The organism is Gottfriedia sp. NPDC057991, from assembly GCF_042886615.1.
Lineage (GTDB): Bacteria > Bacillota > Bacilli > Bacillales > Bacillaceae_G > Gottfriedia.
The window spans coordinates 39,884-155,226 of the sequence record NZ_JBHVQN010000004.1 but is presented as its reverse complement, the minus strand read 5'-3'; the positions used below and the strand labels follow the sequence as shown (position 1 = coordinate 155,226).

The window sequence follows — 115,343 nt, the reverse complement described above, 5'->3', positions numbered from 1 at the left end:
ATCAATTGAAGATGATTGTGGAGCAACAAATCATTAATTTAATTACAAAGATCGATCGTGAAAAAGAAATCAAGACAAATCATCTGATGATATTGGCCAGGGAGTTTATCGCTCATCACTTCATAGAGGATCTCTCACTTGAGCAAGTGGCCAACTATTTAAAATTGAATCCAGTTTACTTTAGCAAACTATTTAAAAAGCAAACAGGTGAGACTTTCAGTGATTATTTAATGAATTTGAGAATCAATAAAGCGAAACAATTAATGGAAAAAAGAGAATTAAATTTAAAAGAAATTTGTTACCAAGTGGGCTATAATGATCCAAATTATTTTAGTCGAGTATTTAAAAAATGTACGAATGAATCTCCTAAGGAATATAGGAAGAAAGTTTTAATGAATATTTAAAGAGAAATACTTGAATTTGAACTGATAAACGATTACTTATTTTATTTGAATAGTTAATGATAAAAGAGTCTAACGACATACTTAATGATCGTATTTACGAATTACTTTTTAATTTGTACATACTTTTATTGAGTTTTCTGTTTGACTCTTTTTTTGATTTAAATCGAAATTAACTGTACTAATATGTCCCAAAGTTAAGATAATGCTAGTTTTAATATTCAGAATGTAAACGTTTTCTGTAATGAGGTAAATTAGTGCAGATAATAGACAAAAGAGTGAAGGAAATGGGTAAGCGTTTCCAATAAAAAACGTGATAACCTTATTTATGAAAGCGTAACCAGAAAAAAGGGGGAAACACTTTGAAAAAGTTATCAAAGATTTTTGCAATAATTTCGGTATTTTTAGTAATGACTCTTGTTGCAGCTGGATGTGGATCATCAGCAACATCAAGTGATAGCACTTCTGCTGGTAAGAAAAGTAAAGATGGTAAAGTTGATATTGGTATCGTTTTACCTACAAAAGATGAGCCACGTTGGACTCAAGATGAAACTCGCTTTAAAAATGCTTTAAAAGATACAGATTATTCAGTTGAAATTTTATTCTCACAAGGTGACTCTGCTAAAGAAAAAGCAAACGTTGATTCTTTAATTGCAAAAGGCATCAAAGTTTTAATTATTTGTCCTCAAGACGGTGCTGCTGCAGCTTCTTCAGCTGAAGCTGCAAAAGCTGCTGGTGTTAAAGTAATTTCTTACGACCGTTTAATTACAGGTACTGACGCAGTTGATTACTATGTATCATTTGATAGCGTTGCTGTAGGTGCTGCACAAGCACAATATCTTGTAGATCATGCTTCAGGTAAATCAGGTCAACCTTTATACCTATACGCAGGTGCTGCATCTGATAACAATGCATTCTTATTCTTCCAAGGTGCTTGGAAAGTTCTTCAACCAAAAATTGCTGATGGAACATTCAAAGTTGAAAATTCAGCAGCTGCAAATAGCTTAAAAGCTAAAGCTGATTTAACTCGTGATGAGCAAGCAAAAATTATCGGTCAAGTTACAACTAACTGGGATTTCAACGTAGCTAAAAACTTAACTTCATCTAACTTAACAAAAGCTTCTAAAGCTGACAAAGGTGATGTATTAGTTCTTGCTCCAAATGATGGAACTGCTCGTTCAATCGCAGATACATTTAAAGCAGACAAAGATATAACTTCATATATTATTTCTGGTCAAGATGCTGAAAAAGCTTCTGTACAGTACATTATTGACGGCAAACAATCTATGACTGTTTTCAAAGATGTTCGTACATTAGTTAAAGATGCAATCGCTACTGCAACTTCAATCTTAAAAAATGAAACACCTGATGCTTCAGGCGTTACAAACAACGGTAAAGCTGATATCAAAACAAAACAAACAGATATTATTGTTGTTGATCAAAGCACAGTGAAAAAGGACTTAGTTGATTCTGGATACTATAGCGCTTCTGACTTCACTGGATTGAAGTAATTAATAGAAGAAATGAACTTGCAAAATAGTGATGGTCTAACCGTCACTATTTTGTTAATTATTCAATTTAATCAATGACTCAAGTAGATGGCAAATTCGGGAGACGGATCATATGAGTGAATTTATTTTAGAGATGAGAAATATCTCAAAAGAGTTTCCAGGTGTGAAAGCATTAAGCGATGTTAACTTCAAGGTTAGAAAAGGGGAAATACATTGCTTAGTTGGTGAAAACGGTGCTGGAAAATCGACCTTAATGAAAGTATTAAGTGGTATTTATCCATTTGGAACCTATACAGGTGATATTGTTTTTGGAGACGAAGTTCAAAAGTTTTCAAAAATAAGTGATAGTGAAAAAAAGGGCATTGGAATCATCTATCAGGAATTATCTCTTTTTCCTGAGCTGTCCGTTTACGAAAATATTTTTATCGGACATGAAATTAAAAAGGGAATAACTGTTGATTTCAATGAAACGATTGTTAAAGCAATCGATATGTTAAAAAAAGTAAAACTAGATGTAAATCCGGAAGTGCAAATTAAAGAGTTAGGCGTAGGTAAGCAGCAACTGGTTGAAATAGCAAAAGCACTTAGTAAAGATGTTAAATTGCTTATTCTCGATGAGCCTACAGCTGCTTTAAATGAAGATGACAGTGAAAACCTACTTTTCTTGATGGAAGAGCTAAAGAATCAAGGAATTTCTTGTATTATGATTTCGCACAAACTTAAAGAAGTAATTGCTGTTGCAGATACGGTTACCGTGCTTCGCGACGGAAAAACAATTTGCTCTTTAAATAAAGAAGAAATCACCGAAAACACCATTATCAAACATATGGTTGGTCGTGAAATTGATGATATTTATCCGAAGCGTCCAAATCAAAAGTTTGGTGAAGTTTCATTAGAATTAAAAGACTGGAATGTGTACGATCCAAAATTAGGTCGAAAAATTCTTCATCATATCAATCTAAATGTTCGAAAAGGCGAAATTATCGGTATTGCTGGATTGATGGGATCAGGTCGAACAGAACTAGCAAAAAGTATTTTTGGTAATCCAACAAATTTCAAGCTTGATGGTTCCGTTTTAGTGCAAGGTGAGCAAAAGCGTTTTAAACATCCAAAAGATGCAATAAAAGCTGGTATAGCATATGTAACAGAAGATCGTAAAGGCGACGGATTGATTCTTGAACAAGATATTAAAAATAATATTTCGATTACGAACTTATTTGAAATTTCCAAGTCAAGTGTGATTAATCAACATGAAGAAATTGTCGTTGCAAATGATTACTTAAACAAGTTAAACATAAAAGCTCCTTCAATTACTTCAGTTGTTGGGAAATTGAGTGGTGGTAATCAGCAAAAAGTATCGTTGAGTAAATGGTTATTTACGAATCCGAATGTACTTATTCTCGATGAACCTACTCGTGGAATAGACGTAGGTGCAAAATTTGAAATCTATAGTTTTATGAATCTACTGGTTGAACAAGGCATGAGCATTATCATGATTTCCTCTGAACTTCCAGAAGTCCTTGGTATGAGTGATCGAATTTATGTTATGGCAGAAGGTAAAATAACCGGGGAATTATCAAGAGAAGAAGCAACTCAAGAGAGCGTTATGGCTCTAGCTACCGTTTAAGAGAGGTTGAATAAAATGAACTTTTTTCAAGAAGCAGGCATGTTATTAAGAAAAAACATACGTGAATATGGAATGTATATAGCTCTTGCAGTAATAATGTTAGTATTTACTTTAAATACAGATGGATTATTTATGTCATCTCGTAACTTAAGTGATTTAATCAATATGACTGGTTATGTTGCAGTCCTTGCTGTTGGGATGACACTAGTAATTGTCATTCGACATATTGACCTTTCAGTTGGTTTCGTTGCTGGTTTTCTAGGAGCAGTAGTTGCTCTATTTTTAACACACGGTTTGCCAGTCTGGATTTCAATCATTGCAGTTCTTGTATTTGGCGCTATTATTGGTCTAATTAATGGATTCTTTGTTGCTAATTTAGGAATTCCATCATTCGTAGTTTCATTAGCAGGAATGTTAATATTCAAGGGATTACTACTAATGTCTCTTGTTAAAACTGGTACGATCATCGTTGCTAACGAAAGCTTTAAGGCAATTGGAAATGGCTATATTCCAAGTTTAGGAAATTTGAATGGTTTACACATATCAACACTATTAATTGGTGCGATCTCTATCATTCTTTTTATCTGGAGTGATTTTAAAAAGAGAAGCGTAAACATAAAGTACGGTTTTGAAGTTCTTTCAATGCCAATGCAAATCATAAAATTATTGTTTATTTCCGGTATCATTGGTTACATTTGCTATATTCTTGCAGGCTATCAAGGGATTTCTTGGACTGCTGTGATTATGTTTATTGTTGTAGTAGTTTATCATTTCATTACAACAAGAACTCCTTTAGGGCGTCACATTTATGCAGTTGGCGGAAACCCTGAGGCAGCACAGTTAAGTGGGATTAGCGTAAAGAAAATCACTTACATTGTATTCGGTTCAATGAGTATGCTTGCAGCACTTTCAGGCGTATTGTTTACAGCTCGACTTGCATCTGCTTCTCCCCAAGCAGGTACAATGTTTGAGTTAGATGCAATTGCTGCAGCATATGTAGGTGGCGTTTCTGCTGCTGGTGGTGTTGGTAAAGTAACAGGTACAATTATCGGTGCATTCGTAATGGCTTCATTAACAAGTGGGATGAACTTAATGGGTATTGATATTTCATACCAATACATCATTCGAGGAGCAGTTCTTGTTCTTGCAGTTGTATTCGACGTAATGACACGTAATAAAGGGAAATAATATATAAAAACAGAAACAGGTCGAATGGATTGGCTGGTTTCTGTTTTTTATTTTATATGAATTGAATTTGATAGAGCGATAAATGGCAGTTTAGCCGTTTAGCCTTTTAGTATTTAATGGATAATAAAGAGATATTAGTGAAACAGAAACAAATTAAGGAATTGGTAAAAGGGTTGCAATTGCAACTCCTTTTTAAGTTTATTTTGAAAAAACGACTCATAAGAGTCATTTTTAAAAATTTATTTTTTATTATAAAAAAGGTCTGGTTTTCCACAGTTTGGACACTCATATTCATAATGTTCTTGAATTACGTCACTACTATTTGAATACTCGTCATTAATGGAAATGTTTGAATTACAGTTTGGACAATTAATGCTCGTTTGGGTGGATTTGTTCTTTGAATTCTCCATCTTTATCATCCTTTCTTTTCATTTCTCTGATAAATCCTTTATATTTTACCCATTTTTTTCTTATTCAAGTAAATGGCAGGATCGTTGCATAAGGATTCAATACCAACGATAGATATTTTCCACCAAAAGATCAAAATGTGTTATCGTTAAATATGATTTTCTAGAGTAGAAAAATGAGAAAGGTGTGCAGAAGTGTGATTAAAAAAGGATTTTTGATTTTATTTACTGTGATTTTACTATCTGTATTTGTGGGTTGCGGAAAAATCACTGAACAGACTTCGGCAAAAAAAGTGCAATCCCCAACGAGCACGGCTTCTAAGACTGTTGAAACCAATAAGAGTACATCTGCCGATGACGCAGAAAAACCAACGAGTGATAGTGAACCCAACAAGAGTGTTCCTGCATCTAGCACTTCAAAGGCAACAGGTACAACGGACGGATTTGATTATAGCAAATATACCCTAATTGTAGTAAACGGCGGGGATATGTCAGGAGATAGACAGCCGAATGTCAAAGTAGATGTCGGATTTGGAGAACGGGAATATTGGGCGTATACAAATGAATACGGTCAGCTAATTCGTGTTGAGGCGAAAAAGATAACACTTCAAAATTCGAATACTGATCATGTTTTGTCATCAGGTAGATATTACTCTGATGAAGCAAATGTTCCTGGTACAGAGAGTCCAACCTTGGATAAAGGGCATGTGATTGCTGACTCGCTTGGGGGAGTGTCAAACGCATATAACATTACACCTCAGAACAGCAATCTAAATAGGCACGGCGATCAAGCTTATATGGAAAAAGTGATTCGAGATGCAAGAGGTTGTACTGATTTCGTAGCAGTGATTCACTATCCAAATACTAGGACGCAAATTCCTAACCACTATAAATTCACATATAAAATTCAGGGCAGATCTATTACAGATGAATTTGACAATGTAAACCCAGATGAAGTGAACAAAAATTTAGGGAAAACGACAGGTACGAAAAGTACGCCACCGAAAACAAATAATGTGCCTGCAAACAAAACGAAAAATAGTAATGAAGATGTTAGTAAAGTGGATACAAATCATAACGGAAGTGTTACGATCGCTGAAGCCAAAGCTGCTGGCTTTAAAATGCCAATTACGCGCGATTCATGGCTCTATAAATATATGGATGATCGAGATGGTGATGGCTTAGTAGGTGAATAAAATACTACCAGTTCATCGGCTATATTACTGGCTGCAAAAAACGCAAAAGAGAACAATTTAAGTGCCTATCATTATCTTGGTTATTTGTTTAGAATAAATTAAAAAGTGAAAAAAATGTTGACTTTCTCATTTTTATCTATAAAATAATCATTAATAAAATGTTTCAGAGATGTGACAACAAAACGACTGTGAAAGGACGAGTAATAGTAGGACGTAGACAAAGCGAGTCAGGGGCGGTGTGAGCCTGATACGAAGCCTGTTATGAAGAACCTCCTGGAGTCGCTAACCGAAATCCTTTAGAGGAAAGTAGACTTAGCCGTGAACTTCGCCGTTAAAGAAGAACAGTATCGAGATCTCTCTAATCTCCGTACTGAATAAGTGAGCAACCTCTGTTGCTAATTTGGGTGGTACCGCGGAACCAAAGCCTTTCGTCCCAGTTTTTTGGGAAAGAAGGGCTTTTTTTGTTGGCTTTTTTCTACTACATCCAAACATTTTAGGGGGAAATAGGCATGTATCAATCATTAATGACAGTAAGAGAGACACAAATCGCAATTAAGGAAGTTAAAACATTTTTTGAGGATCAATTAGCAAAACGTCTTGGAATGTTCCGCGTATCTGCACCATTATTCGTAACGAAAAAATCAGGTTTAAACGATCACTTAAACGGTGTAGAACGCCCAATTGAATTTGATATGCTACATTCAGGAGAAGAGTTAGAAATTGTTCACTCACTAGCGAAATGGAAACGATCTGCACTGCATGAATATGGTTATGAAGCTGGTGAAGGTATATATGCAAACATGAACGCGATTCGCCGTGATGAGGAACTTGATGCTACGCATTCAATTTACGTTGATCAATGGGATTGGGAAAAAATTATTCAAAAAGAATGGCGTACTGTAGATTATTTACAAGAAACCGTACGAACAATTTATGGAATCTTCAAAGATTTGGAAAATCATTTATTTGAAAAATATCCGTATCTAGGAAAGTATTTACCCGAAGATATCGTATTTATCACGTCCCAAGAATTAGAAGATAAATACCCAGAGTTAACACCGAAAGATCGTGAGCATGCGATTGCAAAAGAGCACGGTGCAGTTTTTATTATTGGAATTGGCGATGTACTTCGTTCTGGTGAAAAACATGATGGACGTGCAGCTGATTATGACGATTGGAAATTAAACGGAGACATCTTATTCTGGCATCCAGTATTGCAATCTTCATTTGAATTATCATCAATGGGTATCCGTGTTGATCGTAAATCACTTGATGAGCAGTTAACGAAGACAGGTGAAGATTTCAAACGCGAGTATGATTTTCATAAAGGTATTTTAGAAGAAATGCTTCCACTAACACTTGGTGGTGGTATTGGGCAATCAAGAATGTGCATGTACTTCTTACGTAAAGCGCATATTGGTGAAGTTCAATCATCTGTATGGCCTGATGAAATACGAGAAGCATGTAAGAAGGAAAACATTCATTTGTTTTAAGAAAAATAAGACAAAAGCAGTAAATTAACTATTATAATCAGAAACAAATTAAGAGGATTGAGTCCTGTACAATACAGGATTCAATCCTCGCTATGTGTTCACTTCATTTGTTATGTAAAGACGACAATTTTACTAACTGAACCGTCAGCACTTTGACCCACTACACGAACTTTTAATCCGTATTTAGAAGGAATTCTGTTCCTTTCGATGATACCTGACTAAGATTAATTGAATCGCCCGTTTGCCAATTTTGAAATAGAAAAATCAGCTCTTTTTTATTTTTTACAGTTTAATTGAATTAGAAAATGATATAGTGACTTTATGATGGAAATGAAAGGGAGAAGAATGGATGTCCTGGTATTTAGAAAATGTTTACGAACGAAATGAAGAATCTCCTTATACGTTCTATGTTCTAAGTAAAGTTATGATCGACAATTTAGCAGTAGGTGATTTAGTCAAACTAATATTCGTAATGGAAGAACAGGAAGTTGGATTAAGTGCTGAAAGAATGTGGGTCGAAATAACTCAAATAAATGGACAAAAATTTATTGGAAAACTAGATAATGATCCTTATCGATTGCAAGCTTTAAAAGCTGGTGATGAGATTACATTTGGAATGGAAAACATATGTGATACGGAATATAAGGATCCAGATTCAGCAGATTGGGATTTCTATTTTGATACAATGGTTATAGTTAGCAATGATGTGCTTGAAAAAAGGGAATTTAACTTTTTACTTAGGGATGATTCTCAAGACGAGGGAGACTCGGGGTGGTCAATATTTAGTGGTTACGAAGATGGCGATTTTCAAAGTGATTCTAAAAACTTTAAAGTTGTATCCATTGGTGTAATCCTTAATATTGATGACTCCATTCTAGAATTTATTGATGAAACTCCTTTGTGTGCATATGAACGAAATGAAGATGGCTTTTTTGTTAAAATCGAAGACTATGATTGGGAAGGTTATTTAAACGGATAACTAAAAGATTGTCTAAATTAGGCAGTCTTTTTTTAGTTCTAAAAAACCTAAATTTAAGTACATAAATATCAAAATATAAAAAGCATTAGCTTCCCTCTCTTCTTAATATAATAAGAGTATCCTAGATTAAACTTTCCTGAAATGGAGTGAACTTTATGCTTGAAGTAAAAGGACTGGCTTCTTATTCACCTTTAGGGCATTTGAATGAGTTTCGGAAAGATCCAATACTTTTTTTAGGTGAACTTTATAGAAGTCATGACACGATTGTCTCATTTCGATTTGCTCATCGTAAAATAAACCTGCTATTAGAGCCCGATTTAATAAAAGAGGTATTAGTAACTAAGCAGCATTCTTTCCATAAATCAAAGCCATTTCAAGAGATGAAAACCTTGCTTGGTGAGGGATTGTTAACGAGTGAAGATGAAGTACATATGAGACAGCGGCGTTTAATTCAGCCATCGTTTACGAAGCAGCATATACAATCCTACGCAGAGGATATGACGTTGCTCACGGAAGAGTTTATTAGTTCTTGGAAAGATGGTGAAGAGCGTCTCATTAGTAGAGATATGATGGAGCTTACATTAGCTATTATTGCTAAAACTATGTTTAGTATGGATCTGAATCAAGGACATGATCGTGTTGGGAAACACTTTGACATTATTATGGATATTGCAACTAAGAGAATTCGATCAGTTTTAAAAGCTCCGCTCAAACTGAATACGCCAAAAAATAAATCTTTAACGGAGGCTATTACAGCAATTGATAAGGTGTTATATGAAATTATTGAAAAAAGAAATAGCTCAGAAACAAAGGAAGATCTACTAGGACTACTAATGCAAGCAAGGGATGAAGAGTCTAATGAAGGCATGACGAGTCGACAATTAAGAGATGAAGCAATGACAATTTTCCTTGCAGGTCATGAAACGACAGCAAATGCATTATCTTGGTGCTTTTATCTATTATCTCAGCATCCTGACAAAGCTAAATTATTATATGAAGAAGTGGATCGCGTTCTTGGCAAAAGACGAGCGGACTATCATTCTATGAAAGATTTAATTTATACTCAGCAAATCATCTGGGAAAGTATTCGTCTATATCCTCCTGCATGGCTTATTAGTAGAAAAGCAGTAGAAGATGTCAGCATTGGCGACTACAGAATTCAAAAAGGTGAGACAGTCATGATGAGTTCTTATATCATGCAGCGTTCTGAAAAGTATTTCTCACATGCGGAAGAATTTCTTCCAGAGCGGTTTAAGAATGGAAAGGTAGAAGGTGTACCTGAATATGCGTATTTTCCTTTTGGCGGTGGGCCTCGTGTTTGTATCGGAAATCATTTCGCAATTATGGAAGCTACTTTAGTATTAGCAACAATCGTTCAGCATTATACGATTGATATAGCCCTTAATCATCATAAAGTGGAGACAGAACCACTGATCACACTTCGGCCGAAAGATGGGTTACGTATGATTGTAAAAAAGAGAAAATGAGCGGATTTAGTGTACGCAATTAGGCAAGTGTCTTTTCCAGGAGTATTTTCATAGAATATAGCATTCTCTTTACAGTCTGTTTGAAAGGGGTTATATTTTTTGGAAAAGACAAAACTTACTGGACGGATTGTTACACCAGGTGATACGGATTATGAACAGGCAAGAACAAACAATACTTTAAACAATCCAAAATTCCCTAAAATAATTGTATTTTGTCAAAAGAAGCGAGATGTATTAAATGCTTTGAATTGGGTGAAGGAAAATAATATGCCATTTAGAGTAAGAAGTGGCAGGCATAACTATGAAAATTTTTCACTCGTAGATGGTGGTCTTGTGATCGATGTTAGTGAAATGAATACGGTTAGTGTAGATTGCAAAAACATGACCGCAAAAATACAAGCAGGGGCTGATTTAGGAAAAGTATATAATATACTTTGGGAAAATGGTACGACAATCCCAGCAGGTACTGAAAGTAGTGTTGGCCTTGTAGGTCTAACACTTGGTGGTGGTATCGGGATGCTATCGCGCTTGTATGGTCTTACATGTGATAATCTACTTGAAGTAGAAATAGTTGTATCGAATGGACATGGGAAAGCTAAACTCATTAAAGCAAATAAGAACAAGAATAGTGATCTATTTTGGGCTTGCTGTGGCGGGGGAGGCGGAAATTTTGGCATTGTCACGTCGCTTAAATTTAAAGTGCAACCAATTTCAAATGTTTCGATTTTCTCGATTATATGGGAGTGGGAAGATTTAGAAGCCGCTTTTGATGCTTGGCAAAATTGGGCAATTAACACGGATAATAAACTAACTTCAGAAATTGAATTAAAATCTAGGGAAGTAAATCAAATTATTGCACAAGGGGAATTTGTAGGCCCAGTAACAAAATTGAACGAACTACTCCGGCCACTAGTAAATACTGGCTCACCTATAAAAGTAATGGTAAAGGAAGTACCTTATATAGAAGCTGTTCATTTTTTTGATGATCCAAGTGGTAATGTTCCAGCTTATAAAAAGAGGTCAGGATCTTTTCTAAATCAAACTTTTCCAAAGAGAGCAATCTTGATCATGAAAAGTTTTTTAGAAAATACACCAAATGGAGAATCTAGCATATGGCACCAATCTCTTGGAGGTGCAGTAAAGCGGATTAGGCCAAATGAAACTGCCTACTATTACAGGGATGCCATTATCGCTCAAGAGTATCTTGCCAATTGGAGCACACCTGAAGAAGTACGAAAAAACAATCAATGGGTCGAAGAGTTAAGGAATGCCTTATCAAGATATACTACTGGTGACTACGTAAATTGGCCTGATCGGTTTATTAGAAATTGGCCAAAAGCATATTATGGTGGGAATTTAAATCGCCTTAGAGTTGTGAAACGAGAATATGACCCATTCAATCTATTTAAATTTTCGCAAAGCATTCCGCCTTTTATTAGTTGGTTTTAAAGTGAAAAATTCAAAATATATTAGTGAAAAACCGGTCGATTGAATTTCCAAATTGATCGGTTTTTCCCATAACTAAGAAGTTACTAGAAATCGGTTCTTATTGTTCCGATTTACTATTTTTATTGCTCTTTATGAAGATAAAGTAATTACCGAGTATTGAAAATAATAGTAGAGCAAAACCGAAAATTACAATTTGGTAGTTTTTATCTACGTAACCAAAATAACAACACGCTATCGTAACAGGTAAAATCATTAAAATGATGCAAAACTTAAGAACAAAATTAGGGACATCCATATGGTCCTCACCTTACTTATATTTTTTCATTTAGTTTTTCTTAGTTAAAATTCTTTATTCAAAATATTTTTATACAGTACTATTAAATTGAACATCCTATCGAAAAATGAAATTTGGATTTATTACTTATACTAATTAAGAAATAGAATAACAAAATAGAAGGTGTAAAAATGAATGATAAGCAAATTGTAGGAGAAAAGGCAGCAGAATTTGTAAAAGATGGTATGGTCGTTGGATTAGGTACGGGATCTACAGTTTTTTATACGATAAAAAAGATTGGGCAATTAGTTAAGGAAGGACTGCATATAAAGGGTATTCCGACCTCCATTCAAACTGAAAAGCTTGCTAAAGAGGCTGGTATCCAATTAGTAAACTTTAGTGAAATTGATCAGATTGATCTTGCAATTGATGGTGCCGATGAAATTAATCCAAACTTTGAGCTAATTAAAGGTGGGGGAGGCGCACTATTAAGAGAGAAAATCATTGCGAAAGCAGCTAAAACATTTATAGTAGTTGCTGATCCAACTAAGATGGTAGAGAGATTAGGTAATTTCCGACTTCCAGTAGAAGTTATTCCATTTGGCATGGAAATGACGATGAAACATATTAAAGCAATCGGTTTAAGTCCGGAACTTCGTTTAAATGGAGCGACTCCGTTTATAACGGATAACGGAAACTATATTTTTGACTGCAGTTTACCGAATCATATTCAAACTCAAATAGTAGAAAGTAACCTCAATTTAATTCCCGGAGTGGTAGAAAACGGATTATTTGTTGGAATGACTGATCTGGTTATCACCCTAGATAAAGATAAAAATGTAGAAATATTAAATAGCGAAAAGTAAAGTTATTTGCTAGTTGTAATGAAGAGTACATACTTGCCCGTTCCCTCTATTTATTCAATAATAAAAGTAAGAGATAAAGAGTTAATGGGAAGAGGGGGATTATATGCAATTAAGAGTTTCGGCCGTTCAATATCATCTTCACACAATAAACTCCTTTGAAGAGTTTGAAAAACAAGTAGAGCATTATATTAAGACAGCAGAGGAATTTGAAGCGGAATTTATCATTTTTCCGGAATTTTTTACAACACAGCTTATGTCAATTGGTAATGAAAAAGGTGAGTCATTAACGATTCAAGATTTACCTAATTTTACTGAGGGATATCGTTCTTTATTTTTAAAGTTAGCAAAACAATACAATATGCACATTATTGGAGGAACGCATGTTATTAAAAAAGGCGATCGACTATATAATGTTGCACATTTGTTTTATCCAGATGGTCGTATTGGTGAGCAGGCGAAGCTACATATTACACCAACGGAGGTAAATGAGTGGAATATGAGTGCAGGTGACGGTCTAGAGGTTTTTGAGACTGATAAAGGAACAATTGCGATGTTGACTTGCTATGACATTGAATTCCCAGAAATCGTTCGAATGGCAAAAGCAAAAGGAGCAGATGTCATTTTCTGTCCATCATGTACAGACGATCGCCATGGTTTCCACCGAGTTCGTTATACATGTCATGCAAGAGCAATCGAAAATCAAGTATATGTTGTAAATACAGGTACAATTGGTTCTCTTCCAACTGTTGATTTTATGCGAGCAAATTTCGGTCAAGCAGTTGTAATCACTCCTAACGATATCCCATTTCCTCCAAAAGGAATTATGGTAGAAGGTGAAATGAATCAGGATATGATTGTTACAGCCGATCTTAATTTAGATTTATTATACAAAGTTCGGGAAAAAGGTTCCGTTACAACATGGCGCGACAGACGTACAGACCTTTATCCTGATTGGTAAACTTATTCTTTAATAGAAAAGAGAGGTTTAGCACATGTATCGAAAGGAATTTTTTGTTTTCGACCAGGACAAACCAGTCCCAGTGGTAATCCGTCATTATAATGAGAATGACTTTACTGATTTAATCCGTATTCAACAAGAAAGCTTCCCGCCACCATTCCCATCGGAACTATGGTGGAATGAGGAGCAACTTAAAAATCATGTAACTCTTTTTCCAGAGGGAGCGTTATGTATAGAGGTAAATGGTCAAATGGCGGGTTCGATGACAGGTCTACTTGTTCATTTTGATCCTAGCCATCCTGACCATTCATGGGAAGAGGTTACTGATCATGGTTATATTCGAAACCACAACCCAAACGGAAATACACTTTATGTCGTTGATATTGGCGTCAGACCATCCTATCGAAAATTAGGTTTAGGTAAATGGTTAATGTTTTCTATGTATGATGTTGTTGTACATCTTGGTTTGGAAAGATTGCTTGGAGGAGGCAGGATGCCAGGATATCATAAAGAGGCGAATAACTTGTCACCCGAGCAATACATAGACGGTGTATTAAAAGGGGAGCTAAAGGATCCAGTTATTAGTTTTTTACTTCGATGTGGTCGTACCCCGGTTAAGGTGGTAGCTAATTATTTAGAGGACGAAGAATCATGCAATTATGGGACTCTAATGGAATGGAAAAATCCATTTAAACATTCTAATTAAAGGGAGAGAAAGAAAATGGAATATAAAAGAATTACAAATATCAATGACCCATTATTTAAACAAATGCATCAATTAATGCAAGATGTATTTCCTCCAGAAGAAGTATTAGAATTCGATCTTTGGAAAGAGCCTTTGGAGGATCCAGGAATTCGTGTTTTTGTTGCTGTCCATGAAGAAAGAGTAGTAGGGGCTACAGAATATCGCTATTATGATGATTTTAATGTTGCCATGACTGACTTTACAATAATAGGCCAAGCTGGTTTGGGAATCGGCCCGTATTTGGCACAAAATAGATTAGTAGATTTACAGACATTAGCAACTGAAAATAATAAAAAGTTATTAGGTATGTTTGCTGAAATTTATGATCCATATCGAGTAGAACATCATGAGTTTGGCGGCGTTAAACCAATGAATCCATATGTTCGTCGAGAAGTATTAGCTCACTTAGGTTATAAGCGTCTTGATTTTGAATATATTCATCCATCATGGAACAATGACGGTGAAGCGGTAACAGGTCTAGATCTTTGTTTCCTTCCTATGGATGGGGAGATTAATGAGCTTCAATCGGACTTGATTGTAAAGTTTCTAAAGCGTTATTATACAGTATTATCAAATAAGCCAGAGTCTTGGTATTCAATGATTGAAAAGTTAGAAGAGAAAGAAAAAGTCGCATTAATCTACTTTTAAGTGAACATAAAAAAAGCTTTTCGATAAAGTCTTATAGACTTCGAGAAGCTTTTTTATATTCGATCTAATTAAACTAAAAAAGTTTTCGAACTATCCTTTAATTGAGAATTTACCATATTTTTAGTCTGCTTGTTTTTGTTTTTCTACTTTTTTATTGCTCACTGAAGTAGTATAGGATTTTGGCTTTTCGGATCCATTTATAAGTTTATAAATATAGTCAGTTGTTAGTTTATAGCTGTCTTCAAGTTTTGTCGTAATATAGCTTGCTCGTTCAAAAATAATTGAGCGTAAGTTGCTGAGTTGGTGAGAGATTCTATCCATCATTGCTTCTTGAGTATCAAGGCGATCTAAAACTCCATGTTGAAATTCCTCTTGCTGTAATAATCCATGAGCTACTTCATTTTGTTTTTCAATTAGCTTATCAAGTTGTAATGAGAGAGTTTGGTTATCAGATTCACTTTTTTCCAATCGCTTTGCTAATTCTGTATAAGCTTCATTTAAACTAATCATTTGAGTAGTCAACGTTTGTTTTTCCAGACTTTCATTTGCGTCTGATGTATTTAACCGCTGAATCATGATTCTTTCAAATTGTTCACGATCACGGTTACTCCCTATGAGACTACTTATTTGATTTTTAACATGATTCCACTGATTTGTTTGCAATTCTTCTAATTGCTCATATCGTGGCTTCAATTCAGAGATTGATTTTTCTAGACTCATGTTATTTTTTTGTTGTTCTTCCATTAGTTCAGCTAAGTAATTATGCCGAACAAGCCCTTGATTCGGTGTTTGTATTGTTTCATTATTTTTAAAGACATCAGGGTGTTCATTCTTATTAATAAATAATCCCACTACTATTTCTCCCTTTCTATATTTTTTTACTAATATTTTATGTTCAAGTACAGATGGGGGAACTTGGATATGTTTAGTTGGGCTATTGTATAGCTTAAAACGACGATTGGTTAGGAAGTTTGAAGTGTGTAATGTTCTGTCTCCCATATAAAAAATTTTAGTAAAAGAGTATTTTTGTAAATATGAAGTGGGAACTAAAGACAAATTTTAGCAATTAATCTCTTATTAAATTAATATGATAAACACAAGGATAAAGAACAGAACAATGGTCTTTAAAAGCTTTAAAAAATATTATCTGAAAATTAAGTGAATTAATATCACCAGCCTATTTTCTTTGAATAGTATGATGTAAGGTGGTGATTAATTATGGATTATGGTTTTAGTCTTGTGGATTGGATGCTATATACTTTATGGGCAGTTATTGGATTAATGATTCTTGATTTTGTTATAGCATTTATCCGTTCATTTTGGAAAGGTTCATTCGATACATCCTTTATACTAGGATATTTAAAGGATATTCTATACTTCCTTGTTCCATTGCAGTTTTTAACATCAATGTTTGGACTCGTTCCAACTCAAACTAGGTGGATTTTAATAACATTTTTTTTCATCAGTGGAATTGCAATCGTCATTAAGTACTTGAAAGACATTTTTAGTAAATTTCGATAATTATTGAAAGCTCTCTTTTAAGGAGGGCTTTTTAGTTTGAAATCAAGTTTAAAGTACTTTGTATACGGACTTAAAAGTTAATGTCAAAGAGGCTTTTTTATTTTATTTAAATGAACAAATTTATTTAGTTTTTGCATACATATATTTCTAGGCACCAATGGGCAAATTTTTTCATAGAATATTCAAAAAAATCCCCTAGAAGGAAGAATGTTTATGACAAAATATCAATGGGTTAAATGGCGAAGAGTATTAATTTGGTTAGCTGTTATTGTTTTTATTGGTGTTGTGCTTATAAAAGGGGGGCCAACATACTGGAGTGTAGCAATATCGATTGTTAGTCTTTTATTTCAGTTCGCCGTTATGATTTTCATGGCGATCATCCAATTTGTAGCAATTTTCTGGTTTCTAGCCAGAGGTCGTACTTATTGGATTTTACCTGGTGAGACTGGATCCACGTGGGATGATTATCGTGGAAACCCTGAGATTGTTGAAAATGCAAAACGAATCGTAACACTATTAAAAGGTGTTAAAACGTTTAAAGAGATGGGAGGAGAGGCAATTCGTGGATTGCTGCTTTGTGGGCCTCCAGGTACAGGAAAGTCTTATCTTGCACAGGTTATTGCGAATGAGGCCCAAGTACCTTTTGCTTATGCCTCGGCTCCAAGTTTTCAAAACATGTTCTTTGGTGTAGGGAATTTGAAAGTAATGGGAATTTACAAAAAGGCTAGAAAGTTAGCTAATATTTACGGAGCGTGTATCATTTTTATCGATGAAGTCGACGCAATTGGTATGTCTCGTCAAGGAGGGGGAGCCGGTGGTGGTGGATTGTTCGGTATGGGAATGGGTTCTGGATTATTGAATGAGCTTTTACTACAAATGGATCCTCCAAACATTGATAGTTCCAAAATAGCAAAATTTCTTCGCTCACTCGGATTACGTAAAAAGAAAGCAGAGCGCCCCGCAGTTCTGACGATTGCAGCTACAAATTTACCTGATGTACTTGATCAAGCATTACTACGACCAGGGCGTTTTGACCGAAAACTCTGGGTAGATTCTCCAGATTATGATGGTCGTATTGATGTTTTCCAATATTATCTAAAAAAGGTGAAAATCGATACAACTTTAACACCAGAGCGAGCTGCTCTTGATACGATTGGATATAGTCCAGCACAAATTAAACATATAGTGAATGAATCTGTCGTAATTGCTCATCAACGAGGTGCTGAGCTTGCAAATTACACTGACTTCCGTGATGCAATGGAAACGTATGAGTGGGGACTTAAACAACCACTAAGATCCATGAGTGAAGATGAGAAGAGAAATGTAGCGTATCATGAAGCAGGTCACGCCGTAGCTCAATATTTGTTAAAGCCACATGATCGAGTATGGAAGGTAACAATTATTCGTAGGGGTGACGCACTTGGTCTGGCTGCGACTAAGCCAACAACAGAGAGATATAATCGAAGCGACAGCGAAATACTTGCAGCAATCCAAGTTTGTTTGGCAGCAAGAGCAGTAGAAGAAGAGTTTCTCCACAAGAAATTAAACGGTGTCACATCTGATCTACAGCAAGCGACTTTACTTGGTGGTGCATATTTAGGTTTAGTTGGAATGGGCGATGAGCTATTCAGCTGGAATGCATTAGGCTCACAAGCAGAAGGCCTTAGAGCACTACGACCAAAAATTAACCTTCTTCTAAAAGATCAAATGAGCCAAGTAAAAAAACTTGTTACTGAACACGCCGATTTCGTACACTCTATTGCACAAGAGTTGCTAAAAAGAGGCGACTTAACAGGCGAAGAAATAGAAGATCTTTACGAAAGCATTTATGCACGTACGCGTCCTGAACCACCTATTGTAAAGATTGGGTCTGTTTATGAGAAAAATATTCAAGGATTGCTTAAGGATTTTGATAAATTGCCCGAAAACGATCGGAATTAGCCGAAACATTAGTACTTCCTTGATTCTATATAAAGAAAATCCATAAAGTAATTGTGAAGTGCACCCCAAATGTCAGACACAGTCTAACATTTGGAGGTGCATTTTTATGACTAAATTTACTAGTGATGAGAAATTAATTGCAGTAAAACGTTACTAAGAAGTGAATAAGTCTCAAATAGAGATTTCAGATTCTATCGGAGTAGAACATTCCGTATTACAAACATGGTTACAAAATTCTCGGCATTATGGTGAAATAGCATTTCAAAAAAGCTATCATATAATTTGCAGTTTAAACTAGCAATTGATATTTGGTTACAAAATAATTGGTCAAAAATAAATAAAAAGAGCAACTCATGTTGAGTTGCTCTTTTTTTGTAATTTAAGCAAAGTTCATGAATTGTTCGCCATACGAAGGAATTCTCAAAAGACATACTGAATAACAAAAGAAATCCCCACTATTAAAAGTATCTTTTTAAAACAAATAGCATATTGATTAACAAATCTAATACGACATACTTGTCACAAAATTTAGGAGAGTGAGTAATGAATAGTCTGTCAAAGCAAATAGGAAACGCAAGTACAATCGATGATGTAATTGAACAGCTAGATGAGATTATTTCAATGAGTAATAAAACAAAAAATAAACTAGGTTATTTTGCTTCTTTATATCGGTTGGTAACGATTAAAGTGAAAGATGGAATTTTAACTAATCAGTTCGAAGACGGAGCAAGAATGGATAGTCTGGACGTGAATTTTGCAAATTTCTATTTAAAAGCACTTAGAAACTATTTAAATGGGGAACCATTAAGTCTCAGTTGGCAATTGGCGTTTCGTCACGCTGATAAACGTCAATCTATTTTGTTACAGCATTTATTGCTTGGCATTAATGCTCATATTAATTTGGATCTAGGAGTAGCTGCTGTAAAGGTATGTCAAGGCTCTGATATTTTATCTCTTTACAATGACTTTATGAAAATAAATAGTATGTTGGCGTCACTAGTGGACGAGGTAAGGGATGACATGGATCGAATTTCGCCATGGATTGGATTTTTAGATCATGTTGACCCAAAAGCTTCAAAGGCAATAATAAACTTTAGCCTAGAGAAGTCTCGACATTATGCCTGGGATTTTGCGAAAAAGCTTTCGGCAGCCAAAGAAGATGAGTGGGAAGGGCTAATTAAAGTGCATGATCATGAGGTCGCATCGATTGGAAACATGGTCGCACGCCCAAGTAGTTGGATGCTGAAGGCTGGTTTATGGGTAATTCGTTTTCGTGAATCCGAAAATATTGAAAGAAACTTAGATCTCTTAAATCATAATCGGTTTGAAACAACATCAACAAGTGATATTCAATTGTAAGTTCAAAGTGAGTAAGTAGATTGGACAATTGATTTATAGAGATGGTTATAGGAAAAATATAAACTGCATAAATTGTATAGTTACATAGCGCAACCATGTATCATTACTTGTCTGGAAGAATGAGTAATAAGCGATATATAAAGGAGGGAATTAGGGTGGAGGAACAAAAAAAGAGTTATGGACTATTAGTTCGACCATGAGGGTTAGTTGGAACGGATGACCCCCATGGTTGGTTTGAAAAAATGCGAAAAAGCTCTCCCATTTCATTTGATCCAGATCGAAATTGTTGGGACGTATTTTGTTACAAGGATGTTCAAATGGTCTTACAAAATTTTAAGCGATTTAGTTCAAACAGAAATGGACTATTTCCAACTTTACTAGATTTAGATCCACCTACCCACCGACGATACCGTAATATTGTAAGTCAGGCATTTACTCCAAAAGCAATTCAGTCCCTTGCACCAAGAATTGAGTCACTTACAAAAGAACTATTAGCACCATTGAAAGTCAAACGTGAGATCGATATTATTACGGATATCGCTTTTCTACTCCCTGTTATTGTAATTTCCGAAATGCTTGGGGTTCCGAGTGAAGATCGGGAAATGTTTAAAGAATGGTCTAATATTGTAGTGTCTAGTGCTCAAACTCAATCACCTGATGAGATGAATGGATTAATGGCACAGCAAGGTAAAGCGTTACAGGACTTACAAACATATTTTTATCATATCGTTGAAAGAAGACGAAATGACCCTAAAAACGATCTTGTATCTACTTTAATTGCTGCAGATGTAGATGGTGAAAAATTATCTGTTGAAGAGCTATTAAACTTCTGCTTCCTTTTACTTGTTGCAGGAAATGAAACGACTACAAATCTGATTGGGAATACAATGCTTACTTTGTTTGAGCATCCAAATCTACTTGATCAACTATATAAAGATAATTCATCAATGTCAGGAGCTATAGAAGAATCTCTACGTTTTCGTTCTCCAGTTCACTGCATGAATCGATTTGTAACTGAAGATATGAATATGAATGGGATAAATCTAAAAAAGGGTCAAGAAGTAATGGCATGGATAGGCTCAGCAAATAGAGACGATACCGTTTTTAACGAACCTAATGATTTTAACATTAATCGCTCTCCAAATAATCATCTAGCATTTGGATCGGGAGTACACTTTTGTTTAGGGTCACAGCTTGCAAGGTTGGAAGCGAATATATGCATTACTGAGATGTTAAAGGCATTACCAAATATGAAGTTGGATAAAACAAAAGAGCTTAGAATTATACCTAGTACATTTGTGTATGGGTATAAAGAACTGCCAGTTATAATAGAATAAAAATTTTAAGGCAACACTCGTTTAATAGAGTGTTGTTTTTACTATTTAAAAATTAAAACTTCTACTGTAGTATATTATATAATTGTAAAGATTCGGGATTAGAAGGTTAATGATAGGTGATAAAAAATGATACATACATATTTAAACGAAACAATCAATTTTAATATAAAGTATAACAAGCGGAAATCGATCGGTATTTATATAGATGCTTATGGAAATGTTGAGGTTCAGGCTCCTAAAGATGCATCTGATAAAAGTGTCATTGAAGTTTTAGAGGCTAACTGGGAGTTGATTCTTCAAAAATCAAATGAAATGAAGGAGCGACTTCGTGGTCCAAAAGAACGGACTTATGAATTTGGTGAGACATTTCTTTATTTAGGGAATTCATATCCTATCCAAATTTCACACGATGAAAGTATTCAACAAGATCAGGTAGTTTTTGAAGGAAATAGGTTAAATATTATTGTAAAACAACTAGAGGATGAACGAATAAAACAGGCACTTAAAAGGTTTTATTATCAACAAATTAAAGCAATAGTTGAAAAGAGTATTCAGAAGTATCAAAGTAATTTTAAAGTAAAGCCGTCATCAATTCGTATTACTGATAGTAAAACAAACTGGGGGACTTGTGATTCAAAAAGACAACTAACATTTAATTGGAAATTAGCAATGGCACCTCAAAAGGTGATTGACTATGTAGTTGTTCATGAAATGTGTCATATGGTTCATATGAATCACGACAGGTCCTTTTGGCGACTTGTAGGTAAAATCATTCCAGAATATAAGGAAAGAGAAAATTGGTTAGCACGATCTAGTTGGAAAATGACTGTATAACAAATTAAAATGGGAACGACAATTGTCGTCCCATTTTTTATTTTTTGTAAAAAAAGTCTGCTAATTCCTTACTTTTAAGTCTTCTATTTTTACGGATTTTTGCGCGTTCTTCTCCGCCTTGATATAAGAATTTCTCTTCCTCAGTTTCGGGAACAATTTGTGGAACTTTAACTAAATTTCCATCTTGATCCAAGGCAACAAAAGTTAAAAAGGCTGTTGCTGCGATTTTCTCTTCACCCGTTTTTAAGTTTTCTGCAGTTACTTTAACGAATACTTCAAACGATGAGGTACCAGTCCAAGTTACATAACTTTCGAATGCGACCGAATCTTTCATCGTGATCGGGTGAAGAAAGTCCACGGAATCAGTTGAAGCAGTTACAATGGAAGATCGGCAGAATTTCATTGCTGATATACTTCCGATAATATCTAAGTCATTCATTAATTTTCCACCAAACAAAGTGTTATGACTATTTACATCATTGGGAAGAACTAAATTTGTTCTAATGACTCTTGTTTCATTACAAGTTACCATATGATTTCTCCATTCTTTAATATCTATAAATTGTACACTATTTAATAGAGAAATTAGAATGCTTATTTAAAAAAATATATGAACAATCTTACTATTGAAGGCTATTTATGAGTAAGGAATTCTTGTAGTTGGTTTTAAACATCACGTAGTAAAATTTTTATTTGTCAATGAAATTTGTGGGAAATAGCGCAAATTTAAATAAGTTTATTTCAGTCGTTTACATTGACTTTTACTTCTTAAGTCGGTATATTTATATCTTGTTGAGACGGGATAAATACTACATATGGGTGTTGGAAAGAAAGAGAACACCTATATATCGATATATGATAAAATCGATATAATCTATACGAGGAGGAACAGGTGATGATAAATACAATAATTGATGCTGAATTACCTGCGAATATACAGAAATTAAATCAAGACATAATGCATTTTCCAATGATTACACCTATTAATCCAAAGATGCATAAAACAACATTTAAAGGTGTATCTAGAACGGTTATGTTAGATCGATACGCATTTAAAGATATTAAGCTTGTTACATTAGGTGTAGGTGACCTAGTTGTACTAACATATAAGGATGATCCAAAGTTTCCTCGTCGTGGTTATGGTGAAGTAATTGCTATTGACAATAGTCAGGAAGAAGTAACTGTTCAATTAGATTCTCAGTTTGAAGACGGAGCAGTCATTACAGTTGCATTTAATAAAGTAGACAAACCACTTGAAATCTTCTACGAACAAATTGCAGACCGTGTTGCACGTGGGCTTGCATCTGCAGAAACTCCAGAAAAATTCTCCGAAGTAAAAGATATGTTTTATGAAATTTTAGCTAACAAAACTTTTGTACCAGCGGGACGTGTTTTGGCTGGTGCCGGTACAGGAGCTTCAACAACATTCTTTAACTGCTATGTAATGCCTCATATTCACGATTCTCGTGATGGGATTGGTGAACACCGTAAAAAGGTAATGGAAATTATGTCACGTGGTGGTGGCGTTGGAACAAACGGATCAACTTTACGTCCTCGTGATGCAATTGTATATAGTGTGAATGGACGCTCAAGTGGATCAGTTTCTTGGTTACATGATTTATCTGAATTAACTAATTTAGTTATTCAAGGTGGTTCAAGACGGGGTGCGCAAATGATTATGATGAACGTCAATCACCCTGATATTGTAGAGTTCATCGTATCAAAGAACCAAAATCCAAAGGTTTTACGCTATATTGCGCAAACTACAAAATCGAAATTAATTCGTGAAGAAGTAGAGCGTAAATTAAAGTTCGAGCCAATTAGTGCAACTGAAAAAGCAGCTTATGAAGCATTAATTCATATTGCAACAATTGAAGGGAAATTAAATACTCCTGAAATAGAACAGGCAAAAGAACTGCTTAATGATGGTGGTAAGTATTCAGTTCACAACCCTGAGTTTTTAACAGGTGCAAATATATCTGTTTGTTTAACGGATGATTTTATGGATGCAGTTGAAAATGATGGAGAATACAAGCTTCAATTCCCGGATTTAGAAAACTATGATGATGAAATGCGTTTAGTTTATGATCAAGAATGGCAGGAATGTGGAGATGTACGTGAATGGGTTGCGCGTGGATATGGTGTACGAACGTACCACACAATTAAAGCAAAAGAACTTTGGGATTTAATCAATGTGTGTGCAACTTATTCTGCTGAGCCAGGCATCTTCTTCTTAGATAATGCAAATAAAATGACAAACGCTGTATCGTATGGTCAAAAAGTAGTTGCAACAAACCCTTGTGGAGAGCAACCACTTGCTCCATTCTCAGTTTGTAACTTAGCGGCTGTTAACTTAGCCGAAATGACGGAAAATGGTAAAGTTAACTGGGAAAAGTTAAAGCGAACTGTCCAAATCGGAACGAGAATGCAAGATAACGTAATCGATGCAACGCCATATTTCCTAGAAGAGAATACGAAGCAAGCAAAAGGTGAACGCCGTATTGGATTAGGTGTGATGGGATTACATGATTTACTAATCCGTTGTGATCTAGTATATGGATCAGAAGCTGGCAACAAACTTGTTGATGAAATTTTTGAAGTGATTGCAACTACTGCTTATAAAACTTCAATTGAATTAGCGGAAGAAAAGGGAGAATTCCCGTTCTTATCGACTTTTGAAGATGGCCGCGAACGTTTTATTAACTCGGGCTATATGAAAAAAATGCCTGAAGAAATTCGTGAAGCTGTTTTAGAAAGTGGTATACGTAATTCGCACTTGCTAACAATTGCTCCTACGGGAAGTACTGGAACGATGATGAATGTCAGCACTGGACTTGAGCCTTATTTCAACTTCGTTTACTTCCGTTCAGGACGTTTAGGTAAATTTATTCCAGTTGTAGCTGATATCGCACTAGAATGGTTAGAAGCTAACGGATATGAAGTAACTGAAGAAAATGTTTATGAGATGATTGAACATCTTCCAGAACAATTTGTTGGAACAATGGACCTTTCGCCAGAGGCACATGCTGATGTTCAATGTATTATCCAAAGATGGATTGATTCTTCAATAAGTAAAACAGTTAATGCTCCTAAAGGTTATTCTGTTGAACAAGTAGCGAAAGTGTATGAAAGATTACACAAAGGTGGAGCAAAAGGCGGGACTGTTTATGTAGATGGTTCACGTGATGCCCAAGTACTATCGCTAACAAATGAAGAAAATGATTTAACAAATGTAGAACTAGAAACAGTTGAAAATAGAAAAGATGCAACGAACAGCGATACTGATGAAACTGCTCAAGTTAAAACAGGTAACGTAGGTGTAGAAAACGGAGACACTTGTCCAATCTGCTTAGCTGGTACTGTAGTTGAACATGGTGGTTGTAATACATGTGATAATTGCCAAGTTCAGTTGAAGTGTGGAATATAATAGTAAGGATTAAATAGCCGTAAAGAAATACCTCTTTAGATGTGATGATCTAAGGGGTATTTTTTTATGTCTTAAAGAACGAGAACATATTTAGAAAAAGTCCATCCTTATTCCTAAATGGACCATATTCTTGAAGAATAAGAGGAAATAATAGAAAATAGTATAGAGCCTAAAGTTTATTGGACAACTAAAGCTAGCAGTAACTCGCAATTGCTAATTCGAGTCTTTGGGAGAAATCATCGTTAGGATATATATTTGGATAATCTTCCACTGAATGTAACGATAAATAGGAGGAGAATAGATGAAAGCTATATCTATTTTAATAGCGGATGATGAACAGGAGATTGCTGATCTGATAGCCTTACATATAGAAAAAGAAGGATATCATGTTATTAAAGTTTCGGATGGACATGAGGCAGTTCGTGTAGTCGAGACCGGGTCGATTGATTTGTTGATATTGGATATTATGATGCCGAAAATGGATGGATATGAAGTAACTCGGCTCATTCGTGAGCGGTATAATATGCCAATAATATTTTTGAGTGCTAAAACATCTGATTTCGATAAAGTACAAGGTCTGGTCATTGGAGCAGATGATTATATAACAAAACCATTTACCCCTATTGAATTGGTTGCACGTGTGAATGCTCAATTGCGGCGCTTTATGAAGTTGAACCAACCTAAAGTAGATGATCATAAAGTTATCTTGGAATTTGGTGAAATAATGATTTCCCCTGATCAACGTACAGTTTTGCTTTTTGGTGAAAACATCGAGCTAACGCCGAAAGAGTTTGATATTTTGTATTTATTAGCCAGTCATCCAAAGAAAGTTTTTAGTGTAGAAAATATTTTTCAGCAGGTATGGGGTGATGCATACTTTGAAGGTGGTAATACAGTAATGGTACATATTCGCACCTTGCGGAAAAAACTCGGAGAAGATAAGCGAAAAAATAAATTAATCAAAACAGTTTGGGGAGTGGGGTATATATTCAATGGCTAAATTTATATACGGTTTTCGTTCCAAAATCATCGTATTATTTGGCTTAAGTATGACTCTGGCTGGTATTATAACCTATATAATTTTTAAAGGATTACAGCTTTATTATCACACGATGGTTCGTTATGGTGACCCCTTGGCCCAGCTTCGTCGATTCATACAGAGTATAGGAGACGTTAACTTCTTTTTATTTCTATTTATCCCACTTTCGATATTGTTTTTCTATTTACTCACTAAACCCTATTCTACTTATTTTAAAGAAATATCAAACGGCATTCATTATCTTGCTGGTGGCAACTTTAAACATCGGGTTTCGATCCAATCAAATGATGAGTTTGGAGATATTGCTCAAGCAATTAATCTAGCAAGTGAAAAATTAGAAGAAGCCGTACAAAGAGGCGATTTTTCAGAAAACAGTAAAGAACAGTTAGTTGTAAATTTGGCACATGATTTGCGTACTCCGCTAACTTCTGTGATAGGTTATTTAGATTTAATCCTTAAGGATGAGAAGTTAACTAAGGAACAAGTCAGACATTTTTTAACGATTGCCTTTACTAAATCTCAGCGTTTAGAAAAACTGATTGATGAATTATTTGAAATAACTAGAATGAACTATGGCATGTTACCCCTTGAAAAAATGCAAATTAATTTAAGTGATCTACTTTTTCAATTAAAAGAAGAATTGTACCCTGTTTTCGAGAAAAATAATTTGATCGCTCGAATGAATCTTCCGCCCCATTTACCTATTTTGGGTGATGGAGAGATGTTAGCTCGTGTGTTTGAAAATCTTTTAACCAATGCAAATCGTTATGGATATGATGGTCAGTTTGTAGATATTAACGGGTTTGTTGATGCGAATGAAGTGATCGTTCAGGTTATTAATTATGGAGATCGTATTCCTCAGGAGGAACTTCCATATCTCTTTGATATGTTTTATACCGGTGACAAAGCACGAACTCATCAAGAAGATAGCACGGGTCTTGGTTTATTCATTGCAAAGAATATTGTGGAGCAACATAATGGAACAATTACAGCCGAAAGTAGTATAATCCAGACTGTATTTGAAGTTCGATTACCGCAGGAAAGTATCCCAATTGACCAAGTTTAAAAGTTTCATAAAGAATTTAAGAAAAATTTAAAGTTTACCCCACTTTTTATTTAAAAAGTTTTTCCTATTCTAGAATCAATCAGAACTAGGAGGAACGGGATAATGAAGAAGTGGGGATTATTAGTGTTTTTAGTAATTTGCTTGAGTTTTGCATTCGTGAATAAAGAAATTTCTTTTCAAGATAAAGTAGAGATTCAAACATATAAAAAAATTAACAATGAACAATTAGATAATAAAGAGACTTCTGATCGTTTCCAAACGAAGGACATTACAAAAGAACAGGTCTATAAAGGAAACTTACTCTTAATAAACAAAAAATATCCTGTACACCAGGAGAGTATAAAATCAGATGTTGTAAACTTATATACTCACAAAGAATTGAAAAAGGGCTACGAATTGCTTGATACTAAAATTGAATTGTCAGATTATGTCGCCCGTAAATTTTCGGAGATAATTGTTGCTGCTAAAAAAGAAGGGGTTCACCATTTTACAATTAATAGTGGCTTCCGAGACTTTGGTGAGCAAAATGCACTTTATCAAAAGATGGGATCAGACTATGCCTTGCCCGCCGGCCGTAGTGAACACAATTTGGGTTTATCGCTTGATGTAGGATCTACCAAAATGAAAATGAATGAGGCACCTGAAGGTAAGTGGTTAGAAAAAAATGCTTGGAAATACGGCTTTATTATACGCTATCCAAAGGATAAAACGGCAATTACAGGCATTCAGTATGAACCTTGGCATATTCGCTATGTTGGATTGCCACACAGTGTGATTATGGAGGAAAAGAATTTTTCTTTAGAAGAGTATTTGAATTTCTTAAAAAAACAAAAGTCTATTTCAGCTACAATAAATGGCGAAAAATACGAAATATCTTATTACCCAGTTACTAAAAATACGACCATTCAAGTGCCAACCAATCTTCGTTATGAAATATCAGGCAACAATATGGATGGTGTGATTGTAACGGTATTTCACAACGGGGAAAATACTAATCTTAAGGAGGATAGCTTAGCGGAATGAAAATAATAAAATTAATGAACAAAATTTTTGTTTCAGCATTATTTGTCTTTTATCTATATGCAGTAATTAGGGTCATTCTATTTAAGTTCCGCTGGAGAGATCTAACCTTTCTTTCGTATCAACTTCAGACTAATCTCGGGAATCCTGCTAATCTCATTAACGAATTAAAATTAGGAAATTTTATCCCATTCAAAACAATGTTCATTAATATTCAGAGTCTATCATCATGGCCTGATTTTAGTAATTTGATTGGAAATATCGTAGCGTTCATCCCATTTGGAATGTTTCTTGTTCTTTTATCTAAAAATAGAGGGATGTCATTCATAGGCGTATTCATTAATTCTTTGAGTTTTAGTTTATGCATAGAAAGCTTACAGGTTGTTTTTTCTTTAGGGATTTTTGATGTGGATGATCTAATACTAAATACGTCTGGAGGATTGCTTGGCTATTGTGCGATCAAGCTTTGTGATAAAGTTTATAATAAACTTATTGTAGATACATCAAGCAGTGTCCAAGACAGAGAAATTGTTGATAAACAGGAATTTTAAATCGTACCATTAATAATGTGTACCGGTTATTTAGTTAAGAAACGGCTGCTATGGAGTAGCCGTTAATTTTTGTTAAATCAGCTAATTGAAGTTATGCCTTTTTCAGGCAATGTTAGAATATATTGAAGTTGTGGAGTAGAAACTAACCTGAGGTATGGATTATGAAAACAAAATCATAGAAAATCTATGGTTTTTTTGTTATATGTAGAGAGTAAATAATAAAAAAGAAAAAAGTGGAAAAGGGGGATAAGATGACTCAGGGAAATGTAAAAAGTGATGCAGGATGGAATTTCGATAATAGTTATTCAAACTTACCGGAATTCTTTTTTGCTACTCAAGATTTAAATCCAGTAAGTTCACCGAAATTGGTTGTTCTAAATAAACCAGTGGCATTATCACTTGGTCTAGAGGTTCAATCACTTCAAAGCGAAGAAAGTGTAAATGTTTTTGCCGGGAATCAAGTGCCAGAAGGTGGATTGCCACTTGCGCAGGCATATGCAGGGCATCAGTTTGCACACTTTAATATGCTAGGGGATGGAAGAGCTTTATTACTTGGTGAACAGATTACTCCAAAAAATGAGCGATTTGATGTACAACTTAAAGGTTCAGGTAGAACACCTTATTCAAGAGGTGGAGATGGTCGTGCAGCACTTGGCCCGATGCTTAGGGAATACATTATTAGTGAGGCGATGCATGCGCTAAGGATACCAACTACACGAAGTCTTGCCGTTGTAACGACAGGTGAACAAATCCAGCGTGAAACTCGATTACCTGGGGCAGTTATGACCCGAATTGCTGCTAGTCATATTCGTGTTGGTACGTTTCAGTATGTTTCAAGATGGGGTAGTGTGAATGAACTTCAAGAACTTGCTGATTATACAATCCAAAGGCATTATCCAGAAATTGAACAAAATGATCCAAATCGATATCTTTCACTACTTCAAGGAGTCATTAAGCGCCAAGCTTCCTTAATTATCAAATGGCAATTAGTTGGTTTTATACATGGTGTAATGAACACTGACAATATGACAATTAGTGGTGAAACAATTGACTATGGTCCATGTGCATTTATGGATGTATACGACCCAGCAACAGTTTTTAGTTCAATTGATCTCCGCGGTCGTTATGCATATGGAAATCAACCAAAAATGGCTGGATGGAATCTTGCACGATTTGCTGAAACATTATTACCATTATTGCATGATGATCAGGAAAAAGCCTTAGAAATAGCACAGAATGCAATTTCTGAATACCCTATGATTTATGTAGATAATTGGATCGCAGGAATGAGGAGAAAATTAGGAATATTTAATGAAGAAGAACAGGATAAGTCATTAATTGATGAGTTACTAGAAATAATGGAAAAGTATAAAGCAGACTATACGAATACGTTCAGAGCATTATCATATGGTAATCAAGATGAGATGCCTTTCTTTACATCATCTGAATTTAAACAGTGGGAGAAGCAGTGGCAGGAGAGATTAAGTAGACAATCAGAATCAAAAGAAGCATCTCTTCAATTAATGCGAGACAATAATCCGACCGTAATCCCAAGAAATCATCGTGTAGAAGAAGCATTAGAAAAAGCGGTAGAGAACGGAGATTATAGCGTGATGGAGAAATTGCTTAAAGCACTTTCTAATCCTTTTATTGAATCGGAAGAACAGAAAAATTATTGTACACTACCTCCTAACCCGGACCGCCCTTATCAGACTTTTTGTGGTACTTGATTATATTCATATATTTTTTATAGTACAAATACTACCTTTTACTATAGGTAGTATTTTATTTTTTAAGAAAAACAAGGAACATATTTTAAGTGAATCTGAGCATACACTTTGAATAAATCTCGGAAATTTACTATATTAGAAAAAGTAAATTAAAAGTTTTCTGAATTATAAAGTAAGAGGGGTACTTTCCCTCTTTTTATATTTTGGCCAGTAGAAAGAAGTGGGGAAGTTGAAGAAGCAACAAATTTATATCATTTTATTTTGTATTATGGTGGTATGGGGATTTAATGTAATTGCAACAAAAGTTCTAGTAGAGAACTTTATGCCAGTTACGATGACAGCTATTCGTGTATTCACTGCTGGAGTAAGTGTTTTTATTATTTTATTTTTAATTAAAAAAGTTCGTTTGCTTACTAAGAGGGAGTTTGGATATGTATTTTTTGCGATGCTATTGAATGTAGTTGCACATCATTATTTTTTATCGATTGGTCTTTCCCAAACTTCAGCGTCAAACGGAGGTCTAATTCTAGGAATGGGGCCGCTTTTAACAGCCTTATTGTCGGTTTTCTTTTTAGGTAGTGTAATGAACTTTGTTAGAATTTTAGGCGTTTTATTCGGTTTTGCAGGTGTTGCTTTTATTGTTTTCCAGAGCGGTGGAGGTTTTCATGGCGTTTCGCATGGAGATTTTTATGTGTTTTTAGCAATCTTAGCTCAAGCATCTAGCTTTGTTTTAATTAAAAAAGTTTCGAAAACTTTAGATCCACGATTAATGACTGGATATATGCTAGTTATGGGTTCGATTATATTATTCGGAATTAGCCAAATACTTGAGCCAGGTGGAATGGCTAGTATGGTGCATCATTCAGTAGGAATTTGGGCGATATTTTTTGCATCAGCAGTTGTTGCAACAGCTATGGGGCATATGCTTTATAATTTTGCTCTTGGAAAGGTTGGCACAACAGAGGCGGCTATCTTTTTAAATCTAAATCCATTCTTTTCACTTATTGGTGCGGTATTATTTTTAGGTGAAAAAATTGTTTTAACTCAAGTAGTCGGTTTTATTTTAATTTTAATAGGTGTGATGTTTGGTTCAGGAGTATATGAAGATGTATCTCGCAAATTTAAAAGGGATAATCAATTCCAAATCTAAATTTAAAAAAGTAAAACGATGTATCATAAGACAAATTACTGATAAGGTGATTATCTATTAAGAGTGTTGAAGTATATAGTAGTCAATATTGAAAAATACTAACAATAAATGAATTTCTATGAAAAAAAGTTTATTTATTATTGTTTTATCTGTCATCTTATTGATAAACAAGTTATTTTAATTGATTTATAAATGCTTTACCTAACTTGCAAAAATTAAAATATCTTCTTTTTTGACGGTCAATATTTGTAAAGATGTGTAAGTCTTTATCATAAGTTACAATTTGATGAATAAAGAATCATTCATTCGTTCAATTGATTATTCTATTGTTTTTAAGATTATTCTTATTTATCAAGAACTTGATTGGAACGAAAGGGTGCCGGGCTTCTATGGGATTAGCGGGAAGGCTGAGACCTTAGCAGGCGGCGCCGAGGAGGCTAAAGAATCTCGCCCAATGGAAAGCGAGCACCCTGTAGTGGAAATCAATATCATACAACTTACTTATCAATAATATAACTGAAAAAAATTTTTTCAACAACATGAAGACAATTTACCGATAAGGTGATTGTCTTTTTTTTTTATCTTAATAAATGATTTCTAATTCATTATTTCATGAAAAAAAACTGCTTATTTAGGGCATATTATAAAGTATTCAAGCTATTAGGAAGGACTCATCAAGATGACAATCGACCCAAGAACTCATTCATTAAATGCAGAAACAATTGAGAATGAGCTAGAAGTACCTAGCTGGTTTATAAAATTGAACAAGTTTAAATCTAATTTAAATAATTTGGAGATAGAGTCTCAGTTTTATGAACAGTTCTTAACATTATTAATTAATGAAGAAACAGCGTTAGAGCTGCAATATAAAAATATAAAGTATATTGAAAAGCTAGAGAGTGAAATCCAAATAATGGAAGACCGTTATCGAAAAGTAATGCACTCAAAGCTTGGCAGATTAATTCAGTTTTATTGGAAAGCTAAAAGATGGCTTTTTAGAAAGTTAAGAGGTTGGTGAATATATTTTGAACAAATTTGAAATCCAGCAAAGATTAGAAGAAATTGAAAAAATTAAGATCGAAATTTACCAACGAATGAATAAGGAAATCCCGGAAGACTTAATATTTTCAAAATATCATTTTAAAAAATTAATAAACGGTATTAGTGTAATCGTCCCGACATATAAAGGTGAAAAAGTGATAAAAAAATGTATTGAATCATTAAAAAATCAAACTTTATCACCAAAATATTTTGAAGTAATCTTTATAATCAATGGAGAAAAAGATCTTACCGAAGAGATATTGATGAATTTCATTAAGGAACATGAGATAAATCACTTTAACATTCTTATTTCAGAAGAAGCTAGTGTTTCATCTGCAAGGAATATGGGAATTCAACAAGCATCAAAAAAATACATTACATTCTTAGATGACGATGATTATATTTCACCTAACTTTCTTGAAAAACTATTCAATCATGCTGATGAAGAATCTGTTGTCATTTCACAAGTTGTGGACGTAGATCTAGAAGGTAATAGTAATCCGAATAATCCTGTTAACTCCCAAATCAAAAAAGCGTTAGATACTAAAATTTATACTTATACCGATTTAAATAGTGTTTTAACAATGAATGCTTGTAAATTAATACCAACAAAGAAAGTAAAAACGCAACGCTACGAACTCGGTTTAAAAAGTGGAGAAGATGTAGTGTTTTTTACTAAGTTATTTGCTTTGCATCATTTTCATCTAAAGATTGTTCCATTAGAAGAGCAGGCAATATATTATCGGGTTTTAAGAGATAACTCAGTTTCTAGACGTAAAAACTCATTTGAGTTTAATGTAAAAGAACGTTTGGAAGTAATGAAACATCTTGATGTTTTACTAGGAGAAACGAATAGTCCTACAATCCAACAGTTCATTAAAGGAAAAATACACGCTCAATACGGATTTATAGATAGATATATAAACAATAGCAATGAATTGAGAGAACAAGTAATTGAAGAAGTAAATAAAAATTGTTTTGTCTATTTCCCTTATTTTAAGTTATTCAATGGAGAGACCCGTTCTTTAATTATTTCTTATTGTTTTCCACCATACGTTGATACTAGTGGAACTGTAATGGCTAAACGTATTATCGAAAATAATGAAGTGGTGGATGTAATTTATAATAATATGTCGAAGGTAAGGGAAGTTGATTATCGACAAAATGCAATGGTGGATGGTTTTATTAATAATCGGATGGAAATATCATCTGCCAGTAGTTTTAAACAATGGAAATCAATGAAAGATTTTATTAAAAAATCTCTTAAGGAAATTAAATTTAAAGAAAGAAAAAATGGTGCATACCATAAAATATATAGCCGAGCACTATGGCCTGCTTCACATTTTTTAGCATTTGAATATAAATTAAAAAATCCAAAAGCAAAATGGGTTGCAGAATTCTCTGATCCAATCCTATTAGATATTCATGGAAATGAACGGAAGTCAGCAATTATTGATCTAGGGTTTTATAAAAAAGTAAATTCACTTTTAAAGAAAAAAAACTTCCCACTAGCGTTAAATAACAATATGTTTTTTTGGTGTGAATACATTGCTTATGCATTTGCAGATGAAATTGTGTTTACAAATGAAAATCAGTTGAAATACATGTCAGAAATGTTCCCAATGCAAGAAATGAAAGAAGTCATTTTAAGCAAAGCAAAAATTTGTAATCAACCGACATTACCGAAGCAATATTATCATGTTAAAGCCAGTAAATATAGAATTGATGAAAACAAAGTAAACCTAGGGTACTTTGGAACGTTTTATCAAACGAGAAAATTAAATGAAATAATTGAGGGGCTTAAATTAACTAAACCTGAATTAAGAGATAAAATTAAACTTCATGTTTTCACTTCTGATCCAAAATCACTTACAAATGAACTTTCAGGAGAAGTAATTGAAAAACATATCAAAGTAAACCCTTATGTTAACTTTTTAGAGTTTTTAAATTTTACAACAAAGTTCGATTGTCTAATTGTTAACGATGCGTTTACGAAGGATTATAAAAATATTAATCCATACTTACCTTCTAAGTTGAGCGACTACAAAGGTAGTGGGAATAATATATGGGGAATTTTTGAAGAAGGCAGTATTCTCAGTAGATTTGAAACGAAATACAAATCAGAGATTGGCGATATTGATGGTGCTACTAAAGTGTTTGAATCTTTAGTTACGGAGAAGTTAGTTCAACAATACAAGCAGCTTGATGAAGCATTACCGAATGAGAAATTAATGTAAGAACGAAAAAAACAAAGTTAATTATTATAATTTTGTAAAGGGTAGATTCTTCATGATAAAAAAGAGTTTTAATTTGCTCGGACCAATTCTAATCGGATTGGTCTGTAGTTATCTACTTGTTATTTGGTCTCATAATTATTTGTGGAAAAACCATGTGAATCTTTATCAGAATTGGATTATCACGGATTTTTTTAAGTGGAACTTTATGATTGTGTCAGTTGTTGTTTCAGTATTAATCATTGGGCTCCTTGTTCTAGGCTATAATGTTTGGTGGATTTTAATTACAATTGTAGGGTCAATTGGGATTTTTTCATATGCACTTTCAGAAAAAATAAAATATACTGGAGAGCCTTTTCATCCAAGTGACTTATTTTTCCTGCGTGACCCAATTGTTTTTTTACAATTTTCAAAGCTTCCATTTCTTCTCAAATGGGGAGCATTAATTGGAATCATAACATTTCTTTTTTTAGGGACTTTTTTTGCCTATAAAAAATGGAGAAATGCTACTGCAAGGAAAAATAGTCTACGTTTTTTACTAATCGTATTACTTGGGGTCTTTTTTACATTTGGTTCAAAAGAAGGCTATGCTTATTTTGTAAAAAACTCAAATGTAGAATATATACCTTGGAATTACGAAACTAGTGTTGAAAGATATGGTATGTATCCAGCATTTTTAGTAACTTACATAAATAGCAAACGTGGAGAACCTCAAGTATCTAATAAAGTAAAAAATGAGGTCATTAAAGAGATCAATTCTTTAAAACCACTTTCCAAACCTAAACAATTACCAGATATTTTAGTGATTCAAAGTGAAGCATACAGTATGTTAGATGACATGAATTTAAAATGGAACACTGATCCAAACGCACCTCTTCGATCTATAAATGAGGGGATTCATGGAACTCTAATAAGTAATACATTTGGAGGACGGACGGCTAACGAGGAGTTTGAAGTATTAACTAGTCTAAAGTTAAAACGTAAATTCGAAGAACGGACACCATACCAAGAAGGAAAAATGGGGAATAGACGATCACCTAGTTTCATTCAAGATGTTGGAAACTTTGGTATGGATACGATAGCCCTTCATCCATTTAAAACATCATTTTTCAAACGAAAAGAAGTTTATCCTAACATAGGATTTAATCAGTTCTTGTCAGAAGCAGATTTATCTTCTTGTGAAAAGTTTGGTTCATATTTATCAGACGAGTGTAGCTCGAAAAAAGCATTATCATTAATTAATAAAAAAGGGAGCCAATTTGTATTTTTTGTGACAATGCAAAATCATTTTGATTGGCGTAAAGGCCATTTTCCTGAAGAAAACATGAAAGTTAGTGGAGTACCTATGGATGAGGATTTAAAAGGAAAAGTGGAGAGTTATGCAAGTGGTATTTATAAAAGTGGCAATTCTCTTGTTACAGTATGGCAAGAAATAAAAAAACGTAAGAATCCTACAATCGTCCTTTTTTATGGTGATCATCGTCCAACATTTGGCGATAAAAAGGCAACATACGAGCAGTGGGGAGCACCATTGGAAAAGAGTGAAGGAGAAGATTGGTATAATGAAACTCCGATGTGGATCTGGAGTAACGACAAAAATACAATGGACAAGATCCGAAACTATTCGAAGCCATTTTTAGAGAAAGGAAATCTTAAATTAGAATCATACGAAATTGCACCTCTTTTAATGAAAGTTCTAACAAACGGTCAGATTGAACATTCATGGTATGACTGGGTACTTCAAAATCATTCAAATGATATTTGGGATTGGGTAATCTATGATCGAGTTTATGGTGAAGGAATAACCTTTAATAAAAAATAAAAACGGGGCCAAATAGGCCCTTTTTTATTGGGAAAAAACTGACTTATTTTAAGACTTTGGAAAGAAATCTTATTGCATTTCAAAAACTGTTTACATAAATTGGGAGTTCTTGAAAAAAATACAAGAAGGGATAAGTATACTTTAGGAGGTTAGAAATGAGGAAACTAGTTTTCATAAAAGGTCCTTTGATATTACTAATAGTATTTTTAAGTTTCTTTTGTAATATTCAACATAAAAATGTAAATGCTTTTTCAAGCCAAGTGCTTCAAATGGGTGCTACAGGAGAAGACGTTATTGAATTACAGTCGCGTTTAAAATACAACGGCTATTACACTAGCAAAGTGGATGGGGTATTTGGATACAACACATATTGGGCGGTTAGGAATTTCCAAAATAATTTCGGAATGCCTGTCGATGGGATTGTTGGAGCTAAGACAAAAGCGATGCTAGTAAAAGCTACAAAATATGAAAAAGGTGAAAATGCAGGTGCTGGATCGAATGTTCCGAATGGTTATTCGCAAAATGATATTCAGCTAATGGCTAATGCAGTTTATGGTGAATCACGTGGAGAACCGTATATCGGACAAGTAGCAGTTGCTGCAGTCATTCTGAATCGCGTTAGCAATTCATCATTTCCAAACACGGTGTCTGGTGTTATTTTTGAGCCGGGTGCATTTACGGCCGTGTCTGACGGACAAATTTATTTAACACCAAATGAGACAGCCAAAAACGCTGTTTTAGATGCTGTAAATGGTTGGGATCCGAGCGAAAGTGCACTTTATTATTTTAATCCAGATACAGCGACAAGTGCTTGGATTTGGAGCAGACCACAAATAAAACAAATTGGTAGACATATATTTTGCCGATAAGAAAGGAGTGTTTTAAGTGATTAAGGAAGCTGCAATAGGCGTGTTAGCAATTGGAATTATCGGAACATCATATTGGGGTTATACAGAGCATAAGGCTAAAAACGAAATCAATATCCAGGCAGAAAACAACTATCAACGGGCATTTCATGAACTAACTTACGAAATAGATTTACTACATGATAAAATTGGCGATACTTTAGCAATGAAATCAAAATCATCTCTCTCTCCAGCACTAGTTGAAGTATGGGGACTAACTTCTCAAGCTAGATCTAACGTAGGGCAACTTCCTTTGAGACTATTACCAGTTAATAAAACGGAAGAATTTCTAACAAATATTGGTGATTTTAGTTATCGAACTGCAGTAAGAGATTTGGATAAACAACCATTGACTCAAAATGAATACGCAACACTGCAAAAGTTATATGATAACTCTGCTGAAATTCAAGGAGAGATTAGAAAAGTTCAGCATATGGTATTTGAGAATAAATTACGTTGGATGGATGTAGAGCTTGCTTATGCAAAAGATCAAAATCCGAAAAATAACGTAATTATTGATGGATTTAAGACAGTGGAAAGGAATGTAATGACCTATTCCGATGCAAATGCAGATCCATCACTGACAAATTATAAAGTAAATCGTGCAAGCCTTTCGAATATAAAAGGCGAAAAAATAACGACAGAGCAAGCGAAGGACATTGCGAAAAAATTTCTTCAATTAAATAGTACAGCACAAATAAAAGTGGATCTTACAGGTGAAAAATTAGAAGATCGGTATTATACCTTAGAAATTAAAGAACCAAAAACAAATAGCGAAATTTATATGGACATTACTGAAAAGGGAGGATATCCAGTTTGGGCTATTGATCGTCGTGATATAAAGGCGCAAAAAATTGATTTAAATCAAGCTTCAATTAACGGCCTGAAATTTTTAGAACGTAATAAATTCTCCAATATGGAGCTAACAGAAAGCTCGCAATATGATACGATTGGTGTATTTACATACGTTACAAAGCAGGATGGTGTAAGAATTTATCCTGAATCTGTTACGATGAAGATTGCTCTTGATGACGGAAGTATTGTAGGATTTTCATCAAAAAATTACTTAGCAGCATATACGAAAAGGACGATTCCAAAACCGAAAATATCAGTTGAAGAAGCGAGAAATAATATTAATTCAAACTTAAAAATAATGGAAGAGCGTCAAGCGATCATTCTAAATAAATTGAATCAAGAAGTACTTTGCTATGAATTTGTAGGAACACGAGGAAACGACACATATCAAATTTTCGTGAATGCGGATACTGGTGTAGAAGAACAGATAAAAAAATTGAATGTCTTAGTCGAAAACTACGACTGAAGCTTTCACTTTTTTAACGATGGGGACTTAAGTATGTAACTTAAGTCCTCTATTTAATTTTAAAGATTCTCCCAATAATAATGAAGATAAAAAAAGAAAAAGGAAATAAGCTATAACCATTTCCTTTTTTACTAGATTTAAAAATGGTAGGAATACCAAACTAGCATTTCAGTTTAAAACACATGCATTATTAATTACAAATGCGAGACTTTTTTCAGATATTCTAAATGCATAATCCTTTCAGTTAAATCTGACAAGGTATCATACTTTAGGCTTGTACAAAGCTTTATTTTAAGCGACTTTAGGAGTAGGAAATTATAGAGCTCAATTAGTAAAAAATATTTTTTATATTTGTCCTAATGTCCAAAATGGTGAATATATATTTCTTGAGATTAAAATTCTAGAGGGAGAGAGGTAAGGGGTAGATTCTGCTTGTTAGTAGAAGTTTAATTGTCTTGTAAGCGTTTCCTTTAGAGAGAAAGGGGGATTAAATGAACATATTATTATGTTGTGCTGCCGGTATGTCTACAAGTTTATTAGTTACAAAAATGGAAGCTGCTGCAAAAGCTGAAGGAATCGATGCAAGGATTTGGGCAGTGGGTGCTAATGATGTTAAAAATCATCTTGATCAAGCAGATGTATTACTTGTAGGTCCCCAAGTAAGGTACCTACTCCCACAGTTAAAAAAAGAAGGTTTACAAAAAGGAATACCAGTTGATGCCATCAATCCGGTTCATTACGGGATGTGTAAAGGAGCAGAGGTCCTGAAATTTGCAATCGATTTAATAGGTTCATAATTTCATATAGGGGTGATTTGTGATGGCCAACTTTACTCAAATGTTAGAAGAGAAAGTAATGCCTGTTGCTGGTAAAATTGCAGGTCAAAGACACTTGCAAGCATTACGTGATGGAATTATTTTAACACTGCCTCTTATTATTGTCGGTTCTATTTTCTTAATTTTAGGCTTCTTACCGTTTGACGGATATCCAGATTTTATGGCAAAAACATTCGGTGCAGCTTGGCAAACAAAGCTTCTTTATCCTGTAAGTGCTTCATTTGATATAATGGCGCTCATTGCAGGATTTGGTATTGCATATCGACTCGCTGAACATTACAAAGTAGATGCATTGAATGCTGGTGCGATCTCGATTGCCTCATTTATTTTATCAACACCATACTTCACAATGTTTACTCCAGATGGAGCAACTGCTGCTATTAAAGTAGGCGGAGTACTTCCTATGGCATTTTTAGGTAGTAAGGGTCTGTTTGTTGCTATTATTATTGCATTATTCTCAACTGAAATTTATAGATGGGTAATTCAAAGGAACTTTGTCATTAAGATGCCGGATGGCGTACCACCTAGTGTAAGTAAATCATTCGTTGCTTTATTCCCTGCATTTTTAGTTATTCTCCTAGTATGGATTATTCGTTTACTAATTGAAAATACACACTATGAAACTCTACACAATGTCGTTGGGGATCTATTACAAGATCCACTTAGTAGACTTGGTGGGTCATTAGCTGGCGCGTTAATTGCTGTATTATTAATTCAGTTATTATGGTCAGTTGGTTTACACGGTGCGGCAATTGTTGGTGGTGTAATGGGTCCAGTATGGTTAGCAGCAACTGATGCCAACCGTTTAGCCCTGCAAGGTCATCATGCAATGCCAAATGTCGTAACACAACAATTCTTTGATATCTTCATCTACATGGGTGGTTCTGGTGCAACAATTTGTTTTGCTCTTATGATGCTATTATTTGCAAAGAGTCAGCATGCAAAACAACTAGGAAGGCTATCGATTGGACCTGGTATCTTTAATATTAATGAACCAATTACGTTCGGTGCGCCTGTTGTAATGAATCCACTTCTTTTAGTTCCATTTATTTTAACGCCATTAGTTCTTGTTGTAACCACATATATAGGAATGAAAACGGGATTTGCTCCAAAAACACATGGTATTGCAATTCCTTGGACGACTCCACCAATTATCGGCGGTTGGCTAGCAACTGGAGGTAACTGGAGAGGCTCTGCAATGCAATTGATTAACCTTGTTATAGCATTCTTAATTTACTTCCCATTCTTTAGAATGTGGGATAAACAAAATTTACAAACTGAACAAGGCGCACCTAAATAAGAAATGCACAAAGGGGCTTGCGATCTAGCAGGCTCCCAAACTATTTGAAAGAGCTAGCTTTCAATCAGTTAGATTACAAAAGTTTTGATTCTGCGTAAACACACTGGAAGCTTGCCTATAGGCAGGCTCTTGGTATTGTTTTCTTAAATTCTAGTAAAGGGTGTGATTCTAGTGACAAAAGAAGAATTGTACAACCTTTCCTTTCAATTAATCTTGCATAGTGGAAATGCTAGAAGTCTTTCAATGGAGGGAATCTATGCAGCAAAAGAAAAAAACTTTGAGCTAGCTTTTGAGAAACTTGCAGAGGCAGATCGCGAGTTTAGTCAAGCACATCGCTTTCAAACTCAATTGATTCAGGCAGAGGCTGGTGGAGAGGATTTTGATACACCAATTTTATTAATTCATGCACAAGATCATTTAATGACAGCAATGACGCTTAAAGATTTAGCAAGGGAGATTATTGAACTGCGGCAAGAAGTAAGCAACCAATAAGAGGAGGTCTACATACGATGGGTAAATCAATCAAAATTGCGACAATTGGTGGAGGATCAAGTTATACTCCAGAGTTAGTAGAAGGTTTTATTAAGCGGTACAATGAGCTCCCGTTACGAGAGCTATGGCTTGTGGATGTTGAAGAAGGCAAGGAGAAATTAGAGATTGTTGGTCAATTAGCAAAACGAATGTTTCAAAAGGCAGGTCTTCCTGTAGAAGTTCATTTGACACTCGATCGAAAAGAGGCACTTAAAGATGCTGACTTTGTTACAACTCAATTCCGTGTTGGTTTGTTAGATGCGAGGGCAAAGGATGAAAGAATACCTTTAAAATATGGTGTACTTGGTCAAGAAACAAATGGACCAGGAGGATTATTTAAAGGTTTACGAACAATTCCAGTAATTTTAGATATTGTTAAAGATATGAGAGATCTTTGTCCAAATGCGTGGTTAGTTAATTTTACAAATCCTGCTGGTATGGTTACTGAGGCGGTACTTCGTTACACCGACCATCGAAAAGTAGTTGGCTTATGTAATGTCCCAATTGGAATGGAAATGGGAATTGCCAAACTATTAAAGGTTGAGCATTCAAGCGTACGGATTGATTTTGCTGGATTAAATCATATGGTTTATGGGCTAGATGTATTTGTTGACGGCGAAAGTGTAAAAGATCAAGTCATTGAATTATTAACGAATCCGGAAAACTCTAGTTTTGTTAAGAATATTCAAGGATATGGATGGGAACCTGAATTTCTCCGTGCTTTAAACGCATTACCATGTCCATATCATAACTATTACTATAAAACTCGTGAAATGGTTGAAAAAGATATTAAAAATGCCGAAACTGTAGGGACCCGTGCTGAAGTTGTAAAAAAATTAGAGGATGATCTTTTTGAACTTTATAAAGATCCAAATCTATCAATCAAACCACCTCAGCTCGAAAAACGAGGGGGAGCTTATTACAGTGATGCAGCCGTTCGCTTAATTTCTTCCATTTATAATGATAAAGGTGATATTCAACCAGTTAATACGATGAATAATGGTTCGATTGCTAGTATTCCCAACGACTCAGCGGTTGAGGTTAGTTGTGTCATTACAAAGGATGGACCAAAACCAATCGTAATGGGGGATCTACCGGTTTCTGTAAGAGGGCTCGTTCAACAAATCAAATCATTTGAAAGAGTAGCTTGTGAAGCAGCTGTAACAGGTGATTATGACCTGGCAATTCTAGCGTTAACGATTAACCCGTTAGTTGCATCCGATCAAGTTGCTAAACAAATTGTTGATGAAATGCTAGAAGCACATAAAAAGTATTTACCTCAATTTTTTAAAGAGGTGAAAGTTAAATGATCAAATTAATTGTTAATGCAGACGATTTTGGCTATTCAAGGGGAATTAATTATGGAATAATTGATGCACATAAAAATGGAGTTGTTAACTCAGCTACGATGATGATGAATATGCCCGGCGTAAGTCATGCGGTGGAGCTAGCAAAAGAAAATCTAAGCCTTCAAGTAGGAATCCATCTTGTTTTAACTTGTGGAAAGCCACTTTTAAATGATGTTCCAACACTTGTTAATGAAAATGGTAACTTTAAAAGTAGACATGAATTCTTTGAAGATAAAAATATATCACTAGATGAATTAGAAAGAGAATGGACTGCACAAATCGAAAAATTCTTAGAATCGGGACTAAAACCAACTCATTTTGACAGCCACCACCATGTTCATACCGTTCCTGAATTTTTACCAGTCGTCCAGAAGTTAGCACAAAAATATAATTTAAGTGCTAGACGCATTTCTGAAAATGCTTTACAAGGGATTGCTTCTTTTACAGATGTTTTTCTTCATGATTTCTATGGGGAAGGCGTAACGGATGACTATTTTGATAAGATTTTAACACGGGTTCAGGACGGTCAATCTGTTGAAGTCATGTGTCACCCTGGTTATCTTGATCACGAGATACTAAACAATTCTTCTTATGCTAATGATCGAGTAAAGGAGACGCTAATTTTATCTTCTGTTAAACTACCAAAAGAGATTGAATTATTATAGGGTAATTTGATTTACTAGCATAGAGTCTGAATTAGACTCTATGCTTTTTTTTTGTATAAATAAATAGATAGAGTTTTATAATCATGGGAAAAAATGTAAGATGAAATAGGAGTAGTTTTACACTATAATGAATATTAACAATATTAAAATAATATTTAAGGAAAATACCTATGAAAATTGGAAAAATTATTAATTACCATCGAAAAAAACAACAGATGACACAAGAGCAACTCTGTGATGGAATTTGTTCAATTTCTCATTTAAGTAAGATTGAGAACAACTCAAAAGAGGTTAATATCGAAACTTTAAACTTATTGTGTATGAAGTTAGGTATATCAGTTGAAGATGAAAAAAATAAAGTTAATCATATTAAAATAAAATTACATGAGTTCTATGACTCAATTGAACGACTTCATCATAAAAAAGCAGATGCGCTCTATTTAAACCTAAGGAAATATAGAGAGTTTGTTCTATATACGGAATTACTTTATGTATATGAATTGTACATGTTAAGGTATATTTTGTTTTTAAATCAACTCGAATTAGCAGAGCAAATGATTGGAAAAATGAGTCGAAATGTGAGGATGTTTTCTGAATTTGAATTATTTGTTTGGAATATATTAAATGCAATTTTTAATCATAAAAGGAATAACTTTATTAAATCTTTGGATTTTTTAGATGAAGTAAAGGATTTAAGGAAACAGTATCGGGATGAAATAACAGAATATTATTATTTAAAATCATTAATGCATTGTAGATTAGGACAATCAGCATTAGCGATTTATTTTGGTAATAAAGCATTAGAAGTTTTTAAACAAAGGAATAACATTATAAGAACGTTAGATGTCAAAACAATTTTATCAATTCATTTAACTGAAACTGGTGAATACGAACGGGCAGAAAATTTATTAAGAGAAGTACTAGATGATGCAGAATTAATTCAAAACACAACAATTGTCGAAATGGCATGGCATAATTTAGGTTACTTGTATGGTGCTAAAAACCTCTCTGAAAGAGCGCTGGAGTGTTATTATAAATCGCTAGCGTTAATTGAGAAAAATTCTGAGAGTTATTACCTTACATTAGGTAATATTGCTACTCATTTGCTAAAGCTACAAAAAAATGAACAAGTTGTGAATATGCTAGAACATGAACTAGAGTTATTCGAAGATAAAACAAAATTAGAATATGTGAAATTACGGGTATTATATTTTGAAGCAAAAAATGAAGAGAAGGCATTAATCCAATATTTAATGGAAGAAGGCTTACTAATCATGGAGAAACATGGTAATCGAATGAAGGTTTATGAATACAGTGAACGAATCGCCGAGTATTATCAAGGTCAAGGAGACCCACTTTTAGCTAATAAGTATTTCCAAATCAGTTTACATCAAATGAAGAAGACTCATAATAAAGGAGTTCTCAGATGAAAAAGAAGATTAAACTTATCGCACTTTCCCTAATTATCACTGTGCTGGTGAGTGTAGGGATAAATACTATTCAAAGTCATCATTCGCCAAGCAATGAAATTTACGCTTCCAATAAGAAGGAAGATGATCCAAAACCTCCAGGAAGTTGATATTTGAATTGAGCCGAGTTCACAAAGTGTTCGTGATTGATCTCTAACCAAAAAAATGGGATGTCTCAATACTACCGAGACATCCCACATTTATTTACAAACTTACTGGCTTACTAGTATCCTGTTGTCTTCGCTGTTTTCTAGATTTTCTAAAATAAAGTAACTCATAAATGACAGGGATGACAATTAGTGTTAATAATGTTGAAACAGTTAATCCACCAATTACTACAACTGCAAGGCTTTGGGATACAAGGCTACCGGTTTCGGCTTTTTTGAATAGTAGTGGTAGCATTGCACAAATTGTAGCAACTGCCGTCATGAGAATTGGTCGAATTCGAGTTACAGCAGCATCGATAATTGCTTCACGTAGAATCATTTGTTTTTCTTTTTGTTTTACTCGGTCTAGTAATACGATTGCGTTTGTCACGACAATTCCGATGAGCATCAGTGCTCCTAATAGTGCTGTTGGTTCAACTGATATACGACTTATAATTAATCCAAGCACAGCTCCAATCGCTGCTAAAGGTAAAGAACATAGTATAGCAATTGGTGCACGGAATGTTTTAAATGTAATAATCATGATTAGGAATACTAAGCCGATTGAGACAAGCATGATCATATATAAATCTGAAAAATCTTGTGATTGCTGTGCAAGAGCACCACCAATGTATACATTTACACCATCGGCAATTTTCATGCCTTTTGATTTTTTATCTCCAAATATAACTTTATTTAAATCTGCATTAATTTTTGAAAGTTTATCTGGCTTTACTTCAGCAGATATACTTAAATAAGGATCGCCATCTTTATGATATAGATTCGTAGACTTTTCTTCTACTTTTAGTGTAGCTACTGACGATACTGGAATCATTCCAGTTTTAGTCATAATCGGTACTGATTTAATATCCTCAGGAGTTTTAGGTTCTAAAATTGGGTCAAGATATACATCAGTCGGTTGTTGATCAATTGTAACTGTTCCAAGTGGAGTTCGATTCAACATAACAAATAATTGTTGCGATAGTTGTTCAGCATTACCTTTGGAAGGGTCAACCTCTAATGAGTAAACCGTTTTTTTGTCTTCCTCATTTGTTGTTACCTTTTTAACTCCATCAATATTTTTAATCTTATTTTTAATTTCACTTGCGGTATTCTCTAAATCATTTAAATTATTTCCGACCACATCAATTGTAATTTGAGTTTTAGATCCTCCAAATAAACTTGATGCCATTGTACTTAATTCTGCATCCGCATAGTTAGATTTTTGCGTGTTGATTTTTTTTACAATTTGGTCAGTAAGTTTTTTATCTTCTAGTGTAATTAAATAGATTGCTTGGGTAGAAGAGCGGACATCCCCATATTTTGCAGCATCAGCTGTACTGCCTAATTGAGTGTAAACTCCTTTTATACCTTTTTGTTCAAGAATATACTTTTCTAGTTTAAGCGTGTTTTCCTTTACTTTTTCAACTGGTGTATCACTTGGATACGTTAATGTTGTTTGAACAAAGTCTGAAGAAGAATTATCTGTTGCACCTTTTGGCATAGCGAAATAAGTACCTATTGAGCCGACAAATAATAAAAATGAAACGACTAAAATGACCCATTTATGATTTAATGACCAAGTAAGAACTTTTTTATATCGTACTGACGGCTTATGAGCTTTTAATTTAGCCTTTTTTAGGAAGAATGCACTTAATAATGGAACGACCGTCAATGCAACAAATAATGAAGCTAATAAAGAGTAAGTAATCGTTAAAGCAAATGGAAGCATGAAATCTTTAAGCCCCGTGCTAATAATACCTATAGGTAAAAATACAGCAACAGTCGTTAAAGTAGAAGCTGTGATTGCACTACCGACTTCTTTTGTAGCATCAATTATCATTTGAACTGAAAATTTCTCTGATTGAGTTTTTCTAAATATATTCTCAATAACTACAATACTATCATCAACTAATCGTCCAACTGCTACAGCTACTCCACCAAGTGTTAAGACATTCAATGTAATGCCTGACTCCGCAAGTAAAAATAATGTTAAACATAGCGATAGTGGAATTGAAACAATTGTAATTAGTGTTGAACGTACATTTCTTAAGAATAACATGATGACAATCGTAGCAAATAATGCACCAAGTAAAACTTCCTTAATCATTGCATGTACAGAAGTTTTTACCATATCTGATGTTGCGACCATCACATCTGAATTCATATTTTTATATTTTTTATTTAAGTGTTTAGTAGCTTCTCTTACATCCTTTGTAATACTAACAGCATTAGAATTACTATCCTTTGTGATGATTAATAATAATCCGTCTTTTCCGTTGATTCTTGTTAGATTGTTTGCCGGCTTTTTCACTTCAACAGTTGCAATATCAGCTAATTTAACATGATCAGCTACCATAAGACTCTTTACTTTGTCTATATTGTCTAAATTCCCAACAACTTTTATATTACTAGTTTTATCATTTATAATACCTTCGCCAACTGAAACTGCAGAATTTTGACCTCGAATAATACCCATGACAGTTTCTAGTGAAACTTTATTTTGCGCAAGCTTCGCATTATCGATTTTTACAGAAACAAAAGATTTTTCTGTACCGTATGTTTGAACGTCTGCTACACCTTTTATGTCTTTGAAATATGGAATAACTTTTTTGTTTGCAAAATCAATATTATTCGGACTTAATCCATCCTCGAAAGTGATTGCAACATCTGCGATAGGAATCATGGAAGTGTTTAATTGAACAATTGTAGGTTTACTAACATTTTGAGGTAGAGTGATTTTATTTAAAGATTCTTGGACTTCTTGTTTAGCGTCCTTCATGTTTGTTCCTGATTCATAATATACATCAATTTTTGAAAAACCATTGCTTGTGCTTGAATAAATATGACTTTTACCTTTCACACCAGAGACAGCATTTTCGATCGGAGTAGTTACTTGGTCCTCCATTGTTTTCGAATCAGTACCTTGGCCCATAACAATGACAGAAACAATTGGTTGATCTGCAGCAGGTAGAAATTCCATTGGAAGCTTTTTATAACTTAATACTCCAATTAATAAAATGAGAACTGATAAAAAGGTAATGGCGGCTTTATTATTAAAGGCCCATTTAGTAAACCACGACATTCAAGTTATCCCCCTTTATGGTAAATATATCCAGTAACACAAGTTGAATCGTAACACACTAATCCTAAAAATAAAATACATTTAATTTAGAATTTACAAAATATTTAAGAGCACAATTCGACATTTGAACAGTTTAGGTTTTAAATGAATTAGTACATACTTTACTAAAATATGAGACAATTTGTCTTTTATACTTGTTTAATGATTAAGATAGACAATTCATAATCTAGAAAGTCCTTTGGAACTTGAAAATTTGAATTTAATATCAACGGAGAATAAATTAAATTTTTAATAAAAAAAGACAAGTTGAACTGAACAAGTTTAGCCTTAATAGAACGAAATATTTTATTTAGCTTTTTTTCAGATCTTAAATAGTACTGATCATTGTTTTCTCTTCTTCTGATATTTCTTCTTTTTTAGAATATCCAATCATTTAACTCGATAAGGATTTCTCAATTTCTACGAAACCTCTATATTGAAGAATAGCCTCTTCTAGTAAAATACAATGTTAACTTATATGATTTATTCATCATAAAAGTTGGTTTTAATTAATGAATTATGATTACTAGTTCAAAGTGATATACATTAAGTAGATCCTGAATGTGGACAAGGTATTGACTACTCTTAAATGAGTAGTTTTTTTATGTCTACTTTTTCTAATAAATAAAAATAGAATTCCATTTATGCGAATGAATAAAATTATCTATATTAATATCAGTCTCTAAAACATAATTAAGTTCACAAAAAATGTATTTCTTCCTTGTAAATCTAGTGTTGGATCTCCTACTAAACATATGTTGGAAAATTCTGAAATAATAGCACGCTTAAAACACATGTGGTAAGGTATTAACATCTAACGAACTAGATTAATCAATAGAATTCGAGGTGCTGTATTTTGATTAAACGTTTTTTTAGTTATTATCGCCCGCACAAAAAGTTATTTTATATAGACTTTTTCTGTGCACTATTAGTGGGTTTAATGGAGCTTGGATTCCCTTTAGCAGTGTCTTGGTTTATAGATAAACTGCTGCCGGAAGGGAACTGGAGTAAAATTATCTCGATCAGTATCGGACTTTTAGTACTTTATTTAGTAAGTTCTGGTATGCAATTTGTTGTGAATTATTGGGGCCATAAACTTGGTATTAATATTGAGACTGATATGCGTCGTGAGTTATTTAATCATGTTCAACGTCAATCTTTTCGTTTCTTTGATAATACGAAGACTGGTCATATAATGAGCCGTATTACAAATGATTTAATGGATATTGGTGAATTAGCGCACCATGGTCCAGAGGATTTATTTATTGCGATTATGACCTTCATCGGTGCATTTTGGATTATGCTTACAATTAATGTGAAGCTTGCATTAGTAGCAATCATAATCGTTCCATTTTTAGTTTGGTTAATTTCATATTCAAACATGAAAATGAATAATTCATGGAGTAAAATGTATGGAAATATTGCAAATGTAAATGCACAAGTTGAAGATAGTGTTTCAGGCGTAAGGGTAGTTCAATCTTTTACAAATGAACAATATGAAATGAAACGATTTAATAAAAATAACCAATACTTCCGTAAAACGAAACTAAAAGCTTATAAAGTAATGAGCGTGAATTTATTAGGAATCTATGTAACTACTCGATTAATGACACTTGTAATTCTAGTTTTTGGAGCTTGGTTAAGTTTTACGAAAATTTTATCGTATGGAGAATTAGTAGCGTTTATTTTATATTTAAACATTTTATTTAAACCAATTGATAAGATAAGTGCTTTACTTGAATTATATCCAAAGGGTATGGCGGGCTTTAAACGTTTTACTGAATTGATTGATAATGAGCCAGACATTGTAAATACTCCAGATGCAATTGAAGTAATTAATTTAAGAGGGGATATTAAGTTCAAAAATGTTTCTTTTGGCTACGAAAACAAACGTAGAATCTTAAATGACCTTTCCTTCTCTATTGAGGCCGGCAAAACAATTGCCTTCGTAGGTCCTTCAGGAGCTGGGAAAACTACAATTTGTTCATTAATTCCAAGATTTTATGATGTTTTAAACGGTGCGATCACAATTGATGGAATCGATATTCGAAACATGACGAAAGAATCATTGCGATCAAATATCGGAATCGTACAACAGGATGTCTTTTTATTTACGGGTACATTAAAAGAAAATATAGCTTACGGTAAGTTAAATGCAACTGAAGAAGAAGTAGAAGAAGCAGCTAGAAAAGCCCACTTAACTGATTTAATTGCTTCATTGCCTGATGGTTATGAAACTCAAATTGGTGAAAGAGGATTAAAGCTTTCTGGTGGACAAAAACAACGATTAGCAATTGCTAGAATGTTTTTGAAAAATCCACCAATCCTAATATTAGATGAAGCTACTTCGGCATTAGATACAGAGACAGAAGCAATTATTCAAGAGGCATTAAATGATTTATCAAAAGATCGAACAACATTAGTTATTGCTCATCGATTAGGCACAATTAAAAAAGCAGATCGAATTTTAGTCATCACTGAAGAAGGAATTGCTGAAGATGGTACTCATACAGAACTACTATCACAGGAAGATGGGATTTTTGCTAGACTTCATGCTCATCAAATTTAACACAAAAAACATTTTTAATAAGAAGGTGTTTTGTATTGATTGAACACTTTACTGGTAAAGCAGATCTATATTCGATGTTTCGCCCAAGTTATCCGAATGAATATATCAATTATTTACTCTCAGAAAATCATTTAGAAGAGGGGAGTGTTATTGCGGACATTGGCTCTGGTACGGGTATTTTAACGAAACTTTTACTTGAAAAAAAGTTAAATGTTTTAGCAATTGAGCCAAATAATGATATGCGAGGGATCGCGGAGAAGACTTTGAAGTTATATGATCAATATAAGTCAATTAATGCAACAGCTGAAAATACTTCTCTAAAAAATAATAGTGTTGATTTAATAACAGTAGCGCAAGCATTTCACTGGTTTGATAAAGAAAAATTCCAGTTAGAATGCAAACGGATCTTAAAAGAGAATTCAAAAGTATCTCTAGTTTGGAATAGTAAAGATTTATTAAGTCCATTAATGATTGAACTGCAGGAGATTTGCAAAGAAACTTGTCCTAAGTTTAAAGGGTTTAGCGGTGGAATAGAAGATACACAAGATGTTACTAACCAATTTTTTAAAAACGGGATTTATGAAACGATGGTTTATAGAAATGATTTGGAAATGGATTTAGAAGGATTTTTAGGTAGAAACTTATCTTCTTCTTTTTCTCCACTCAGTGGCGAAAAAGAATTTGAGCCTTATAGAACTGCACTTACAAATTTATTTTATAAGTACGGTTTAAAAGGCAAAATCATTTATCCGTATATTACTAAAAGTTACTTAGGTTATGTGTAGATATAAAAAAGAGCATCAAACCGATGCTCTTTTTTTTTTTTGAAAAAATAGCGTTGTTTATTCTCCTTTATATATAATTTTCGTCCCGTCTACATGCTGATCCATTTCATATGTCTCAGTAGACTTTAGATAATTAACTTGTATTTTCTTATTGTTTATCCAATTTACTTTAAATAAATCGTCTGACACAAATGTATTTCCTGATTTATTCGGTAACTTCCGATCTGAATCAATTATAGATAAATGATACGAATATCCAGTTGTAGCACCGCAATCTCTTTGGAAAATATAGGCTACTTTATCGCCTTTAGGAGATATTTCTTTATGGGTTATTTCATTTCCGCACATATCTCCAAATAAATAATCTAGTGTAAAATATCCGGCTAAAGATAGTACTGTTATGACTACTGCAATTATTGAAAATATTTTTATACTCTTTATCAATATGTTTTTCATTATTACTCCATCTGATCAATCTATTGAATTTCTCTTAATTTAGAAAATGTCTTCTAAATTCATTAATTTTTTATTTTTTCTATGATAGTACTAAATCCCATCTTTCTTCAATTAACTCAGATCCAGTCCATTCGAAGTTAGGTTTCTCTTCAGTTAAAGTAAAGTTATATTTTTTATAAAGATACCGTGCAGTCTCTAATGTGCTTACAGTCCATAAATATACATGTTCGAATTGATTTTCTTTACAAAAGTTGAGTGCTGTTTCGATTAGTTTTTTACCGATTCCTAATCCTTGATATTTTTCATCTAAAACAAACCATCTAAGCTGTGCTACTTCCTCGTTGGCCTTAGTAATAGCAATTGATCCGACGATTTCTCCATTTACTTCTGCGATCCAAAGTTCTCCTCCGTTAGGATTCAATAAAAATTCGCTTAACCCTTTCATTACATAATATTCAAATACACGTCCAAATTGGTAGGTTGTACTATAAATCTTTCCATGAATATAAGCGACATACCCAACATCGCCAGGTTTAAATGGTCGAATTGATATTTCAGGAATAGATGCCTGATTAAATGAGAAAATTGATTCAATTGTTTCCATTGATTTTACTAGCTCTTTTACTTCAGTAGTAGAAAGGCTTTGAATCATACTTTCTACTCCAATGTTCGCATCATTAACCAATCTATTGTAAATTTCGTTTCCTTTTACGGTTAAATGAAGAGTATATTGACGTTTATCTTCAGGAGATTGGATTTTTGTAATGATGTTTTCGTCATCGAATCGTTGAATAATGCGACTCAAATAACCACGATCAATGCCGAGTTTTTCGATAATATCTGTGGCAGTACATCCGTGGTTTTCATTGATTTCTGTTATGATTCTGGCTTCGGTTAATGGAAAAGGGTGATTATAGATTCCTTGATCAATTTTTCCTAATACATTAGCATAATGTCTGTTAAATTTGCGTATTTTTTCAACATAATTCATAATTTCATCACCTTCAATATTCTGAAATTTTAGATTACTAATAATATAAACTAAAAAAGTTGACTAAGTCAACTATATTGAGCGTGATAAAAGTGTAAATGGTGAAAATTGTACTAGAATATTCAAAAATTTGGATAAGGGATTTATAAAAAAGAGAATATAATTAAAAAGTGGTTAATAAAAGATTAAAAGTAAATTAAATAGGGGGAAAACATGGAGCTATCTTTATTATTAGAGTACGGGTGGGTACTAATTATTCTAATTTTATTAGAGGGTTTATTATCAGCCGATAATGCACTAGTGCTTGCTGTTATGGCAAAACATTTACCAGAGGAACAACAAAAGAAAGCGATCAATATTGGTTTACTTTTAGCTTTTATTTTTAGAATTGGTGCCATTTTTATTATTTCATTTCTTTTTAATGTATGGCAGGTTCAAGCAATCGGAGCGGCGTATTTAATTTTCATAGCATTAAAGCATTTATTTAAAAAGCATGATAATGATAAAGGAAAAAAAGGAAAAAGCTTTGGTATGACAGTTGCTCAAATATCATTAGCAGATATTGCATTTGCGATTGATTCTATTTTAGCAGCAGTAGCGCTAGTAATTGATCTGCCAAATTCAAAAATGGGTAATATAGGTGGTATGGATGGTGCCAAATTTATAATCATTGTAATTGGTGCAATTGCAGGCTTAATCGTCATTCGTTTTGCGGCAGGTATTTTTGTTAAATTGCTGACAACACGTCCAAGTCTAGAAACAGCAGCTATGCTTTTAGTAGGTTGGGTAGGAGTTAAGCTATTAATGCATACTTTGGCACATCCTTCTCTACACATTATTTCACATCATTTCGTTGAAGGACCAATCTGGAATACGATTTTCTGGTCAGTCATGCTTTTAATCGCTATAGGTGGCTGGTTTCTCTCTAAAAAGAAATCAACAGATGCAAACGTAGAATAAATGAAAAATAATAGAAAAATCGCTTAGATTTATGTCTCTAAGCGATTTTTTAGTGTTCACTACTTAACTAACATAATAAAATCATGCAGTTTATCTAGCGACATAATATTTTGATTGCATACTTGGCTATCCTTGCAAATGTAATTTCCTCTTTGTGTAAAAGTACCTTCAATTTTTCCTTTTGTTTTTGTCATGAATAACCCTAAGTCTCCGTATTTATTACATATTGTGCAGTTGCCTCTTTTCTTCAGAGGATTAAATGTACCCTGTAAGCCAATTAGTTTCTCATTTAAATATGTGACAATAAACTTTGAATTAGAGCCTAAATCATCCCATCCAATATATGTTGTCTCAACTAAATCAATATTTTGTAATAAAGGAAGCCTTAATTTTTTTGCTTTAGGAAATAGCTTTTTGATGGATTGTTCTGATACTTCTTTAAAAGGAATTATATAAGGCTTTAGTCCGTTCAGTAAAACAGCTGCTTGATCAGAATTTTTAATTGTGCTAATTGGACTGAAGAGTATATGTTGATCTTCAGTGAGATCAGGAAATAAAACTAGTATTTTATCATTAACTAGTGAATGTAAAGCATTTAAAACAGTTTTATCATTTACAGTAGAATGTCCATTTGTTAAGACTTGAAGTTGATGTTTAATAAAATTATATTGTTCAGTTCGAATAAAAGGTTCCATTTATATCACTCCTAATTTGACAGGAAAGTTCGATTTATAACTTAACATCTTTAATTTACATCAAAAAAGTGGATTTATATAGGTTGAGTTTATGTAAGAAACAAAGTTGCCATAAAAAAACACTGATTACAATATCAGTGTTTTTTTATTTATTTAGTATATACAATTTTTTTTATCGTTTCGATTGAGAGAAAATATTCTTTTGCTAAATGCTCAATTGATTGACCGTTTTTGAATGCTTCTTTGATCGCTTTATTTCGATTATCAATTAGCTTTCTTGTACCTGAACGTGAGCCCCATTTTTTGTGAACTTTTTCAGATTTTGGAATATAAAGTGTTTCTCCCTGTACGTATTTTTGTATTTCCAATAATAACTTTTCAGGTAAAATAGCAGTTGCTTTTATATATGCCATCTTTGCCAGCCCCTTATTCTTATTTAGTAAATAAGGTGCAAAGCCGTTGAATCAGAACTGCTTACTTGGGCGATTAGTAAAACCTACCCATGCAAAGTATCGCCTTTCTAAATCTAGGCTTTGCATGGGATGCTGATTTATCTGACAAACTAACAGTACTTGTCATAATAGATCACCTCCTAAAGAAATCATGAAAACTTTTTATTTATTATAAATTATATTTGTTCGGATTGCATTTGTTACTTATGAATAATATGAAAAAGGAATAGAAAGCCTTATAGAGATTGTTCCTATTCCTTTTCATTTTTTATTTAACTGAAATAATATGTGTTTAATAATCTCACTGGATGAACTTGATAATCCATGTTCCTGAGAATAAATAGCCCATATATCCTGATATATGTAATTCGTTTCGTCAGTATAAGTAATCGGTATTACCTTGAGTTCATCATTACGAAATGTTGGGTAGTTTTTTACTGTAAACTCATGAATAAAAGAAAAACCAGCACTTTCCTTGACGACGTTTAATAGTAGTCTAGGATTATTTGTCGTTAAGATCACATGATTAGTAGTACATTTTGAAAACTTTTTAACAATGCCATTTTTTGTATTTTTTAATATTACTATTTTCTCATTATTTAAATCTGCAGGTGTTACATATTCATAATTGAATAATTTAGAATTCTTTCCAACTACAATACCTACTCTTGCTCTACTGATTAACTTTTTACCCAATTTTGGATATTTATCTAATTCTTCTTTCTCTATTGGTAGGAAACCAACATCATAACGATCTGGATTAAAACTTTTTAGTAGCTGCTCTTGAAGCATTTCTTCAACGTCAATTGAGATTTGAGGATTTTCTAAATTGAAGTTTGTCACTGCTTCTTGAAAAATATCAAAAAATGCTGTTGCTGCAACGATCTTTAACTGTCTTTCTTTTTTTATATTTAAGTTAAAAAGTTCCTCATTTAATTGCTTAATATTCGATAAAATATTTATGGCTTTCATTATAACAATATTTCCTTCAGGAGTAGGAGTAGTTCCGATCCTTGAACGATTAAATATAGTTATATTTAATTCTCTTTCTAGTTGTGAAATAGATTGGCTTATAGCTGATGTAGAGATATATAACTTTTCGGCAGCTTTAGATATTGATTTTTCACTTGCTACATAAACAATATACTCTAATTGTTCGAAATTCATAGTAATCTCCTAATAATAAAAAATTCTAATACATGTAGTAACTTAAGAACATAAAAGCTTAAAAGATAGTGGACATAGTTGGTTATAATTTAGTAATTTCATTAATTTAGAGGAGCTAATAAAATTATATTGTGGATATGGTGTGAAGGAACACTTAAGATAAGAAAACAGTTTAATGATACACCTTTTTCACTGGAAAATCTTGTGCATAGTTAAATTTATATTATTAAAATAATTCTTGTGTTTTGTTCATAATCGCTTTTTACTAAAAAAGCAAGAAGTTAAAACGTTACAAAGTAAAATTTTTCCAGGGGAAAATTATAGTAATAAAAAATATCTGTACATAGATATCATAATATAAGACCGTAAGTTTTTGAAACCTTTATTTTAATGATTTAGCTTAAATTTTAATAACAATAATCTTTTGTTTAAGAAGTACTTAACTTTAATTTCAAAAATATTAAATTTATTTAATCAATTCAAATATGTACAATACAAATGTTGCTATAAAAAAATTGCAAATTGGAGGTGGCAGTAATGTTAGCAAAATTAGTTCCAAATCACACAAGAAATAATAATACTGTTATTTTTGTTGAAAATTCGCTTTTCGTCGCGGGTATTCGTACAATATTAGAATTTAATCAAATAAATGCTATTAAAATTAATTTAGAAGATAGTTTTTCTTTCCAGGAAGTAAGTAATTCAATTCTTATAACACAAGTTTCGGGAGAAGAAATGGTAAAGTATGCAAGAAGTATTATGTTACATGACGATTCTTCGAAAATAATTACCATTAAAAACTCTTTAGACTTTTATGAAATAGATCGTTTATTGAATGTAGGAGTAAAAGGAATTTGTTTAACAGATGTTGACGAAGCATATTTAGTGAATACTGTTAAGCTAGTACAAGGTGGTCAATTCATGGTAGATAATCGCTTTACAAATGAATTGATTAAAGAATACAAGTTTCTCAAGGATAATTCAATCCATTTTATGCCGCCCAATGATTCATATATCAAAGAGTTACTTACAAATAGAGAATACGAAATACTTCACCTTTTAGTAAAGGGATTTTCGAATATCCAAATTGGTAAGGAATTATTTATTTCGAATAAAACAGTTAAAAATCACGTCGCCAATATTTTAATGAAATTAGACGTTCCAGATCGCTTAAATGCTGTAATAAAAGTAATTAAAAATAACTGGATTTCAATAAAACAATAATTTAATTAAAGTAAAAGAGCACTCTATTTAACACATCATATTACGTGTTAAATAGAGTGCTTTAATTTTCATAAAATTAATTATTAATGGATGAAGATTCTTCTAATTTTTTTAAGAAATACATTTCTTCTCTGTACATATGATCTGCCATTAAAGCGGAAAAGTTACTCAACATTTGGCTTGAAATATCTAATTCTTCAATTTCTTTTAGAAATATTTGAAATAGCTGAATTTCTAATTTTACGTCTTGATTCATTCTTTTTAATGCAGGAAATGTACTTAGTTTAGTACGTAAATATCCGGTGAGTTCTACTGCTTTCAGATAGAAGTGTTCAAAATGCTTTGTAAATTCGTGACTTTTCTTTCTTAGCATATTTTCTGTAGCATCGAGATTAGTATGAATGGCATCTGCATGACCTGCCGCATCTAGCACCCATAATAAATGATGATGGAGTTCATTGAAGATCGGTGGGGTTTGATTTTGTTTTAAGTAGGTTAGTACTAATAAATATTCTTCCAATTCATTAACCATATGGTTTAAAAATGTAGGTGTTAAGTAAATCTTAAAATTAGCGTCAGTAATATGTTTCGTTAGCAATGAAAGTTTAAAATCGCGTAGAGCTAAAGCACTTTTTTCTGCTTGAATTGTAATTTCGTTCATATTTTCATTGTTATTTACACTAGTAAATAAATTATTAAAAATTACGTAAAATTGTTTTGCAATCTTAATTTCTTCCTCTTGCTTAGACGGTAAAGCATCTAATATAAATTGAGAATGATCTCTTAACACATGCAACCAAAATGAATGCTCAAAATTGGCAGTTTGTACAAAATCCGGCATAAAATACCCCCTATAAACTCTACAGGGTAATTATATTAATGAATGTCTTAAAATATTAGCAGGAAGTGTTTGAAAAGGTAGTGGGTAAATTGGAGTAGATTTTAATTTGCCTAAATGGCTGTATAGTTTTAATTAAAAAGGTTTATCCAGCAATCAAATAGAATAATATATTAACAATTTTAAGAGGGAGAAAGTTAATGGAAAAATATATAAAAGGTAAAATGACTATTTCTCAAATACTATTTGCGTCTGCCTTTTATGCAATTATTGATACAATATTAGAGGGTTATTTTAAATGGGATAATCGATATATTTTTGGTATATTAGGTGGTTAAGTTACACTCATCGGATATATGTTATCTATATTGATTATTAGGAATGAAGACTAATCCAATAGACCTACCATAAAGTTTTTTAAAATCATATAAGCTAATATATTAAAAACAAAAAAAGTGAAAACATTGTTCAATCAATGATTTCACTTTTTTGTCTATTATTTATCAAGAGTTGTATCCGTTAATAGTTTTAATACTGATCGTGCCATTAGTTTTACACCAATTTTTATTGCATCTTCGTCGACCATAAATTTTGGGTGATGCCATCCATACGTTCTATCTTTTTCTTTATTTCCAGAGCCTAACCATATATAAGAACCAGGGACTTTTTGTTGATAGAATGAAAAATCTTCTCCGCCCATTGTCGATTCTGCAGTCACAACATTTTCTACTCCGACTGTTGAGATTGCTGCTTCACGTACTACTGATGTAACCTTCGAATGGTTAAATACTGGTGGCAGTAATACTTGATAATCTATCTCTACTTCTCCTCCAAGTGAATGTACAAGGTTTTGAACTAGTGTTTGAAAGTTTTCTTGAATTTGCTTTCGAATTGTTTCATTTGAAGTTCGAACTGTGCCTTTTAAAACTGCAAATTCAGGGATTACATTATTTGTATTCCCTGACTGAAACGATCCAACAGTTATGACAGCAGATTCTTTTGGAGAAATTGTTCTGCTAACTAGAGTTTGTAGTAGGTTGACAACTGCGCTGCCAATCACAATCGGATCGATTGCTTTTTCAGGAAGTGCTGCATGTCCGCCTTTCCCTTTAATCGTAATTGCAAAATCATCAACACTTGCCATTAGGAAGCCTTCTTTAATTCCAATCGTACCTACTGGGAGATCCGGCATATTGTGAAGTCCGATAATTGCTTTTACATCGTTAAGTAAGCCTTCAGCGATCATTTGCTCAGCGCCACCTTCTGATTCCTCAGCAGGTTGAAAGATCAATCGAACTGTACCAGGAATCAGGTGTTTCAACTCCTGTAAAATAAATCCAACTCCGAGTGTAATAGTAGTATGAACATCATGTCCACACATATGAGCGATTCCATCAACAACTGAACGAAATGGTAAATCAGATTCTTCTTGAATTGGAAGTGCGTCAATATCAGCTCGGAGTGCAACAATCGGCCCTGCATTGCCACTTATCTCGGCCGCAGTTCCTGTTTGACTATTCAACTGTATTTTTTTGATAGTAGCTTTTTCTAATTCTTGATTGATAAAAGTCGTTGTTTGAAATTCTTGATTACTTAATTCCGGATACATATGCAAATGTCTACGGATCTCTATTAGTCCCGTAGAATATTGATCTGCTAATTCATCTATTTGTGTTTCTAAATGCTTCATCTTAGATTCTCCTTATAGTTATAAAGATTTTTTGTTTGATTATGTAAAGAATTGTATAATTATTCTGTTCCTCATTCAATACTTTTTTACTAGTTACTAATTTGTTTAAGATAATTATGCCTATTTTATCAAAGTTATGAAAGGATTTTTAGAAATTATCTTATACCGATTTTTTATTAAGTATTATTTTTATGGGAGAGGATGGAATGAGTAATAATTCACTATGGAGACATTTATTATTTTAGATTTGAAATGTATCAGGGGGGATGTGTTACGTCTAAATAAGTCTATAAAAATCACTTTCTATTCACAGATTACTTATAAACATTAAAGATTACTTTTTAAAAAATTCTAAATAAACTTTCATTCTTTTCTTTTACAAAAATGAAATTCTGTTTTAAGGTATTAGTAATAAAAATATGAAGGAGTGAATGAATTGAGATATGCGGTTGGATTAATGTCGGGTACATCTTTAGATGGAATCGATGCAGCTTTAGTAGAAATCACTGGATGTGGACCAGAGACAGAAGTAAGATTGATTGATTTTATGACAGTTCCTCTTGAGGAAGGTTTATTAAAAGAAATTCAAGATGCGATTACACTTGTTTCTTCAAACGCTCAGCATTTATGTAGTTTAAACTTTAAGCTTGGCTATGCTTTTGCAGATGCAGTAAAGGAAATTTGTAGTAAAAACGAATTTTCATTAGATCAACTTGAGTTTATTGGTTCGCATGGTCAAACGATATATCACCAGCCTGAAGCTCATGGGAATTTCATTCAATCTACATTGCAGTTAGGAGAGCCAGCGGTTATTGCATATGAAACAAACACGAAAGTTGTTTCTAATTTTCGAGTGATGGATATGGCAGCTGGTGGGTATGGAGCGCCTTTAGTTCCACATTCTGAGTTATTACTTTATAAAAGTAAGACTAAAACTCGTTTATTACAAAATATTGGTGGGATCGGTAATGTTACGATCATTCCAAGGAATTCTACAATCGATGATTTGGTAGCCTTTGATACAGGTCCAGGTAATATGATGATAGATGAAATTTGTAAGCGCTATTTTAACGTTCCATATGATGCTAATGGTGATTTGGCTGCTAAAGGTAATGTAAATGAGAGATTACTAGAAAGATGCATGAGTATTCCTTATATTTTAGCACTTATACCTAAAACAACAGGAAGAGAGTTATTTGGTACACAGTTTGTTGATGAAATTTTGGAAGAGTTTTGTGATATTTCACCGATTGATTTAGTGACTACAATGACGATGTTTACTGCAAAATCGATCGCTGAAAATTATAAAAAGTTTATTTTACCAGACCATCCAATTGATGAAGTAATTGTAGGTGGCGGAGGTAGTCATAATAAAACGCTATTACGCATGCTTCAAGAATTATTAGGTGTGGATTCGAAAGTATTAGTTCAAGAAGATATTGGTTTTTCTTCGGACGCAAAAGAAGCAATTGCCTTTGCGATTTTAGCAAATGAAACTTTAAACGGTTTACCAAGTAATGTACCTGGAGCAACAAAGGCAAATCGTTTAGTTGTTTTAGGAAATATTACACCAATACCATACTAGGAGGATTAATCGTGAAAAAATTAGGAATTTCAATTTATCCAGAGCATTCAACTGTTGAAAAAGATAAGGCTTATATTAAATTAGCTCATCAATATGGTTTTAAACGAATCTTTACTTGTTTATTATCGGTTAATGGTGACAAGGAACAGATTTTAAAAGAGTTTAAAGAAATAATTGATTATGCAAATAGTTTAGAGATGGAAGTAATTGTTGATATTGCTCCTCGAGTATTTGGCACATTAAATATTTCTTATAATGACTTATCATTTTTTGCTGACTTAGGAGCTTATGGAATAAGACTTGATATGGGATTTACTGGGAATGAAGAGTCCATTATGACTTATAATCCATATGGGTTAAAAATTGAGATTAACATGAGTAATGCTACGAAATATCTAGAAAATATATTAGCCTATAAGCCAAATCAATCTAATTTAATCGGATCTCATAATTTTTATCCTCATCGTTATGCAGGTTTGAGCTATTCACATTTTGTAAAATGTAGTGAGGAGTTTAAAAAGCATGGTATTCGTACAGCAGCATTTATTAATTCACAAGCTGCAACATACGGACCGTGGCCTGTTTCAGAAGGTCTCTGTACGTTAGAGATGCACCGTAATTTATCTGTCGTAACTCAAGCGAAACATTTATTTTATTCAGATTTAATTGATGATGTTATTATCGCAAATGCTTATGCATCTGAAGAAGAGTTCAAACAACTTGCGGAGCTAAATCAGAACGGTAAAGACTTATTTACACTAAATATTGACTTGCATGATTCAATTACAGATTTAGAGAAAAAGATTGTTTTAGATGAGTTTCATTTTTACCGCGGGGACGTATCAGATTACTTAATTCGTTCAACGCAATCTCGCGTTAAATATAGAGATGAAGAGTTTAAACCTACTTATACTCCACCTATTCGTAGAGGAGATATTTTAATAGAAAATGAATTATATGGACAGTATAAAGGTGAATTACAAATAGCACTGCAGGATATGGAGAATTCTGGGAAAACGAATGTAGTTGGACGTATTGCGGATGAAGAAATCTTCCTACTAGATTTCTTACATCCTTGGAGTAAATTTCAGTTTAAGGAAAATTAAATGATCATTATTTAAGAAGATGTGAAATTTTTTTTACATCTTTTTGAAATTTTATTTCACTTTTTTTCAGAAAATATTGAAATTTTTTTTTGGTAAGAATATAATAACTTCATAGAAAACGTTTTCAGTATTTTATGTATTTAGTATTTTTGGAATTTTAATATGTCTAGATCTAGGAGGAAGAAAAATGAAAGTACTATTTGTATGTGCAGGTGGAATGTCTAGTGCAATCGTTGTAAATGCATTAAGAAAAGAAGCAGAAAAAAACGGTATTCAAATGGAAGTACAAGCAGTGGGAACTCAAGAGTTTGGTGAAGAAGTTAAAAATGGTTGGGACGTTGCGATGGTAGCACCACAAGTTCGTCACCGTTTTGAAAGCTTTAAAGCAGAGGCAGATGCAGCAAATGTTCCATGTGAAGTAATACCGCCTATGGCTTACACACCGCTTGGTGGACCAAAGCTATTAACAATGGTACAAGAGATTACTAAAAAATAATTTTAGTAGTTATCAAAAATGAAAAAGGGGGAGAATTATGAACGGTTTTATTAATTTTATGGAAAATAATCTTTCTGGCCCAATGGCAAAGATTTCTGAGCAAAAACATTTACGTTCAATTCGTGATGGAGTTATTTCTGCACTACCTTTTATTATTATTGGTTCTTTATTCTTAATTATTGCTTTTCCTCCATTACCGGAAAAGTGGGCGATCTCACTTTGGGCAAAAAAGCATGTTTTTGAAATTTTAATTCCATATCGTTTAACAATGTATATTATGTCGCTATATATTGCTTACGGTATAGGATATAACTTATCGAAAAACTACAAGATGGATCCTTTATCAGGTGCTCAATTATCGGCTGCTGCGTTCTTATTAACTTTAACACCTCAATTAGTTGATAAAGTTGGAATGGTATTACCGATGGGCAATATGGGTGGTCATGGATTATTCGTGGCAATGTGTACATCAATCTTTTCTGTAGAGTCTTTGAGATTCTTTAAAGAGAAGAAAATTACAATTAAAATGCCAGATTCGGTTCCACCATCAGTGGCACGTTCTTTTGAATCATTAATTCCGGTTGCTTTTGTTGTTCTCGTATTAACTTTAGTAACTGTTGTATTTAAAATTGATTTACATAGTTTAGTTGATAAAGCAATCTCTCCTTTAGTTAGTGCTGGAGACAGTCTTGGAGGAGTATTAGTACCAGTATTCTTTATTACGTTTTTCTGGATTTTTGGTATTCATGGAGATTCAATTGTTGGTACTGTGGCAAGACCACTTTGGGAGGTATATTTAGCAAAAAATGCTGAAGCTGTTGCAGCTGGACATGCTATTCCTCACGTAGCACCTGAAACATTCTTCCAGTGGTTTATTTGGATTGGCGGCTCTGGAGCAACGATTGGACTAGTATTAGCAATGTTATTTTTCTCAAAATCACAATATACAAAAGCTGTAGGTAGATCAGCAATTATTCCTGGTATCTTTAATATTAATGAACCAGTAATTTTCGGTGCACCAATCGTATTAAATCCAATTTTAATTATTCCATTTGTATTAACACCATTTATTACAGCAACATTATCATATTTTGCTACAGTTGCAGGGTTTGTAAGGCCAACGTATATCATGGTTCCTTGGACATTACCTGCACCAATTGGGGCATATTTATCTACTGGTGGAGACTGGAGAGCGATTGTGCTAGTATTCATTAACATCGCAATTTCATTCTTTGTGTATCTACCATTCTTTAAAGTTTATGATAATAAGCTTGCACAAGAAGAGAATGTAACGACCTTAACAGAAAAAACTAGTCTTACATTATAAATGAGAGAAGGTTGGACTGTTAATAAAACAGTTCGACCTTTCTTTATTCCAAAATTAAGGGTGATCAGTTTGAAAGAATCTAGTTGGTTTATAAAGTTTAATTATAAAAGTGCAATTATATTTTTCTCCTTCGTAATAATCATCAATTTAATACTTTGTCCTCTATTTCAACAAATAGGATTTGCCTATCAGACATCATTATTTATTGCAAATAGTATTGCTTGTAGTATCGGTTTACCCTTTGTCGTTTTAAAGCTTGAGGGGAAATACAAGAATAGAAGACAAGCACTAAAATTCATTTTAATTTCTACTGCTGTTTGCACAGTAATGAGTTATTTTCTGTTATTCCCACTATAAAAGAATACTATTTTCAGTTCATAAACTATTTTGAGGTGAGACAATTATGAGTAAAGAAGGAATTAAAATCGTAACAATAGGCGGCGGCTCTAGTTATACGCCAGAATTAGTAGAAGGCTTTATTAAAAGATATAACGAGTTACCTGTAAGTGAGTTATGGTTGGTAGATATAGAAGCAGGCAAGGAAAAGTTAGAGATTGTTGGTAATTTAGCTAAACGAATGGTAAAAGAAGCAGGAGTTCCAATGGAGATTCATTTAACGTTAGACCGAAAGTTAGCGCTAAAGGATGCTGATTTTGTAACGACTCAAATGCGAGTAGGTTTACTAGAGGCACGAATTAAAGATGAACGTATCCCTTTACAATTCGGTATGATTGGTCAAGAAACGAACGGTGCAGGTGGTCTTTTTAAAGGTTTAAGAACAATACCTGTATTACTTGAAATTGCTGAAGAAATGCAGCAACTATGCCCTGATGCATGGCTGATTAACTTCACAAATCCTGCTGGAATGGTTACAGAAGCATTACTTCGATATAGTAAACATAAAAAAGTGATTGGAGTTTGTAATGTACCAATTAATATGACAATGACGATTGCTAAATTATTAGAAGTGGATTTAAGTCGTGTACATATTGATTTTGCTGGATTAAACCATATGGTTTATGGACTTCATGTTTATGTTGATGGAAAAGAAGTGACTGAACATGTATTAGAATTATTAGCGAATCCGGAAATACAAATGACAATGAAAAATATCGCACCATTACCGTGGCAAAAAGAATTTCTTATGTCATTAGGTGTACTTCCTTGTCCATACCATCGTTACTATTACAAAACGAAACATATATTAGATGAAGAATTAGAATCTTTTAAAGCAGGCACTACTCGAGCAGAGGTCGTTAAGAAGTTGGAAGATGATTTATTTGAATTATATAAAGATGAGAATTTAGCTATTAAGCCGCCTCAGCTTGAAAAAAGAGGTGGAGCTTATTACAGTGATGCCGCTTGTAGTTTAATTACATCTATATATAACGATAAAAAAGATATCCAAGTATTAAACGTTCAAAATAATGGTTCAATACAAGGGATTCCGAATGAATCAGCTGTAGAAGTAAATTGTATCGTTACAAAGCAAGGACCAATTCCGATATCAGTCGGTGAATTACCACCTCAAATAAATGGATTAGTTCAGCAGATTAAATCATTTGAACGAGTTGGAGCTGAGGCGGCTGTTACTGGATCCTATGAGAAGGCATTATTGGCACTAACAATTAATCCATTAGTTCCAAGTGATGAAGTTGCAAAGGATGTACTAGATGCACTTTTAGATGCTCATAAAGAATACTTACCATTATTTTATAAAGAAGAATTGGTAATTCAATAAGGCTAAATAAAAAAACAATACTTAAGGAGTATGAATATAATGATGACTAACGAACAAGAAATTTTTGAAATTATATCACACGGTGGGAATGCAAGATCACTAGCTTACGAGGCATTAGAGGCTGCAGAAAAAAATGATTTTGAAACAGCAGATCGCTTAATTGAAGAATCTCACCAAGAAATTGGTTATGCACATAAAACACAAACGACTTTAATACAAGCTGAATTAAATGGTCAGCCATGTGAAAAGTCTCTATTAATGATTCATGCTCAAGATCATTTAATGACTGCAATGAGTGAACAAAAGCTAATAGAGCATATCATTCGTTTACATAAAAAATTAGCCGAGAAATAAAACGATTCATATCGTAATAGAATAGATGAAAGATGGTAGGGGGCAGTTTTAGTGAAATATGTTATAGGTCTTGATGGTGGAGGAACTAAGTCAGAGGCTATCGCTTATAATTTAGATGGTGAAATTATTAGTCAAGGTTATTCTGGTTTTAGTAATTTACTAATCAATGAAGAAGATGGAATTAATCACATTATAGAAGCAATTGAAAATTGCTTGAGCCCTTTATCAAAAGAGAATTGCCTGTTCTTATTTTTAGGAATTGCTGGAATTGGTGGTGTGAAAGATCGGGGTCCTTTAGAAAAGGCACTAAATGATGCTTTTCGTATCCCTTTTAAAATTGTTAATGATGCACAAATTGCACACGCAGCATTACTAAATGGACAAAGTGGTGTATTAACAATCGCTGGTACGGGTTCAATTTGTATCGGAATGCATAAAGAACGGACTGTTACGGCAGGGGGATGGGGTCATCTTCTAGGGGATGAAGGAAGCGGATATTGGATTTGCATGGAAATCTTTAAAAAGATTACACAGGAATTTGATGAAGGTATTCCTTTAAGTTATTTATCTTTGAAAATGCTGGAAAAATTGCAGTTAAAAGAAGCTGAAGAACTTAAAAAATATATTTATCACAATACAAAAACCGAGATTGCTTCACATGTTCCATTTTTAGTTGAAATGGCCAGTATGGGTGATTTAATGGCCTTATCAGTTCTAGAAAGAGCTGGTCAACTTCTTGGGAAAACGACGATCCAAGCCATAAAAAAGTTAAATCTTCGAGAAGAGCCACGAGTTGCAATAAAAGGAAGTATTCTAAGTCGAATACCAGTCGTTCAGAAAACGTTTATTCAAACAATTCATGAGCATTATCCAACAGTAACGTTTTACACAGACGAAATCTCTTCGACCTTTGGAGGATATCTATTAGCTATGAAAGAAGTAAATTCACGTAAGGAATAATTAAGTGCGGTAATAACAGGAGAGCAGGAAGTACAAAAGAGTAAAAATCCTGCCTAATGATTGAGGTGTAATTGTGTTAGAGAACTTAACAACCGAAATTAGAAACAAGCGTACGAGTAACTTAGATCAACTAAGCGTCGATGAGTTTTTAAATATAATGAACGAAGAGGACCAAAAGGTGGCTCTAGCAGTTAGAGAACAAATTCCGATCATTTCAAAGGTAGTTCAACTAGTTGTTGAAGCATTTCAAAACGGAGGACGTTTAATTTATACAGGGGCTGGTACAAGCGGACGAATTGGTCTGCTAGATGCGGTTGAATGCCCGCCTACATTTGGAACGAATCCTAGTGAAGTCATTGGATTAATTGCAGGCGGAGAAAGAGCCTTTATTAAAGCTGTTGAAGGTGCCGAAGATAGCGAAGAACTAGGTAAGGAAGACTTATTACGAATATCCCTTACAAAAAATGATATCGTGATCGGTATTGCAGCATCAGGTCGAACGCCTTATGTAATAGGTGCTTTAAAGTATGCAAACAAGATTGGAGCAAAAACTGTAGCGGTAGCATGTAATAAAGGATCAAAAATTGGAGAGGTTGCCTTCCAAAAAATTGAAGTAGATAATGGGCCAGAAGTGTTAACAGGCTCTACCCGACTAAAAGCTGGGACATCTCAAAAGTTAATTTGTAATATGATTTCGACGGCTTCAATGATTGGAATTGGAAAAGTTTATAAAAATCTAATGGTAGACCTGCAATTAACGAATAGTAAACTAGTTGATCGAGCGAAAAGGATAATTGTTGAAGCCACTGGCTGTGATTATGAAACGGCAAGTAATTACTTACAAAAAGCAAATAATCAAACGAAAGTAGCAATCGTTATGATTTTAACGGGAATGAATTATGATGAAGCATTGATCAGTTTGAATCAAGCTAGGGGTTTTATTAGCAAAGTAGTAAAAAATTAATTAAAGGGCGACAACTAGTCATTTTTACACTAGATGTCGCCTTTCTATTTCATATAAAAATATGATTCAGCTTTTCTATTTTATACTTTATAATTTGGTTGTAATCATATTGCGAAAACGATTAAAAAAGTTAAAAAATGCCGGTTGAAGATTTTTAACATTTATCATTTTATACAAATGAAGAGAGAGTTGAGTAGATTAAATGAATGCACTAAATGGCGGTTTAATCATGTTAAAGGAAATGCTATATAAACTTCCACCTTCTGAGAGAAGGGCGGCTAAATATATAATTGAAAATCCGGAAAAATCAATTCAATATACAGTTTTTGAACTTGCAGAAAAAAGTCAAACCAGTAATTCTGCAATTATAAGATTATGTCGTTCATTAGGCCTTAAAGGATTTCAAGAGCTTAAGCTACGAATTGCAGGTGATATCATCACGACAACAGAGGTAGGGTCAAGAGATATCAATTTAGGAGAATCAACTGCTTCCATCATTAAAAAGATGACGAACAACAATATTCAAGCAATTAAAGATACTAGCGATATTATTAATGTGAGTGATTTGGAAGAAGCGGTACAAGCTTTAACAAAAGCTAGAAATATCTATTTCTTTGGAGTAGGTGGCTCAATGGTAGTTGCCTTAGATGCACAGCAAAAGTTCTTGCGTATAAAAAAATATACATCTGCATTTACTGATTTGCATTTGTTAGCTGTCCAAATAGCGAACCATGAGGAGAATGATGTCTTAGTAGGAATTTCATTTTCTGGAGAAACGCTAGAGGTTCAAAAAGCTGTTCAAATTGCCAAGGAAAACGGCGTTAATACTATTAGTATCACGGGCTTTGGTTCAAACTCTGTATCAAATTTAGCGGACATTAAATTATTCAATTCTCCACATCGGGAAGCAACTTTTCGAAGTGGAGCAACGTCATCAAGGATGGCTCAACTACATGTCATCGATATTTTGTTTATGGCTGTCGCAACACAAGAGTACGATCAAACAATTCAGTATATCGATCAAACAAGAACAGCTATTTTTTCTTTAAAAAAGTAAAAGTAAGGTTCAAGGCTAAAACAGGGAATAGGCAATTTATATAAAAGCACAAGGGAATCTAAGTTCTTTGTGCTTTTTATTTTTAAGAGAGTTATTATGATGTGCAGTTGGGTGCTCAAAAAAATGAAAGGGTAAGTTGGTAGAATATGGTTAACATCAAAAATACAAAGGAGGATTAGAAAGCTTTTTGGGAAGGCAGAAAAAACGATCATGCTAATGTGATTGGTGTGGTCCATTTTAAGGGAGGTAACATCAGAAACGCAGCAAGTTGTTAGTTACAATCAGAACAAGTATCCATACTACTATAGCCTTGATACAAAGAGTAGTAAATTACTTTGGCCTGAGCACTGTTTGGTGGTCATAAAATTTTATTAGTATAATGCAAAATTTTTATTGCACATAGCTAATTATTAAAGGATACTAATATGGGGTTCACTATAATGAACGGAAAAAGAGGGGAAAGAACATTATGATGAAAAAGGGAATTTTATCTTTAGCAACTTTAGGTTTATTAGCTTCACCATTATCTTTCACAACTGCTCATGCAGAAGGAAACAACTATGAGTTATTAAAGAAAAGTAGCAAGAGTCATGTGGAAAAATTGCTTCCGACAGGGGCAAAGGAGTTTCATACATTTAATGATTTTGATTTAAAATCACAACTTACTCGCTTTACTAATAAATCATCTATAAAACTATCAAATTATACTACTCTAGATGATGAGATTCAAGAACTGGACGAACAAGAAGTAAATGATGACTTTGATGTAGCAAATGATTTACCAATTGGTGCAATTATGTACGGCCAATCGCTTCCTAGGTATGATGAAGACTTTTTTAAAATCGTTGTACCTACCGATGGGAAAATTACGTTAGGTGGAACTTCTTTTGGTTCAGAAAATCTTATTTTAGCAATGGGTATTTATCAAAAAGATTTTGTTGAAGATAATAACTTAGTTTATTTAGGTTACGATTATGATGAAGAAACTGATCTTGAACAGCAATACTATCAAGCTAAGGCTGGTACATACTATGTAGTTGCATGGGATGATGATAATGATGAATACGATGATAATACCGAAGATGATGATTATGGAGTCTATACATTATTCAATGTTGCACCAAGTAAACCTACTGTAAATAAAGTTGATAATAATGATCCAGTCGTTACTGGTAAGGCCGAAGCCGGTTCTACTGTAACAGTAAAAAACGGTAGTACGGTATTAGGAACTCCTACAAAAGCAACATCTAATGGAACTTATTCAATTAAGATTCCTGTTCAAAAAGCTGGAGTAACTTTAAGTGTTTATGCTAAAGACTATGTTGGGAATACGAGTGTTGCCGGGACAACAAAAGTTGTTGATGTTATTGCACCTTCTAAACCTACTGTAAATAAAGTTGATAATAATGATCTAGTCGTTACTGGAAAGGCTGAAGCCAATTCTACTGTAACAGTTAAAAACGGTAGTACGGTATTAGGAACTCCTACAAAAGCAACATCTACTGGAACTTATTCGGTTAAGATTCCTGTTCAAAAAGCCGGAGTAACTTTAAGTGTTTATGCTAAAGACGCAGCTGGGAATACGAGTGTTGCTGGAACAACAAAAGTTGTAGACGTAATTGCGCCTTTAAAACCAACTGTTAACAGAGTTGATAATAACGATGTAGTTGTAACAGGTAAAGCGGAAGCTGGTTCTACTGTTGCGGTTAAAAGAGGGACAACAACACTAGCGACTGTAAAGGCTACAACTACTGGAACGTATTCAGCGAAAATCGCTGTTCAAGTAGCTGGTACTAAATTAACAGTAACAGCTAAAGATGCTGCAGGAAATACAAGTGTGGCAACTACTGTAACTGTCGTTGATGTAATTCCTCCAGGTAAACCAACAATTAATAAAGTAGACGACAATGATTTAAAAGTAACTGGAAAAGCTGAAAAAGGTTCAATTGTGACGGTTAAAAAAGGTTCTACGGTATTAGGATCTGCAACAACTAACACTAGTGGAGTTTATTCAGTTAGTATCAAAGCACAGAAAAAAGGAACAGTCATTTCTGTAACTGCAAAAGATAAAGCAGGAAATACTAGTGCCGCTGCAACATACACAGTTGTAAGACATTAATATTTACATGGGAGCCAAGGATTTATTCCTTGGCCTTTTTATTGTATAAAATATGACACATAGAAGGGCAGTAAAAAACACAAGGATTAAAGTTCCTTGTGTTTTTTAGAATTAATTTGCTTTATATTCAGCGGCTTTTAAAAGTAAATCAACTATGTGTACTACTTCCACATGTTCTGATTGATTCTCTCGATCTACACCTAGCTTCATTTGTAATAAGCATCCAGGATTAGCAGTTACAATTGTAGTAGCTTGTGTTTTTGTTGCTTGCTTCATCTTGTAATCTAGTATTTGCATCGACATTTCGGATTCGACGATATTATATATACCAGCTGAGCCGCAGCAACGATCTGCATCTTTCATTTCGTGGTAGTATACATTTTGAATTGACTTCAATAATGTTCTTGGAGCAGAAGCGGTTTTCATAACATTTCTTAAATGGCATGAATCCTGATACGTGATAATTTGTTCTGGTAAACTTAATTTTACTTTATTATGAAACTCAACTTCTACTAGAATTTCTGATATATCTTTTAGTTTATTTTTAAACGAAAGAGCTCGATCTTTCCAAATTGGATCGTCTTTAAGAAGATGATCATAGTCAATTAGGAAACCACCACAGCCACCTGCATTAGTAATTATATAATCTACTCCGAGATTTTCGAAGGCTTCGATGTTTTTCTTTGCCATATCTTTCGCAATCGACTTTTCACCACTATGACCATGTAATGCACCACAGCATGCCTGGTCTTTTGGAATGACAATTTCACAACCAGCTAATTGTAAAAGCTTCATCGTTGCATTATTTGTTTCTAAGAACATTGTATCCATTAAACATCCAGAGAAAAAAGCAACCTTTTTTACTTTTTCTTTTAATGGTGGCAAATAGTCAGGGCGTGACTTCATTTGTTTCATAGTTGGGACCTTTGGTAAAACCTTTTCCATTGCAGATAAATTGTTAGGGATTAGCTTCATAATTCCAGCTTTTCTTGCAACGACTTGAAGGCCTGTTCGTTGATATAAACCTAATAGACCAACTGCAAGTCTCATACGTTTTTGATGCGGGAAAAGTTCTTTAAATACAACTTTACGAACAGCTCGTGCAGGAAGTGAATGTTTTTTGTGCTGAGCAATAATATCTCTAGCTTCTTCTAGTAAATGACCGTATTTCACACCAGAAGGGCAAACAGGCTCACATGCACGACATCCAAGACAAAGCTCAAGTGTACGTTCCACATCTTCATCTGGTTCAATTAATCCGTCCGTTACTGCTTTCATTAAAGCGATGCGTCCACGTGGTGAGTGTGATTCTTTTTGACCAGATTCAATATAAGTTGGACAGCTCGGTAAACAAAAACCACATCGCATACAGTTTAAAAGCTCGTCTTCGTTCATACGCTCTTTAAATTGTTGTCCGATAGCTTGTTGTTCTTGAAGTGTTGTCATTTTGACACCACCATTCTTTTACGACTGTCTTTTGCAAAGACCTTACCTGGGTTCATAATATGATTCGGATCTAAAGCTGATTTGACAGCGAGCATTGCGTTAATGCCTTCTTTACCAAGCTTTAATTCAAGGTAAGGGGCTTTTACGATTCCAACACCGTGTTCACCTGTAATCGTGCCACCTAGTTCAATTGCTTTTTCAAATATCTCTGCAAATGCCATTTCTACGCGTTCCATTTCTTCGTGATCACGAGCATCGGTAGGACAAGTAGGGTGTAGATTTCCATCGCCCGCATGACCGAATGTACAAATTTTTACATTATGTTTTTCAGCAATCACATTAATTGCAGAGACCATTTCAGCAATTTTAGAACGAGGGACAGTTGCATCCTCTAAAATTGTTGTTGGTCTTAATTGTGCAAGTGCTGAAAGAGCAGAGCGTCTAGCCGTACGTAATGCTACTGCTTCTTCTTCAGACTTAGCTACACTAACTGAAATACATTTTTCTTGCTGACAAATTGATTTTATTAATTCGATATCTCTGTCTACAACTTCCTTAGGACCATCTTGCTCAATTAATAAAACGGCTTTTACATCGGTCGGTAGCCCAATCTGCGCAAAGTTTTCAACTACTTCTAGAGTAGGTTGATCCATAAATTCAAGGGAAGTAGGAATAATTTTATTAGCGATAATTTTAGAAACCGTTTTGGCAGCATCTTCCATGCTATCATATAATGCAAGCATTGTTTTTTTCGTTTCTGGCATCGGAATAAGCTTTAATGTAGCCTCGGTAATAATACCTAAAGTTCCTTCAGAACCAACAAATAAACGAGTAAAATCATATCCAGCAACATCTTTTGCTAGCTTTCCACCAGTTCGAATGATGTCTCCGTTTGCTAATACGATTTCAAGAGCAATGACATAATCACGTGTTACACCATATTTTAATCCACGTAAGCCACCTGAATTTTCATTAATATTTCCACCTATTGTAGAAATTTTCATTGAGCTTGGATCTGGCGGATAAAATAAACCTTTTTCTTCAATTGTATTGATCATATCCAGAGTCACTACACCAGGCTGAACTGTAATTGTTAAGTTTTCTTCATCTATCTCAAGAATATTGTTTAAGTGTTTAAATAAGATAACGATACCACCATCAGTTGGACAAGTACCACCGCATAAATTCGTTCCAGAGCCTCTAGGCACAATCGGAATATGGTGTTCGTTACAGATTTTAACAATTTCGGATACTTCTTTAGTAGAACGAGGACTAATGACTGCATCCGGAAGAGCTTGCAAATTCGGTGTAGCGTCATAAGAATATACGAGTCTCTCTACTTTTGAATCATCATAATTTTCTTTTCCAACAATTGCTATAAAACTTTGTGCAATGTCATTTGTAATCATAAATAAATTCCCCCCATTATCTTATTTCAAGTATAAAGAGTTAATAGATGAATTTACTATAGAAGAACATACAGAAAAAACACCATTTATCGGTGTTTTTTTGTAGAATCATCTAGTAGGTATGTTCCGATATACAATTTAACTAAATCTTGGATATCTTTCGGATTCAATTTCGTTAATTCAGTAATTTTACCTAGGCGATATAGAAGTGTGTTTATATGAATATGTAAGGATTGTGCGGTGTTTTTAAGAGATTGATTTTGATTTATATATTCTTTAATTGTAATAAATAAATCCTCTTCACTTAATATTGGTGCAATTGTCCGTTCTATAAATGTTTTCTTAATCTCTTGTGAAAGTTCCTGCAGAATTAAATCAATTGTTAAATCTTCATCAAAAATAATTGAACTTGTTTTTAATGCAACTTTTAATGCCCGAGCCGCTTGATGATATGATTTATGTAATTGTTTTGGAGTGATTTGTTGCCCAACGCCTGCAGCAATGGGTGAGTTTAATCGACTTTTTATAATCTCATATAGATCATGTATTCTTTGTAGTTTATGAATATCTTTATTCGTATCGTCAACTTTCATCAAAAATACAATTCGATTATTGCCCCAACGAACAAATACGTCATCTTTATTTCGGTTCGCTAAATCAATTATTAGTTGTCTTGTATCGATTGGGATCATATTGGTATTTTCCCATTCAAAAATAATAACCTGCCTAATATAATTTAAATCAATATTTAGCATGGTAGAACGTTCATAAAAATAATCATCCCACTCTATATCTTGAATCCAATCAAATACAAATGCTTCTAATGTTCTTTGTTGCAAATCAATTTGATCTGTATAATAGTTTTCTCTAATTAATAATTCTGTCATCCTACGAAGCATTTCACCAAAAGGGGAAATTTGCTCGGGATTTCCTGTAATTCCAATTACTCCGACTATTTCATTTTGAAAATAAATAGGAAGATTAATGCCAGCCTTTACACCATTTAAACGATTTTCATCATCAGATGTGATCGTAAACGTTTTTCTTTCATTAATTGCAATTAATGAGCCTTCATGAAATGTACCAGTTCGTGCCGGGTCTGTACTTGCTATAATGATGCCATCTGTATTAATAATAATGATATCCTCTTGTATTAACTTTCTAACTTCATTAATGATCTTTAATGCCAACTCATCAAGTACCATGTCAAACTCCTATCACAATTGTTACTATTAGTATAATGTAAAATGACTCATTTCTACTAAAAGTAGTTTGTGAAAAAGGGAAAAAAGTTATGAACATAGAGCCAATAGGCTAAAAATAGGATATGTGATAAAAAAGTGGTAAAGTATTAAGAGCAGGAAGTACAAAAGGTCAGTACTGTGGAATCAAAAGGAAAATAGTACATACATAGTGTTAGATAAAGGAGCAAGAGATGAACAATTATAAATTAGTCATTCAATATGATGGGGGCCGATATAAAGGCTGGCAAAGGCTTGGTAATGGTGAAAATACAATTCAAGGTAAAATCGAGAATGTAATATCAGAAATGGTAGGAAGAGAAATTGAAATTATTGGAAGTAGTCGAACGGATGCAGGTGTCCATGCATTTGAACAGGTTGCTAATTTTAAAATAAAAGAGAACATGCCTGAAATAGAAATTAAAACTTATTTAAATCGTTATTTACCTAAAGATATTAGTATAAAAGAAGTTTCGATTGAATCTGACCGTTTCCATTCAAGATATAATACTAGTGCTAAAACGTACATCTATAAAATTTGGAATGAAGAATATACGAATCCGTTTATGCGCAAATACAGTATGCATGTAGAAGAAAAACTAGATCTCAAAAAAATGAAGACTGCAGCCGAGTACTTTTTAGGTGAGCATGATTTTACAGCATTCTCAAATGCAAAGTCTAAGAAGAAATCAATGGTACGAGAAATTTACTCAATTGATTTCGAAAAGAAAGACGGATTTATCCAAATAAGAATAAGCGGAAATGGTTTCCTATACAATATGGTAAGAAAAATCGTAGGAACACTAATTGAAGTAGGAGCAGGTAGGTTACACACTGAAAATATACCAAAAATAATTGAATTCAAGGATCGTGCTCAAGTGAGTAATCTTGCAGATCCTGGTGGGTTATATTTGGAGAGAATTGAATTTAAGTCATAACTTTAAAATAAAAAAAGCATTGGAAGTTAGGGTCCTATGCTTTTTTTACTTATATTCGTTATTTATTTTTCGTGCTATCCACTACTATACTAGGCTTTTCCTTAAATAAAATCATAAGGAAAAAACCAATTAGCATTAAAATTAGCATGAAAAAAACTGAATGAATCCACGTTGACTGCTCGCCTTTAATTAGCTGCATCGCCCCAATTACAATTACAGCACCTAAATTCCCTGCCATCAGTAGTAGTCCTGTTGCTTCACCAGATACTTTTTCACCAACTAGTTCTTCCGTGGCTGATAGCAGCAAAGCAAAGGCCGGTAAAAATATAAATCCAAGGACGCTACCTATTACAATTAGAAAAGAAAAATTACTTGAAGTACAAACAGGATAGATTAATAGAAGGGAGCCGATAATCGTGACTAATAAAAAGGGCTTTCTTTTACCAACTTTATCTGAAAACAGCGGGATCACTATTGAACCAATTATTCCACCGACTATTAAAGTGCCACCTACGATTCCGGATTGTTCTGATGAAATTCCGTACGGTTTTAAGATTTGTTCAAGCCAGGATGTTAGTCCATTAAAGACTCCTAAACCTAAAAAGGAAACAATGTTTAGTAGTAAGAGGTTCTTGTTTTTCAATAAATTAAATGTAGTACCAAAACTTCCTGAAGTACTGGAATTTCGTTTGAAATCTGAATTATGATGACCGATGAAGTAGAAGAGAATTGTTGTAATAATTGTTAAAATTGCCATGATGATTAATGTGGGTTGGAATCCAAAATGATCTACAAGAAGCGGTGTCCCCGCTAAGGCTAATGCCATACCGATGAACATACCGACTGTACCAATTCCAGTGGCTGTTGCTTGTTTGTTTTTAGGAAACCAGTCAACTACTAAACTTGATATTGCATTTAAAATATAAGGTTGGCCAATCGCAATTCCTATTTGACCAATTAGCAAAAATGAGAAGCTTGAATCAAAAATCCTAATAGTAGAAAAAACGGACATGAAAATGCCACCTAGTAAAATACTAAATCGATATCCAGCTCGATCAATTACTTTACCTGAGTGAATTGAAAATAAAATATAGATTAATGGAAATACAATTAATAACCAATTAATATCTGACTCTGAAACTTCGTAATGTGATTTTAAATATGAAATTAGAGGTGCAAAATTTAACCAAAGCATTTGACTAATTCCAGCAAGTACAGCAAATGACAGTAAGACATACCAGTTCGATGAGTGCTTAACAGCTTTAGTGGACCGCATTCTAACACTTCCCCAATTTATATTCTAAAAAAAGCGATTTAATAGAATATATGTTACTTCGCTAATTAATAACTACTTGTTTACAAATTTGAATAAGCAATTTTTAACTATTTTCTTCAAATGAAATAACCTCTAAAAGTAGTTTTTTGATCTTCTACTTTTAGAGGTTATTAAATTAACTATTTATTACTTTCTAAGTAATCTATTGCCTTTTTTAGACGATTTAATCCCTCAATAATCTTAGACTTTGGACAGCCGATATTCATGCGAATAAATCCTTTTCCAGCCTCACCATATGTCTCTCCAGGCATGATGGCTACTTTCGCATGATGAACAAGTGCATGTTGTAATTGTTCGCTAGAAAAAGGCAGCCCGGTAATATCAATCCATGCAAGGTATGTTGATTCTGGCACTGTAAATTTAAGATTCGGAAGATGTTCGTTAATAAAATCTTCTACTGTTTTTAAATTATCATGAATATATTCGGTCAATTCATCGACCCACTCTTCACAAGTTTTGTAGGCTTCAATTGTCGCTAACGTCCCAAAAATACTTGCGGATGAAAGGCCATCTCGATTTTTCAATGATAAAAGAAAAGCTTGTTTTATCGTTTCATTAGGTAAAATCATATATGATCCACCTAGCCCAGGAGTGTTAAACGTTTTACTCGCGGAAGTGCATATACACACATTCTTCAAGTTACTGCTAGTGTTTATAATCGGACTATGGGAATAAGGGTCATGTACAATATCCATATGAATTTCATCTGAAATAATAAATACATTATGTTTATTACATAAGCCAACAATTATTTCTAATTCATGCTTTGTCCAAACACGTCCAGTAGGGTTATGCGGGCTACACAGTAGAAGGACCTTGGCACGCTCGTGAGATAGTTTCTGTTCTAAATCTTCAAAGTTGATTCGGTACTTGCCATTTTCGTAGATTAATTGATTGTCAGAAATGAAACGATTGTTATCTTGAATGGCTTTAAAGAAAGCGTCATAAGCTGGAGTTTGGATAACGACATGATCACCAACATTTGTCAAGTATTCGATTAGTTTTGAAATTGAATAAATGACACTTGGACTATAAACAATCCAATCTTCTTTTATTTCACAAGAGAATCGATTACGAAACCACTCTATAATTGATTCTTTAAATTCAGCATGATTCCATCGTGTATAGCCAAATATACCGTGTTTCATTCTTTTTTCTATAGCGTGTATTATTTCATCTGGACTTTGAAAGTCAGTATCTGAAATCGAGAATGGTAGTAAATCTGGCACTCCAAATCGATCTTCAATATAGTCCCACTGTGTACAATAAGTGCCGGTCCGATCAACTATCTGATCAAATTTGTATTTCATTTCGTACAACCCCAATTTATTTAAGATGATAATTTTTCTAATTGTGTTTTAAGAATACCAACTTGTGGACCAATAACGACTTGTAAATTGTGTTCGTCTAATTTTACAACACCAAGTGCGCCACAATCTTTTAGAACTTTTTCATTAATAATATTCATATTATCTACAACAAGTCTTAATCTTGTAATGCAGTTATCTAGTGACTGAATATTCTCTTTCCCACCTAAAGCAGTAAGAATTTTTAATGCTTGGGCATTTGTGCCTTTAACCACTGGTTCCTCACTTTGTTGATCCTCAATTCCTTCTTCTCTACCAGGAGTTTTTAAATTGAATTTTAAAATTGCGTATCTGAAAACTGAATAGTATACGGCAAACCATACTGCTCCTACAACAGGTACGAGATACCATTTTGTTTTAACTCCTTGTAAAACGCCAAAGATAATGAAGTCTAATATTCCACCGTCTGTGTTACCAATTGTTAAGTGTAATAAAGCCATTACCATAAAACCTAGTCCCGTTAAAATAACGTGAATGAAATATAAAGGTGGAGAAATGAACAAGAATAAGAATTCGATTGGCTCAGTGATACCGGTTACAAAAGTTGCAATAACACCAGAGATTAATAGTCCCTTAATTTTATTACGATTTTCTGGACGAGCAGTATGATAAATTGCAAGCGCTACTGCAGGTAAACCAAACATAAATGTTGGCATTTTTCCTTGAGATAAGAAAGCTGTCGCTGATGGACTAATCGGAGCACCGGCTTTTAATTGTGCATAGAAAATATTTAGAGCTCCTGAAACCGTTTGACCATTAACGACTTCAGTTCCACCAGCTTCTGTGAATCGAATCATTGCAACTAAAATATGGTGAAGACCAAATGGTAGTAGTAAACGCTCACCGGCACCGAATAAAAATGGTCCGAAAACGCCAGATTTTTGAATTAAACTTCCGATTCCTGTAATGGCAATTGCGAAAATTGGCCAGATCATCGGAATGATGATCCCAACAACTGATAATGCAAGTGTCGTTATGATTGGAACAAAGCGAGCACCACCAAAAAATGCAAATGCATCTGGAAGTTTAATACTATAAAACCGGTTATGCAATAAATAGACAATTATACCGGCGATGATTCCGCCTAATACGCCCATTTCAATTGTTTGAATGCCCATAACCATACCTTGGCCAGCTTGGCGCATTTTATCTGCCGCTACTAATTGATTTGTTTCTGTTAAATAAAAATTGATCGATAAGTGCATGATGACGTAACCAACAAATCCCGAGAAAGCAGCGACACCTTTTTCATATCGTACAAGTCCAAACGGAATTGCCATTGCAAATAAAACGGGTAAGTATGAAAATGCAAATCCACCAATAGTGGACATAAAGCTAAAAATAACTTGGAGTACAGAATTTCCTAAAAATGGGAATGTCTCGATTGTTGTTGGACTAGTAAATGAGCTTCCGATTCCTAATATAAGCCCCATAAAAGCTAGTAATGCTACGGGCACCATAAAGGTCTTACCTAGCCCTTGAAAAAATTCCCAAAGTTGTGATTTAACGGACTTCTTCTTTGCCATGCTTTTAGCTCCTTCGTTTTTTATTATGTCTTAAGAATACTCACGGCAAAATCGTTTAACAACCGTTTGAGACGTTTATGTAAGCGTGTACATTTTTTGTATATTGCTTACTTTAATTAGATTGATCAATTCATAAATAAAAAGAGTCAGTGGTGGTCTAGTAATAGACTACTTCTGTCTCTTTAATTAACTAACATATTTTCATTTCGTTTAAATAAGCAATAATGATGAAATCTAGTACCATACTTAACGGAAACCTTGAAGTCATATCAAGCTCACCAAAGTACGTGTTTGTAATATAAGCTTGAAGAGATAAATTTACTTCTTTTTGTAAACGATTCGAGTGGTTTCCAGTTATGGCAATCGTTTTAACGTTCCTATTCTTTAAAATATGGGCAAATTCTAACATATGTAAAGTCTCCCCACTATATGAAACTAGTATGGCCAAATCATTTTCTGTTAAACTATTTGCTGCACTACGTAGCTCGTCCCAATCAGTTCGCGCATTACATAACTTACCTGCAAACATGAGTTTTCTAGAAGCGTCGACACAAGCGGGAAGTGAGTTACCAACTCCGAATATTTCAACATGTGTACTTTCGTTTAGATATTTAGCAGCTAGCTTAATCTTTTCTTCATCAATATATCCCAATGTTTTTTCCATTTCTTCTTTCATTCTCTCAATATGAGTATTAAGTAGATAGGAGGTAGAAGAAACTGGACTTTGAACCCTATTTGTTTCCATTGAAAGAGTATATTTTAAATCTTGAAACCCACGAAAGCCTAATTGCTGGCATGTTCTACTAATTGTTGCTGTAGATACATAAAGCTCTTTTGATAATTCATCAAGATTCAGCTTAGTAATATAATCCGTATTTTGTAAAATATAATCCAGTACTTGTTTTTCTAGCTGGCTAAGTTTTTCTCTATTTTGTGATAACCGTTTTAATAGTATTTGCATAAAATTCCACCTACTTTTAGAGAACTAGAATTATACCTTATTATATAGTAAATATTCTGATTGAAAAGAAATATAGAATGAGGAAAAAGGTGAGAGTTACCTTAATCGAGGAAGTGTAGTAGTGATATGTAAAAAAAGGAAATGAATCCTACTAATGAAGGATTCATTTCCTTTTTTATCTATAAATTAAAATTCACCTGTACCGTGATTAAACATCCAATGAATGCCGAATTTATCTGTTAGGCTACCATAAGCTTTACTCCAAAATGTTTCTTGAAGTTCCATTTCTACTTTACCGCCATCACTTAATTTAGAAAAGACAGATCTAAGTTCTTCTAAGTCCTCACTTAAAAAAGATAAATGAATGTTATTGCCTTGGTTAAATGGGAAACCAGGGAAAGTATCTGAGAACATAACGTTGCTACCGCTAATGTTCAGTCTAGTATGCATAACCAAATTTTTCGCTTCTTCAGGTAGTGGGTATTCTGGATTTGGGGGTGCTTCACCGAAAGTCATAATTTTTGGTGTTTCAGTGTTAAATACAGCCGCATAGAATTCAACTGCTTCACGTGTATTACCATTAAAATTTAAATAAACATCGATTGGCATTTTTTTCACTCCTAATATTATGTATTCAAGACTTTTAAAAGCCTACAAATCCATTCTATCCAAAAAAAGGTAATTTAACAAACTAAGATTTGAAATTTGTATGAAAAATTCTGACTTTAGGCGAGGTGGTGGGAAATAATAATGGAGTTTTAATTAAGATGGGAAATTGTATTAATCTCAGGGGGGATTAAAAGAGGCAAATCGCAATAAAAATTGGGGAATTGCAATTAAAAATGGGAACCGGCAATTAAAATAGTAGAACCAACTTCATTGTTAAGCTAAAAAACAATTTTTTCAAAAAATGTTCCATATTAGATCAACTCACCAACCTTACCATTGTTCAGGTAAAAAATAAGTAGAAACTTGTCGTATATATAGTGAAGACAGATTATTCAGACTAATATTAATACCATATTTTTACCTATTTAAAAATTAATAGACCTCGGCTGAAAATGGCTAAATGCTTCTTTTATCTAATACAAACTAATTTAACCCCAAAATGTCTTAACATAATTATTGCAATTTTCCCGAGTTAATAAACTTTTTTCGAACATCCTCGACTGAATATGTCAAAATCCCCTTTTTTTCTACTTGAATTCTTTCAATTCTCATCAACTTGAATATGCCAAAAGTCCGATTGAATAACCCAATATGATTATAGGGGCAACGTATTTAAAATTAATATAGTATCAAGTTTCTTAATAAAGCATTAGCAATTATTTAAATCAGTTTGACTTGAATCTATTTATATTTTAATAGATTCAGAACATTAAAGTTTACTGTAGAGGAGATTAGAGATGAAAAAGAGAAATAGCTTTCCTTACAAAGTCCTTGCAACGACAACTTTAGCTTCAATGTTATTTACATCAACTGGATTTGCTGAAGGAACAAATGAAAATCAGGTACCAGCTCCAAGTTTAGATGAGATTGCAAAGCAAGGTCAAAAAATTTTTGCTGAAGAACAAAAACAAACTGGGAAAGAAGCTGTAGACTCATTTGGCTATAAAGATTTAAATGATGCTCATGCTTATAAACCAAATGAAAAAGTACGTGTAATCGTTGAGGTAGAGCAACCAACAACTTCTGATGATTCTACTCAAACTAAAAAAGCACGTTTTAAAGAAAAGCAAGATCAAGTCATCTCAAAGATTTCAAAAACAAGATCTGTACCTAAAATAAATCAACGCTTTTATGAAGGCTTTAATGGTTTTAGTTTAGAGACAGAATATCGTAACTTAAAAGATATTCAACAAACAGAAGGCGTAACGAATGTACATATTGCAAGAAAGTTCCAACCAACAATGGGAGCAAGTAAAGAATTAGTACAAGCTCAAAAAGTATGGGAAAGTTACGGATATCAAGGTGAGGGATTGTTAGTAGCCGTAGTCGATACAGGTATTGACTATACGCATAAGGACATGACAATCACTGAAAAAGGAAAAGCTAAAGAAAAATGGAATCAAGAAAACATTAAAAGTAAACTAGCTGAAACAAGTGTAGGAGACGTTTGGTATAGTGACAAAGTTCCAACTGGATATGACTGGGCAGATCATGATACAGATGTCATTCCACATGGAGCAGGAAATGAGCACGGTATGCACGTAGCTGGTACAGTTGGTGCAAACGGTGACGATTCAAATGATGGGGTTGCAGGTATTGCTCCAGGTGTACAATTACTAGCAGAAAAAGTATTCTCTGATACAGCAAATGGGGCGTATGAAGACGACATCATTGCAGGGATTGAGCATGCGGTAACAATGGGAGCAGATGTCATTAATATGAGTTTAGGAACTGATTCAGGATTTGTTAGTGAAGTAGATGATCCGATTCAAAAGGTGATCCGTGAAGCGACTGAGCAAGGTACGCTTGTAGTTGTAGCGGGTGGAAACTCTGCTTATAGTACGCAAAATAATTTGTTGCAATCTTCTTTAAAACCATATGCTGAAAATCCGGATATTGGTACAGTTGGGGAACCAGGTGTAAGTCCTTTTGCGATATCTGTGGCTTCATATGAAAATTCAAGTATACATATGAATACGCTAAAAGAGGAAAATGGAATACAGCTTCCATACCAAGACCAATCACAATATAACTTTAACCTATCAAAAGTATTATCACCATTAGAATCATATGAAATGGTATATGTTGGAGAAGGTAAAACTGCCGACTTCAAAAATCTTCCTGATTTAACAGGAAAGATCGTTATAGCAAAACCAAATGTAAGGTATGCTACTTACTCTTATATTCAATCAGAAGCGAAGAAGAAGAACGCAAAAGCGGTAATTCTTGTTCCTGCTGATAATGATATTGATTATCCATTAGTTTATTGGAGTCCTTATTTTAATGTAGAAGCAGCTACAACAAGTAAAGCGGTTGGCAATGCATTAATTTCTAAGTTGAAAAGTGGTTATGTTGTAAAAATGAAACCATCTAAAGGGGTATATGTTGATAACCCAGATAAGAATACGATGTCATATTTTTCTTCATATGGAGCTCCACATACATTAGACTTTAAACCAGAAATATCTGCACCAGGAGGAAATATTTACTCAACTGTACCAGGGAATGGCTATGAGGTTATGAGCGGTACATCAATGGCATCTCCACATGTTGCTGGTGGTTCAGCATTAGTTTTACAATCGCTTTATGAAAAAGGATTAAAACATTCAGAGAGTACAGCTTTAAAAGCGAAAATTGCTTTAATGAACACTTCAAAACTAGTACAGGATCCTAGTACGAATAATGAAGTACCATATTCTCCACGTATTCAAGGATCTGGTTTAATGCAAATTCAGAATGCGATAAAAACGCCTGTACTGGTGACAAGAGAGAAAACTCCACTTGAGCAAGCAGGAGCTGTTGCACTAAAAGAAGTTAATAATAATATTCACTTCAAATTAAATGCAGAAGCTCTTCAAAATCTGAATGTAAAAGATTTAGAGTATCAAGTGTATGTAGATGTATATACAGATGGTAGAGAAACAAAAGAATTTGACTTAGACAATGATGGGAAATTAGATTCAAAAGAATATTTAACATTAAAAAGTGAGCGTATCCAAGGGGCTACGGCAACTGTAAATGGTGAAAAAGTAACAAGCACAGAAGGAAAGACATTAAAAATTAAACCAGGACAAGAAAAAAATCTTGATGTTCAGATTCAACTTCCATCAAGCTTAAAAGATGGTTCATTTGTTGAGGGATACGTACGTCTAGTTCCTTCTGGAAAAAATAGCGATTCAGCAGTACCGTTATCAGTTCCTTATATGGGGTATTATGGCAAATGGGATCAACCAAAAAACATTGATCCAGCAGCATATGAGAAAGATGCATTCTTAGGTTATACTACACTTTGGAATGATGAAATAGGAGCAGAAGGGGTATTCCCATTAGGTTATGATCCAAGAACAGGAAGTTTTAATATGGATCGAATTGTAATGTCTCCTAATACTCCATTGAAAGAAGTATACCCATCATTTACAGTGCTTCGTAACTTAGCTAAAACAGAAATGTACGTAGAAAATGATAAAGGTGAATTACTTCAATACTTAGGTGATTTTAGTGAATACACTGGTAAGCCATGGAAATTCCGCAAAAACATTATGTCTTACAGAGACTATTTGAATACTGGATATGGTTGGGATTTGAAAGATCAAAATGGGCAAGTAGTGAAGGATGGCATTTATAACTATGTAATCAAAACAACGCTTGATTATAATGGTGCGAAGCCACAAATCGTAAAACTTCCATTGCATGTTGACTCAGTTGCACCAGTTGTTTCAGATATAAAAGTAACACCAAAAGATGGCCAATACGAAATCTCGTTCAAAGCGGATGATGTTGGAAGTGGTTATAATGGTGCGATTATTTGGTATAACGGCAAGTATAAGTCATTACCTGAAGGTGCGACATCTACTCTAGTAAAAGAAGAGCCAAAGAGTGTTGTAGTATTAGGAGTAGACTATGCACTAAACCAAAGTTATACAGTTTGGGGGGATCCTTCTTATATTAATGAGGGAATGCTTGTTAGCTACTTTAGTGTATATCCAAATAAAAATGTAAATGCAAAAACACCTGCAGGAATCAATGCATTTGCAAACAATAATGTAAACTGGAAAATTTATATTAAAGATTCTAATGGTAATGTAATTGATTCAATGGATGTACTAGATAAAAATGAAATCCACTTAAAATGGACTCCAGAAGCAACTGTTCCAAATGGTACGTATACAATATCTGCTGATGTGTCGAGTAAAGATGGATTCAAAGTTTCAGTAAAGCCACAAACAATTACTGTACAACAATAAATAATCAAAAAGTGTAGGGAATATATTTTCCTACACTTTTCATGTTTAACAAGATTTTAAATGTAGAAAGAACTAAAAAAAAAACTTTAATTTGGTTATTAATATGATTTTCTATCCATTTGGTTCATAATAGAGAATATTAGTAATTTGTATGTTTTTTAGCAGAAAGGTGTTTAGTAAATGAAACATTTAACAATCTTATCAAAAATTGAAAATTATATGGATCGATTTACGCAAGCCGAAAAGAAAATCGCTGTATATATAATGGAGCATGCTGAAATTGTACCCAACTTAACGACTAAAGATATTTCTAACAATACTGGAGCTAGTGAAGCAAGTGTTGTTAGATTTTGTAAAACAATAGGAATCGGTAGTTTTAAAGCCTTTAAAATAGCATTAGTTCGAGATTTGACTGTAGCTGAAATGAATATTAATGATTTTTCTGTAATGGATAAGAAAGACACACCGTATGATTTATTTAATAAAGTAACGTATGTAAATAAAGCCGCTATTGAAGCTACTGTATCAACTTTAGATAAAAGAGAATTAGAAAAAGCAACAGATGAAATTGTAAAAGCTAAGAAGATTATATTTTATGGAGTAGGCGGTTCAGCTGTATCAGCTATGGACGGAGCCTATAAATTTGGGAAAATTGGCTACCATGCCATTATGTCTCCTGACTTCCATATGGTCATCACTTTAGTAGGTCATATGGAAGAAGGCGATATTTTTGTTGCCGTTTCTAATTCAGGGAAAACAAAGGATGTATTAGAGCTTGCTCGTTTTGCTAAGAAAAAGGGAGCAACGATCATTGCGATTACAAAGCTTGGTAAGTCTCCGTTATTTAAGGAAGCTGATATCAAGCTTTGTACACCGGATATGGAACAAGATATACGAATTGGAAGTATAGCCTCTAAAATGTCACAACAAAATATAATCGATTCTTTATATGTCATATGCTTTAACCGAATCGGTAACAAAGTATCTAGTAGGCTTCAGGAGTATAGTGAAGAAGCGGGCAAATTAAGAAGATAAGCAAAATTTATGAGGAAGATGAGCAAAATTAAATTTTTGACTTATCTTCTTTTTTTAAATGAATAAGGAAAAAAATGTCAAAAAATGAAAAGGGAAATTTAATAATTAGTTACAATTACATGGTTTACAATTTAAATTTAAATTTTAATGAAATTTTAATAATGCTAAAGTGCTAATTTTAAAAACTAGATTGAAAGAATAATATAAGACTAAAGACAGCATTCGTCAAAAAACAAGTTAAAAAAAATGACGAATTTCGTCAAGTTTCTATGTAAGAAAGTAAATTTTTTGTAAAAATAATGTGAAAATTGTTAGTATTTGATGAAAAAAACCCTCTATAATCATAAGAATTTTTAGAATATTATTAAAATGTACTTTGAAAATTATTAAGGGGGGCTTATTTTGAACAAGTTTGTAGTAACTAGTTTTGCATCAGTAATGGTTGCCGGAACTTTATTTTCTGGAATTCCATTAAAAACAGCATCATCTGAAAGCTTAAGTAAAGTACATAGTGCATTAGCTAAGCATTCAAAAAGTACTTTAGATTTATCGTTAGTTAATGATGAAAAGTTATTAGAGGCATTAGTTAAACGCGGAGTCATTTCTGCAAATGCTTCTAAAGCTGAGAAACAAGCTGCGTTACAAAATTATTTAGAGGTTAAAGGCCAAGCGGATCTAGTAACAGAAAAAGATCCAATTGCTAGCAAAGTAAAAAAAGCAGATGCTGCTAAACACAGTGAATTTAAAGACTTTAATAATGGCCTATTACACGGAAACGGTAAGAAAAATGGTCAATTAAAAGGTACTCCTGATCCAGTTCAAGAGTCAGCTTCACCAGGTATTCAAAAGAAGGGTAAACTTTTAACATTAATGGTAGAGTTTTCTGATCTTCCTCATAACAAAATTAAGAAGGAAGAAACAGACAACTGGTACGCAGATTATACTCCACAACACTATGAAGATATGATTTTTGGTAAAAATGGTGTGAAAGGTCCAAACGGAGAAACTTTCCTTTCACAAAAACAATATTATGAACAACAATCTGGTGGAACATATACAGTTGATGGTAAAGCATATGGATGGTTAAAAGTACCAGGTACAGCAGCATTTTATGGAAAAGATTCATCAACTGGACATGATAATGTAAAACCGGGTGGATCAAAACAATTAGTAGCAGATACTTATGCAGCTGCATTAGCTGCAGGAATTCCTTTACAAGATTATGATTTAGAAGATCCACATGATTTAGATGGTGATGGAAACTATTGGGAGCCAGATGGTTTAGTTGATCATCTTCAAATTATTCACTCAGGTATGGGGCAAGAAGCTGGCGGTGGAGCACAAGGAGACAATGCAATTTGGTCTCACCGCTCTGCTGCATTCGTTGATCCAGACGGACGTGGTAATGGTAAACCAGGATTCTACGACTATACGATGATGCCTGAAGACGGTGCAACTGGTGTATTTGCACACGAATATGGTCATGATTTAGGATTACCAGATGAGTACGATACAATTTACTCTGGTGCTGGAGAAGCTGTTGAATATTGGTCAATCATGTCAGCTGGTTCTTGGGCAGGAAAAGTTCCTGGAACAGAGCCAACTGGTTTCTCTCCATGGGCAAAATCATATTTCCAATCAACTTTAGGTGGAAAATGGACTAACCCAACTGTTGTAAACTGGGAAGATGTATCTACAAAAGGTACTCAATTCTTATTAGATCAAGCAAATTCACCACTTGGACAAAACAACCAAGCTATTCAAGTGAATTTACCGAAAAAAGTTTTACCAGTCAATAAACCGGCTGCTGGCACTTATGAATATTGGGGTGGACAAGCAGACGAAATGGATAACAGTATGGTTACTTCTGTAGATTTAACAGGAAAAGCTTCAGCAACATTAACTTTTGACGCTTGGTACGATATGGAAGAACAATGGGATTTCGCATTTGTTCAAGTTTCAACTGATAATGGTACAACTTGGAAATCATTAGGTAACAGCCACACTAGAAGTGACGTTGTATCTGACGGATATCCAACAATCATAAATTCAATGCCTGGTTTCACTGGAAAATCAAATGGTTGGGAAGCACAAAGCTTTGATTTATCAGCATATAAAGGCAAAAAAATTCAGCTTCGCTTACGTTCTGCAACTGACTGGGGTACTTCAAACGTTGGTTTCTTTGCAGACAATATTAAAGTAGTAGCAGATGGCGCAACAATTGTTGATGATGGTGCTGAAAATGCAACTTCTCCATTTACTTTAAAAGGATTTTCAAAGTTTGACGGTAACAAATATTCAAATCATTACTACTTATTAGAATGGCGTAACCATAAAGGTGCCGACGAAGGTTTAGCTCATATCAAACGCGGAAACTCTCTATTAAGCTATGATGGCGGTTTAGTAGTATGGTATGTTGATGATACATTTACAGAAAACTGGACAGGTATTCACCCAGGTGATGGTTTCTTAGGTGTTGTTGATGCTCACGATGATACAAACTTATTATGGAACTATGGCGCTGAAGCATCTTCTCGTTTCCATGTAGCGGATGCAGCATTCGGATTAAATCCGACATCAGGTTATGACATTTCTTATGCAACAGGAGAAGCATTTAAATCTCCAAGTCAAGAAGGTGTCTCTTTATTTAATGATAGCAAAGACTATAATAATGCATTCTTACCAGATGCTGGTCGTAACATCGGACACTTTGGTTTAAAAGTTCGTGTTAATGGTCAATCTACTGATAAATCAGTTGGATCAATTGTAGTATATAAATAATTATGAACTTAAGAAAGGCAACTTAATGTTGTCTTTCTTTTTTTTTGTTTTTAAGTGATTAATAGGAAACCACTATACAAACTAAAACTATATTATTTTACTATGAAATATAATTTCGTGTATTTAATGAGTTGTATTGACTTTTTATTTCGGAAGTTTAAAATGATAACCAAATAGTATAAATCTAATAGTAGGAAGAAGGAAAGAGACTATGCTAGGTATATCAATCTATTTATCTGAAAAAAATATTGAGAAGAATAAAAAATATATCGAAATAGCAAAAAAAAATGGATTTCATTCAATTTTCACATCATTACACATTCCTGAAGATGACCCTTCAATTTATAAAAAACTTCTTCAAACACTTGGTACAGAGGCAAAGAAAAATGAAATGGAGCTTATGGCAGATATTTCAGCAAAATCACTTACACATTTAGGCTTAGATTATTCAAACGTCAGTGAGTTACTAAATTGGGGAGTTACTGGATTGCGAGTGGACTACGGACTGAAAGAAGTACAAATAGCAGACCTTTCTAAGAAAATGAAGATTGCACTTAATGCTAGTACACTTACACCTGCATTTTTAGATGAACTACTTAAATATGGATTACAAACTGAAAATGTAGAGGCTTGGCATAATTTCTATCCTCGTCCAGAAACCGGATTAGCAACAACTTATTTAATTGAAAAAAATAAATGGTTAAAAAGCTGCGGAATTTCAACAATGGCATTTATTCCTGGAAATGATGAAATGAGAGGCCCACTATTTAAAGGATTACCAACATTAGAAAAACATCGCGAAGTAGACCCTCTGCTGGCTTACTTAGATCTAAACCAAAACTGTTCCGTTGATAAAGTTTTGGTTGGTGATATTAGTATAAAGATAGAAACGATGGAGGCTCTTTCAAAAGCGGAGGACTATATGGAATTAAGATATAAACCATATTCACAAGAAGAAGAAATCCTTTCCATTGTAGAGCAAGTTCATACGAATCGAGAAGATCCTGCACGCGATTGTCTTCGATCAATGGAGTCTAGACTATACGGTAGCTTTGGTGAGAATAGTCTAAAACCAGCAAATACGATCACTCGCTCAATTGGATCTGTGACAATTGATAATGAATTATATGGCAGATATGGAGGTGAGCTACAAATTATGCTTACTAATCTACCGAGCGATGAGAAAGTAAATGTAATAGGGAAGATTATTGAAGACGATCTATCATTATTACAATATATTGGAGCGGGTAAGAAATTTAAGTTAAAGCGTGTTTAAATATAAATTAATCAATACCGAAAGCTAAAAAAACTAAGTGAATTTTATTGATAAATTCGTGAACTTCTTTGATATAGAGTTGGTTTTTGATAAAAAGTTTGGACCTTTCTTTTATATCAATTTTAGGATATTTATTTTTGGTTTTTTAATCCTTTTACTCTATTTCTTCATGATTATTGACCTTGTTTGAAAATTACTAATTTTTGATACAGATATGACTTTTTTATTTGTTGATTTACCAAAGCTATTTGCAGTTTTAACTTTATTAATTACATTTCCTCTGAATGTTTATTATAGGTTTAAAGTATAACTTTTTTAGATGAATATGATTGGAACGGAAGGATGCTCGACTCCTATGGGAAATGCAGGAAGGCTGAGACCCCACAGGAACGAACGTGACGAGGAGGCTCAGCTCATGCCCCATGGAAAGCGAGCATTCTGAAGTGGAAATCAACAAGGCATTCCTTATTTAATTGACAAATCATTTTTCAATGGAAAGAATCGTGTTTTAATTAGACGGTTCTTTTTTAGGTTAGACTGGGTCATTTGTAAACGGTATGATAAAGATACTTACAAAATATTAGTTCGAATGGTCGTGGAAAAATGGACGATAAGTATTATGATAATCTACTGAATATAAAAACAGAGGGTGAGCAAAAAGGATTTAATGAATCCTTTCATTATCACCGATATGAGCCAACACCTTATAGCGCTTTACAACAACTATTTAAACAATACATACTCTCAAGCAATGACCGAATAGTTGATTTCGGGTGCGGTAAAGGAAGATTAAATTTCTATATAAATAGCTTATTTAATGCTACTGTTGTCGGAATTGAAATGAGTGAAAAATATTATAATGAAGCTATTGAAAATAAAAAGAATTACATAAAAAAAACAAAGACAAGTGAAGACAAGATCCTGTTTTATTGCTGCTTGGCTGAAGATTATCAAATTAATCCATTAGATAATTGTTTCTATTTTTTTAATCCATTTTCAATCCAAATTTTTATGAATATCATTAATAACATTTTAATTTCAGTTGAGCATTCAAAAAGAAATGTTGAAATCATTTTGTATTATAGTTCTGATGATTATATTTATTTTTTGGAAAACCAGACTGCCTTTGAATTAAAACAAGAAATCCTATTAGCAGATGCTTATATGAAAAATCAAAATGAAAGATTTTTAGTCTATCGATTAACTTACTAATTTTATAAGATTCAAGGATTTATTGGTCATTATGGAGAATTTTTTTAAGTGGGATAAAAGTAAATTAAATAGTCGGAAGGAAGAGTTCAATTTGAATAATATTAATCCTTTTATAGAATCATTTAAAAATACAAACCAACAATTAGCGGGTAATGGATTTAGAAATATCCAAGTTCTAAAGGATGCACTAACAGATTTCAATGGTAGTGAAGAAAGCGATCTTTATGGAGCAGGGAATTTTATTGAAGATTTTCAAGAAAAAATGGCAAAGTTTTTAGGTAAGGAATCTGCAGTGTTTTTTCCTAGCGGTACGATGGCTCAGCAAATCGCATTAAGAATTTGGTGTGATCAAAAAGGAATCAATAAAGTTGCTTATCATCCTTTATCACATTTAGAAATTCATGAAGAAGATGGTTTGAAAAAACTACATAATATACATCCTATTTTACTAGCAGATAAAAGTCGTGTTATTGAGTTAGAGGATGTTTTAGCAATGGATGAGGAAATCTCTTGTTTATTACTAGAATTACCACAACGAGAAATTGGTGGACAACTTCCATCATATGAAACACTAGAATCAATTTCTTCATACTGCCGTGAAAAGGGAATTAAATTGCATTTAGATGGTGCTAGATTAATGGAAATTCTACCATACTATAAGAAGACAGCTTCTGAATTATGTAGCTTATTTGATAGTGTTTATATGTCATTTTATAAAGGCATTGGAGCAGTGGCGGGAGCAATTCTTGCTGGTGACCGAGATTTTATCGCCGAATCAAAAGTTTGGAAAAGAAGACATGGAGGAGATTTAATTAGTCTTTATCCTTACATAATAAGTGCAAATTATTATTTTGATCAAAGAGCAAATAAGATGGGGCAATACTATGACGATGCAGTTGAGTTAGCAAAGTTCTTTAATAGTTGTCATGCAATCAATACTGTACCGACTATTCCTGTTTCTAATATGTTTCATGTCCATTTTAATGCTCCGCTCGAAAAGATTAAAAACATACTTCAATCTATTCATGAAGAAACAAAAATTGGTATTACCGGTAACTTAAGACCAGTTAATGAGGAAGTTAGTTATTGCGAGATTAGTATTGGAGACTTATATTCAACAATCTCTAAAGAGGATCTTCACAGTATTTTTAACAAATTAAACGAGGAAATGAAATCACTATAAAACCATAATTGTGTAAGCAATGAATTTTTAATATAAATGAAAAAGGGAGTTGACTTAAATGCAAAAAATTACAACGTTTTTAATGTTTGAAGGACAAGCAGAAGAAGCAATGAATTTTTACATGTCACTATTTAAAGATTCTGAGGTTGTGAATATTTCGCGTTATGGAGCAGATATGGGAGAGTTTGAAGGGAAAGTAATACATGCTACTTTCACATTAAACGGCCAACAATTTATGTGCATTGATAGTACCGTTAAACATAAATTTTCGTTTACACCAGCTGTATCATTATATGTGACTTGTGAAACAAATGAAGAAATTGAAAATGCATATAAACAATTAAGTCAAGATGGTGAAGTATTAATGCCTTTACAGTCGTATCCATTCAGTGAAAAGTTTGTATGGGTGAATGATAAATATGGTGTATCTTGGCAATTAACTCTTGCAAAAAAATAAATAAAGAACTGCAAAGAAAAAATCGTGTTGGAAATAGTGACACGATTTTTTTCACCGTCAGTAGTACTGTTTTTAACAAATCACTCATTATTTTTATAATATCAAGTTTAAAATAAGAAGATTTATTGCAAACTTTTACTATATGAATTTTTATAAAGGTGAGAAATTAACTATATGAATGAAGTAAATTTGATTACTGAAAAAGAATTTGACGAACAATTAATTAATAAATATGCAAGTTTAATGGCTTTAGGTAATGGTTACTTAGGTTTACGATCTTGTCATGAAGAAGACTATGAAGGACAAACTAGAGGGATGTATATAGCTGGTATCTATAATCAATTATCTCCAAGTCAAACGACAAAAATTGTGAATCTTCCAGATCTAATTGGAATGGAAATTGAAATAAATGGTGATATTTTTTCCAATGCAACTGGCCAATTTACATTTTATGATCGAAAATTAAATATGCTGACAGGCGAATTATTAAGAGAGGTAATTTGGAAAAATAAAGACGGAAATCGATTCCACTTTTTGTTTCAGCGTTTTGTTTCTAAGGATGATTTACATTTACTTGCTTCAAAAATTAGTGTCACAGCTTTAGATTGTAATGCAAAGATTAAAATAAAAACAGGTATTAATGCGGAGTGTGTCAGTCAACAAAAGAATGAACTTACAGAAGAATTAGTAAGAATATTGGATAATAGAATTATGCATGGTGTTTATCAAACTACTGAGACTAAACATAAAATTGCGATCGCAACATGCTGTGTAACTCCTGATGAGAGTGAGGTTTCATATTTTACGTTAAATAATCAATTTCTAGCCTCAATTACACAAGAGCTCGTCGTTGATCGAACTGTAGAGTTTTCAAAAATTAGCTCAGTTTATACCTCTAATGATATGTTACGGGAAGAACCTTCTGCAGCTAGTGTTAATACTGTACAGAAATATTTATCAGAGGGTTATGATAATTTGAGAAATAGTACGACAATCAAATGGCAGGATTTTTGGAAGCAAAAAAGAGTAGTCATAACTTCAAAGGATCAAGCAGATCAGTTAGCTCTTGATTTTTCTTTGTACCACATTGAAGCAATGACTCCTGTGCATGATGACCGATTGAGTATAGGCGCAAGGGGATTAACTGGTGAGGGCAATAATGGATTAATATTTTGGGATACAGAGATGTTTATTGCACCGTTTCACTTATTTACTGAACCAGAGATTGCTAAAAAATTACTAAGATATCGCTATCATCATATTAAAGAAGCAAAAGTAAATGCATACCAATCAGGTTATGAGGGTACTTTATTTCCTTGGGCAAGTGCTTTTTCCGGAAAAGAAGAAACACAGAAAGCTTCAGAGAATAATACAAAACCCGAGATCGTCCATAGTTCAAATTTAGCAAAATCAAGTGAACATATTGTAGCTGACATTGCATTTGCTGTCGTACAATACTATGAAAATACGCTAGATGAAAGCTTTATGGCCAATGATGGACTTGAACTACTCAAAGAAACTGCGCGCTTTTGGGTGAGTAGGACAACCGATACAAATAGCGATTTAATCATTAAAAATGTCATCGGTCCAGACGAATATACAGATCAAGTAGATAATAATGCTTATACGAATTACATGGCTTTTTATAATGTGCAGAATGCGTTAAATTTTATGGGGAAATACAATGATCCTGATGCAGAATTAAAGCAAAACTGTACTGATTTTTTAAAAAGATTATATTTACCAACCCAAAATGATGAAAATATCATTCCGCAAGATGATACATTTTTAAGTAAACCCGAGATTGACTTAACGGAATATAGACAATCTATTGCAAGTCGGGAAATACTTTTAGATTATTCTCTACAAGAACTATATGAACTACAAATATTAAAACAAGCTGATGTTGTAATGTTGCTCTATCTTTTCCCTGATTTGTTCTCAACGGAAATCGCTAAAAAGAATATAGAATACTACGAAGAGCGTACTGTTCATGATTCTCCAATAAGTAAATCAGTTCACGCAATTGTTGCTGCAAGATGTGATTATCAAGAAGAGTCTTACCAATTATTTCAAGAAGGATGTTTAATCGATTTAGGACCGAATCCAAATTCTTCAGATGATGGAATTCATGCTGCGCCTATGGGAGCAAATTGGCTAGCTGCAATCTTTGGCTTTGCAAATATCTCCATGGACATAAATCGTTTAAAAATTGATCCAAAATTACCTTCAAATTGGGATAAAATGATTTTTCCATTCCTATGGCAAGGAGCAAGACTTGAAATAACAATTTCCAAAAAATCGATAACAGTTACAAAGGAATATGGTCCACCAGTATCATTAGAAATTGGTGGTGAAACATATAATTTAACAGAAAAGATAAAGGTTTCTCTTTAAGAAGATAGAAGAGAAGGATAAAAGGAAAAAGCAAAACACAATCTTTCATTTAAGATTGTGTTTTCATGGATTAATCATGATAAGTAAGTTGTGTGTTATTGATTTCCACTACAGTGTGCTCGCTTTCCATGGGGCGAGATTCTTTAGCCTCCTCGGCACCGCCTGCGGGGTCTCAGTCTTCCCGCTTATCCCATAGGAGTCGAGCACCCCTTTCGTTCCAATCAACTTATTCATCAAAAAAAGTCTGCAATAATCCTAATCAAATAGCCTTTACTTAGAGTAACTTAACTGTGGTATATTAATCAGCTTGTAGGTCAATTAATATCGAACATTAATTAAACTAATCCACTGAATTTGTTTTTCTAAAAATTAGCTCATAATATTTTTAACATCTGAAAAAAATCATTCCTAGTGATTATTGGAACATGAAATCGCTCAAACATATTAACATTTAAAACCATTAATAGATCATTCAAAAAACGAAAATTTCATCATTAATAAATGTTCATTTAATGTCCGTTTTCCCTATTGACCATTTTATATTTCAACACTCTGACAATCTTTCATTAAGATTGGGTTTTGTTTTTTAAATCTACTCTTCATACAGCTCTAAAGGTAAGCCATCAGGATCCTGGAAAAATGTAAATCTTTTATTTGTTAACTCATCAATACGAATTGGTTCTACAAATACACCATTTTGTTTTAAGTATTGAACACTTTCTTCTATATTAGCTACAGTAAAGGCTAAATGGCGTAACCCAACTGCTTCCGGATTTGTTTGTCGCTTCGGTGGATTTGGGAATGAAAATAGCTCAATTTGTCCATTTTCTCCTATACTTAAGTCCAATTTATAAGAGCCTCGCTCCTCTCGATAGGTTTCCTTAATTACCTTACAACCTAATAAATTTATGTAAAAATGCTTAGACAATTCATAATTAGAACAAATAATAGCGACATGGTGGATATTCTTAATTTCCATATTAAAACACCTTCTTACTTTGATTTACTAAAACTTTACTAGTTTAACATGATTAGTACTGTTTGAAAAAAGAATACTTTTCATTTTGACAGTATAGTTCATAGTTATAAGTGGAAAAATGAAATGTGGAATGTAAAAAGCTGGGCAAAACTTCAAAAAAAAATAATGGGAATAATCTCCCATTAAGTTTTAGAAATTTATCTTCTTCTTTTTTTATCATCTTTTGCTAAAACCTGAACTTTCTTAATTACTTCTAGTTCTACAATTACATGTACATGTTTATCATTTATTTGATTAACACTTAATACTTTAGCTTTTCGACCTTTAATGGAAATAGTATCTCCTTCAGAGGGGACATTTTTGAGTAGTTGGTTTAATAGTTCAACGTTTTTCTCAATATAGTGAACTACAATCATAGAGCTTCAACTCCTCTAATCATTCTTATCTTTATACAATATTTTAGATTAAATAAAATAAGAACAAATTTAAGCTGATTATTTAACAATACAAGTTCATATATTAAGGAATAACTTCAATTATTAGATGGTCGTTTTATTTTTGAAAAATTCTAACAAATTCTTTCGATTTTAAAAGTTATTTAATATAATTTAAGAAAATAACAGATTGTGAGGTAGCCAATGCATAAGAAAATTTTATCAATAATTGTGATAAGTATGCTTCTAGTAGGATGTAAGCATGGCGAAAAGTCTGTAAAAACAGTTAAAAATGATGATAAAAATCCTTCGAATGAACATGTAATTGATAAAGGAGAAATAGATACGATTTATTCTCCTTTAAATGGTTTACCAATAAGTCAAGCTAGTGAACAAAGACCTGTTGCAGTTATGGTTAATAATTATTATTTGGCTAGACCTCAAAGTGGACTAAGTAATGCTGATGTTGTTTATGAAATTTTAGCAGAAGGAGATATTACAAGATTTCTAGCCATTTTTCAAAGCAATATACCCGAAAAAATTGGACCTGTAAGAAGTGCGAGAGATTATTACATCAATTTGGCAAATGGTTATCATGCATTATTTATATGCCACGGAAATAGTCCTAAAGCGAAACAAATGATGGATTCAGGAATGATTGATGCATTAAACGGACTGATCTACGACGGTACGTTATTTAAAAGAGACAAAACGAGAAAAGCACCTCACAATTCTTATATTTTGAAAGGGGGTATTGAAAAAGGAGTTGCTCAAAGACATTACTCTTATTCAGAAAAAGTTGCTCCATTAGATTTTACCCAGAAAGAATTAGTATTTGATAACTCTTGGCAAAATGCTGCTGAAATTTTTATAAAATACTCTCATGATGCAAGAAATAATGTGACTTATAAGTATTCGAATTCAACTAAAGAATTTCAACGAGTTCAAAATGGAATTGTTGCAAAGGATGCCTTGAACGGGAAGGAACTTCAAATTAAAAATATTTTAGTTGTAGAAGCGACTCATAAAATTATTGATAGCTATGGTCGCCGTTCAATTGATATCGAACATGGTGGAAAAGGATATTATCTAGTTGATGGAAAGTATATGAATATACAATGGAAGAATGTAGATGGTCGAATCATTCCGTTTACACTAGATGGAACTGAAATAAAGCTTTCACCAGGACAAACTTGGATTAACTTTGTTCCATTTTTAAAAGATGTAACAATTAAATAAAGTACATGAAAGCAGATAATTTTATATAATTATCTGTTTTTTATTGATAAAGAATGACTACTAATTAATGTTGAAAGTCGCACTTCATAAGCTGTAAGTCTATGTTTGACCAAAAAAAATAACGATGTTACGATAAAAAATATTATTCGTTTATATATGGTGGGAAGGGGGCTCAAAGAGTGGCTAGTAAAATTGAAAATATAGGTTTAGTAAACGAGCGTTATAAAAATCTAAATGCGGATTGTGAGAGTTGCTTTGGTTTATGCTGTGTCGCATTACCTTTTGCTGCTTCGGCTGATTTTGCTAATGATAAAATTGCAGGCGAACCTTGTCATAATTTACAATCAGACTTTCGTTGCGGAGTTCACAAGAATTTAAGAGAGATCGGTTTCAAAGGCTGTACTGTTTTTGATTGCTTTGGGGCTGGACAAAAAGTATCTCAAGTAACCTTTAATGGAAAAGACTGGCGACAAAATCCTGAATTGGCTAATGAGATGTATGAAGTATTTCCAATTATGAAGCAACTGCATGAAATGCTTTGGTATTTAAATGAAAGTTTGATGATTAGTACTGCAAGTGAGATTCATAATGAAGTAAAAATAATTTTAGAAGAAACTGAAAAGCTAACACTTATGGAGCCTAAATTAATATTAAACTTAGATATTATCGCTCACCGTGCAGAAGTTAACTCTTTACTTATACGTACTAGTGAGCTAGCAAGGGCCGTGGCTTTGAAAAAATTTAACAACAATAAGAAGCCTCAAAAAGCAACCGGCAGGGCTTTAGACTTTATAGGTGCTAAATTAAAAGGTGCGAATTTTATCGGAGCTAACTTAAGAGGGGCCTATTTAATTGCTGTTGATTTAAAGGGAGCCGATTTAAGGGGTTCTGATCTAATCGGTGCAGACTTACGTGATGCTAATTTGAGTGGAGCGGACCTTACAGGAAGTATTTTTCTTACTCAAGCTCAAATTAACTCAGCAAAGGGAGATTATCACACTAGAATACCAGCAACACTTAAAAGACCATCTCATTGGTGAGGAAAATAAAAAAATGAACCAATTTATTTAGTGGTTCATTTTTTTATTATATACATACCAAGAAATAGCTATTAAGTAACCGATAAAAGGAGATGTTCCGTACCCCATTATCGGTACCGGGAAGTTTCCAAAAAAGCTTGAAAGAATACTAATCGAAAAATAGATCCCAAGACTAAACGATAATGGTTTTGCATTGGTTGGCGGAAATAAGAAAAATGGCATTGGTAAAATAAAAAGTGAGATTACCGCTAAGACTAGCCATCCGATTCCCATTTCCTTTACTAAACTTAAAATGTCTTCAACATAAGAAACTGGGGCAAGTTGATCTAAATGAGTCCAGCTGAAGACAATTAAAAGGATAAAAACAATTAATAAGAGTATTTGAACGCTTTTACTTTTTTTCAGATTTAGTAATAAAAATGAGATAGAGATCGTAAAAGCAGTTAGTTGAGATGCATCAGGTTGAAAAAGTAACATTACTGCAAAGAATAATGTAAATCCAAAAGTAACCCAAAATGGTTTTGATTTCAATAAACTTGCTAGTTGTATTATTAATAATGGAACTAAAACTAAAGCGATATTAAATCTTAATGGGCCAATTGCTACCCAGCGATGTACACCAAGTAATCCTTTATCCAAAAAGGTAAGTAAAAATAATATGAGTATGCATGTAATGACAATGATATTTGTCTTTTTCTTGGTGGATTTCTGATCTCTATACAGTACTAAAAAGGAGATTATTCCTCCTACAAGAGCAATAAAAATATTTTGACCGTAAATGGACGGAGACACCTGGTTATTGATCATGGCAAGTACTCCGATTATCATTGCTGGCATAGTTATGACGAGTGGTAATAAGTTTATTTTTTTAAAATTAAGCATCTTGTTCTAAATGGCCTTCCTTTACAATCGTTTTATTTTTGTTTAATAATATTGCGTAGTTTTTCTAACCCCTCGGCTAATTCATTATCGCTAACTAGCGAGTAACTAATTCGAAATGAAGAAAGATCTGTATTGTTGTTAAAACAAGCTACCCCAGGTAAAAATGAGATATTTTCATGATTAGCTTTTCTTAATAGACTAAAAATATCTAGATTGGATTCATGAAATGTTAGCCACAAATTAAAGCCACCATCAGGTATCCGAAAATTTAATTGATCATTAAGAGATGAAAGTATTTCAACACTTGTATCACGCCGAATTTGTAGAGCGATTCGTAGTTTTTCGATGTGACTTCGCATTCGATCGGTTCGTAGAAATGGTAAAATCGCTTTTTGTGTTAGTAATGGGCTACCCACATCCATTGAAGCTTTAACTGCAAGTAGCCATTCTAGAACCGGTCCATTTGCCAGCATTGCAGCAATTCTAACTCCGGGTGCTAAAGTTTTACTAAATCCTTTAATGTAGATGACGTGATTTGATTGATCATAATACTTAATTGGGTAATATTGAAATGCTTTTTCGAAATACATATCACTAAATGAATCGTCTTCAAGAATAAAAAAATGATACTGTTGTGCAAGTTCAATTAATTCTTTTCTTCGACCATTACTCATTGAGATTCCAGTTGGATTTTGAAAGGTCGGGTTAACATATATTAATTTTGGTGTAAATTTAATGCATATATCTTCAATTAAGTCTGATCGAATTCCCTCTTCATCCATCTCGACAGGTATTATATGAATCCCCTTATTTATAAAAATATCAAGTGCACCACCATAGCATGGACTCTCGACTATAATTGAATCCCCAGGTTTTAATAGTGCTTGTGCTACTAAGTCAATTCCTTGCTGAACGCCGCTTGTAATAATTAGATTTTCAGCTTTAGATCGTATTTTTTGAAATTCATATAAATGTTTAACAATTTCCGTTCTTAGTTCATGATCTCCTTGAACCGGTCCGTAGGTTGTTAAGATAGAAGCGTCATCTCTTAATAGTTTTTGCATTTCATCTGCTAAAAATTTATTAGGAAGCAGACGTGGATACACAACTGCCTTTGAAAAATCATATTTTAACTGTTCTCTATTTATTAAATATTGGGATCTTACAATATTGATTCCTAAAGTCTGTTGCCAGTTATTACTTAGATCGACTGGTGATGTTTTTTTTACTTTCTTGCTAATGAATACTCCTTTACCTGGCTCTACCGTGACATAGCCGTTTGTCTCTAACCATTTATAAGCCTTTCTAACAGTTAAAACGCTTATTGAAAGTTCCTCTGCCAATTTCCGTAAAGATGGTAATTTTTCGGCAGGTAAAAGTAGACCACTTTGAATGCTACCTGCAATTTGAGTGCATACTTGGAGATAAATCGGAACTGTTGATTTTTTATGGATTTGAATTTTCATAGATCACCACTAGTTTTTTATTTATAAATTAATTAAAAAAAGATCATTCGTCAATGGAAAAAGAGCTAACTGTTATATGCTCTATTATACTGTTATACTCCGACTTTAATATAATACTTTTATCAAAGGGGTGATGAGATGATCATTATTAATTATATTTTAATTTGCATTATTTTCGGTACAACTTTTCTAGCAATAAAATTCGGAATTGAGTCAGGAGTTTCGCCTTTATTTTCAGCTGGCATTCGATTTACATTAGCGGGATTGATTGTCATTTTATATTTCCTTCTTAAAGGGGTAAATATAAAGAAATTTATTTTTTTAAAACGAATTATGTATATTGGATTCTGCTTAACTTTTATGACATTTTCAACATTATATTGGGCTGAGCAATATATAACATCGGGCTTAGCCGCAGTTTTGTCTGCAACTGGTCCAATGATGATCTTACTTTTCCAATTAAGGAGAAATAATAAGGGAATTGAGCGTAAACAGCTAATCGCATTATTAATGGCTTTTGCAGGTGTAATATTTGTCTGTTTACCTGGTATAAGTCAGCATGTCTCTTCCTTATGGGTTGCCGCTTGTATCGCAGTATTATTAGGAGAAGCTTTTTACGGATTAGGATCGATTTCCTCAAAAGAAATATTAACAGAATACAGTACTGTATCGCCATTTCTAATCAATGCTTTTCAAATGTTATATGGTGGAATTTTTCTACTATTATTTTCGTTTTTATTGGAAAAACCGAAGATTGCTAGTTTAAGTTCTTGGGACGCAGGGTGGCCAATATTGTATCTTGTATTTATAGGTTCAATAGGGGGACACGGATTATACAGTTGGTTATTATCTAAGACTAATCCGGTCTTCCCCTCAACATGGCTTTATGTATCACCATTAATTGCAACTGTCTTAGGTTATTTTGTAATGGACGAACCGATTAAACCAATTATGGCGATTGGTGGCATACTAATATTATCTGGAGTATTCATTGCAAATTGGTCAACTTTTTCTATGTATAGAAAGCAAGGGAGGCTTTTAAAGAAAGAAGTGAATATTTCTAAGTAATATTGTTAATCTTGAATTTGCGGTCCGTTGAAATTTTGTAAAGCGAGTTGAGTTTACAGAATTCGAACGTATAACTAAAATGAAGAAAATCCACATGGAAAAAGAATTATCATGTGGATTTTCTTCATTTTATGGAACTATTTTAATTAATTATGATTTTTGAACAAATGCCCATATGTAACCGTCTGGATCTCTTAAGCAAAATTCCTTGTATCCCCACGGTTGAACAGTAGGCTCTGTGATGACTTTTTCTCCATTTGAGAAATCTAATGGCGTCAATTCTTTTTCCATTATACTTTCAAATAGTGGATCGACTTCATTTACGACTAATTGAAAGACTGCATCAGTATTGGATTGCGTATCTGTAGGATGGAGCATTAGCTCGCCATTCCCGGCTTTAAACCAATACATATCATCGTGACCTCTTAAATAGTCAAATCCAACTTTTTCATACCAGTTCTTAGAAGAGTTTGTGTCTTTACAAAAAATTACAATATCTAAAACTCCATTCATTTAATCAGCTCCTTTATATTTACTGTATTAACTATTCTTTGCAGAGCGTATACTTACCTTTTTTATTATTTGGTTCTGTTAAAGTAGATTGTTGATTTTCTAATTCAATAAATGGCAGTATAGTTGCAGAAGGAATAAGGACAAAATTAAGTTTGATTAAGGGATGGAAATAAGTGTCTAAAGAAATTATTGATTTAATAGAGCCTATATCAGTTGTTGGAAGAGTTGCTTTTGGAATTAATTGTTTGGAACGTATTTGTGATAATTTTAATATACATTTTTCAAGAATATAAGTGACTTGAGAGAATTAGGCAATGATTTGATAAGAATTGGATAACGGTAGCTTTTTCATTTATTGCATAATAAGGATACGAAAATATTGTAACCATTGCACAAATACCAATCTTTAAAACTTAAACATATTATCTTCTTGGAAAAAATGTATTAAAGAAAAGGTGTAGAACTGGAGGGATTTATATGCAAAAAGTCATTTTAAACAATGGTGTAGAGATGCCTATTTTAGGTTTTGGTGTTTATCAAATTCAAGATGAAAATGAATGTGAACAGGCTGTTTATGATGCACTTATGGCAGGTTATCGATTGATCGATACTGCTGCCTCTTACTTAAATGAAAAAGCAGTCGGCCGAGCATTAAAACGAAGTGGAGTGCCAAGGGAGGAAATGTTTATTACCACAAAACTCTGGGTACAAGATACAGGATACGAACAAACAAAGAAAGCATTTGAAAAGTCATTAGAAAGATTACAACTAGATTATTTGGATTTATATTTAATTCATCAGCCATTTGGTGATGTATATGGTTCTTGGCGTGCAATGGAGGAATTGTACCGTGATGGTAAGATTAAGGCAATTGGAGTTAGTAACTTTTATCCAGACCGACTAACAGACTTTATTATTCATAACGAAGTGGTTCCTGCTGTAAACCAAGTTGAAACGCATCCTTTCTGTCAGCAAATTGAAAGTCATGACCTTATGAAAGAAAATAATGTACAGATAGAGTCATGGGGACCATTCGCTGAAGGCAAAAATAACATGTTTCAAAATGAAGTTTTAGCATCTATTGCTGAAAAACACAATAAATCAGTAGCACAGGTTATCTTGCGTTGGTTGACACAAAGAGGCGTTGTTGCGATACCTAAATCAGTACGTAAGGAAAGAATCATCGAAAACTTTAATATCTTTGACTTCAAATTATGCCAAGAAGAACTGGAGAGGATTGGTGCATTAGATACGAAGGAAAGCTTGTTCTTTTCCCATAGGGATCCTGAAATGGTGAAATGGATTGGTAACCGAAAACTTGATATTTAACACACTAACACTCTCTTCCGAAATGATTGATAATAATTAGCCGATTTTCTTTGAGAAACATCGGTTTTTTTATTAATACTTTTAGGATTAGAAATAGTAAATTACTGCTAATCATAAGACATGTAAAAAATGGTCTACCAGAAATGTTTACTGGTTGACCAGAGTTCCTAAAGGCCTAGGTTTCCTGCAATAATCTCGTAAGTATCTATACCGTCTTAAAAAAGTAGATTCGTATTATATTAACTAATTAATGAGGCTCTCCATAAGTCGCTATGAGACTAATGGAGAGCCATTTTTTTTGATATTTCTTCTAATAATCAAATGTTATTAACGATTAAAGCAAATTGACTAAATTTGTCAGAAATAAAATTATATCAAATCTCGTTATAATGAAATTGTAATTTAATAGCTTTAAGCGGATGGGGCATTTATAAAGCTCGGGGAAAGAGCAGAAGTAAATAAGAAGAAAATTGGTAGGTGAGAAGAATGAACGTAGCTCTATTTAAAGAAATTCAATGTATATGCCTAGAGAAAGGCTGGACAAAAACTGATTTGGCTCAGAAGTCAGGTATTCATATTAGTGAAATAAGTCGTATTTTTAATCATAAACGCTCGCTCACACTAAAATATTTGGATGCCATTTCAGAAGCGATTGGGTTGGAGGAAGGCGCACTTTATTCATATTTTTATGAAGAGTGTTTTAATGAAGAACAAATTTTGGACAAGCGTAAAAGTGTACAGTTTTTATTCAAATGCTTTACGAATGGTTACGAAGAGCATTGTCAAAATCTGTTACAAGTTATGACAACTGAAAAATCAGTTACGATTCAAATCGATTATATGAATTATATTTTTTTCGTCGCAGAGGAGCTTTTTAAAGCTGGAAAAGAAGAAAAGGCTTTGTTTTTGTACGAGATTATTATTAAATGTGATTCAAAGGACGTTTTAGAACTGTTGGCAATTAGTTATTATAGGCGCTTTTATATTTTAAGAATGACAGAGGATGGTCATCACGCATTGACATATGTGTTGGAGTATCTGTATTGCATGCCGAAAAAAGTTAGAATGGAAGCATATTTATGGATCTCAGCTTTCTATTATAGGCGCGAGCAATGGGATGAGGTGCTTTACTACGCTGAGAGATTAAGGAAAATGGTTAAAGACGGAGAGTATTATGGAAGAGCACTTATGTATAAAAGCTTTGCACTTGCCCGCCTTGGGGGCTCATTAGAAGAGATATTAGAACTTATAGAACAATATGCGGGGGTAAATGATTATTTTGCTGATATAGCTAAAGGAAATCGCCTTGCTTCTTATTTAGATTACGGACAACTGGAGTATGTAGATCAATATCTTAGTTGGCTAGAAAATAGAGAAGATGTATATGTTGGATTACCAAAGGTGCTTGAAGCTTTTATTCGCTTGAATCGATTAGATGATGCTAAAAGAATACTAGATTTATATCATCATACAATTGAAGAATTGATAATAGATGCCGAACCATGGTTAAAACAGAAGGTGCATTTAGATTTTCGTTATGCATATGCTTTTTACCAGTGTGAAAGCCTACAGCTGCCAAATGGTTTAAATGAATTACTGGATGTAGCTTATACAGCAAATCAAATAGGCAATTTAGAAAGATTCAATAAATGTCTTCTAATATATTGGAGATATAAGGACTATGCGACTTCGGACCAAATAAATAAGTATATACAACTATTAAGTATTAATGGTATTAAGGAGAGCTCCTTGCGCAACTTTGCTTAATTCTATTCTATTAGTTTGAAGAAGAGAATTAAGTATAAATAAATTTTAAAAAAATACAATTTGACATAATTTTCAGAAAATAAAATTATATCAAGTTTCTTTATAATGAACTTATTAAGAAAAGAAAGTAGGGATAGTAGTTGAAAAAGAAAATGTTTAGAAATGTTACAACATTAGCATTAACAACAGGACTTATCAGTACTACAATGACACCAGGTTCCTTTTCACAACAAGTTCATGCACAAGCAACTTCAAAGATTGAACAAGTACTAGCACAACTGACGCCACAGCAACGAGAGGCAATTAAGCAATTGAAATTAAGTGACAAAGAGGGACTTCAATTATCTTCTGAAGTCGATCAAACTAGTGACAAGCTTACTCCTGTCATAGTTGAGTTTAAGGACAAGCCACAGCAGACAGCGGTTTTAGAAGCAGAGTCAGATGGTACAACTCTAACAGCTGCAGATGCAAAAGCAAAAGTAGATGCTTCACACGAAACATTCCAAAAAGATTTAAAAACAATTTTTAGCAGTGAAATAAAAGCAAAGAAAAATCCATATTCAATTAAACATTCATATAAAAAAGCTTTTAATGGAGTTGCAATGACAATTCCAGCTAATAAAGTAAAAGCTCTTCTTAAATCAAATGCAGTAAAAGCAGTCTATAGTGATTTGCAAGTTCAAGTAGAACCACCGTCTATTAGCGAATCATCAACATCAACAGAGAAAGCTGCAAAACATACGATGGTTACCTTTCCTGGTGTTGAAAAACTTCATCAAGAAGGCTTTACAGGAAAAGGTGTAAAGGTTGGTATTATTGATACTGGAATTGATTATAATCATCCAGATTTAAAAGGCGCTTTCAAGGGTGGTTATGATTTCGTCGATAATGACAGTGACCCAATGGAGACTACATATGCAGATTGGAAGAAGTCTGGTCAGCCTGAATTGAGTTCAGGCGGTGAAGCGTACTATACTGAGCATGGTACGCATGTTGCCGGAATTATTGCTGGACAAGCAAAAAACAATGCAGATTTTGCTGTAGAGGGTGTTGCACCTGAAGCTGATATTTATTCTTATCGTGTTTTAGGTCCATATGGTTCAGGTTCTACGTCAGCTATTTTGGCAGGTATCGATAAAGCAGTATCAGATGGTATGGACATCATTAATATGTCTCTTGGAGCAAATTACAATGATCCATTATATCCTACGAGTATTGCAGTAAACAATGCAGTACTTGCAGGGGTAACAGCGATTGTCGCTGCAGGTAACTCTGGGGACAGAATGTATTCACTTGGCGCTCCTGGTAATGCTCCTTTAGCAATTACAGTAGGTGCAAGTGACACGTCTGTTACAATTCCAAGTTTTTCAGGTGCACTTCATCCTTCAACAGGCGATATATCTGTTGATTTAAAATTAGCTGCTCAAGGTTTAACTGATAACGTAGCGGATTTTGAAGGTCAGACTCTACAAATGGTGAATGTATCATATGGTAATGAACCTAGTTATTTTAAGCGTGATGTGAATGGTAATTCTGTACCAATCGATGTAAATGGAAAAGTTGTTCTAGCCCAACGAGGTAGCATTGGAATTACTAAAATCATTGCGACAGCTAAATTACATGGGGCAAAGGCTGTTGTTTTATATGATGCGGATGTTCCTTTAGGTGACGTATATCTTGGTGACGGTTATGGCTTACTACCAACATTTTTAATGAGCAACGCACAAGGAAAAGCTTTAGCTGCTAAATTACCTATAGTTGGTGCGTCAGCAGGTACACCTTTAGACTTTACTTTTAGTAATATGAAACAAACAGTGACTGTGGGCGATAAATTGGCACCATTCAGTTCACGTGGTCCTTCTCGTGTGTTATATGATATTAAGCCTGAAGTAACGGCACCGGGTGTATCTGTTTTCTCTACTGTTCCTTCTTATATGCATGGAGCAGATCAAATTGGGAACTATCAATACGCATATGAGCGTTTATCTGGAACATCAATGGCAACTCCAAACGTTGTTGGGGTAGCAGCATTATTAAAGCAAGCTCATCCAGACATGACTCCTTCAGATATTAAAGCAACACTTATGAATACAGCGGATCCTTTATCTGATAAATACAGTGTATATGAAGTTGGTGCAGGACGTGTAAATCCTTATGACGCTGTTCATGCAGCGACGGAAATTCAAGTAAAAGACAAAACTTCAACAGTAAAAGATAATACCACTAATAATGGAGCAACTACTTTAGCAAGTAAGGGCATTAAACAAATTAAAAATATTACTGGTGCAATGAGTTTTGGCGAACAAGGAATTGGTGGTAAGGATTTGACAGATCAACGTTCAATCACGTTATTTAATAAAAGTTCTGAGGATAAAACATATGATGTGAAAGTACAATTCCATACGTTAAGTGCTAGGTATGCAGGCGACTCAAGAGCAGATCAGGACGCTGCTGTAAATGGAGTTACATTAGATGTTAAATCATCTATAAAAGTAAAACGATATAGTAGTGCTAATATGGATGCTACAATCAACGTTCCTAAAAATGCGAAGCTTGGGACGTATGAAGGGTATGTAGTTTATACAAACCAAAAGGATCCTAATGAAACTTATAAAATCCCATTTGCTATTCATACGGTAAAAGAAGGAATTGACTATTTGACAGGTAATCCCTCAGCGTTTACAGTGCCATACGAAGCGGCAAGTAATGCAACAAGATGGTCAATTGGCGTAAACTTTAAATTAAATTCTCATATGCGTTATTTTGATTTCTTCCTTGTCGATCCAAAAACAGATAAAGAATTCGGATTCTTAGGCTCAGCTGATGGAATGGGAGCAGATGAGAATATTGAGTATTATTTCCGAGGAGTTCTAAATAATGGTCAATACTATCCATTAACTGGTGATTCGGATAGTCCAATTGCATATGATCTGAAAGAGCTTGATCCAGGTTTATGGAAAATTAGAATGGTAGGAACAAATGATAAAGGTGAAACTTTCACAGCTGATGCACCGGTTTATAACGGGGTGAAAGAAGCAAAAGTAACAATGAACAATATGAAGGCTGGAGGCATTTACGAAACTGCTAATCCAACTGACACGAAAGTTACAGTATCAGGTAACGTGTTTGATAAAGAGATCGACGAAATGAAAGCAGCAGGCATTAATACTTCACAAGGAGATAATAATTTTACTTACTATAATCCTAATAACTCTCAAGAGAAAAGTATACCACTAGATTCACAAGGTAATTTCAATTCAGACATACCATTAAGTACATCTGGGCCAATTGTTAATGCAATTACAGAGTACGACTTCTCAGACTATAGCAAATCAACTGTTAGAAATTACGGTAGTTTCATTGATGCATATTTTGTTAGAAAAGGAACGGCTTATACTACAGCAATTGCTGATAAACAACGTATAAACATGGGTGAATCAACAACGGTAACGTTCTCAACAAAAAATGTAAAAACAAATGTGAAGAAAGCTGAATTTACTTTCCTTTACCCAAGTCAGTTCCTTGATTTAATCAATGTTCAGCCGAATGCTGCGTTTAAAGGCAAACTAGATGTTCAATATACAACTGCACCTTTTAATAATTCGTTAACAAAAATGACGATTACAGCAACGGCAACAGGAGACTTAGCGAACACAGGTATCGCTGGAGATGTATCATTAGTAGACTTAACATTAAAAGCAAAAGACCAGTACTACAAAGGACCGATGAACTTCTACAATGCAACTGGTTCAAGTAGATTCTTTAACGCTGTGTATACTAACGTGGATAATACGACTGTAACGACACAAGGTATTCAACCATATTTCTATATTACTCCGACATATTCTCTAATGAGAGCTCAAGTTCAAGCTGAAGGACTAATGTTGTTCGGTGGAGAACCTATGGCGAAACAAATTGACTTCAATAAAACAGGTTCAAAAATTAGTGTGAAAGATGTAAATGGTAAAGAATATGGTGTATCTGATCCTTTAGGTTACGCTGGCAGCTTAGGTCCATCAGCATTTAGAACGAGATTGCCGATAACTGATGATGATTTTACTTTGAAAATTGATGTACCAGGTCACTTTACATTCTCTAAAGATTTTACAGTTGGTGTAAAAGAAGATGGAAAAACTACAGCAGGATCGAAACCAATTAACTATGACTATATACCTGGTGGAGATGTAAATAAAGATAATGTCATAGATGTAAAAGATGCGATCTACATCCAAACGTATTGGGATACAAATAAGCGTGATGCTGATATTAACGATGATGGTGTTGTTGATGCAAAAGATATGCAATATGTCATCAATAACTACTTAATGCAAAATCCTTGGAATGACAATTCACCAAAAGCAGCTACGAAATATAAGGGCAAGACATTAGATGATGTTTTACAGGCACTTGGATTAGAGTAATTAAATATAAAAAAAACGGTAGCCTTTAGTGGGTTACCGTTTTTCGTGCTATAGAAAAATGATTGTGTCAAATATACCAAGGTTTTTTATTGTTTGATCAATTCAAAAGGGGGCATAGTAGAATTTATTTAAAGTAAACTTTTTTGATATAAAAATTGATTTGACTTACAAAAGTTAATTCATTTAAGTATTTATTTTTTTAGATAATGATAAGATTATTTTTTGGAATTTGAAGAAGTTGATTGGAACGGAAGGGTGCCCGACTCCTATGGGATATGCGGGAAGGCTGAGACCCCGCAGGAACGAACGTGACGAGGAGGCTCAGGTCTCGCCCCATGGAAAGCGGGCATCCTGTAGTGGAAATCAACTAACATATACTCTTTAACAACAGATAAAAAATCGTGCTTTTTTCCTTGATCCCGAACTTAATATTTAATTAAAATTTTGATTATTTTACCGAGAAATTGTGAAAAATAACTTGATGCAGAAGAAATCTGACCGATTTTACTTACACAGTTAAATAAGAATAATTTTAAAAAGATTAATAAACGTTGTGATACAATGGATTAGTCATTTTTGAGTAAATATATGAAACAACCATTATTATTAATGATAGAAAATAGAAAGTAAGGTAAATATAATGAATAAATTTTTTAGTTTAGGTTTAAGTGAGGAATTAACGGAGTATTTAACTGAATTAGGGATAACTGAGCCTACTCCGATTCAAGAGAAAGCAATCCCAATCGTATTTGAAGGTAAGGATTTAATAGGGCAGGCGCAAACAGGAACTGGTAAAACATTTGCATTTTTATTTCCAATCCTTGAAAGAATTAATTTAGAATTACCACATACACAAGCATTAGTAGTTGCTCCAACAAGAGAGCTGGCTCTCCAAATAACAGCTGAGGCTAAAAGGATTGTTAGTGATGATTTCGGTGTCCTTGCTGTATACGGTGGACAAGATGTTGAACAACAAGCGCGTAAACTAAAAAGTGGTGCCCATTTAATCATTGCAACACCTGGCAGACTTTTAGACCATTTAAGAAGAGGAACTATTAAATTAGATAAGGTTGATTTTCTAGTGCTCGATGAAGCAGACCAAATGTTACATATTGGATTTTTACACGAAGTAGAAGATATTATCAATCAAACTCCTATATCGAGACAAACGTTATTATTTTCTGCTACGATGCCAGAACAAATCCAATCACTTGCAAAGCGTTACATGAAAAAGCCGGAAATTATTAAAGTAAAAGCTAAAAGAATTACACTAGATGAAATTGAACAATTAATTATTGAAACAACCGATCGCGGAAAATTTAATGCCTTATTGACTCAAATCAAAGAAGCAGAACCGTTTCTAGCAATCATTTTTTGCAGAACAAAAAGAAGAGCTAATAAATTAAATGAACAGCTTAAAGGAAAAGGTCTTTTATCTGAAGAACTACACGGAGATTTAACTCAAGGCAAGCGCGAAAAAGTTATGAAATTGTTCCGTGAAGCTAAAATACAATATCTTGTAGCAACAGATGTAGCAGCTCGAGGAATTGATGTCGAAGGTGTTACTCACGTGTTCAACTATGATATACCACAGGATACAGAAAGCTATGTACATCGAATTGGAAGAACAGGACGTGCAGGAGATACTGGTATTGCGATTACATTTGCTACTCCAAAGGATTTTCAAGATATGAGAGTAATTGAAAAAGAACTTAATCTTTCAATTAAGAGAATAGAAATGGAAAGAGGAGAAAGTTCAGACAGAGCGAGAGAAGAAAGATCAAGAAATGCAGGTAGAGAAGAAAGATCGAGAAATGCAGGTAGAGAAGAAAGATCGAGAAATGCAGGTAGAGAAGAAAGATCGAGAAATGCCGGCAGAGCGGAAAGAACAGGAAATGCAGGTAGAGAAGAAAGAACAAGAAATGCCGGCAGAGCGGAAAGAACGGGAAATGCAGGTAGAGAAGAAAGAACAAGAAATGCAGGTAGAGCGGAAAGAACAGGAAATGTAGGCAGAGCGGAAAGAACGGGAAATACAGGTAGAGCGGAAAGAACAGGAAATGCTGGTAGAGAAGAAAGAACAAGAAATGTAGGTAGAGCGGAAAGAACAGGAAATGCAGGTAGAGAAGAAAGAACGGGAAATACAGGTAGGGAAGAAAGAACAAGAAATGCAGGTAGAGCGGAAAGAACAGGAAATGTAGGCAGAGCGGAAAGAACGGGAAATACAGGTAGAGCGGAAAGAACAGG

General features: G+C 33.6%; 93 protein-coding genes and 1 other annotated feature (1 of these 94 cut by a window edge). Of the genes, 69 read left to right on the top strand and 24 right to left on the bottom strand.

All coding sequences use genetic code 11. From position 1 onward, the window contains the following. From ACFVR2_RS15170 to ACFVR2_RS15155, 4 genes are all read left to right on the top strand, one after another. Positions 1-404: the 3' end of a response regulator gene (locus tag ACFVR2_RS15170; RefSeq protein WP_387363130.1), read on the top strand. 1,138 nt of this gene lie to the left of the window's left edge; only the last 404 of its 1,542 coding nucleotides appear in the window; its start codon lies off the left edge, out of view; the stop codon is at positions 402-404. A 359-nt stretch (positions 405-763) separates the two neighbouring features. Then, positions 764-1,912, top strand: a complete 1,149-nt coding sequence (locus ACFVR2_RS15165) for a sugar ABC transporter substrate-binding protein (protein ID WP_387363127.1) — start codon at positions 764-766, stop codon at positions 1,910-1,912. Positions 1,913-2,024: 112 nt separating this feature from the next. After that, positions 2,025-3,539, top strand: coding sequence for an ATP-binding cassette domain-containing protein (locus ACFVR2_RS15160; RefSeq protein WP_387363124.1), 1,515 nt, complete (start codon positions 2,025-2,027; stop codon positions 3,537-3,539). 15 nt (positions 3,540-3,554) lie between these two features. After that, positions 3,555-4,727, top strand: a complete 1,173-nt coding sequence (locus tag ACFVR2_RS15155; RefSeq protein ID WP_091023082.1) for a sugar ABC transporter permease — start codon at positions 3,555-3,557, stop codon at positions 4,725-4,727. Between the two features lie 239 nt (positions 4,728-4,966). Here the strand turns inward: ACFVR2_RS15155 and ACFVR2_RS15150 are convergent, their stop codons facing one another. Continuing rightward, positions 4,967-5,137: a hypothetical protein gene (locus ACFVR2_RS15150; RefSeq protein ID WP_387363120.1), complete on the bottom strand. Its 171-nt coding sequence runs from the start codon at positions 5,135-5,137 to the stop codon at positions 4,967-4,969. Between the two features lie 173 nt (positions 5,138-5,310). Here ACFVR2_RS15150 and ACFVR2_RS15145 point away from each other — a divergent pair, with 173 nt between their 5' ends. The 9 genes from ACFVR2_RS15145 (at position 5,311) to ACFVR2_RS15105 (ending at position 15,229) form a co-directional block, all read left to right on the top strand. After that, on the top strand, positions 5,311-6,330 hold the full coding sequence (locus tag ACFVR2_RS15145) for a DNA/RNA non-specific endonuclease (protein ID WP_387363117.1): 1,020 nt from the start codon (positions 5,311-5,313) through the stop codon (positions 6,328-6,330). A 179-nt stretch (positions 6,331-6,509) separates the two neighbouring features. Next, positions 6,510-6,769 (top strand) — a binding site (T-box leader). A gap of 70 nt (positions 6,770-6,839) precedes the next feature. Next, positions 6,840-7,823 carry an aspartate--ammonia ligase gene (gene asnA, locus ACFVR2_RS15140; RefSeq protein ID WP_387363114.1) on the top strand — a complete coding sequence of 328 codons (984 nt, stop codon included), beginning with the start codon at positions 6,840-6,842 and terminating at the stop codon, positions 7,821-7,823. Positions 7,824-8,172: 349 nt separating this feature from the next. Next, on the top strand, positions 8,173-8,802 hold the full coding sequence (locus ACFVR2_RS15135) for an immunity protein Imm33 domain-containing protein (protein WP_387363111.1): 630 nt from the start codon (positions 8,173-8,175) through the stop codon (positions 8,800-8,802). Between the two features lie 155 nt (positions 8,803-8,957). After that, the gene (locus ACFVR2_RS15130) at positions 8,958-10,289 is read left to right on the top strand and encodes a cytochrome P450 (protein ID WP_387363108.1); all 1,332 of its coding nucleotides are present in this window, start codon (positions 8,958-8,960) and stop codon (positions 10,287-10,289) included. A 99-nt stretch (positions 10,290-10,388) separates the two neighbouring features. Further along, positions 10,389-11,738 (top strand): FAD-binding oxidoreductase, encoded by a 1,350-nt coding sequence (locus tag ACFVR2_RS15125; protein WP_387363106.1) that lies wholly within the window; start codon positions 10,389-10,391, stop codon positions 11,736-11,738. A gap of 465 nt (positions 11,739-12,203) precedes the next feature. Further along, positions 12,204-12,878, top strand: coding sequence for a ribose-5-phosphate isomerase RpiA (gene rpiA / locus ACFVR2_RS15120; RefSeq protein ID WP_387363104.1), 675 nt, complete (start codon positions 12,204-12,206; stop codon positions 12,876-12,878). A 103-nt stretch (positions 12,879-12,981) separates the two neighbouring features. Then, positions 12,982-13,836: a carbon-nitrogen hydrolase family protein gene (locus ACFVR2_RS15115; protein WP_387363101.1), complete on the top strand. Its 855-nt coding sequence runs from the start codon at positions 12,982-12,984 to the stop codon at positions 13,834-13,836. Positions 13,837-13,870: 34 nt separating this feature from the next. Continuing rightward, on the top strand, positions 13,871-14,542 hold the full coding sequence (locus ACFVR2_RS15110; RefSeq protein ID WP_387363098.1) for a GNAT family N-acetyltransferase: 672 nt from the start codon (positions 13,871-13,873) through the stop codon (positions 14,540-14,542). Between the two features lie 15 nt (positions 14,543-14,557). Then, positions 14,558-15,229, top strand: coding sequence for a GNAT family N-acetyltransferase (locus tag ACFVR2_RS15105; protein WP_387363095.1), 672 nt, complete (start codon positions 14,558-14,560; stop codon positions 15,227-15,229). A gap of 120 nt (positions 15,230-15,349) precedes the next feature. Here the strand turns inward: ACFVR2_RS15105 and ACFVR2_RS15100 are convergent, their stop codons facing one another. Beyond that, positions 15,350-16,081, bottom strand: a complete 732-nt coding sequence (locus ACFVR2_RS15100) for a hypothetical protein (protein ID WP_387363092.1) — start codon at positions 16,079-16,081, stop codon at positions 15,350-15,352. Positions 16,082-16,447: 366 nt separating this feature from the next. Here ACFVR2_RS15100 and ACFVR2_RS15095 point away from each other — a divergent pair, with 366 nt between their 5' ends. The 5 genes from ACFVR2_RS15095 (at position 16,448) to ACFVR2_RS15075 (ending at position 22,221) form a co-directional block, all read left to right on the top strand. Continuing rightward, on the top strand, positions 16,448-16,750 hold the full coding sequence (locus ACFVR2_RS15095; protein WP_387363089.1) for a hypothetical protein: 303 nt from the start codon (positions 16,448-16,450) through the stop codon (positions 16,748-16,750). Positions 16,751-16,963: 213 nt separating this feature from the next. Then, positions 16,964-18,691, top strand: coding sequence for an AAA family ATPase (locus tag ACFVR2_RS15090; protein ID WP_387363086.1), 1,728 nt, complete (start codon positions 16,964-16,966; stop codon positions 18,689-18,691). Between the two features lie 543 nt (positions 18,692-19,234). Next, positions 19,235-20,050 carry a DUF5995 family protein gene (locus tag ACFVR2_RS15085; protein ID WP_387363083.1) on the top strand — a complete coding sequence of 272 codons (816 nt, stop codon included), beginning with the start codon at positions 19,235-19,237 and terminating at the stop codon, positions 20,048-20,050. A 317-nt stretch (positions 20,051-20,367) separates the two neighbouring features. Continuing rightward, on the top strand, positions 20,368-21,387 hold the full coding sequence (locus ACFVR2_RS15080) for a cytochrome P450 (protein WP_387363081.1): 1,020 nt from the start codon (positions 20,368-20,370) through the stop codon (positions 21,385-21,387). 126 nt (positions 21,388-21,513) lie between these two features. Further along, on the top strand, positions 21,514-22,221 hold the full coding sequence (locus ACFVR2_RS15075; RefSeq protein ID WP_387363078.1) for a M48 family metallopeptidase: 708 nt from the start codon (positions 21,514-21,516) through the stop codon (positions 22,219-22,221). Positions 22,222-22,258: 37 nt separating this feature from the next. On the opposite strand, the gene ACFVR2_RS15070 is transcribed toward ACFVR2_RS15075, so the two are convergent. Beyond that, complete coding sequence (locus ACFVR2_RS15070; RefSeq protein WP_056468078.1) at positions 22,259-22,753, bottom strand: acyl-CoA thioesterase; 495 nt, start codon at positions 22,751-22,753, stop codon at positions 22,259-22,261. Positions 22,754-23,116: 363 nt separating this feature from the next. On the opposite strand from ACFVR2_RS15070, the gene ACFVR2_RS15065 reads away from it, so the two are divergent. From ACFVR2_RS15065 to ACFVR2_RS14970, 20 genes are all read left to right on the top strand, one after another. After that, positions 23,117-25,648, top strand: a complete 2,532-nt coding sequence (locus ACFVR2_RS15065; protein WP_387363075.1) for a vitamin B12-dependent ribonucleotide reductase — start codon at positions 23,117-23,119, stop codon at positions 25,646-25,648. A 301-nt stretch (positions 25,649-25,949) separates the two neighbouring features. Beyond that, positions 25,950-26,648 carry a vancomycin resistance response regulator transcription factor, VanR-F/VanR-M family gene (gene vanR, locus ACFVR2_RS15060; protein ID WP_387363072.1) on the top strand — a complete coding sequence of 233 codons (699 nt, stop codon included), beginning with the start codon at positions 25,950-25,952 and terminating at the stop codon, positions 26,646-26,648. Then, on the top strand, positions 26,641-27,753 hold the full coding sequence (locus tag ACFVR2_RS15055) for a HAMP domain-containing sensor histidine kinase (RefSeq protein WP_387363069.1): 1,113 nt from the start codon (positions 26,641-26,643) through the stop codon (positions 27,751-27,753). The genes vanR and ACFVR2_RS15055 overlap by 8 nt, the downstream gene beginning before the upstream one ends. Before the next feature lie 102 nt (positions 27,754-27,855). Continuing rightward, on the top strand, positions 27,856-28,776 hold the full coding sequence (gene vanY / locus ACFVR2_RS15050; protein WP_387363065.1) for a VanY-A/VanY-F/VanY-M family D-Ala-D-Ala carboxypeptidase: 921 nt from the start codon (positions 27,856-27,858) through the stop codon (positions 28,774-28,776). Then, positions 28,773-29,324 carry a VanZ family protein gene (locus ACFVR2_RS15045; protein WP_387363062.1) on the top strand — a complete coding sequence of 184 codons (552 nt, stop codon included), beginning with the start codon at positions 28,773-28,775 and terminating at the stop codon, positions 29,322-29,324. The genes vanY and ACFVR2_RS15045 overlap by 4 nt, the downstream gene beginning before the upstream one ends. A gap of 251 nt (positions 29,325-29,575) precedes the next feature. Further along, on the top strand, positions 29,576-31,054 hold the full coding sequence (locus ACFVR2_RS15040; protein WP_387363059.1) for a protein adenylyltransferase SelO: 1,479 nt from the start codon (positions 29,576-29,578) through the stop codon (positions 31,052-31,054). A gap of 229 nt (positions 31,055-31,283) precedes the next feature. Further along, entirely contained in the window at positions 31,284-32,204 is a 921-nt protein-coding gene (locus ACFVR2_RS15035; protein ID WP_387363056.1) for a DMT family transporter, read from the top strand. 286 nt (positions 32,205-32,490) lie between these two features. Next, complete coding sequence (locus ACFVR2_RS15030; RefSeq protein WP_387363053.1) at positions 32,491-32,715, top strand: hypothetical protein; 225 nt, start codon at positions 32,491-32,493, stop codon at positions 32,713-32,715. Between the two features lie 168 nt (positions 32,716-32,883). Next, positions 32,884-33,222, top strand: a complete 339-nt coding sequence (locus ACFVR2_RS15025; protein WP_387363050.1) for a hypothetical protein — start codon at positions 32,884-32,886, stop codon at positions 33,220-33,222. Between the two features lie 7 nt (positions 33,223-33,229). Next, positions 33,230-35,482: a glycosyltransferase gene (locus ACFVR2_RS15020; protein WP_387363047.1), complete on the top strand. Its 2,253-nt coding sequence runs from the start codon at positions 33,230-33,232 to the stop codon at positions 35,480-35,482. A 52-nt stretch (positions 35,483-35,534) separates the two neighbouring features. Further along, the gene (locus tag ACFVR2_RS15015; RefSeq protein ID WP_387363044.1) at positions 35,535-37,301 is read left to right on the top strand and encodes an LTA synthase family protein; all 1,767 of its coding nucleotides are present in this window, start codon (positions 35,535-35,537) and stop codon (positions 37,299-37,301) included. A 155-nt stretch (positions 37,302-37,456) separates the two neighbouring features. Next, a complete protein-coding gene (gene sleB / locus ACFVR2_RS15010) occupies positions 37,457-38,170 on the top strand; it encodes a spore cortex-lytic enzyme (protein WP_387363041.1) in 714 nt (237 codons plus the stop codon). A gap of 16 nt (positions 38,171-38,186) precedes the next feature. Then, positions 38,187-39,527, top strand: a complete 1,341-nt coding sequence (gene ypeB / locus ACFVR2_RS15005) for a germination protein YpeB (protein ID WP_387363038.1) — start codon at positions 38,187-38,189, stop codon at positions 39,525-39,527. A gap of 491 nt (positions 39,528-40,018) precedes the next feature. After that, positions 40,019-40,324 carry a PTS sugar transporter subunit IIB gene (locus ACFVR2_RS15000; RefSeq protein ID WP_387363036.1) on the top strand — a complete coding sequence of 102 codons (306 nt, stop codon included), beginning with the start codon at positions 40,019-40,021 and terminating at the stop codon, positions 40,322-40,324. Between the two features lie 22 nt (positions 40,325-40,346). After that, positions 40,347-41,663, top strand: coding sequence for a PTS cellobiose transporter subunit IIC (celB, locus tag ACFVR2_RS14995; protein WP_387363033.1), 1,317 nt, complete (start codon positions 40,347-40,349; stop codon positions 41,661-41,663). Between the two features lie 171 nt (positions 41,664-41,834). Beyond that, on the top strand, positions 41,835-42,155 hold the full coding sequence (locus tag ACFVR2_RS14990; protein WP_098233187.1) for a PTS sugar transporter subunit IIA: 321 nt from the start codon (positions 41,835-41,837) through the stop codon (positions 42,153-42,155). Between the two features lie 17 nt (positions 42,156-42,172). Then, positions 42,173-43,504, top strand: coding sequence for a 6-phospho-beta-glucosidase (locus tag ACFVR2_RS14985; RefSeq protein ID WP_387363030.1), 1,332 nt, complete (start codon positions 42,173-42,175; stop codon positions 43,502-43,504). Beyond that, the gene (gene chbG, locus ACFVR2_RS14980) at positions 43,501-44,208 is read left to right on the top strand and encodes a chitin disaccharide deacetylase (protein ID WP_387363027.1); all 708 of its coding nucleotides are present in this window, start codon (positions 43,501-43,503) and stop codon (positions 44,206-44,208) included. The genes ACFVR2_RS14985 and chbG overlap by 4 nt, the downstream gene beginning before the upstream one ends. Before the next feature lie 170 nt (positions 44,209-44,378). After that, positions 44,379-45,638, top strand: a complete 1,260-nt coding sequence (locus ACFVR2_RS14975) for a helix-turn-helix domain-containing protein (protein ID WP_387363024.1) — start codon at positions 44,379-44,381, stop codon at positions 45,636-45,638. Continuing rightward, positions 45,635-45,787, top strand: coding sequence for a hypothetical protein (locus tag ACFVR2_RS14970; protein ID WP_387363021.1), 153 nt, complete (start codon positions 45,635-45,637; stop codon positions 45,785-45,787). Before ACFVR2_RS14975 ends, ACFVR2_RS14970 begins: the two co-directional genes overlap by 4 nt. A gap of 94 nt (positions 45,788-45,881) precedes the next feature. Here ACFVR2_RS14970 and ACFVR2_RS14965 read toward each other — a convergent pair whose 3' ends face one another. Then, positions 45,882-48,908, bottom strand: coding sequence for an efflux RND transporter permease subunit (locus ACFVR2_RS14965; protein ID WP_387363018.1), 3,027 nt, complete (start codon positions 48,906-48,908; stop codon positions 45,882-45,884). Between the two features lie 895 nt (positions 48,909-49,803). On the opposite strand from ACFVR2_RS14965, the gene ACFVR2_RS14960 reads away from it, so the two are divergent. Beyond that, entirely contained in the window at positions 49,804-51,516 is a 1,713-nt protein-coding gene (locus ACFVR2_RS14960) for an ABC transporter ATP-binding protein (RefSeq protein WP_387363014.1), read from the top strand. Positions 51,517-51,590: 74 nt separating this feature from the next. Further along, a complete protein-coding gene (locus ACFVR2_RS14955; RefSeq protein ID WP_387363863.1) occupies positions 51,591-52,301 on the top strand; it encodes a class I SAM-dependent methyltransferase in 711 nt (236 codons plus the stop codon). A gap of 57 nt (positions 52,302-52,358) precedes the next feature. Here the strand turns inward: ACFVR2_RS14955 and ACFVR2_RS14950 are convergent, their stop codons facing one another. After that, positions 52,359-52,757: a hypothetical protein gene (locus tag ACFVR2_RS14950; protein WP_387363011.1), complete on the bottom strand. Its 399-nt coding sequence runs from the start codon at positions 52,755-52,757 to the stop codon at positions 52,359-52,361. Between the two features lie 79 nt (positions 52,758-52,836). Next, positions 52,837-53,748 (bottom strand): bifunctional helix-turn-helix transcriptional regulator/GNAT family N-acetyltransferase, encoded by a 912-nt coding sequence (locus ACFVR2_RS14945; RefSeq protein WP_387363008.1) that lies wholly within the window; start codon positions 53,746-53,748, stop codon positions 52,837-52,839. 213 nt (positions 53,749-53,961) lie between these two features. Here ACFVR2_RS14945 and ACFVR2_RS14940 point away from each other — a divergent pair, with 213 nt between their 5' ends. Then, positions 53,962-54,708 carry a TerC family protein gene (locus tag ACFVR2_RS14940; protein ID WP_387363005.1) on the top strand — a complete coding sequence of 249 codons (747 nt, stop codon included), beginning with the start codon at positions 53,962-53,964 and terminating at the stop codon, positions 54,706-54,708. A gap of 59 nt (positions 54,709-54,767) precedes the next feature. Here ACFVR2_RS14940 and ACFVR2_RS14935 read toward each other — a convergent pair whose 3' ends face one another. The 3 genes from ACFVR2_RS14935 to ACFVR2_RS14925 all read right to left on the bottom strand — a co-directional run bounded on the left by ACFVR2_RS14935 (position 54,768) and on the right by ACFVR2_RS14925 (position 57,022). Beyond that, positions 54,768-55,403: a FusB/FusC family EF-G-binding protein gene (locus ACFVR2_RS14935; protein WP_387363002.1), complete on the bottom strand. Its 636-nt coding sequence runs from the start codon at positions 55,401-55,403 to the stop codon at positions 54,768-54,770. A gap of 149 nt (positions 55,404-55,552) precedes the next feature. Further along, entirely contained in the window at positions 55,553-55,816 is a 264-nt protein-coding gene (locus ACFVR2_RS14930; protein ID WP_248267930.1) for a CD3324 family protein, read from the bottom strand. A gap of 300 nt (positions 55,817-56,116) precedes the next feature. Continuing rightward, on the bottom strand, positions 56,117-57,022 hold the full coding sequence (locus ACFVR2_RS14925) for a LysR family transcriptional regulator (RefSeq protein ID WP_387362999.1): 906 nt from the start codon (positions 57,020-57,022) through the stop codon (positions 56,117-56,119). A 537-nt stretch (positions 57,023-57,559) separates the two neighbouring features. Here ACFVR2_RS14925 and ACFVR2_RS14920 point away from each other — a divergent pair. Then, entirely contained in the window at positions 57,560-58,246 is a 687-nt protein-coding gene (locus ACFVR2_RS14920) for a response regulator transcription factor (protein ID WP_387362996.1), read from the top strand. A 76-nt stretch (positions 58,247-58,322) separates the two neighbouring features. Here ACFVR2_RS14920 and ACFVR2_RS14915 read toward each other — a convergent pair whose 3' ends face one another. Beyond that, positions 58,323-59,087: a DUF2935 domain-containing protein gene (locus tag ACFVR2_RS14915; RefSeq protein ID WP_387362993.1), complete on the bottom strand. Its 765-nt coding sequence runs from the start codon at positions 59,085-59,087 to the stop codon at positions 58,323-58,325. 197 nt (positions 59,088-59,284) lie between these two features. On the opposite strand from ACFVR2_RS14915, the gene ACFVR2_RS14910 reads away from it, so the two are divergent. After that, complete coding sequence (locus ACFVR2_RS14910) at positions 59,285-59,422, top strand: hypothetical protein (protein ID WP_387362990.1); 138 nt, start codon at positions 59,285-59,287, stop codon at positions 59,420-59,422. Positions 59,423-59,580: 158 nt separating this feature from the next. Here ACFVR2_RS14910 and ACFVR2_RS14905 read toward each other — a convergent pair whose 3' ends face one another. Further along, positions 59,581-60,774, bottom strand: coding sequence for a M20 metallopeptidase family protein (locus ACFVR2_RS14905; RefSeq protein ID WP_387362987.1), 1,194 nt, complete (start codon positions 60,772-60,774; stop codon positions 59,581-59,583). Positions 60,775-61,210: 436 nt separating this feature from the next. On the opposite strand from ACFVR2_RS14905, the gene anmK reads away from it, so the two are divergent. The 10 genes from anmK (at position 61,211) to ACFVR2_RS14855 (ending at position 72,483) form a co-directional block, all read left to right on the top strand. After that, positions 61,211-62,359 (top strand): anhydro-N-acetylmuramic acid kinase AnmK, encoded by a 1,149-nt coding sequence (gene anmK / locus ACFVR2_RS14900; RefSeq protein ID WP_387362984.1) that lies wholly within the window; start codon positions 61,211-61,213, stop codon positions 62,357-62,359. Positions 62,360-62,370: 11 nt separating this feature from the next. After that, positions 62,371-63,465 (top strand): DUF871 domain-containing protein, encoded by a 1,095-nt coding sequence (locus tag ACFVR2_RS14895; protein ID WP_387362981.1) that lies wholly within the window; start codon positions 62,371-62,373, stop codon positions 63,463-63,465. 187 nt (positions 63,466-63,652) lie between these two features. Then, positions 63,653-63,961, top strand: a complete 309-nt coding sequence (locus ACFVR2_RS14890) for a PTS sugar transporter subunit IIB (RefSeq protein WP_387362978.1) — start codon at positions 63,653-63,655, stop codon at positions 63,959-63,961. 37 nt (positions 63,962-63,998) lie between these two features. Continuing rightward, complete coding sequence (locus ACFVR2_RS14885) at positions 63,999-65,288, top strand: PTS sugar transporter subunit IIC (RefSeq protein WP_387362975.1); 1,290 nt, start codon at positions 63,999-64,001, stop codon at positions 65,286-65,288. A 403-nt stretch (positions 65,289-65,691) separates the two neighbouring features. Beyond that, on the top strand, positions 65,692-67,029 hold the full coding sequence (locus tag ACFVR2_RS14880; RefSeq protein ID WP_387362972.1) for a 6-phospho-beta-glucosidase: 1,338 nt from the start codon (positions 65,692-65,694) through the stop codon (positions 67,027-67,029). A gap of 42 nt (positions 67,030-67,071) precedes the next feature. Beyond that, positions 67,072-67,383 carry a PTS lactose/cellobiose transporter subunit IIA gene (locus tag ACFVR2_RS14875; RefSeq protein ID WP_387363860.1) on the top strand — a complete coding sequence of 104 codons (312 nt, stop codon included), beginning with the start codon at positions 67,072-67,074 and terminating at the stop codon, positions 67,381-67,383. A gap of 51 nt (positions 67,384-67,434) precedes the next feature. Next, positions 67,435-68,343, top strand: coding sequence for an N-acetylglucosamine kinase (locus ACFVR2_RS14870; protein ID WP_387362969.1), 909 nt, complete (start codon positions 67,435-67,437; stop codon positions 68,341-68,343). Between the two features lie 73 nt (positions 68,344-68,416). Further along, the gene (murQ, locus tag ACFVR2_RS14865; RefSeq protein ID WP_387362966.1) at positions 68,417-69,307 is read left to right on the top strand and encodes an N-acetylmuramic acid 6-phosphate etherase; all 891 of its coding nucleotides are present in this window, start codon (positions 68,417-68,419) and stop codon (positions 69,305-69,307) included. Positions 69,308-69,509: 202 nt separating this feature from the next. After that, the gene (locus ACFVR2_RS14860) at positions 69,510-70,364 is read left to right on the top strand and encodes a MurR/RpiR family transcriptional regulator (protein WP_387362963.1); all 855 of its coding nucleotides are present in this window, start codon (positions 69,510-69,512) and stop codon (positions 70,362-70,364) included. A gap of 469 nt (positions 70,365-70,833) precedes the next feature. Beyond that, complete coding sequence (locus ACFVR2_RS14855; protein ID WP_387362960.1) at positions 70,834-72,483, top strand: Ig-like domain-containing protein; 1,650 nt, start codon at positions 70,834-70,836, stop codon at positions 72,481-72,483. A gap of 111 nt (positions 72,484-72,594) precedes the next feature. Here ACFVR2_RS14855 and ACFVR2_RS14850 read toward each other — a convergent pair whose 3' ends face one another. The 3 genes from ACFVR2_RS14850 to ACFVR2_RS14840 form a co-directional block, all read right to left on the bottom strand. Next, entirely contained in the window at positions 72,595-73,929 is a 1,335-nt protein-coding gene (locus tag ACFVR2_RS14850; RefSeq protein ID WP_335410490.1) for a (Fe-S)-binding protein, read from the bottom strand. Next, positions 73,926-75,338, bottom strand: coding sequence for a glycolate oxidase subunit GlcD (glcD, locus tag ACFVR2_RS14845; RefSeq protein WP_387362956.1), 1,413 nt, complete (start codon positions 75,336-75,338; stop codon positions 73,926-73,928). Before glcD ends, ACFVR2_RS14850 begins: the two co-directional genes overlap by 4 nt. Before the next feature lie 86 nt (positions 75,339-75,424). Beyond that, positions 75,425-76,543, bottom strand: coding sequence for a CdaR family transcriptional regulator (locus tag ACFVR2_RS14840; protein ID WP_387362953.1), 1,119 nt, complete (start codon positions 76,541-76,543; stop codon positions 75,425-75,427). 230 nt (positions 76,544-76,773) lie between these two features. Between ACFVR2_RS14840 and truA the strand changes: the two genes are divergently transcribed. Further along, positions 76,774-77,517, top strand: a complete 744-nt coding sequence (gene truA / locus ACFVR2_RS14835; RefSeq protein ID WP_387362950.1) for a tRNA pseudouridine(38-40) synthase TruA — start codon at positions 76,774-76,776, stop codon at positions 77,515-77,517. Between the two features lie 58 nt (positions 77,518-77,575). Here the strand turns inward: truA and ACFVR2_RS14830 are convergent, their stop codons facing one another. From ACFVR2_RS14830 to ACFVR2_RS14810, 5 genes are all read right to left on the bottom strand, one after another. After that, on the bottom strand, positions 77,576-78,793 hold the full coding sequence (locus ACFVR2_RS14830) for an MFS transporter (protein WP_387362947.1): 1,218 nt from the start codon (positions 78,791-78,793) through the stop codon (positions 77,576-77,578). Between the two features lie 179 nt (positions 78,794-78,972). Then, positions 78,973-80,163 (bottom strand): MalY/PatB family protein, encoded by a 1,191-nt coding sequence (locus ACFVR2_RS14825; RefSeq protein ID WP_387362944.1) that lies wholly within the window; start codon positions 80,161-80,163, stop codon positions 78,973-78,975. 20 nt (positions 80,164-80,183) lie between these two features. Next, positions 80,184-81,746 carry a maltose/glucose-specific PTS transporter subunit IIBC gene (gene malX, locus ACFVR2_RS14820; RefSeq protein WP_387362941.1) on the bottom strand — a complete coding sequence of 521 codons (1,563 nt, stop codon included), beginning with the start codon at positions 81,744-81,746 and terminating at the stop codon, positions 80,184-80,186. A 190-nt stretch (positions 81,747-81,936) separates the two neighbouring features. Continuing rightward, entirely contained in the window at positions 81,937-82,707 is a 771-nt protein-coding gene (locus tag ACFVR2_RS14815; RefSeq protein WP_387362938.1) for a MurR/RpiR family transcriptional regulator, read from the bottom strand. A gap of 186 nt (positions 82,708-82,893) precedes the next feature. Beyond that, positions 82,894-83,316 (bottom strand): VOC family protein, encoded by a 423-nt coding sequence (locus ACFVR2_RS14810; protein WP_387362935.1) that lies wholly within the window; start codon positions 83,314-83,316, stop codon positions 82,894-82,896. A 797-nt stretch (positions 83,317-84,113) separates the two neighbouring features. Here ACFVR2_RS14810 and ACFVR2_RS14805 point away from each other — a divergent pair. From ACFVR2_RS14805 to ACFVR2_RS14770, 8 genes are all read left to right on the top strand, one after another. Next, positions 84,114-87,620 (top strand): S8 family serine peptidase, encoded by a 3,507-nt coding sequence (locus tag ACFVR2_RS14805; protein WP_387362932.1) that lies wholly within the window; start codon positions 84,114-84,116, stop codon positions 87,618-87,620. Positions 87,621-87,800: 180 nt separating this feature from the next. Next, complete coding sequence (locus ACFVR2_RS14800) at positions 87,801-88,655, top strand: MurR/RpiR family transcriptional regulator (RefSeq protein ID WP_387362929.1); 855 nt, start codon at positions 87,801-87,803, stop codon at positions 88,653-88,655. A 402-nt stretch (positions 88,656-89,057) separates the two neighbouring features. Further along, the gene (locus tag ACFVR2_RS14795; RefSeq protein ID WP_387362927.1) at positions 89,058-91,436 is read left to right on the top strand and encodes an immune inhibitor A domain-containing protein; all 2,379 of its coding nucleotides are present in this window, start codon (positions 89,058-89,060) and stop codon (positions 91,434-91,436) included. Between the two features lie 211 nt (positions 91,437-91,647). Further along, complete coding sequence (locus ACFVR2_RS14790; protein WP_387362925.1) at positions 91,648-92,712, top strand: DUF871 domain-containing protein; 1,065 nt, start codon at positions 91,648-91,650, stop codon at positions 92,710-92,712. 603 nt (positions 92,713-93,315) lie between these two features. Continuing rightward, positions 93,316-93,924, top strand: coding sequence for a methyltransferase domain-containing protein (locus ACFVR2_RS14785; protein WP_387362923.1), 609 nt, complete (start codon positions 93,316-93,318; stop codon positions 93,922-93,924). 91 nt (positions 93,925-94,015) lie between these two features. Continuing rightward, a complete protein-coding gene (locus ACFVR2_RS14780; protein WP_387362921.1) occupies positions 94,016-95,107 on the top strand; it encodes a threonine aldolase family protein in 1,092 nt (363 codons plus the stop codon). A 58-nt stretch (positions 95,108-95,165) separates the two neighbouring features. Continuing rightward, positions 95,166-95,564 (top strand): VOC family protein, encoded by a 399-nt coding sequence (locus ACFVR2_RS14775; protein ID WP_387362919.1) that lies wholly within the window; start codon positions 95,166-95,168, stop codon positions 95,562-95,564. 174 nt (positions 95,565-95,738) lie between these two features. Beyond that, positions 95,739-97,961, top strand: coding sequence for a glycoside hydrolase family 65 protein (locus ACFVR2_RS14770; RefSeq protein WP_387362917.1), 2,223 nt, complete (start codon positions 95,739-95,741; stop codon positions 97,959-97,961). Positions 97,962-98,553: 592 nt separating this feature from the next. Here the strand turns inward: ACFVR2_RS14770 and gloA2 are convergent. Further along, the gene (gene gloA2, locus ACFVR2_RS14765) at positions 98,554-98,940 is read right to left on the bottom strand and encodes an SMU1112c/YaeR family gloxylase I-like metalloprotein (RefSeq protein ID WP_387362915.1); all 387 of its coding nucleotides are present in this window, start codon (positions 98,938-98,940) and stop codon (positions 98,554-98,556) included. 197 nt (positions 98,941-99,137) lie between these two features. Then, on the bottom strand, positions 99,138-99,356 hold the full coding sequence (locus tag ACFVR2_RS14760; protein WP_387362913.1) for a hypothetical protein: 219 nt from the start codon (positions 99,354-99,356) through the stop codon (positions 99,138-99,140). Positions 99,357-99,578: 222 nt separating this feature from the next. Here ACFVR2_RS14760 and ACFVR2_RS14755 point away from each other — a divergent pair, with 222 nt between their 5' ends. Next, a complete protein-coding gene (locus ACFVR2_RS14755; RefSeq protein ID WP_387362911.1) occupies positions 99,579-100,613 on the top strand; it encodes a DUF3048 domain-containing protein in 1,035 nt (344 codons plus the stop codon). A 179-nt stretch (positions 100,614-100,792) separates the two neighbouring features. Then, the gene (locus ACFVR2_RS14750) at positions 100,793-101,653 is read left to right on the top strand and encodes a pentapeptide repeat-containing protein (protein WP_387362909.1); all 861 of its coding nucleotides are present in this window, start codon (positions 100,793-100,795) and stop codon (positions 101,651-101,653) included. A 27-nt stretch (positions 101,654-101,680) separates the two neighbouring features. On the opposite strand, the gene ACFVR2_RS14745 is transcribed toward ACFVR2_RS14750, so the two are convergent. Both ACFVR2_RS14745 and pdxR read right to left on the bottom strand, forming a co-directional pair. Then, the gene (locus tag ACFVR2_RS14745; protein WP_387362907.1) at positions 101,681-102,535 is read right to left on the bottom strand and encodes an FtsW/RodA/SpoVE family cell cycle protein; all 855 of its coding nucleotides are present in this window, start codon (positions 102,533-102,535) and stop codon (positions 101,681-101,683) included. Positions 102,536-102,567: 32 nt separating this feature from the next. Next, a complete protein-coding gene (pdxR, locus tag ACFVR2_RS14740) occupies positions 102,568-104,001 on the bottom strand; it encodes a MocR-like pyridoxine biosynthesis transcription factor PdxR (RefSeq protein WP_387362905.1) in 1,434 nt (477 codons plus the stop codon). Between the two features lie 138 nt (positions 104,002-104,139). Here pdxR and ACFVR2_RS14735 point away from each other — a divergent pair, with 138 nt between their 5' ends. Continuing rightward, the gene (locus tag ACFVR2_RS14735) at positions 104,140-105,069 is read left to right on the top strand and encodes a DMT family transporter (RefSeq protein WP_387362903.1); all 930 of its coding nucleotides are present in this window, start codon (positions 104,140-104,142) and stop codon (positions 105,067-105,069) included. 150 nt (positions 105,070-105,219) lie between these two features. On the opposite strand, the gene ACFVR2_RS14730 is transcribed toward ACFVR2_RS14735, so the two are convergent. After that, positions 105,220-105,582 carry a VOC family protein gene (locus tag ACFVR2_RS14730; protein ID WP_387362901.1) on the bottom strand — a complete coding sequence of 121 codons (363 nt, stop codon included), beginning with the start codon at positions 105,580-105,582 and terminating at the stop codon, positions 105,220-105,222. A 477-nt stretch (positions 105,583-106,059) separates the two neighbouring features. Between ACFVR2_RS14730 and ACFVR2_RS14725 the strand changes: the two genes are divergently transcribed. From ACFVR2_RS14725 to ACFVR2_RS14710, 4 genes are all read left to right on the top strand, one after another. Next, complete coding sequence (locus tag ACFVR2_RS14725) at positions 106,060-106,911, top strand: aldo/keto reductase (protein WP_387362899.1); 852 nt, start codon at positions 106,060-106,062, stop codon at positions 106,909-106,911. Positions 106,912-107,397: 486 nt separating this feature from the next. After that, on the top strand, positions 107,398-108,678 hold the full coding sequence (locus tag ACFVR2_RS14720) for a helix-turn-helix domain-containing protein (protein WP_387362897.1): 1,281 nt from the start codon (positions 107,398-107,400) through the stop codon (positions 108,676-108,678). 140 nt (positions 108,679-108,818) lie between these two features. Next, entirely contained in the window at positions 108,819-113,099 is a 4,281-nt protein-coding gene (locus ACFVR2_RS14715; RefSeq protein ID WP_387362895.1) for a S8 family serine peptidase, read from the top strand. 640 nt (positions 113,100-113,739) lie between these two features. Beyond that, positions 113,740-115,343, top strand: a 1,604-nt coding sequence (locus tag ACFVR2_RS14710; RefSeq protein WP_387362893.1) for a DEAD/DEAH box helicase, incomplete at its 3' end; no start/stop codon positions are given.

What these genes read in the sequence shown, in the direction of transcription:
- ACFVR2_RS15160 (WP_387363124.1), top strand. Translation starts at nt 2,025, where the DNA reads ATGAGTGAATTTATTTTAGAGATGAGAAATATCTCAAAAGAGTTTCCA.
- ACFVR2_RS15155 (WP_091023082.1), top strand. Translation starts at nt 3,555, where the DNA reads ATGAACTTTTTTCAAGAAGCAGGCATGTTATTAAGAAAAAACATACGT.
- ACFVR2_RS15150 (WP_387363120.1), bottom strand. Translation starts at nt 5,137, where the DNA reads ATGGAGAATTCAAAGAACAAATCCACCCAAACGAGCATTAATTGTCCA.
- ACFVR2_RS15145 (WP_387363117.1), top strand. Translation starts at nt 5,311, where the DNA reads ATGAGAAAGGTGTGCAGAAGTGTGATTAAAAAAGGATTTTTGATTTTA.
- asnA (WP_387363114.1), top strand. Translation starts at nt 6,840, where the DNA reads ATGTATCAATCATTAATGACAGTAAGAGAGACACAAATCGCAATTAAG.
- ACFVR2_RS15135 (WP_387363111.1), top strand. Translation starts at nt 8,173, where the DNA reads ATGTCCTGGTATTTAGAAAATGTTTACGAACGAAATGAAGAATCTCCT.
- ACFVR2_RS15130 (WP_387363108.1), top strand. Translation starts at nt 8,958, where the DNA reads ATGCTTGAAGTAAAAGGACTGGCTTCTTATTCACCTTTAGGGCATTTG.
- rpiA (WP_387363104.1), top strand. Translation starts at nt 12,204, where the DNA reads ATGAATGATAAGCAAATTGTAGGAGAAAAGGCAGCAGAATTTGTAAAA.
- ACFVR2_RS15115 (WP_387363101.1), top strand. Translation starts at nt 12,982, where the DNA reads ATGCAATTAAGAGTTTCGGCCGTTCAATATCATCTTCACACAATAAAC.
- ACFVR2_RS15110 (WP_387363098.1), top strand. Translation starts at nt 13,871, where the DNA reads ATGTATCGAAAGGAATTTTTTGTTTTCGACCAGGACAAACCAGTCCCA.
- ACFVR2_RS15105 (WP_387363095.1), top strand. Translation starts at nt 14,558, where the DNA reads ATGGAATATAAAAGAATTACAAATATCAATGACCCATTATTTAAACAA.
- ACFVR2_RS15095 (WP_387363089.1), top strand. Translation starts at nt 16,448, where the DNA reads ATGGATTATGGTTTTAGTCTTGTGGATTGGATGCTATATACTTTATGG.
- ACFVR2_RS15090 (WP_387363086.1), top strand. Translation starts at nt 16,964, where the DNA reads ATGACAAAATATCAATGGGTTAAATGGCGAAGAGTATTAATTTGGTTA.
- ACFVR2_RS15085 (WP_387363083.1), top strand. Translation starts at nt 19,235, where the DNA reads ATGAATAGTCTGTCAAAGCAAATAGGAAACGCAAGTACAATCGATGAT.
- ACFVR2_RS15080 (WP_387363081.1), top strand. Translation starts at nt 20,368, where the DNA reads ATGGTCTTACAAAATTTTAAGCGATTTAGTTCAAACAGAAATGGACTA.
- ACFVR2_RS15075 (WP_387363078.1), top strand. Translation starts at nt 21,514, where the DNA reads ATGATACATACATATTTAAACGAAACAATCAATTTTAATATAAAGTAT.
- ACFVR2_RS15070 (WP_056468078.1), bottom strand. Translation starts at nt 22,753, where the DNA reads ATGGTAACTTGTAATGAAACAAGAGTCATTAGAACAAATTTAGTTCTT.
- ACFVR2_RS15065 (WP_387363075.1), top strand. Translation starts at nt 23,117, where the DNA reads ATGATAAATACAATAATTGATGCTGAATTACCTGCGAATATACAGAAA.
- vanR (WP_387363072.1), top strand. Translation starts at nt 25,950, where the DNA reads ATGAAAGCTATATCTATTTTAATAGCGGATGATGAACAGGAGATTGCT.
- ACFVR2_RS15055 (WP_387363069.1), top strand. Translation starts at nt 26,641, where the DNA reads ATGGCTAAATTTATATACGGTTTTCGTTCCAAAATCATCGTATTATTT.
- vanY (WP_387363065.1), top strand. Translation starts at nt 27,856, where the DNA reads ATGAAGAAGTGGGGATTATTAGTGTTTTTAGTAATTTGCTTGAGTTTT.
- ACFVR2_RS15045 (WP_387363062.1), top strand. Translation starts at nt 28,773, where the DNA reads ATGAAAATAATAAAATTAATGAACAAAATTTTTGTTTCAGCATTATTT.
- ACFVR2_RS15040 (WP_387363059.1), top strand. Translation starts at nt 29,576, where the DNA reads ATGACTCAGGGAAATGTAAAAAGTGATGCAGGATGGAATTTCGATAAT.
- ACFVR2_RS15030 (WP_387363053.1), top strand. Translation starts at nt 32,491, where the DNA reads ATGAATAAAGAATCATTCATTCGTTCAATTGATTATTCTATTGTTTTT.
- ACFVR2_RS15025 (WP_387363050.1), top strand. Translation starts at nt 32,884, where the DNA reads ATGACAATCGACCCAAGAACTCATTCATTAAATGCAGAAACAATTGAG.
- ACFVR2_RS15015 (WP_387363044.1), top strand. Translation starts at nt 35,535, where the DNA reads ATGATAAAAAAGAGTTTTAATTTGCTCGGACCAATTCTAATCGGATTG.
- sleB (WP_387363041.1), top strand. Translation starts at nt 37,457, where the DNA reads ATGAGGAAACTAGTTTTCATAAAAGGTCCTTTGATATTACTAATAGTA.
- ACFVR2_RS15000 (WP_387363036.1), top strand. Translation starts at nt 40,019, where the DNA reads ATGAACATATTATTATGTTGTGCTGCCGGTATGTCTACAAGTTTATTA.
- celB (WP_387363033.1), top strand. Translation starts at nt 40,347, where the DNA reads ATGGCCAACTTTACTCAAATGTTAGAAGAGAAAGTAATGCCTGTTGCT.
- ACFVR2_RS14985 (WP_387363030.1), top strand. Translation starts at nt 42,173, where the DNA reads ATGGGTAAATCAATCAAAATTGCGACAATTGGTGGAGGATCAAGTTAT.
- chbG (WP_387363027.1), top strand. Translation starts at nt 43,501, where the DNA reads ATGATCAAATTAATTGTTAATGCAGACGATTTTGGCTATTCAAGGGGA.
- ACFVR2_RS14975 (WP_387363024.1), top strand. Translation starts at nt 44,379, where the DNA reads ATGAAAATTGGAAAAATTATTAATTACCATCGAAAAAAACAACAGATG.
- ACFVR2_RS14970 (WP_387363021.1), top strand. Translation starts at nt 45,635, where the DNA reads ATGAAAAAGAAGATTAAACTTATCGCACTTTCCCTAATTATCACTGTG.
- ACFVR2_RS14965 (WP_387363018.1), bottom strand. Translation starts at nt 48,908, where the DNA reads ATGTCGTGGTTTACTAAATGGGCCTTTAATAATAAAGCCGCCATTACC.
- ACFVR2_RS14955 (WP_387363863.1), top strand. Translation starts at nt 51,591, where the DNA reads ATGTTTCGCCCAAGTTATCCGAATGAATATATCAATTATTTACTCTCA.
- ACFVR2_RS14950 (WP_387363011.1), bottom strand. Translation starts at nt 52,757, where the DNA reads ATGAAAAACATATTGATAAAGAGTATAAAAATATTTTCAATAATTGCA.
- ACFVR2_RS14945 (WP_387363008.1), bottom strand. Translation starts at nt 53,748, where the DNA reads ATGAATTATGTTGAAAAAATACGCAAATTTAACAGACATTATGCTAAT.
- ACFVR2_RS14940 (WP_387363005.1), top strand. Translation starts at nt 53,962, where the DNA reads ATGGAGCTATCTTTATTATTAGAGTACGGGTGGGTACTAATTATTCTA.
- ACFVR2_RS14935 (WP_387363002.1), bottom strand. Translation starts at nt 55,403, where the DNA reads ATGGAACCTTTTATTCGAACTGAACAATATAATTTTATTAAACATCAA.
- ACFVR2_RS14930 (WP_248267930.1), bottom strand. Translation starts at nt 55,816, where the DNA reads ATGGCATATATAAAAGCAACTGCTATTTTACCTGAAAAGTTATTATTG.
- ACFVR2_RS14925 (WP_387362999.1), bottom strand. Translation starts at nt 57,022, where the DNA reads ATGAATTTCGAACAATTAGAGTATATTGTTTATGTAGCAAGTGAAAAA.
- ACFVR2_RS14920 (WP_387362996.1), top strand. Translation starts at nt 57,560, where the DNA reads ATGTTAGCAAAATTAGTTCCAAATCACACAAGAAATAATAATACTGTT.
- ACFVR2_RS14915 (WP_387362993.1), bottom strand. Translation starts at nt 59,087, where the DNA reads ATGCCGGATTTTGTACAAACTGCCAATTTTGAGCATTCATTTTGGTTG.
- ACFVR2_RS14910 (WP_387362990.1), top strand. Translation starts at nt 59,285, where the DNA reads ATGGAAAAATATATAAAAGGTAAAATGACTATTTCTCAAATACTATTT.
- ACFVR2_RS14905 (WP_387362987.1), bottom strand. Translation starts at nt 60,774, where the DNA reads ATGAAGCATTTAGAAACACAAATAGATGAATTAGCAGATCAATATTCT.
- ACFVR2_RS14890 (WP_387362978.1), top strand. Translation starts at nt 63,653, where the DNA reads ATGAAAGTACTATTTGTATGTGCAGGTGGAATGTCTAGTGCAATCGTT.
- ACFVR2_RS14885 (WP_387362975.1), top strand. Translation starts at nt 63,999, where the DNA reads ATGAACGGTTTTATTAATTTTATGGAAAATAATCTTTCTGGCCCAATG.
- ACFVR2_RS14880 (WP_387362972.1), top strand. Translation starts at nt 65,692, where the DNA reads ATGAGTAAAGAAGGAATTAAAATCGTAACAATAGGCGGCGGCTCTAGT.
- ACFVR2_RS14875 (WP_387363860.1), top strand. Translation starts at nt 67,072, where the DNA reads ATGACTAACGAACAAGAAATTTTTGAAATTATATCACACGGTGGGAAT.
- ACFVR2_RS14860 (WP_387362963.1), top strand. Translation starts at nt 69,510, where the DNA reads ATGAATGCACTAAATGGCGGTTTAATCATGTTAAAGGAAATGCTATAT.
- ACFVR2_RS14855 (WP_387362960.1), top strand. Translation starts at nt 70,834, where the DNA reads ATGATGAAAAAGGGAATTTTATCTTTAGCAACTTTAGGTTTATTAGCT.
- ACFVR2_RS14850 (WP_335410490.1), bottom strand. Translation starts at nt 73,929, where the DNA reads ATGACAACACTTCAAGAACAACAAGCTATCGGACAACAATTTAAAGAG.
- glcD (WP_387362956.1), bottom strand. Translation starts at nt 75,338, where the DNA reads ATGATTACAAATGACATTGCACAAAGTTTTATAGCAATTGTTGGAAAA.
- ACFVR2_RS14840 (WP_387362953.1), bottom strand. Translation starts at nt 76,543, where the DNA reads ATGGTACTTGATGAGTTGGCATTAAAGATCATTAATGAAGTTAGAAAG.
- truA (WP_387362950.1), top strand. Translation starts at nt 76,774, where the DNA reads ATGAACAATTATAAATTAGTCATTCAATATGATGGGGGCCGATATAAA.
- ACFVR2_RS14830 (WP_387362947.1), bottom strand. Translation starts at nt 78,793, where the DNA reads ATGCGGTCCACTAAAGCTGTTAAGCACTCATCGAACTGGTATGTCTTA.
- ACFVR2_RS14825 (WP_387362944.1), bottom strand. Translation starts at nt 80,163, where the DNA reads ATGAAATACAAATTTGATCAGATAGTTGATCGGACCGGCACTTATTGT.
- malX (WP_387362941.1), bottom strand. Translation starts at nt 81,746, where the DNA reads ATGGCAAAGAAGAAGTCCGTTAAATCACAACTTTGGGAATTTTTTCAA.
- ACFVR2_RS14815 (WP_387362938.1), bottom strand. Translation starts at nt 82,707, where the DNA reads ATGCAAATACTATTAAAACGGTTATCACAAAATAGAGAAAAACTTAGC.
- ACFVR2_RS14810 (WP_387362935.1), bottom strand. Translation starts at nt 83,316, where the DNA reads ATGCCAATCGATGTTTATTTAAATTTTAATGGTAATACACGTGAAGCA.
- ACFVR2_RS14805 (WP_387362932.1), top strand. Translation starts at nt 84,114, where the DNA reads ATGAAAAAGAGAAATAGCTTTCCTTACAAAGTCCTTGCAACGACAACT.
- ACFVR2_RS14800 (WP_387362929.1), top strand. Translation starts at nt 87,801, where the DNA reads ATGAAACATTTAACAATCTTATCAAAAATTGAAAATTATATGGATCGA.
- ACFVR2_RS14790 (WP_387362925.1), top strand. Translation starts at nt 91,648, where the DNA reads ATGCTAGGTATATCAATCTATTTATCTGAAAAAAATATTGAGAAGAAT.
- ACFVR2_RS14785 (WP_387362923.1), top strand. Translation starts at nt 93,316, where the DNA reads ATGGACGATAAGTATTATGATAATCTACTGAATATAAAAACAGAGGGT.
- ACFVR2_RS14775 (WP_387362919.1), top strand. Translation starts at nt 95,166, where the DNA reads ATGCAAAAAATTACAACGTTTTTAATGTTTGAAGGACAAGCAGAAGAA.
- ACFVR2_RS14770 (WP_387362917.1), top strand. Translation starts at nt 95,739, where the DNA reads ATGAATGAAGTAAATTTGATTACTGAAAAAGAATTTGACGAACAATTA.
- gloA2 (WP_387362915.1), bottom strand. Translation starts at nt 98,940, where the DNA reads ATGGAAATTAAGAATATCCACCATGTCGCTATTATTTGTTCTAATTAT.
- ACFVR2_RS14760 (WP_387362913.1), bottom strand. Translation starts at nt 99,356, where the DNA reads ATGATTGTAGTTCACTATATTGAGAAAAACGTTGAACTATTAAACCAA.
- ACFVR2_RS14755 (WP_387362911.1), top strand. Translation starts at nt 99,579, where the DNA reads ATGCATAAGAAAATTTTATCAATAATTGTGATAAGTATGCTTCTAGTA.
- ACFVR2_RS14745 (WP_387362907.1), bottom strand. Translation starts at nt 102,535, where the DNA reads ATGCTTAATTTTAAAAAAATAAACTTATTACCACTCGTCATAACTATG.
- pdxR (WP_387362905.1), bottom strand. Translation starts at nt 104,001, where the DNA reads ATGAAAATTCAAATCCATAAAAAATCAACAGTTCCGATTTATCTCCAA.
- ACFVR2_RS14735 (WP_387362903.1), top strand. Translation starts at nt 104,140, where the DNA reads ATGATCATTATTAATTATATTTTAATTTGCATTATTTTCGGTACAACT.
- ACFVR2_RS14730 (WP_387362901.1), bottom strand. Translation starts at nt 105,582, where the DNA reads ATGAATGGAGTTTTAGATATTGTAATTTTTTGTAAAGACACAAACTCT.
- ACFVR2_RS14725 (WP_387362899.1), top strand. Translation starts at nt 106,060, where the DNA reads ATGCAAAAAGTCATTTTAAACAATGGTGTAGAGATGCCTATTTTAGGT.
- ACFVR2_RS14720 (WP_387362897.1), top strand. Translation starts at nt 107,398, where the DNA reads ATGAACGTAGCTCTATTTAAAGAAATTCAATGTATATGCCTAGAGAAA.